The sequence below is a fragment of the Streptomyces sp. CNX435 genome, from assembly GCF_059570575.1.
This window is the reverse complement of record NZ_JCANTA010000020.1, coordinates 1-114,875: the sequence shown is the minus strand read 5'-3', so window position 1 is coordinate 114,875 and position 114,875 is coordinate 1. Positions and strand designations below refer to the sequence as shown.

At 71.8% G+C, this 114,875-nt stretch carries 100 protein-coding genes, 1 tRNA gene and 4 pseudogenes (1 of these 105 running past the window's edge); 63 read left to right on the top strand and 42 right to left on the bottom strand.

What is annotated here, in order from left to right; all coding sequences use genetic code 11:
- Positions 1 to 815, bottom strand: the 5' portion of a protein-coding gene (locus T328_RS27420) for a helix-turn-helix domain-containing protein (protein ID WP_496498863.1). It extends 211 nt beyond the left edge of the window; the window shows 815 of its 1,026 coding nt (coding positions 1–815); the start codon lies at positions 813 to 815; its stop codon lies off the left edge, out of view.
- A gap of 276 nt (positions 816 to 1,091) precedes the next feature.
- Here T328_RS27420 and T328_RS27415 point away from each other — a divergent pair, with 276 nt between their 5' ends.
- Positions 1,092 to 1,673 carry a TetR/AcrR family transcriptional regulator gene (locus T328_RS27415; protein ID WP_496498862.1) on the top strand — a complete coding sequence of 194 codons (582 nt, stop codon included), beginning with the start codon at positions 1,092 to 1,094 and terminating at the stop codon, positions 1,671 to 1,673.
- 87 nt (positions 1,674 to 1,760) lie between these two features.
- On the opposite strand, the gene T328_RS27410 is transcribed toward T328_RS27415, so the two are convergent.
- The gene (locus tag T328_RS27410; protein ID WP_496498894.1) at positions 1,761 to 2,468 is read right to left on the bottom strand and encodes a hypothetical protein; all 708 of its coding nucleotides are present in this window, start codon (positions 2,466 to 2,468) and stop codon (positions 1,761 to 1,763) included.
- On the opposite strand from T328_RS27410, the gene T328_RS27405 reads away from it, so the two are divergent.
- Positions 2,421 to 2,687 carry an SDR family oxidoreductase gene (locus T328_RS27405; RefSeq protein WP_496498892.1) on the top strand — a complete coding sequence of 89 codons (267 nt, stop codon included), beginning with the start codon at positions 2,421 to 2,423 and terminating at the stop codon, positions 2,685 to 2,687. The two genes, T328_RS27410 and T328_RS27405, sit on opposite strands and share 48 nt — an antisense overlap.
- Positions 2,688 to 2,816: 129 nt before the next feature.
- Positions 2,817 to 3,231 (top strand): annotated as a pseudogene (locus T328_RS27400) (SDR family oxidoreductase); the annotation flags it as partial.
- Between the two features lie 86 nt (positions 3,232 to 3,317).
- On the opposite strand, the pseudogene T328_RS27395 reads toward T328_RS27400, so the two are convergent.
- From T328_RS27395 to T328_RS27360, 8 genes and pseudogenes are all read right to left on the bottom strand, one after another.
- Positions 3,318 to 3,473: pseudogene (locus T328_RS27395) on the bottom strand (LysR family transcriptional regulator); the annotation flags it as partial.
- 110 nt (positions 3,474 to 3,583) lie between these two features.
- A complete protein-coding gene (locus T328_RS27390; RefSeq protein WP_496498861.1) occupies positions 3,584 to 4,063 on the bottom strand; it encodes an SRPBCC family protein in 480 nt (159 codons plus the stop codon).
- A 1-nt stretch (position 4,064) separates the two neighbouring features.
- On the bottom strand, positions 4,065 to 4,253 hold the full coding sequence (locus tag T328_RS27385) for an acyl carrier protein (RefSeq protein WP_496498860.1): 189 nt from the start codon (positions 4,251 to 4,253) through the stop codon (positions 4,065 to 4,067).
- A 152-nt stretch (positions 4,254 to 4,405) separates the two neighbouring features.
- Complete coding sequence (locus T328_RS27380; RefSeq protein WP_496498859.1) at positions 4,406 to 5,647, bottom strand: ketosynthase chain-length factor; 1,242 nt, start codon at positions 5,645 to 5,647, stop codon at positions 4,406 to 4,408.
- Complete coding sequence (locus T328_RS27375; protein WP_496498858.1) at positions 5,644 to 6,903, bottom strand: beta-ketoacyl-[acyl-carrier-protein] synthase family protein; 1,260 nt, start codon at positions 6,901 to 6,903, stop codon at positions 5,644 to 5,646. Before T328_RS27375 ends, T328_RS27380 begins: the two co-directional genes overlap by 4 nt.
- A 28-nt stretch (positions 6,904 to 6,931) precedes the next feature.
- Positions 6,932 to 7,360 carry a cupin domain-containing protein gene (locus T328_RS27370; RefSeq protein ID WP_496498857.1) on the bottom strand — a complete coding sequence of 143 codons (429 nt, stop codon included), beginning with the start codon at positions 7,358 to 7,360 and terminating at the stop codon, positions 6,932 to 6,934.
- A 268-nt stretch (positions 7,361 to 7,628) separates the two neighbouring features.
- Positions 7,629 to 10,091, bottom strand: a complete 2,463-nt coding sequence (locus tag T328_RS27365; protein ID WP_496498856.1) for an ABC transporter permease — start codon at positions 10,089 to 10,091, stop codon at positions 7,629 to 7,631.
- A gap of 5 nt (positions 10,092 to 10,096) precedes the next feature.
- Positions 10,097 to 10,825, bottom strand: coding sequence for an ABC transporter ATP-binding protein (locus T328_RS27360; RefSeq protein ID WP_496498855.1), 729 nt, complete (start codon positions 10,823 to 10,825; stop codon positions 10,097 to 10,099).
- A gap of 106 nt (positions 10,826 to 10,931) precedes the next feature.
- On the opposite strand from T328_RS27360, the gene T328_RS27355 reads away from it, so the two are divergent.
- The gene (locus tag T328_RS27355; protein WP_496498854.1) at positions 10,932 to 11,582 is read left to right on the top strand and encodes a TetR/AcrR family transcriptional regulator; all 651 of its coding nucleotides are present in this window, start codon (positions 10,932 to 10,934) and stop codon (positions 11,580 to 11,582) included.
- A 149-nt stretch (positions 11,583 to 11,731) separates the two neighbouring features.
- Positions 11,732 to 12,370 (top strand): SMI1/KNR4 family protein, encoded by a 639-nt coding sequence (locus tag T328_RS27350; RefSeq protein WP_496498853.1) that lies wholly within the window; start codon positions 11,732 to 11,734, stop codon positions 12,368 to 12,370.
- A 319-nt stretch (positions 12,371 to 12,689) separates the two neighbouring features.
- Here the strand turns inward: T328_RS27350 and T328_RS27345 are convergent, their stop codons facing one another.
- Positions 12,690 to 13,265 carry a hypothetical protein gene (locus T328_RS27345; protein ID WP_496498852.1) on the bottom strand — a complete coding sequence of 192 codons (576 nt, stop codon included), beginning with the start codon at positions 13,263 to 13,265 and terminating at the stop codon, positions 12,690 to 12,692.
- Positions 13,266 to 13,586: 321 nt separating this feature from the next.
- Between T328_RS27345 and T328_RS27340 the strand changes: the two genes are divergently transcribed.
- From T328_RS27340 to T328_RS27325, 4 genes are all read left to right on the top strand, one after another.
- Positions 13,587 to 14,033, top strand: a complete 447-nt coding sequence (locus T328_RS27340) for a 3-keto-disaccharide hydrolase (RefSeq protein WP_496498851.1) — start codon at positions 13,587 to 13,589, stop codon at positions 14,031 to 14,033.
- Positions 14,030 to 14,227 (top strand): RICIN domain-containing protein, encoded by a 198-nt coding sequence (locus tag T328_RS27335; protein WP_496498850.1) that lies wholly within the window; start codon positions 14,030 to 14,032, stop codon positions 14,225 to 14,227. The genes T328_RS27340 and T328_RS27335 overlap by 4 nt, the downstream gene beginning before the upstream one ends.
- A complete protein-coding gene (locus T328_RS27330) occupies positions 14,136 to 15,053 on the top strand; it encodes a CAP domain-containing protein (RefSeq protein WP_496498849.1) in 918 nt (305 codons plus the stop codon). The genes T328_RS27335 and T328_RS27330 overlap by 92 nt, the downstream gene beginning before the upstream one ends.
- Before the next feature lie 337 nt (positions 15,054 to 15,390).
- Complete coding sequence (locus T328_RS27325) at positions 15,391 to 15,921, top strand: glycosyltransferase family A protein (RefSeq protein ID WP_496498848.1); 531 nt, start codon at positions 15,391 to 15,393, stop codon at positions 15,919 to 15,921.
- Between the two features lie 553 nt (positions 15,922 to 16,474).
- Here T328_RS27325 and T328_RS27320 read toward each other — a convergent pair.
- Positions 16,475 to 16,819, bottom strand: a complete 345-nt coding sequence (locus tag T328_RS27320; protein ID WP_496498847.1) for a hypothetical protein — start codon at positions 16,817 to 16,819, stop codon at positions 16,475 to 16,477.
- A 1,146-nt stretch (positions 16,820 to 17,965) separates the two neighbouring features.
- Between T328_RS27320 and T328_RS27315 the strand changes: the two genes are divergently transcribed.
- The 4 genes from T328_RS27315 to T328_RS27300 all read left to right on the top strand — a co-directional run bounded on the left by T328_RS27315 (position 17,966) and on the right by T328_RS27300 (position 26,515).
- On the top strand, positions 17,966 to 18,175 hold the full coding sequence (locus T328_RS27315) for a DUF5988 family protein (protein ID WP_496498846.1): 210 nt from the start codon (positions 17,966 to 17,968) through the stop codon (positions 18,173 to 18,175).
- A 34-nt stretch (positions 18,176 to 18,209) separates the two neighbouring features.
- Complete coding sequence (locus tag T328_RS27310) at positions 18,210 to 19,529, top strand: beta-ketoacyl synthase N-terminal-like domain-containing protein (protein WP_496498845.1); 1,320 nt, start codon at positions 18,210 to 18,212, stop codon at positions 19,527 to 19,529.
- Between the two features lie 15 nt (positions 19,530 to 19,544).
- Entirely contained in the window at positions 19,545 to 26,063 is a 6,519-nt protein-coding gene (locus T328_RS27305) for an SDR family NAD(P)-dependent oxidoreductase (RefSeq protein ID WP_496498844.1), read from the top strand.
- Positions 26,064 to 26,371: 308 nt separating this feature from the next.
- Positions 26,372 to 26,515: a hypothetical protein gene (locus T328_RS27300; protein WP_496498843.1), complete on the top strand. Its 144-nt coding sequence runs from the start codon at positions 26,372 to 26,374 to the stop codon at positions 26,513 to 26,515.
- Positions 26,516 to 26,610: 95 nt separating this feature from the next.
- Here the strand turns inward: T328_RS27300 and T328_RS27295 are convergent, their stop codons facing one another.
- Positions 26,611 to 28,092, bottom strand: coding sequence for an NsdA family TPR-like regulatory protein (locus tag T328_RS27295; protein WP_496498842.1), 1,482 nt, complete (start codon positions 28,090 to 28,092; stop codon positions 26,611 to 26,613).
- Positions 28,093 to 29,488: 1,396 nt separating this feature from the next.
- On the opposite strand from T328_RS27295, the gene T328_RS27290 reads away from it, so the two are divergent.
- A complete protein-coding gene (locus tag T328_RS27290; protein ID WP_496498841.1) occupies positions 29,489 to 29,806 on the top strand; it encodes a hypothetical protein in 318 nt (105 codons plus the stop codon).
- Between the two features lie 117 nt (positions 29,807 to 29,923).
- Here T328_RS27290 and T328_RS27285 read toward each other — a convergent pair whose 3' ends face one another.
- Positions 29,924 to 30,976 carry a glycosyltransferase family 4 protein gene (locus T328_RS27285; RefSeq protein ID WP_496498840.1) on the bottom strand — a complete coding sequence of 351 codons (1,053 nt, stop codon included), beginning with the start codon at positions 30,974 to 30,976 and terminating at the stop codon, positions 29,924 to 29,926.
- 191 nt (positions 30,977 to 31,167) lie between these two features.
- Between T328_RS27285 and asnB the strand changes: the two genes are divergently transcribed.
- The 4 genes from asnB to T328_RS27265 are packed head-to-tail and all read left to right on the top strand — an operon-like array spanning position 31,168 to position 36,084.
- The gene (gene asnB, locus T328_RS27280) at positions 31,168 to 33,069 is read left to right on the top strand and encodes an asparagine synthase (glutamine-hydrolyzing) (RefSeq protein ID WP_496498839.1); all 1,902 of its coding nucleotides are present in this window, start codon (positions 31,168 to 31,170) and stop codon (positions 33,067 to 33,069) included.
- A 6-nt stretch (positions 33,070 to 33,075) separates the two neighbouring features.
- Positions 33,076 to 34,233: a glycosyltransferase gene (locus T328_RS27275; RefSeq protein ID WP_496498838.1), complete on the top strand. Its 1,158-nt coding sequence runs from the start codon at positions 33,076 to 33,078 to the stop codon at positions 34,231 to 34,233.
- Positions 34,209 to 35,093: an FkbM family methyltransferase gene (locus T328_RS27270; RefSeq protein ID WP_496498837.1), complete on the top strand. Its 885-nt coding sequence runs from the start codon at positions 34,209 to 34,211 to the stop codon at positions 35,091 to 35,093. Before T328_RS27275 ends, T328_RS27270 begins: the two co-directional genes overlap by 25 nt.
- 13 nt (positions 35,094 to 35,106) lie before the next feature.
- On the top strand, positions 35,107 to 36,084 hold the full coding sequence (locus tag T328_RS27265) for an NAD-dependent epimerase/dehydratase family protein (RefSeq protein WP_496498836.1): 978 nt from the start codon (positions 35,107 to 35,109) through the stop codon (positions 36,082 to 36,084).
- Positions 36,085 to 36,216: 132 nt separating this feature from the next.
- On the opposite strand, the gene T328_RS27260 is transcribed toward T328_RS27265, so the two are convergent.
- From T328_RS27260 to T328_RS27235, 6 genes are read right to left on the bottom strand one after another with little or no spacing between them, the layout of a single operon-like run.
- Positions 36,217 to 37,407, bottom strand: coding sequence for a glycosyltransferase family 4 protein (locus T328_RS27260; protein WP_496498835.1), 1,191 nt, complete (start codon positions 37,405 to 37,407; stop codon positions 36,217 to 36,219).
- A gap of 13 nt (positions 37,408 to 37,420) precedes the next feature.
- Positions 37,421 to 38,263, bottom strand: coding sequence for a class I SAM-dependent methyltransferase (locus tag T328_RS27255; RefSeq protein ID WP_496498834.1), 843 nt, complete (start codon positions 38,261 to 38,263; stop codon positions 37,421 to 37,423).
- A gap of 21 nt (positions 38,264 to 38,284) precedes the next feature.
- Positions 38,285 to 39,409, bottom strand: a complete 1,125-nt coding sequence (locus tag T328_RS27250; RefSeq protein WP_496498833.1) for a glycosyltransferase — start codon at positions 39,407 to 39,409, stop codon at positions 38,285 to 38,287.
- Between the two features lie 32 nt (positions 39,410 to 39,441).
- Positions 39,442 to 40,140, bottom strand: coding sequence for a WbqC family protein (locus T328_RS27245; RefSeq protein WP_496498832.1), 699 nt, complete (start codon positions 40,138 to 40,140; stop codon positions 39,442 to 39,444).
- 14 nt (positions 40,141 to 40,154) lie between these two features.
- Positions 40,155 to 40,823 (bottom strand): PIG-L deacetylase family protein, encoded by a 669-nt coding sequence (locus tag T328_RS27240; RefSeq protein WP_496498831.1) that lies wholly within the window; start codon positions 40,821 to 40,823, stop codon positions 40,155 to 40,157.
- A 12-nt stretch (positions 40,824 to 40,835) separates the two neighbouring features.
- Positions 40,836 to 41,339, bottom strand: coding sequence for a GNAT family N-acetyltransferase (locus T328_RS27235; protein ID WP_496498830.1), 504 nt, complete (start codon positions 41,337 to 41,339; stop codon positions 40,836 to 40,838).
- A gap of 179 nt (positions 41,340 to 41,518) precedes the next feature.
- On the opposite strand from T328_RS27235, the gene T328_RS27230 reads away from it, so the two are divergent.
- Positions 41,519 to 42,907, top strand: a complete 1,389-nt coding sequence (locus T328_RS27230) for an O-antigen ligase family protein (RefSeq protein WP_496498829.1) — start codon at positions 41,519 to 41,521, stop codon at positions 42,905 to 42,907.
- Here the strand turns inward: T328_RS27230 and T328_RS27225 are convergent.
- A complete protein-coding gene (locus T328_RS27225; RefSeq protein ID WP_496498828.1) occupies positions 42,834 to 44,288 on the bottom strand; it encodes a lipopolysaccharide biosynthesis protein in 1,455 nt (484 codons plus the stop codon). The genes T328_RS27230 and T328_RS27225 overlap by 74 nt on opposite strands.
- 3 nt (positions 44,289 to 44,291) lie before the next feature.
- A complete protein-coding gene (locus T328_RS27220; RefSeq protein WP_496498827.1) occupies positions 44,292 to 45,575 on the bottom strand; it encodes a nucleotide sugar dehydrogenase in 1,284 nt (427 codons plus the stop codon).
- A 218-nt stretch (positions 45,576 to 45,793) separates the two neighbouring features.
- On the opposite strand from T328_RS27220, the gene T328_RS27215 reads away from it, so the two are divergent.
- On the top strand, positions 45,794 to 46,858 hold the full coding sequence (locus tag T328_RS27215) for an NAD-dependent epimerase/dehydratase family protein (RefSeq protein ID WP_496498826.1): 1,065 nt from the start codon (positions 45,794 to 45,796) through the stop codon (positions 46,856 to 46,858).
- Positions 46,855 to 47,514 (top strand): annotated as a pseudogene (locus tag T328_RS27210) (glycosyltransferase family 4 protein); the annotation flags it as partial. The gene T328_RS27215 and the pseudogene T328_RS27210, both read left to right, overlap by 4 nt.
- A gap of 316 nt (positions 47,515 to 47,830) precedes the next feature.
- On the opposite strand, the gene T328_RS27205 reads toward T328_RS27210, so the two are convergent.
- A complete protein-coding gene (locus T328_RS27205) occupies positions 47,831 to 48,880 on the bottom strand; it encodes an NAD-dependent epimerase/dehydratase family protein (protein WP_496498825.1) in 1,050 nt (349 codons plus the stop codon).
- Positions 48,877 to 50,067: a glycosyltransferase gene (locus tag T328_RS27200; protein WP_496498824.1), complete on the bottom strand. Its 1,191-nt coding sequence runs from the start codon at positions 50,065 to 50,067 to the stop codon at positions 48,877 to 48,879. The genes T328_RS27205 and T328_RS27200 overlap by 4 nt, the downstream gene beginning before the upstream one ends.
- A gap of 136 nt (positions 50,068 to 50,203) precedes the next feature.
- Between T328_RS27200 and T328_RS27195 the strand changes: the two genes are divergently transcribed.
- Positions 50,204 to 50,824, top strand: a complete 621-nt coding sequence (locus T328_RS27195; RefSeq protein WP_496498823.1) for an arsenate reductase/protein-tyrosine-phosphatase family protein — start codon at positions 50,204 to 50,206, stop codon at positions 50,822 to 50,824.
- Here T328_RS27195 and T328_RS27190 read toward each other — a convergent pair.
- Together T328_RS27190 and T328_RS27185 are read right to left on the bottom strand one after the other, a co-directional pair.
- The gene (locus T328_RS27190; protein ID WP_496498822.1) at positions 50,806 to 52,623 is read right to left on the bottom strand and encodes a DUF4012 domain-containing protein; all 1,818 of its coding nucleotides are present in this window, start codon (positions 52,621 to 52,623) and stop codon (positions 50,806 to 50,808) included. The two genes, T328_RS27195 and T328_RS27190, sit on opposite strands and share 19 nt — an antisense overlap.
- Positions 52,624 to 52,687: 64 nt before the next feature.
- Positions 52,688 to 53,239 (bottom strand): hypothetical protein, encoded by a 552-nt coding sequence (locus T328_RS27185; RefSeq protein WP_496498821.1) that lies wholly within the window; start codon positions 53,237 to 53,239, stop codon positions 52,688 to 52,690.
- 225 nt (positions 53,240 to 53,464) lie between these two features.
- On the opposite strand from T328_RS27185, the gene T328_RS27180 reads away from it, so the two are divergent.
- The 4 genes from T328_RS27180 (at position 53,465) to T328_RS27165 (ending at position 58,123) form a co-directional block, all read left to right on the top strand.
- Entirely contained in the window at positions 53,465 to 54,922 is a 1,458-nt protein-coding gene (locus tag T328_RS27180) for a tyrosine-protein kinase domain-containing protein (RefSeq protein WP_496498820.1), read from the top strand.
- Positions 54,923 to 55,164: 242 nt separating this feature from the next.
- Positions 55,165 to 56,193, top strand: a complete 1,029-nt coding sequence (locus T328_RS27175; RefSeq protein ID WP_496498819.1) for a DUF6421 family protein — start codon at positions 55,165 to 55,167, stop codon at positions 56,191 to 56,193.
- Positions 56,194 to 56,319: 126 nt separating this feature from the next.
- Complete coding sequence (locus tag T328_RS27170; protein ID WP_496498818.1) at positions 56,320 to 57,153, top strand: DUF6202 family protein; 834 nt, start codon at positions 56,320 to 56,322, stop codon at positions 57,151 to 57,153.
- Between the two features lie 7 nt (positions 57,154 to 57,160).
- Positions 57,161 to 58,123 carry a GNAT family N-acetyltransferase gene (locus tag T328_RS27165; protein WP_496498817.1) on the top strand — a complete coding sequence of 321 codons (963 nt, stop codon included), beginning with the start codon at positions 57,161 to 57,163 and terminating at the stop codon, positions 58,121 to 58,123.
- A gap of 37 nt (positions 58,124 to 58,160) precedes the next feature.
- Here the strand turns inward: T328_RS27165 and T328_RS27160 are convergent, their stop codons facing one another.
- The gene (locus T328_RS27160; protein WP_496498816.1) at positions 58,161 to 59,054 is read right to left on the bottom strand and encodes an ATP-grasp domain-containing protein; all 894 of its coding nucleotides are present in this window, start codon (positions 59,052 to 59,054) and stop codon (positions 58,161 to 58,163) included.
- A gap of 193 nt (positions 59,055 to 59,247) precedes the next feature.
- On the opposite strand from T328_RS27160, the gene T328_RS27155 reads away from it, so the two are divergent.
- The 8 genes from T328_RS27155 (at position 59,248) to T328_RS27120 (ending at position 70,540) form a co-directional block, all read left to right on the top strand.
- Complete coding sequence (locus T328_RS27155) at positions 59,248 to 60,909, top strand: AMP-binding protein (RefSeq protein WP_496498815.1); 1,662 nt, start codon at positions 59,248 to 59,250, stop codon at positions 60,907 to 60,909.
- Positions 60,906 to 62,510, top strand: coding sequence for an MFS transporter (locus T328_RS27150; RefSeq protein ID WP_496498814.1), 1,605 nt, complete (start codon positions 60,906 to 60,908; stop codon positions 62,508 to 62,510). The genes T328_RS27155 and T328_RS27150 overlap by 4 nt, the downstream gene beginning before the upstream one ends.
- Positions 62,503 to 63,633: an NAD(P)/FAD-dependent oxidoreductase gene (locus tag T328_RS27145; protein WP_496498813.1), complete on the top strand. Its 1,131-nt coding sequence runs from the start codon at positions 62,503 to 62,505 to the stop codon at positions 63,631 to 63,633. Before T328_RS27150 ends, T328_RS27145 begins: the two co-directional genes overlap by 8 nt.
- A 37-nt stretch (positions 63,634 to 63,670) precedes the next feature.
- Positions 63,671 to 66,712 (top strand): non-ribosomal peptide synthetase, encoded by a 3,042-nt coding sequence (locus T328_RS27140; RefSeq protein ID WP_496498812.1) that lies wholly within the window; start codon positions 63,671 to 63,673, stop codon positions 66,710 to 66,712.
- 95 nt (positions 66,713 to 66,807) lie between these two features.
- Positions 66,808 to 67,791, top strand: coding sequence for an aldo/keto reductase (locus T328_RS27135; protein ID WP_496498811.1), 984 nt, complete (start codon positions 66,808 to 66,810; stop codon positions 67,789 to 67,791).
- A complete protein-coding gene (locus T328_RS27130) occupies positions 67,788 to 68,537 on the top strand; it encodes a sulfotransferase-like domain-containing protein (protein ID WP_496498810.1) in 750 nt (249 codons plus the stop codon). The genes T328_RS27135 and T328_RS27130 overlap by 4 nt, the downstream gene beginning before the upstream one ends.
- A 22-nt stretch (positions 68,538 to 68,559) precedes the next feature.
- A complete protein-coding gene (locus T328_RS27125; RefSeq protein ID WP_496498809.1) occupies positions 68,560 to 69,396 on the top strand; it encodes a family 3 encapsulin nanocompartment shell protein in 837 nt (278 codons plus the stop codon).
- On the top strand, positions 69,389 to 70,540 hold the full coding sequence (locus tag T328_RS27120) for an MFS transporter (protein ID WP_496498808.1): 1,152 nt from the start codon (positions 69,389 to 69,391) through the stop codon (positions 70,538 to 70,540). The genes T328_RS27125 and T328_RS27120 overlap by 8 nt, the downstream gene beginning before the upstream one ends.
- Before the next feature lie 54 nt (positions 70,541 to 70,594).
- Here T328_RS27120 and T328_RS27115 read toward each other — a convergent pair whose 3' ends face one another.
- From T328_RS27115 to T328_RS27105, 3 genes are all read right to left on the bottom strand, one after another.
- Positions 70,595 to 71,014, bottom strand: coding sequence for a hypothetical protein (locus tag T328_RS27115; RefSeq protein ID WP_496498807.1), 420 nt, complete (start codon positions 71,012 to 71,014; stop codon positions 70,595 to 70,597).
- Between the two features lie 7 nt (positions 71,015 to 71,021).
- Positions 71,022 to 71,094: transfer RNA gene (locus T328_RS27110), tRNA-Arg, on the bottom strand.
- A gap of 102 nt (positions 71,095 to 71,196) precedes the next feature.
- Positions 71,197 to 71,607 (bottom strand): RidA family protein, encoded by a 411-nt coding sequence (locus T328_RS27105; protein ID WP_496498806.1) that lies wholly within the window; start codon positions 71,605 to 71,607, stop codon positions 71,197 to 71,199.
- Positions 71,608 to 71,686: 79 nt separating this feature from the next.
- Between T328_RS27105 and T328_RS27100 the strand changes: the two genes are divergently transcribed.
- Entirely contained in the window at positions 71,687 to 72,079 is a 393-nt protein-coding gene (locus tag T328_RS27100; protein WP_496498805.1) for a winged helix-turn-helix transcriptional regulator, read from the top strand.
- Positions 72,080 to 72,146: 67 nt separating this feature from the next.
- Positions 72,147 to 73,019 carry an SDR family NAD(P)-dependent oxidoreductase gene (locus T328_RS27095; RefSeq protein WP_496498804.1) on the top strand — a complete coding sequence of 291 codons (873 nt, stop codon included), beginning with the start codon at positions 72,147 to 72,149 and terminating at the stop codon, positions 73,017 to 73,019.
- Positions 73,020 to 73,094: 75 nt separating this feature from the next.
- On the opposite strand, the gene T328_RS27090 is transcribed toward T328_RS27095, so the two are convergent.
- From T328_RS27090 to T328_RS27080, 3 genes are all read right to left on the bottom strand, one after another.
- On the bottom strand, positions 73,095 to 73,988 hold the full coding sequence (locus tag T328_RS27090; RefSeq protein ID WP_496498803.1) for an aromatic prenyltransferase: 894 nt from the start codon (positions 73,986 to 73,988) through the stop codon (positions 73,095 to 73,097).
- Positions 73,989 to 74,255: 267 nt separating this feature from the next.
- Positions 74,256 to 74,723, bottom strand: a complete 468-nt coding sequence (locus tag T328_RS27085) for a hypothetical protein (protein ID WP_496498802.1) — start codon at positions 74,721 to 74,723, stop codon at positions 74,256 to 74,258.
- A gap of 187 nt (positions 74,724 to 74,910) precedes the next feature.
- Positions 74,911 to 76,512, bottom strand: a complete 1,602-nt coding sequence (locus T328_RS27080) for a prenyltransferase/squalene oxidase repeat-containing protein (RefSeq protein WP_496498801.1) — start codon at positions 76,510 to 76,512, stop codon at positions 74,911 to 74,913.
- 744 nt (positions 76,513 to 77,256) lie between these two features.
- Between T328_RS27080 and T328_RS27075 the strand changes: the two genes are divergently transcribed.
- Together T328_RS27075 and T328_RS27070 are read left to right on the top strand one after the other, a co-directional pair.
- Complete coding sequence (locus tag T328_RS27075) at positions 77,257 to 77,808, top strand: hypothetical protein (RefSeq protein WP_496498800.1); 552 nt, start codon at positions 77,257 to 77,259, stop codon at positions 77,806 to 77,808.
- Positions 77,805 to 77,990 (top strand): MerR family transcriptional regulator, encoded by a 186-nt coding sequence (locus tag T328_RS27070; protein ID WP_496498799.1) that lies wholly within the window; start codon positions 77,805 to 77,807, stop codon positions 77,988 to 77,990. Before T328_RS27075 ends, T328_RS27070 begins: the two co-directional genes overlap by 4 nt.
- 39 nt (positions 77,991 to 78,029) lie before the next feature.
- On the opposite strand, the gene T328_RS27065 is transcribed toward T328_RS27070, so the two are convergent.
- On the bottom strand, positions 78,030 to 80,009 hold the full coding sequence (locus tag T328_RS27065; protein WP_496498798.1) for a DUF2264 domain-containing protein: 1,980 nt from the start codon (positions 80,007 to 80,009) through the stop codon (positions 78,030 to 78,032).
- Positions 80,010 to 80,227: 218 nt separating this feature from the next.
- On the opposite strand from T328_RS27065, the gene T328_RS27060 reads away from it, so the two are divergent.
- Together T328_RS27060 and T328_RS27055 are read left to right on the top strand one after the other, a co-directional pair.
- Complete coding sequence (locus T328_RS27060) at positions 80,228 to 82,387, top strand: DUF6351 family protein (protein ID WP_496498797.1); 2,160 nt, start codon at positions 80,228 to 80,230, stop codon at positions 82,385 to 82,387.
- 77 nt (positions 82,388 to 82,464) lie between these two features.
- Positions 82,465 to 83,649 (top strand): DUF2510 domain-containing protein, encoded by a 1,185-nt coding sequence (locus T328_RS27055; protein WP_496498796.1) that lies wholly within the window; start codon positions 82,465 to 82,467, stop codon positions 83,647 to 83,649.
- Positions 83,650 to 83,738: 89 nt separating this feature from the next.
- Here T328_RS27055 and T328_RS27050 read toward each other — a convergent pair whose 3' ends face one another.
- Together T328_RS27050 and T328_RS27045 are read right to left on the bottom strand one after the other, a co-directional pair.
- Positions 83,739 to 84,989 (bottom strand): PucR-like N-terminal domain-containing protein, encoded by a 1,251-nt coding sequence (locus tag T328_RS27050; RefSeq protein WP_496498795.1) that lies wholly within the window; start codon positions 84,987 to 84,989, stop codon positions 83,739 to 83,741.
- A 276-nt stretch (positions 84,990 to 85,265) separates the two neighbouring features.
- A complete protein-coding gene (locus tag T328_RS27045; protein ID WP_496498794.1) occupies positions 85,266 to 86,477 on the bottom strand; it encodes a PucR-like N-terminal domain-containing protein in 1,212 nt (403 codons plus the stop codon).
- Positions 86,478 to 86,901: 424 nt separating this feature from the next.
- Between T328_RS27045 and T328_RS27040 the strand changes: the two genes are divergently transcribed.
- Positions 86,902 to 87,486 carry a hypothetical protein gene (locus T328_RS27040; RefSeq protein WP_496498891.1) on the top strand — a complete coding sequence of 195 codons (585 nt, stop codon included), beginning with the start codon at positions 86,902 to 86,904 and terminating at the stop codon, positions 87,484 to 87,486.
- A 101-nt stretch (positions 87,487 to 87,587) separates the two neighbouring features.
- Positions 87,588 to 89,114, top strand: a complete 1,527-nt coding sequence (locus T328_RS27035; protein WP_496498793.1) for a DUF6801 domain-containing protein — start codon at positions 87,588 to 87,590, stop codon at positions 89,112 to 89,114.
- Positions 89,115 to 89,176: 62 nt separating this feature from the next.
- On the opposite strand, the gene T328_RS27030 is transcribed toward T328_RS27035, so the two are convergent.
- Positions 89,177 to 89,767: a hypothetical protein gene (locus T328_RS27030; protein WP_496498890.1), complete on the bottom strand. Its 591-nt coding sequence runs from the start codon at positions 89,765 to 89,767 to the stop codon at positions 89,177 to 89,179.
- Between the two features lie 737 nt (positions 89,768 to 90,504).
- On the opposite strand from T328_RS27030, the gene T328_RS27025 reads away from it, so the two are divergent.
- The 14 genes from T328_RS27025 to T328_RS26960 all read left to right on the top strand — a co-directional run bounded on the left by T328_RS27025 (position 90,505) and on the right by T328_RS26960 (position 104,356).
- Entirely contained in the window at positions 90,505 to 91,521 is a 1,017-nt protein-coding gene (locus T328_RS27025) for an ABC transporter ATP-binding protein (protein WP_496498792.1), read from the top strand.
- Positions 91,518 to 92,408 (top strand): MlaE family ABC transporter permease, encoded by an 891-nt coding sequence (locus T328_RS27020; RefSeq protein WP_496498791.1) that lies wholly within the window; start codon positions 91,518 to 91,520, stop codon positions 92,406 to 92,408. The genes T328_RS27025 and T328_RS27020 overlap by 4 nt, the downstream gene beginning before the upstream one ends.
- Positions 92,409 to 92,492: 84 nt before the next feature.
- A complete protein-coding gene (locus T328_RS27015) occupies positions 92,493 to 93,299 on the top strand; it encodes an MlaE family ABC transporter permease (protein ID WP_496498889.1) in 807 nt (268 codons plus the stop codon).
- Positions 93,296 to 94,576 carry an MCE family protein gene (locus tag T328_RS27010; protein ID WP_496498790.1) on the top strand — a complete coding sequence of 427 codons (1,281 nt, stop codon included), beginning with the start codon at positions 93,296 to 93,298 and terminating at the stop codon, positions 94,574 to 94,576. Before T328_RS27015 ends, T328_RS27010 begins: the two co-directional genes overlap by 4 nt.
- Entirely contained in the window at positions 94,573 to 95,604 is a 1,032-nt protein-coding gene (locus tag T328_RS27005; protein ID WP_496498789.1) for an MCE family protein, read from the top strand. The genes T328_RS27010 and T328_RS27005 overlap by 4 nt, the downstream gene beginning before the upstream one ends.
- Positions 95,601 to 96,629, top strand: a complete 1,029-nt coding sequence (locus T328_RS27000; RefSeq protein ID WP_496498788.1) for an MCE family protein — start codon at positions 95,601 to 95,603, stop codon at positions 96,627 to 96,629. Before T328_RS27005 ends, T328_RS27000 begins: the two co-directional genes overlap by 4 nt.
- Positions 96,626 to 97,801, top strand: a complete 1,176-nt coding sequence (locus tag T328_RS26995; RefSeq protein WP_496498787.1) for an MCE family protein — start codon at positions 96,626 to 96,628, stop codon at positions 97,799 to 97,801. Before T328_RS27000 ends, T328_RS26995 begins: the two co-directional genes overlap by 4 nt.
- Entirely contained in the window at positions 97,798 to 99,009 is a 1,212-nt protein-coding gene (locus T328_RS26990) for an MlaD family protein (RefSeq protein ID WP_496498786.1), read from the top strand. The genes T328_RS26995 and T328_RS26990 overlap by 4 nt, the downstream gene beginning before the upstream one ends.
- Entirely contained in the window at positions 99,006 to 100,271 is a 1,266-nt protein-coding gene (locus T328_RS26985; RefSeq protein ID WP_496498785.1) for an MCE family protein, read from the top strand. The genes T328_RS26990 and T328_RS26985 overlap by 4 nt, the downstream gene beginning before the upstream one ends.
- On the top strand, positions 100,268 to 100,810 hold the full coding sequence (locus T328_RS26980; protein ID WP_496498784.1) for an Rv1363c family protein: 543 nt from the start codon (positions 100,268 to 100,270) through the stop codon (positions 100,808 to 100,810). The genes T328_RS26985 and T328_RS26980 overlap by 4 nt, the downstream gene beginning before the upstream one ends.
- Positions 100,807 to 101,658: a hypothetical protein gene (locus T328_RS26975; protein ID WP_496498783.1), complete on the top strand. Its 852-nt coding sequence runs from the start codon at positions 100,807 to 100,809 to the stop codon at positions 101,656 to 101,658. The genes T328_RS26980 and T328_RS26975 overlap by 4 nt, the downstream gene beginning before the upstream one ends.
- Before the next feature lie 17 nt (positions 101,659 to 101,675).
- Positions 101,676 to 102,260, top strand: coding sequence for an Rv1363c family protein (locus T328_RS26970; protein WP_496498782.1), 585 nt, complete (start codon positions 101,676 to 101,678; stop codon positions 102,258 to 102,260).
- 22 nt (positions 102,261 to 102,282) lie between these two features.
- Positions 102,283 to 103,029 carry a hypothetical protein gene (locus T328_RS26965; RefSeq protein ID WP_496498781.1) on the top strand — a complete coding sequence of 249 codons (747 nt, stop codon included), beginning with the start codon at positions 102,283 to 102,285 and terminating at the stop codon, positions 103,027 to 103,029.
- 52 nt (positions 103,030 to 103,081) lie between these two features.
- The gene (locus T328_RS26960) at positions 103,082 to 104,356 is read left to right on the top strand and encodes a lytic transglycosylase domain-containing protein (protein ID WP_496498780.1); all 1,275 of its coding nucleotides are present in this window, start codon (positions 103,082 to 103,084) and stop codon (positions 104,354 to 104,356) included.
- A 125-nt stretch (positions 104,357 to 104,481) separates the two neighbouring features.
- On the opposite strand, the gene T328_RS26955 is transcribed toward T328_RS26960, so the two are convergent.
- Positions 104,482 to 104,913: an OsmC family peroxiredoxin gene (locus tag T328_RS26955; protein ID WP_496498779.1), complete on the bottom strand. Its 432-nt coding sequence runs from the start codon at positions 104,911 to 104,913 to the stop codon at positions 104,482 to 104,484.
- Between the two features lie 207 nt (positions 104,914 to 105,120).
- On the opposite strand from T328_RS26955, the gene T328_RS26950 reads away from it, so the two are divergent.
- Both T328_RS26950 and T328_RS26945 read left to right on the top strand, forming a co-directional pair.
- On the top strand, positions 105,121 to 105,795 hold the full coding sequence (locus T328_RS26950) for a TetR/AcrR family transcriptional regulator (protein ID WP_496498778.1): 675 nt from the start codon (positions 105,121 to 105,123) through the stop codon (positions 105,793 to 105,795).
- A gap of 129 nt (positions 105,796 to 105,924) precedes the next feature.
- Positions 105,925 to 107,445, top strand: coding sequence for an MFS transporter (locus T328_RS26945; protein ID WP_496498777.1), 1,521 nt, complete (start codon positions 105,925 to 105,927; stop codon positions 107,443 to 107,445).
- A 117-nt stretch (positions 107,446 to 107,562) separates the two neighbouring features.
- Here the strand turns inward: T328_RS26945 and T328_RS26940 are convergent, their stop codons facing one another.
- Positions 107,563 to 108,333, bottom strand: a complete 771-nt coding sequence (locus T328_RS26940; protein WP_496498776.1) for a dioxygenase family protein — start codon at positions 108,331 to 108,333, stop codon at positions 107,563 to 107,565.
- Positions 108,334 to 108,465: 132 nt separating this feature from the next.
- Entirely contained in the window at positions 108,466 to 109,596 is a 1,131-nt protein-coding gene (locus T328_RS26935) for a questin oxidase family protein (protein WP_496498775.1), read from the bottom strand.
- 485 nt (positions 109,597 to 110,081) lie between these two features.
- Between T328_RS26935 and T328_RS26930 the strand changes: the two genes are divergently transcribed.
- On the top strand, positions 110,082 to 111,101 hold the full coding sequence (locus tag T328_RS26930) for a sigma-70 family RNA polymerase sigma factor (RefSeq protein WP_496498774.1): 1,020 nt from the start codon (positions 110,082 to 110,084) through the stop codon (positions 111,099 to 111,101).
- A 101-nt stretch (positions 111,102 to 111,202) separates the two neighbouring features.
- On the opposite strand, the gene T328_RS26925 is transcribed toward T328_RS26930, so the two are convergent.
- Positions 111,203 to 111,817, bottom strand: a complete 615-nt coding sequence (locus tag T328_RS26925; RefSeq protein WP_496498773.1) for a TetR/AcrR family transcriptional regulator — start codon at positions 111,815 to 111,817, stop codon at positions 111,203 to 111,205.
- 79 nt (positions 111,818 to 111,896) lie between these two features.
- Here T328_RS26925 and T328_RS26920 point away from each other — a divergent pair, with 79 nt between their 5' ends.
- From T328_RS26920 to T328_RS26905, 4 genes are all read left to right on the top strand, one after another.
- Positions 111,897 to 112,202, top strand: coding sequence for a hypothetical protein (locus tag T328_RS26920; protein WP_496498772.1), 306 nt, complete (start codon positions 111,897 to 111,899; stop codon positions 112,200 to 112,202).
- Between the two features lie 95 nt (positions 112,203 to 112,297).
- Complete coding sequence (locus tag T328_RS26915) at positions 112,298 to 112,885, top strand: NADPH-dependent FMN reductase (protein ID WP_496498771.1); 588 nt, start codon at positions 112,298 to 112,300, stop codon at positions 112,883 to 112,885.
- Positions 112,886 to 113,017: 132 nt separating this feature from the next.
- Positions 113,018 to 113,683: an HAD family hydrolase gene (locus tag T328_RS26910; protein ID WP_496498770.1), complete on the top strand. Its 666-nt coding sequence runs from the start codon at positions 113,018 to 113,020 to the stop codon at positions 113,681 to 113,683.
- A 133-nt stretch (positions 113,684 to 113,816) separates the two neighbouring features.
- On the top strand, positions 113,817 to 114,233 hold the full coding sequence (locus T328_RS26905; RefSeq protein ID WP_496498769.1) for a hypothetical protein: 417 nt from the start codon (positions 113,817 to 113,819) through the stop codon (positions 114,231 to 114,233).
- Here the strand turns inward: T328_RS26905 and T328_RS26900 are convergent.
- Positions 114,234 to 114,875: pseudogene (locus T328_RS26900) on the bottom strand (IS5 family transposase); the annotation flags it as partial.

Genomic DNA, 114,875 nt, shown 5'->3' with positions numbered 1-114,875 from the left:
GCCCGGGTGTGCCCGAGGAGCTGCGCGAGGCCCTCGGCCCTGACGTCACCGCCCGCACCGCCCGTACTGCTCATGCCCCCCACACCGCCCGCCCCGACGGGCACCCGCGCCGGCGCCCGGGCCGGGTAGACGAGGATCGGCGGCAGCGAGCCGTCCGCCAGCGCGACCGGCAGCCGCCGGCAGAAGTACGACGGCACGAGCAGGAGCCCGCGCCCGTCGAGGTGGAGGTCGCGGTCGGCCGGGTAGTCCGCGGTGAGCACCGGTGGCCGCCACCGCAGCCCCGGGCCGAAGGTGTGCAGCATCGCGTCCGTACCCGCGACGCTCTGCGTCTGCGCACGCCACAGCCGGTCCTGCTCCGTACGCTCGCTGATCCACGGCCACGCCGGCCGCAGCACGGACGAGTGGTACGCGCGCAGCGCCCGCCCCAGCCGCCGCAGGCTCTCCGGGTCGCCGTCGGCAAGCGGCCGCATCCACGCCGGCGGCGTGGCCCGCTCCACGAGCCGGGTCAGCTCGGCGCGCAGCCGCGGCCGGGGCGTGGACAGTACGGCGTCGATGCCGGACTCCAGACCGCCGCCCGCGGAGGCGGCCGGGGTGAGGAAGTCGGGGAAGTAGCCTCGCGACGGCATCACCGGCCGCAGCACCCGCAGCGCGGACCGGCCGGTCGTGCAGTTCCGCGTACGCCAGGCGCGTAACGCCGGGTCAGGGCCCCGCTCGGTGAGCTGGTGCACGCTGAGCACGGTCTCCCAGAGCGGGTCCGGTCCGTCGGCGATCCGAGTGCGCGCCAGGTCGGCGGCGGTGAAGTGTACGCGCAGCAAAAGCCCTCCCCCGTGTCGTGACCCGGCTGACGGGCACGTCCCCCCGATACCCGGACCGTCCCGTCCCGGGCCCTGCCGTCGGTGGCGGCGGACCCGGTCCCCTGTTCCGGGCCCGTCGGCAGCGACGGTGTGAACGGCCGGGGAACGACCGTTCTCCGGGGAGGGTAGTGTGGAGAACGGTCGTTCTCAAGCGATCGGACGCCGCCGGGACGGGATCGGAACGGCGCCGGTACTTTGTGAGCGGCGTGGCGGCGGGCGAAAACGGGAGCGGGAGACATGGACGCGGACAACGAGATCGCCCGGGAGCGCGTGCTCGATGCGGCCGACGAACTCTTCTACGCCCACGGCATCCGCGCGGTCGGCATGGACCGTATCCGCGACGCCTCCGGCGTCTCCCTCAAACGGCTCTACCGCTGCTACGCGTCCAAGGACGAGCTGGTCGAGGCGTACCTGCGGCGCCGGGACCGCCGGCTGCGCAAGGGGCTGGCGGACTACGTCGTCAAGGAGGCCACCGGCCGCCCGCGGGAGCGGGCGCTGGCGGTCTTCGACTGGCTGCACTGGTGGTTCGGCGAGCCGGGCTTCCGCGGCTGCCCGTTCACGAACGCCTTCAACGAGATCGGCGCGGAGAGCGCCCGCGCCGCCGCCGCGGTCCACGACCACCAGCGTGCCGTCGGGGCGTACATCCGCGGCCTGGTCGCCGCCACCGGCGTCCCCGACCCGGACGCCGTCGCCAACCGCTTCCTCGTCCTCTACGCCGGCTCCCTCACGTTCGCCGCCATCTCCCGCAGCCGCGCCCCGGCCCGGTACGCGCGTGAGGCGGCGGCGGCGCTCCTCCCGGCGGACCCCGCGGGCACGTGACGGGCGCGGCGCCCCACGCGCGGGCCGCGCCCCGCCCCCCGGCCGCCGCCGGGGCCCGACCCTGAAACCGGCTAAGAAGAGGCGGGTTCAGCCGGTGCAGCCCGGAACCGGGACGGGGGAGCCGGCGCAGTCGTTCGGGCGGTTGCGGGTGATGCGGGTGTACGCGGCCTTGACGCGGCCGGCATTGAAGACGCCGCCGGCCGTCTCGGCGGCCCGGTTGCCGGTGACCACGGTGTCGTACAGCGCGAGACGGCTGATCCGGCCGTTGCTGAGCACACCGCCGCCCACCCCGTCGGGGACCCGGTTGGCGGTGATCCGGCTGGACTTCACGGTCACCGATCCCCCGTTGTTGAAGAGCCCTCCGCCGCCGTAACGGGCCGAATTGCCCCGCAGTGTGGTGTCGTTCAGCGTCGTGGTGGCGCTCTCTCCGTTGGTGAACAGGCCGCCACCGGACTCCGCGGCGTGGTTCGAGGCGACGGTGCTGTGGTGGAGGACGAGCGTGCCGAAATTGTTGAAGACACCCGCCCCGCTCCCGACGGAGCCGCCGCCGCGGACGGTGATCTGGTCGAGTTCGAGATGACCGCCGACCTCCACCTCCAGGACCCGGAAGCTGGTCGTCCGCGCGGCCCCGCCGCGTGCGATGACGGCGTCGGCCGGCCCCCGGGAGCTGATCCGGACCCGGCCGGTGACCGCCGTCAGGCCGTTCACGCGGTCGAACGGCTTGGTGATGCCGTACGTGCAGCCGCCCTGCAGGGTGATCTCCCGCCGGGTGTCAGGATCGTCGTTGGCCGCCACGATGGCGTCGTTCAGCGCGGCGACCCTGTCCGGGGGTGCAGCCGATCCGGACCGTGGTCTCCTGCGCCCTCGCCCCGGTGGGGAGCAGGGCCGCCGCTGGGGCGGGACGGTCATCCCGACGATGTCGCCAACGCGGTCCTGTTCCTCGCCGGCGAGCAGTCGAGCTGGGTGACCGGGAGCGATCTCATTGTGGACGGCGGCGAATTCCCCAAGGGGTGAGGCCGATTCCGAGGGAGAGGATCGAGAGACAACGGTCCCGTTCCTCGCTTTCGACGCCACCTGTTCCACCGTCGCCGAGTTCGTGTGGACGGCGGCGCCACCCAGCTCTGATCCGACAAGGAGCCCACTGTGAGCCAGGAAGCCGTACTCATCACCGGAGGCACGAGCGGCATCGGCCTCGCCACCGCCCGACTGCTGCACAAGCGCGGCGCACACGTCATGGTGACCGGCCGGAATCCGGCGACGATCCGATCATGAAGGCCATGCCGCTGGGGGAAGTCGACGAGGCGACCTACGACGAGGTGTTCGCCACCAACGCCAAGGGGCAGTTCTTCATGCTCCAGAAGGCGCTGCCCCTGCTGGCGGACCGCGCGTCGGTGGTCTTCACCGTCGGCATCGCGGCCATTCGTGGGCTCGCGGGCGCGAGCGTCGGCGCAGGCAGCAAGGGGCCCTGCTGACGATGGTCCCTTCGCTCGCGATCGAGCTGGCGCCGCGCGGTGTCCGGGTGAACGCGGTGAGCCCAGGCGTGATTTCCACGCCGCTGCCGAGGTAATGGGCGTCGTCGGGGCTCTGTTCACACGCCGCCATCAGGGCGAGGCCCAGCACGCCCCGGCGGCACAGCCGGTCGAACGGCGTACGGTCGAACAGCTCCACGCCGAGATCCCGCTCGAGCCCGCGGATCTGCTGGGACATCGACGGCTGAGCGACGCGCAGGACCTCTGCCGCGGCCGTCACCGAGCCCTGCTCGGCAACGGCAAGGGCGTACTCGAACTGACGAAGGCTCATCGGGTCCGTCCCCTCGCCGGGCCAGACCTCGGCCCGTCCCGTAGTGATAGCTGTCCCGCAGGTAACGCGCTCCAGCCGGCTGAGATTCCCGCGACCCCGGCGTGCCCGGCTCACCGGTCGTCGGGGACGCTGTCCCGCCTCGCCCTGTGCTCGCTCTCGATGATCTCCTTGATCCGCGCCATGTTGGCCTGTGACGTCTCGTTGAGGTGGTCGGCCATCTGCTCGTTGTCGTAGGGGGCGCCGGCCCGCATGTCGAACTCCTGTACCCAGCGCATTTCGGTGCCGGCGCCGGTCTCGCGATAGGTCCAGTGCAGCTTCATGTAGACGAAGGGGCCCGTTTCGATCCGGTACGCCCTTACCGTGAGGGAGTCCCGGTCGGGGGAGCGGCGGGAAACCCATTCCCACACCCTCCCGTTCGCGTCCGGGCGCGTTTTGATCCGGAAGTCGATGCCGTCGTCCGTTCTCCGGATGATTTCCGTCTCGGCGTAGCCGGCGAACAGGTCGGGCCAGGTCTCGACGTCGTTGGTCATGTTCCACACGAGGTCGACGGGGGCCTCGATCACGACGGAGTTCTCGGTGCGCGCTCCCATGTCAGCCCTGCCTTCCGGAGACCATGGCGTTGACCAGCCGGAGCGTGCCCCCGGGGGTCGTCATGGCGCTCTCCGGGACCTCGACGCCCAGGGTCTGCTTGATCCGGGCGGACAGTTCCAGCAGCGCGAGCGAGTCGTAGCCGAGTTCCTCGAAGGCCATGTCGGCGATGTCGCCGTCCAGATCGGCCACGTCGGACTCTCCTGCACATTCTCTGATGAGTGAGACGAGTTGCGAGAGGGTGATCTCGGGCACGGGTGACCTCCGTGGTCGGTGCGCGGGTGTGCGCGGTGGTGGTGGGATTGCGTGCGTGGCGTGTCCGGTACGCGCCGCACGGGCCGCGGTCAGCCGTGGCGGCTGAGGACCATTGCCGAGTTGAAGCCGCCGGCGCCGCGTGCCACGACCAGCGCGTTGCGCACCGTCGTCTCGCGGGGCCCGTCGAGCACCAGGTCGATGCCGAGACCGGGGTCGAGTGAACAGGTGCCGGCGGTCGGCGGGATGACCGATTCCCGTATGGACAGCAGGGCGGTCGCCACGTCGAGTGCCGCGCCGCCCGCGAACAGCCGTCCGGTCAGCGTTTTGGGCGCGGTGACGGGGACGGCGGACGGCCCGAAGACCTGCACCAGGGCCTCCGCCTCCGCCCTGTCCCGGGCCGGTACGCCGAGGGCGTCGGCGAAGACCACGTCGATGTCCGCCGCGTTCGTTCGCGCCTCGCGCAGGGCCCCTCTGATCGCGCCCGCCAGTGCGGGGGGCCGGCCCGAGCCGGGGTGGGGGTCGAAGGTCGCGGCGTGTCCGGCGATCCGCCCGTAGATCCCGGTGGCGTTCCGGCGCAGCGCCGTGTCCTCCCGTTCGGCCACCAGGATGGCGCCGCCCTCGCCGGCCACGTAGCCCGCCGCGTCGGGGTCGAAGGGCAGGTAGGCCCGTTCGGGATCGGGGATCGTGCTCAGCTGCCCGCCGGGGAGCAGGTTGATCAGGCCCCACGGGCACAGCGGCGCGTCGAAGCCGCCCGTCAGCGCGGCCCGGAACGTGCCCGTACGCAGCAGGTGCGCCGTGTGGGCCGCGGCGTCGAGGGCACCGGACTGCTCGGAGACGAAGACCGAGCTGTGGCCCCGCAGGCCGTGCCGGATGGAGATCTGGCCGGTGTTGACCGCGTAGAACCAGGCGAACGACTGGTAGGTGCTGACCCGCTCCGGGCCGATGCCCCAGAGTTTCTGCAACTCCCGCTGGCCGAACTCGAAACCGCCGCACGCGCCGGCGGTCAGGACGCCCAGGTCGTACTCGCCGAGGTCGGCCGGAGCCAGTCCGGCGTCCGCCAGCGCCCAGTCGGCGGCGGCCAGGGCGTAGCGCGTCATGCGGTCCGTCTGCGGCAACAGGCGCGGGGACAGGTGGGCGTCGGCGTCGAAGTCGAGTACCTCGCCGCCTACGCACACGGGGTAGGCGCTCGTGTCGAAGCGCTGGATGAGGCCGATGCCGCTCTTGCCGGCGAGGGTCGCCGCCCAGAACTCGGCGGTGCCGACGCCGTTGGGGGCGACGACCCCGACACCGGTCACGACGGCGCCGTTCCCGGCGCCGGCCGCCACCGTCACCGCGCCGCCGCCTTCGCCGAGGGCCGGCCGAGCACCGCCGCGCTCTGGAATCCGCCGAAGCCGCTGCCGACGCTGAGTACGGTGTCCACCCGCTGCTCCCGCGCCACGTTGGGCACGTAGTCCAGGTCGCACTCGGGGTCGGGCTCGTCGTAGTTCGCGGTGGGCGGGATCACGCCGTACTCGATGGCCAGCGCGCAGGCGGCCAGCTCCAGCGAGCCGATCGCGCCGAGCGAGTGCCCGATCATCGACTTGATGGAGCTGACCGGCACCTCATAGGCGCGCCGGCCCAGGCTCCGCTTGAACGCGGCCGTCTCGTGCCGGTCGTTCTGCCGGGTTCCGGAGCCGTGGGCGTTGATGTAGCCGATGTCCTCCCCGGTGCGGCGCGCCTGCCGCATGGCGGCCCGGATGGCCTCGGCCATCTCGCGGCCGTCCCGCGTCAGGCCCGTCATGTGGTAGGCGTTAGACCGCGTCGCGAAGCCGCGGACCTCGGCGTACACGTGGGCCCGGCGGCGGTACGCCGCCGCCAGCTCCTCCATGACGAACACCGCGGCGCCTTCGCCCAGCACGAAGCCGTCGCGGTTGCGGTCGAAGGGCCGGGAGGCGTGCGCCGGGTCGTCGTTGTTCGTCGAGGTCGCCTTGATCGCGTCGAAACAGGCCACGGTGATGGGGGAGATGGGAGCGTCGGTCGCGCCGCAGACGACCACGTCAGCCCGCCCGGTGCGGACCAGGTCGGCCCCGTACCCCACGGCGTCGAGGCCCGAGGTGCAGCCCGTGGAGATCACGGTGACCGGGCCCTCCGCCCCGGTCTCCCAGGCGACGTCACGGCCGATGGAGGACGGGACGAAGTAGTCGAAGATGTGCTCCGCCGCGGCCTTGTGGTCGACCAGCCAGTGGGAGCCGTTGTCGCTGACCCGCTGGTAGTTCTGGTCGAGGCTGGTGGTGCAGCCGACGGCGGTGCCGACGCTGACGCCGATCCGCGCGGGGTCCTGCCGGGACAGGTCGAGTCCGCTGCTCCGCACCGCCTCACGGGTCGCGGCGATCACCAACTGCGTCGCCCTGTCGTACGTCGCCGCCTGCGTGGGTGTCAGCCCTTCGGCCGACGGGTCGAAGTCGACCTCCGCGGCGACCTGGGACCGGAACGGGGCGGGGTCGATCAGGGTCATCGTCCTCGTCGCGGTGCGCCCGGAGACCAGCAGTTGCCAGAACGCGTCCGTCCCCACCCCGCCCGGGGCCCGTACGCCGATGCCCGTGATCACCGCTTGCTTCTCCGCGTGACCGTCCATCTCAGCCGCCCACGCTCGGTGGCATGCACTCGGGATCGGGCACGGGCTCGGTGTCGACATGGCCGAGTTCGGGCCGGGGCGCGAGGGGGGCGATGTGGAAGACGGCCCGCACGGCGACGGTCCCGCGGTTCTCGATGCGATTGCGCTGCCCGCGGGTGATGAGCAGCGACTCGTCCGATCGCAGCGGTACCGCTTCGCCGTTGACCCGGACGACGGCGGAACCCTCGATCACGTAGAGGAACTTGTCGGAGAACGGATGGTAGTGCTCCGTGACGACTTCTCCGGGGGCCAGTTCGAGGTGTCCCATGAAACCGGAGACGGCGCCGACCGACCCGGGCGTCAGCAACGCCCTTGTGCTTCCCCCCTGTCGGCGGCTCGGCGCCACGTCCGCCAGGGCGACCCTGGCGGCCACTGCCTCGGTTTCTGCCATGACTTGTCCTTTCACTGCCTGAATTGACCTTCGTGTCCGGGGGAGCAACTCCGAGGCAGGGGCGAGGAAGGAGCGCGGTCGGCGAACGGTGGACCCAGGCATGAATTCCAGGAGAGCTGAACCCGGCCCACCGGTAGCGGCGATGAAGATATTTCGCTTCGCTTGTGATGTATCCACCGGGTTCCACTGAAAACGGTGAGGCTTTCTAGGCCACTCAGGTGGGTGTAATTTTGCGATCAGTCTGACCGGCGGTGGGCGGGCGCGTCGTTCAGGAGCCCGCTCTGGCGCGCAGGGCCGCGCCGACCGGCAGCACGGTGCCGATCTGGGCGAGCAGGGTGGACACCACCGTCACGGCGATCACCGCCGGGTACGGCACCACGACCGGAGCGGTGCCGAACAGCTGGAGCAGCGCGCCCGACAGCCCGGCCAGGTTGACCGCCGTCGCCGCCAGCGCAAGCACGACGCCGATGGCGGCCACCAGGAGGGCCTCGGCGAGGAAGAACCGCACCACCTGCCTCGGGGTCGCGCCGGTGAGCCGGAGCACCGACAGGTCGCGCCGCCGGTCGGCGGTCGCCATGAGCAGCGTGTTGAGGATGGCGATGAAGCAGAACAGCATGATGATCACGGCGGTGGAGCGCTGCCGTACCTCGGTGAGGTGACGCGCGTATGCGTGCTCCGAGGCGGCCAGCTCGCCGGTGGTGAGGAAGTCGGCCCCGGTGCCGGCGACCGCCGTGCGGATCGCGGCGGTGGCGGCGTCCCGGTCGGTGCCCGGTGCGAGCGTGATGTAGGCGCGCCGCGCGAGCCCGTCCCGGGCGAAGGCCGCGGTCCCGGAGAACTTCGGCGGCAGGTAGGCGACGTCCTCACCGGGCAGCGCCCGGTAGGTCGCCGCGACCCGCAGGTCGGCCCGCCGCCCGTCCGCCATGTGCACGGGCACCGTCGAGCCGGCCGGCATCCCCCACTGGTCGGCCACGACCATGCTGTCGCCGTCCAGGTCGTCCAGGGAGCCGTCGGTCACGGGCAGGTCCACGGTGTGCCGCAGCGCGGCGGGATCCACGACCAGCCCGTCGTTCTCGTCGAAACGGTCTTCGTCCTCGGTGTAGATGGTGGTCAGGAGGGGCGCCGCGATCCGCACCCCGTCGATGTGCGCGATCCGGTCGACCACCTCCTGGCTGATTCCCGGGGTGCCGTCGGGGGCGAGTGCGAACTCCGCGCGTACCCGGTCGTGCAGCCCGCTGTCGCGGGCCGCGCCGAGCGAGTCGGTCGCCGACAGCAGCGAGAACGCCAGCCCGACCGTGAGCAGGACCGGTGCGGTGGTCGCGGCGGTACGCCTCCGGGAGGCCAGCACACTCTGTCTGACCAGCATCGCGGTCGGCCCGGCCGACCGGCGGAACGGCCACATGAGCAGCCTGGCCAGCGGCCCGACGGCCAGCGGCGCGAGCAGGGCGGCGGCGAGCACCGGGACGGTCAGCGAGACGACGTACGTCGTCGGCGACAGGACGGTCGCCGGGTCACCGGTGGCGATCCACACCGTCCAGCCGATCCCGCACAGCAGCCCGGCCACCCCGAGCAGCCGCCGGGCCGGCGTCGTCCCGGTGCCGTCGACGGACGCCTCGCGCAGCGCCTCGACCGGCCGGATGCGTCCGGCGCGCCGGACCGCGGCCATCGCCCCGCCGACCGCGACCAGGACGCCCACCAGGAAGGCGCCGGCCAGCGGTGCCAGCACCGTCCAGTGCGCCGATGGCTCCACCGTGAACCAGGGGGGTGAGATCCCCATGCCGATGAGCAGGCCGGCGAGCAGTCGCGCGCCGACGAGGCCGAGCGCCGCGCCGGCCGCCGAGGCGATCGCCCCGACGAGCAGGGCCTCGCCGCGCACCATCGCGCGCACCTGCTTCGGGGTGGCGCCGACCGTACGGAGCAGTGCGATCTCGCGGCGCCGCTGGACCACCGTGAAGGCGAAGGTGGAGGCCACCACGAAGACCGCGGTGGTGCCGGCGACGCCGGCCATCACCGGGACCAGCGTGAGGGTGTTGTCCAGAGCCTCGCGGTCGCGTGCCTCGCTGGCGTCGGCGCGGTGCCGGTCCGGCCCGGTGAGCACTTCGGCGCCGGAGCCGACGGCCGCGCGCACCCGGTCCGGCGGCCCGAGCGCCACCAGCGCGTCGACGCGCGGGGACAGCCGGGCCGCCTCCGCTTCGGTGAAGAAGAGCGCGTCCTCCCAGCCCACCGGGTCGACGGTGCCGCTGACCGTGTACTCGGAGACGCCGTCCGCGGTCAGCACGGTCACCGCCTCGCCGGTACGTGCCCGGCCGTGCGCGACGACGATCTCCCGGTCGGTGGCGGGCGGCGTGCCGTCCGTGAGCCGGTATCCGCCGAAGCGGGCGACCGGCCAGGGGTGCCCGACCTGGTCGGCGGAGGCGCCGCGGAGCTGGGCGTAGAACGACCGGTCCACGACGGTCTCCCCGCTGGCGGCGACGTCCCTGCGCACGTCCCGGGACAGGCCCCGCGCTTCGGCCGGCGAGCGGACCCCGAGGTCGTGGTGCGCCGCGTTCCAGCCCGGATCGGTGGGCCGGACGACCACGGGCGCCCCGGCGAACCGCTCCACGGGCCGATCGGGCAGGTCGAGCATGGTCATCAGCACCAGCCCCATGGCCGCGACCTGCGCGACGCCGAGGACCAGCGCAACCGTGGAGCCCAGGAACGACACCCAGCGCGCCCGCAGGGTCTGCACCGCCACCCTGATCACCGTGCCACCGCCAGACCGGTCACGCGCGCGGCGACCGCGCCGGGATCGGGCCGGTGCAGCTCACCGGCGAACCTGCCGTCGGCGAGGAAGACCACCCGGTCCGCGTAGGCCGCCACATGCGGGTCGTGGGTGACCAGCACGACGGTGGTCGTCTCGGCCGCGATTCCCCGCAGGATGTCCATGACCTCGCGTCCGGTGGTGAGGTCGAGCGCCCCGGTCGGCTCGTCGGCGAACAGCACGGCGGGGCGGGTCACCAGCGCGCGGGCGAGGGCGACGCGCTGCTGCTGGCCGCCCGACAGCTGCCCGGGCCGACGTCCCGCCTTGTCCTCCAGCCCCACCTGGGCCAGCGCGCACCGTACGGCCTCTTTGTCCGGCCGGCGCCCGGCGAGCCGCACCGGCAGCGCCACGTTCTGCCCGGCGGTCAGCGACGGCAGCAGGTTGAACGACTGGAAGACGAATCCGGTCACGTCGCGCCGCAGCCGGGTGCGCGCGGTCTCGTCCAGCCCGGTGATGTCCGTCCCGTCCAGGATCACCCGGCCCGACGTCGGCCTGTCCAGCGCTGCCGCGCACTGCAGCAACGTCGACTTGCCGGATCCCGACGGGCCCATGATCGCCGTGAAGCTGCCCCGCGGAAAGGCCAGATCCATCCCGGACAGCGCGGTCACCGCGCTGTCACCCGAGCTGTACGTCTTGGTCAGCGACTCCACCCGCACTGCGTCGTTCATCGATTCCCCCCGTCGTCGGCCACATCCGGACCAATTGTGAACGGCGTCCACATTTACGTGGGGTACGCTAGCCGGGAAAGTGGATGCTGTCCACATAGGAGTGGCCATGGGTACGCGGACGGGGCCGAAGGCAGCCGAGCCGAGAAGGGCGACGTACCGGCACGGCGATCTGCGAAACGCGCTGATCGCGGCAGGACTTGAACTCGTCCGGGACGGCGGACCGGACGCGGTGGTCCTGCGCGAGGCCACCCGGCAGGTGGGTGTGGCACCCAACGCCGCCTACCGGCACTTCGCCGACCGCCGCGCGCTGCTCAGCGCCGTGTCCCAGGTCGCACTCGCTCGGCTGGCCGCCGCCATGGAGACCGAGCTGGCCGCCCTGCCGCGCGCAGCCGGCCCCGCGGAGTCGCCGCGCGCCCGGCTGCGCGCGCTGACCACCGGCTACCTGAACTTCGCGAGGGCGGAACCCGGGCTGTTCCGCGCCGCGTTCGTCACCACCGGCATGGACGACCCCGGCAACGAGGAAGCCGCGGGTCCCGGCGGCCGGACCGCGTTCCAACTGCTAGGCGCCGAGCTGGACAACCTCGTCGACACCGGCGCCCTGCCCCCTGAGCGCCGCCCCGGCGCCGAGTACTTCGTCTGGTCAGCCGTCCACGGCCTGGCCGTGCTGCTCATCGACGGCCCCCTGCGCGGCCTGCGACCCGCGCAGGCGCAGGAGGCGGCCGGCCGGCTGATGGACTCGATCGAGCGGGGCATCTGACCCATGGCCACAGCCCACCGGCGCGGCAGTGCGCTACCCCCTCGGCGGAACGTGCCCCTTCGAGTCGCCTGCGGTGTGGTGGTAAGGACGGCTGATGATGACGGGTGTGGAGCCCTCGGGAGCCATGGCGGGGTGCGACAATCCGTCCCGTGTCCGAGGAACTCTCGCGTTGGTACCGGGGCCGCCTGGTGGGCGGTCCGTTCACGCCGTTCGACCCAGGCGTGTGCGCCGCGCTGGAGCGGGAGATCGGGCTGCCCCTGCCATCCGCGTACCGCTCGTTCCTGGCTGCCGCTGGCGGGGAGAAGCTGGACTACTCGGTCCGCCTCCCGGCTTGTGAACCGGAACCGGTCCAGAGCTTCGACGCCCTCCATCAGTTGGGCCGTGACGACGCCGATGAGTACGGCTGGGGAACTCTCCTGGGCGAGTACCGGCGCGCTTGCGATGGGTGGCTCGCTGAGAACGTGCCGCTGACCGGCCTACTGCCTATCGCCCGAAACGGCGGCAGCGACATCCTCTTCCTGGACCTGAACCCGGCCACTCATGGCCAGCTCCATGCGTTCGTCCACGCTATCGCCTGGCCGGGGTATCTGGGCAACCATGTCTTCACGAAGGTCGCCGACAGCTTCGACGCCTACCTCGACGGCCTGTTCATCGACCCCGACATGGCTGAGGACGCCTGGGCCGACCTCGCTGACAGCGATCCCTCGGATCCTTGGCGGAAGACCGTTGAGGAGTGGCTGGACAAGGAACTGCCGGCCTGGCGTGCTGAAGCCTGGGCCCCCTCCTGATCTGGAGGCGCTTGCCTCAAGCGTCTTTGGGTCCCCGGGGACTCCGCAGGGCTGCGTAGCCCAGGTGGTCCGTGGACGGCCGGCGGGGCTTGGCGGACCATCCGGATCCAGGCTCTGGAGTGCGTGGCCATGGCCGGAATCCCGGATTCGCGGAGAATCGTCGCAACGCCGTAGACGTGCATCGTCCGCCCGGGCATGCGGCCGGGAAACACCAACGGGCAGTCCGAGTTCGCGGCCGTGCTGAGTCCGGGGCGAGAAGCGAGATGAACCCGGATCACGGCTGCCGCCTCCGGAACGTCGATCCAGTCTCTGCCGAGCTTCACCTCCAAACCCGTTCGGGCCTTCCCGGAAGTCGTCCATGCACATCGTCACGACCCTGGCGAGGGGTTGTCCGAAGAGGACGAGCATGATAGCCCAGTAGAGAGAGTTGTTCGCGTGTCCGCGCGTGCCACCGCGTGTAGCGCTCGATGAGGCGCCGCTGATCAACATCGGCGATCGTGTCGAGCTTCGAGGTGAGCCAGCGGCCGTAAGCGATCAGGTTCTCGTCGCGCCAGGGAAGGCAGCCGTGAGCGGCGAGCAGACCCCTCAGGTATTCGATCGTTCTGGATCTCGGCAATGAGTCGAGTGCGTCGTGACTGAGTTCGATGTCTCCAGCAGCCAGATCACGTAAGAGTTCTGGTACGCGCCGGTTCACGTGGATCCAGACCCATCCGCTGTTCGGCCGGGGCATCCCCGTGGTCGCCTCCGCGAGCGGCCGCAGCCTCTCGGATATCTCCCCGTCCGGACCCGCCAGGAGCTTGTTGATCCGGTCCGTGAGCAGGCACCGCCGACAGATATTGGAAGCGCTGGCCAGGTTCTCCTCGCCGCATCGCTTGCATCGCACGTCGAGCGGCACGCCGCAGCAGCGGACGCAGAGGGGACGCGCTTCGGTGCCAGCCGGGTGCTGTCAGGGGCGATCATCCGCAGACCCGCTGCAAGACCTACGAGGGCGGGCGTGCTCCTACACCGGCAACGACCACACCAAGGAGTCCTACGGCGAACCCGCCTTCCGTTCCCTGCTGCTCGGCGGCGTTCGGTACGTCACCGACCGGACCAATATCGACTGCCACCCCGAGGTGGGTTACGCCACTTTCTACGACGGCAGCCTCAAACGACGAAGCGACCGCTTGGTCGCACCACGCACACCTCCATGCCGCTTGACACCAAACGACATGGGGTGTCTGACCAGAAACGGCGGTATGGGTTTGTACTGGTACAGCGGACCGCGGTTCACCTCGTACTCGCTGAAACTCGACTGGAAGCCGGCTGGCGACAACAACTCAGCTCAGATGTCTTCATCGGCTTCCGGCGGTCGAGCACGGCTATGAGATCCAGATCGACGCCACCGACCGCCCGCGACACCGCACTTAATCTGCCGGGGGAGTGGAATCACTTCGAGGCGCGGGTAGAAGGTGAGCATGTGCGTGTCTGCCTCAACGGCGTACTCATCAACGATTTCACCAACACCGATCCATCCCGCTCGCTCGCCGGGCACGTCAGTCTGCAGAACCACGGCGCAGGCGATGACGTCTCGTTCCGCAACGTCCGGCTCCTGGAACTGTGCGTCGGCACCGGGCCGGTCCGAGGCGCCTGTGGTACGTGCGTGGACGTGGCCGGGCGTTGAACGCGGACAGTGCGAAGCTGCAGCTGGACGGGTACAACGGCGGCCCGGCGCAGCAGTGGAGCCGGATCCTGCAGACCTGGCGGGCGCTCGGCAAATGCCTCGATGTGGCCGGCGCGAGCACCGCGAACGGCACCAAGGTGCAGCTCTACACCTGCCACGGCGGGGACAACCAGGGGACCGCACCGGCGAGGTGACCTCGCCGTCCGCGGTGTGTGGCAGTGCCGTCGTCCGGATGCCGCCGTCCGGCCGCCAGTCCTCCCGGTCTCCCGGAGACCTGGGCGCGCACCCGGCGGTTCCGGGAAGCGAGTGGAAAGTTGTGATCCCGGTGCGCACCGCCGATCTCCTGCGACGTCGGACCGACCGATGATCAGCACGGAGTGGCGCGGATGTGCACCTGGACGACGACGCCGAGCGGGCCCAGGTCCTTCCCCGGTGAGCAGCGGTGAGCGGCGTGGCCGCCACGGACGGAGCGCTCGCGGACTGAAGATCCGCATCCTGGTGGGCGGAGTCGTGGCGGCCACTGCTCTCACTGCGGCCGGTACCCCCGCGCTGGCGCGCCCGTCCGATGACTCGAAGCGGAGCTCCGCGGCCGTGCGCCCCGAGGCGCCTCCGAAGTCCCCGGAGCTGAGCAAGTCCGCGAAGTTCGAGAGGCGGCTCCTGATCCTCGTGAACGCCGAGCGGAGGGAGGCCGGGTGCGGCCCTCTGCGTATGGCCCCCCGCGTGCGGGGCGCCGCGCGGGCGCACGCCCGGGACATGGCGGTGCGCAGCTACTACGAACACGTCAGCCCCGAGGGGGAGCACGCTGACGCCCGGATGCGGAGGGCGGGCTATCCGGTAGGGGCGTGGGGCGAGAACATACACAAGGGACCGACGAGTCCCAAGGCCGCTATGCGGGACTGGATGAACAGCCCCGGACACCGCATCAACATGCTCAACTGCGCCTACACGGACTTCGGCGCCGGTGTCAGCCTGAAGGCCAACGGCCCCTGGTGGGTGCAGAACTTCGCCACACACAGCTGACCCAGGGGACGTCGGTGGCGGTGCGCCGGCCGGTGGTAAGGAAGGCGGTGACGGCGCGGTCGCCGCAGGCGTTGCCGTTGTTCAGGTACGTACCGCACGGTGGAACCGAAGACAGCCGCAACCGGTTGATTCCGGCATCCGCCGCTCGACGGACCTCCTCGACTGCGGGGTCGCCAGGTGCCGTTGGCGCCGGCGGATGCGCGGTCGAGGCGAGCAGGTGCATCGGGCGCATTCTCCACCCCGGTGCGGCGGGTGCCCCGCCCGGTTCCGGGGGCGGCGACGAGTCCACGACCACAACGCCCCGCCGTGCCGGCGGCCGCGTCGTCCCTGAGCAGCGATGAACCGCCGGCACCTCGCGCGCCCGCAACTCGCTGTCACCACGAACCGCGGAGCCGTGCTCCTGGCCGCCACTGTCACCCTCGCCGCCCTCGCCGGCTGGGCGGCCCAGCACGCCGTGCCCGCCGCGGGCTGGAGCGATGGCGAGGCCACGCGGCAGGCGGCGGTCCGGCTCGCCACGTTCGGGCTGCTGGCCGCGCAGACGGCACTGCACGTCGTGGAGCGGCCGAGGAGGCTTACGCCTCGCGCTCGCCGACTGGCGGCTCTGCACGTCGCCGTGATCATTCCTGTGTACAACGAGGACCCCGGCTACCTGCACCTGGGGCTGGAGTCGCTGTTGCGGCAGACCCGGCTCCCGGACGGCGTACACGTCGTCGACTACGGGTCGACGTCCACGACGTATGACGCGGATGCTGGCCTGGTGGTTGCCCGCGGCCACGGGCAACCGCACCAGTTGGCAGCGCACCCCAACCGCGGCAAGCGGCACGCCCAGGCGTCCGCGGTCGCGGTCTCGCCCGAGGCCGATGAGTAGGTCGCCGTCGACAGCGAAACCTGCCTGGCGCCGAACGCGCTTGAGTAACTCCTCGCGCCCATGGCCCGGGACGAGGTGCAGTCGGCGGCCGGCATCCCTCGCCAACGTGAACGCCGGCTGGCTGACAGGTATCACGGACCTGTGGTTCGTGACCGGTCAGCTGATCGACCGCAGCAGCCTCTCCGACCTTGGCGCGGTTCTCGTCAACAGCGGGCCGCTGGCGGCGTATCGGGCACCGGCCGTGCGCGATATCCTCGCCGCCTGCCTCGCCAGGTCTCTGCGACCTCCCGGAAGGTGGTCATGCCGGCGTCGGGATCGATGCACGTGCCACGGTCAAGCGCCGAGCCGATCTCCGCCGCGCGGGCTTCTGCAACACATGGGTGCATCGCGCGCTGCTGGGGCTGCCTTGCAGCGGTTTGCGCGGCCGCGGTGGCTCTGCCCGCAGGGTGGGCGTCGCCGAGTCGTCTGACGTTTCATCCGGTCGCACATGCGGCCGGACAAGCTCCCGGCGGTGGCCGCCGCGACCCGCGGCTGCCACCGCCGGTACCTCAGGTCAGTCAGCCGACAGAGGGGTCCTCTCACAACCGAACCCGAGCACCGTCACCGGCACGGCGGCCAGCCCGCTATCACAGGTGAAGCTGCCCTGCGGTGTGTTGACGATGAAGGGGCCGTCGATCACGCCAACCCTCGGCGCGCCCGGCGACGAGATGCAGTCGAAGCCGGCGACGAGACTGAGCGTCTTGATACCTCCGTCGCAGTCGTACGTCGGGACCTGCTGCTGAGTCGGCTGGACGGCGAGCGCCGTTCCGGTGGCCGAGGCCGCCAGCGCCAGAGTCGCGACAGCGCCGACCGCCACGGCCCGCGCGGAACGCCGGGCCGATCGCATCCTGTTCATCACTTTTTGCTCCTGACTGTGTGAGATCACCCGTGAGCACCGAACGCGCGAGAGAGATTTTCCTGCCGGGGTGCCGGCACCACGCTCGGCATTCAGTAAGATCAGACTGAACCACTCCGAATAACCTCAACAGGGCGCGAGACGGGGGCGAAAGTGCGTTTTCGGGCGCGCCGGTTGCGTTTCGTCGCCAGGTGTTCCGTTTGCCGACCTTCCGTCACCGTTCGCGGTCGTCCTTACGAAACGAATCATTCGGACACCCCTGATCGCGCCGGTGGTACATCTCGGAGTCACGCGCTCCATCTTTCGGATGAGTTCGCACGCCTATTGTTGCACTTGAGTTCCTCGTATGGAGTATTGGAATCGTCCACCCGGTGGACCACTCGCCCTCTCCAAAGTCGACATTGCCGTGCGTTCCCGCTGAAGAATTGGATCTGCCATCTGGCGTCCGCTCAAGGCGCCGGCTGGTGCGACACATGACTCATCGGACGATCCGGACTCCAGTGCGGCCACGACTCGCTGTTACCTCTTCCGAAAGCGGAGTTCCGGAAAATCGAAGCAGACCCGAACTCGAATGTTGAGCCAAGGAGTGATCGTGCGGATCTCATCCGATCAAGGGCCGACCGGTGGCGGGAACGCAGCCATCGTCACGGCAACAAATCACGCCAACGCCTCGGCCATTAGGTTCAGCATCGGAGGTGTGACCGCGGCAGTTGGCAACGCTACATCGATCTCGGAGGCCCACCTCTCGGACGTCCGCATATCCTAGCCGGGCATTACCGGCAAAGTGTGCGGTTCTTGTGCTGTGGCCGGCTCATCGCCGAGGTGCGCGCGGACGCCGCCGCCACGGCAGGTGGCACCAACAACGAACGTCGGCACGTCGCGCCTGCAGGCACCTGCCTAGGCCGGAGCGAGGACATTCCGTTCGGCGCTGAGATTGGCCCACGCGGTCATCCCCCGCCTGGGAAGCCCGCCCTCGGCCTGTCCACTGAGGCCACCTTTCTGGAGGGCATTCGCCTCTTTCTGGCAGAATTCGCAAACGCATCCTGCACCACCTGGCTGGCCTTTATGTCGCCACCCGAAAGTAGCTTATGTCAGCAGGAATTCGGGTAAATATTCTTCGTGATCGGGCGTCGCCGGAAGGACAGCCTAGTGCCGCATTCGAAGATTGTCATTCTCGCTGATTGCCCGTTCACGATTCCACCCTTGCCGTATTCGACTGGGGCCGACCACGAGAGCAAGGTCAAGATTCTCCAGGGGAACGGCTATGAGCACTTCGAATTTTGCGGCGAGTATGTCGAGGTGAGCGGAATTCTCACGCCGGTCTATCAATGGCGCAATCGCACCTTTATTGCGGAATAGCCTCGCGCCGCCAAGCGCCCGCCCCAGACAAGGAATGCAGATGAACCGATCCAGGAGTTCCCAGGACGTTGTCGTCACCGGAATGGGATTCTGCTTGCCAGGCCACCCCACACCCACCTTCACTGCCGACGATCTCTGGCAGGTCGCGTCCCGCGGCGGCACCTTTCTGAGAGCCGCGCCAATGTACTACGGATCCGTGGATCTCACCTCCGGGATGTTCGCCGAACGCCTCCCGGACGTTCCCGAGTTCTTCTCCAGGCACTACACGGCGGCCCACCGCTTCGGCTTGGTCTCTCTCGCCGAGGCATGCGCGGACGCCGGATTGGAGCTCCGCTCTGCCGCGCTCGCCGAGGCGGCCATCCTTGTGGGGCGCGGTGGCATCGATGCCAACATCGACAGCTACATGTCGGTGCTGGGCGCCGATCCGGCGAGCACCAGCCCGCAGGAGGCGATGGAACTCTTCGTGGCCGCCGAGCAGGCCATGACGCCTTCCGACGTGTCCCTCGTCCAGGCGGCGCTGACTTGTTCCACTGGCCCATGCTTCACGATCTCGTGCGGCTGCGCTTCCTCCGCCGTGCAACTCGGCCAGGCGCGAAGGCTCATCGCCCAGAACGAGGTGGAGGTCGCCGCCGTGACGGGCGTCGACGTCTTCAGCATCGGCTTGATCGGAAAGGTCCAGCGGCTGCTGCGCGACGCGCAGCGCACGTACGATGCTCTGCGCACCGACGGGATGCCGGAGCTCGTCCCCTCCTTCGAAGACCTGATGCGGCCGTACGACCGGCGCGCCCGCAGCATCAACCACGGTGCGGGCTCCGCCACGCTCATCGTGGAGAGCCGTGCGCACGCCGAGCAGCGCGGCGCGCATGTCTACGGCCAGATCCTCGCCACGGCCATGACCCGCGACGGGCTGGGGAACCCGCTCGCCTGTGACGATACGGGCGCCGAGCTGGTCAGAGCCGTCCGTGGCTGCCTCGGGGAGACGTGGAGCCTGTCGCAGATCGGCTACGTGCACGGGGGCAGTGACGGCAACACCGTGGTGACCGCGTTCGAGTCCGCGGCGGTCAGGAAGCTGTACGGCGACTCCGCCGACCTGCTGATGACGTCGCAGGAAGGCATCTTCGGCCACAACGGCTCCGCGGCCGGCTGTCTGGGCGCCGCACTGACGCTGTTGATGATGGAACACGGTGAGGTGTGCCCGACGGCCAACTGCGAGCAGCCCGCCGAAGGACTTCCCTTCGACCCCGTGCCGGGCACGAAGACCCGCCCGCTCGACTTCGACCACGCGCTCAGCTTCAACTACCAGGTCGGTGGCGTGAAACACGCCATGCTCCTGGGCAGCGCGGACGCAGTGTAGGGAGAGAGGTCAGTCATGGACGACAACCCACACACGCCGGCCCGCGTGCACGACGAGGCTGCCGGGCAGGCAGAACGCGGGGAACTCCTCGATGCCGCGCGGAGGGGGAGTGGCGCGGAGATCGCCGTGCTCGGCGCGGGTTGCCGGCTGCCCGGCGACGCCGATTCCCCTGCCGCCCTCTGGCAGCTCCTGGCGGACGGACGCGACGCCGTCGGCGAGCTGCCCCCGGACCGGGCGGAGCTGAGTGCTTGTACGGACGCTCAGCTCCGCCCTTGGGGCGGCTTCCTGCGCGACGTCTCAGGCTTCGACGCCGACTTCTTCGGCGTCTCCGGCCGTGAGGCCGAAGTTCTCGACCCGCAGCACCGGTTGCTGCTCGAGGTGGCATGGGAGGCTCTCGAACACGCCGGATTCCGCCCCGAGTCACTCAACGGCGTGCCTGTGGGCGTCTTCACCGGCATGAGCTACCACGACTACATGGACGGGCTCACGGGCCACCCGCGCGAGCTGGAGGGCTCTGTCCTGACCAACGGTCATTGTGTCGCCCCGGGCCGGATCTCCTACCTCCTTGGCCTGCGAGGTCCGTCGCTGTCATTGGACACAGCCTGTTCCTCCTCCCTCGTGGCGCTCCACCTGGCTGCCCAGTCCCTCAATGCGGGCGAGTGCGAGCTCGCTCTGGCCGGGGGAGTGTCGCTCATCCTCCAGCCCCGGATCACACAGTCGTTCGCGCGGATGGGCATGCTTTCGGCCACCGGGCACTGCCACGCCTTCGACGCCGCCGCCGACGGCTTCGTGCGGGGGGAGGGCTGCGGCGTGGTCGTGCTCAAGCGACTCGCCGATGCGGTGCGGGCGGGCGACAGGGTGCTGGCCGTGCTACGTGGCTCGGCGGTCAACCAGGACGGTGCCTCGGAAGGACTGGCCGCTCCCTCCCCCGATGCTCAGCGGGCCTTGTACATCCGTGCACTGTCCGCGGCGGGCGTCGACCCGCGCGACGTCGGCATGGTCGAGACACACGGCACCGGCACGCCGGTCGGCGACCCGGCGGAGTTCGCCAGTCTGGCCGCGGTGTACGGCGAGCGCCGGACCGATGGCGGCCGGTGCGCGCTGACGTCGGTGAAGACCAACCTCGGCCACCTTGAGCCGGCCGCCGGCATCACCGGGCTGATCAAGGCCATCGGCAGCCTCGGCCGGGGCCTGATCCCCCCCAACCTCCACTTCACCGCCTGGAATCCGGCGTGCCGGCCCGAGGGCACGCGACTGTTCGTGCCCACCAGGCTTGGCGAATGGCCGGTCCGCTCCGGGCCGCGGCTGGCTTCCGTCTCTTCCTTCGGATTCGCCGGGACCAACGCCCACGCGGTGCTTGAGCAGCCTCCCACCAGGAGGTCACGCGGTGGCCGGGGCAGGCCGAAGCCGGCGGTGCCCGCCCCCGCGCCCTCGCCCGCACCGGAGGTCTTCCTGGTCCCGGCCGGCTCGACCGCTGTGCTGCCGGCCGCTGCGCTCCGCCTGGCCGAGTGGCTGGAGGGCGGCGGTGCGGGCGTGCCGCTTCGGGACATCGCCCACACGCTCGCGATGCGGCGTAGCCCGGGACGTGGCCGGCTGGGTGTCGTGGCCGATTCGCACCACCGGCTTGCGGAGTCGCTGCGGATGTACGCCGCCGGGCAGACGGAGCCACATGTAGTAACGGGCTCGGTCGGCTCGGGTATCTCCCGCCGGCCGGTGTGGGTCTTCTCCGGGCAGGGTTCCCAATGGACCGGAATGGGCAGCGGACTGCTCGGCACCGTGCCGGACTTCGCATCGGCGCTGGCAGAAGTCGACGAACTCATCGGCGCCGAGGCCGGATTCTCCGTGCTGGATGTGGTGCGCCAAGGCCAGCCGGTGAGCGGTTGCGGACGGGTGCAGCCGGTGCTCTTCGCACTGCAGATCGCCCTCGCCGCTGCCTGGCGTGGCCACGGCGTGGAGCCGGCCGGAGTCATCGGGCACTCGATGGGTGAGGTGGCCGCCGCGGTGGTCGCCGGGGCGTTGTCGCTGCCGGACGGGGTACGGGTGATCTGCCGCCGCTCCGCGCTGCTGGAGCGCATCGCCGGAAGCGGTGCCATGGCGAGCGTCGAACTGGACGCGGAGACGGTCGAGGCGGAGATCGCCGAAGCCGACGCGGACCCCGACGTCCCGGCCGGGCAAGTCTCGATCGCGGTACTCGGCGCCCCCGGGTCCACCGTCGTGTCGGGCGACGCGGACCGCGTACACCGGATGGTGCAGGACTGGCAGGCGCGCTGCATTCCGGCGTCCACCATCGCGGTGGACGTGGCCTCCCACTCGTCGCAGGTGGACCCACTGCTCGATGATCTCCGCGCCGCTCTCGACGGCCTGACGCCCGGCTCACCGCGCCTGCCTTTCTACTCGACGGTGCATGACGACCCCAAACAGCAGCCGGCCTTCGATTCCGACTACTGGTGCGAAAACCTGCGTCGCCCGGTACGGTTCGCCGCCGCCGTAGCCGCCGCGGCAGCCGACCGCCACCCGCTCTACGTGGAGATCTCGCCCCACCCCGTGGTGAGCCGGGCCCTCACCCGCAGCCTCACCGCACTGACCGATCAGGCGGCCGAGCCGGTGGTACTGCCCACGCTGCTTCGAGAGGAGGACGAACTCGCCACGCTACGCGTCCAGCTGGCGGCGCTGCACTGCGCCGGGGGCTTCGTGGACTGGTCCGTGCTCTACGCGGACGGGCAGCTCGCGGAAGTGCCCACCATCGCGTTCGACCGCACGCGCCACTTCACCCGGCCGGAGATCCCTCAACCTCGCCTGGAGGCGGAGGCAAGCCCGGCCGGCGCGGATGGTGACCCGCTTCCCGGCAGGCGCACGGAGATTCCCGGAACACCGCTCCGCCTGTGCTGGCACGGGGACACCGGCATCTCCCGCCTCCCCTGGCTGGCGGATCACCAGGTGTACGGCTCGGTGGCTCTCCCGGGCGCGGTCCACTGCGCCATCGCGTTGAGCTGCGCCTGCGATGCGTTCAACGCCAGACCACACGAGGTGGAGATCACCGACCTGCGCTTCCTGGAGCTCCTCCGGCTCACCGAGCGAACCCCCGTCAGCACCACCGTGACAATGACGGACGCCGACCACGCCCGGTGTGAAATCTACGCACAAGGCGAGAAGGACGCCTGGGTACTGCAGGCTACGGCTGTGCTGCGCCGCCGCGCGCCTGTGCCGCGTCCCTCGCCCTCATCGGCTGACTCCTCCGCCTCCCGGCATCCCCGGCGCCTCGACCCGAGCACCCTCTACGAGAGCCTGCGGGCCCGTGGACTCACCCACGGGCCGGCCTTCGCAGGGGTGACGGAGCTGCACGGCGCAGAGGACGGCGAGAGCTACTGGGCACGGATCGAGGTCCCCCAGAAGGCCGGGCAGTCCGGGCACACGTCGCTGCGGATTCATCCCGTGCTGATCGACCTGTGCGCCCAGCTCGTCGCCACCCGGCTGATCGAGGAAGCCGATTCGGGCACGCTGCTCCCGGTCGGGATGCGGGACCTGCGCGTCCTGGGCGATCCGGCCACCGCGGTGTACTGCCACTCGCACATCGTCGAGAGGACCGATGATGCCCTCATCGGCAACGTGCGGCTGCTGGACCAGGCAGGCAGGCCCGTGCTGTCCATCGACGGCCTGAAGTTCACACGACGCGCGGCCACTGATTCCAAGGCGGTGGACGGCTGGTTCAGCGGCATCAGATGGCACGAGTCCCCGCGCCGTACACCGTCGCAGGAACTGTCGGCGCCCGGCACGACGCTGATCATCAGCGAGAGAGAGCAGAGTACCGAGAGTCCCCGTGCGCTGGCCCGCGCAATCGAGTCGGTTGGCGGGAAGGCAGAGGTCTGGGAGCAGCCCCCCGCTCAGGAAGGACTGCAGGGGCTGGCGGCCTCACTCGCCGCGCGGCTGGGGACGTCCGAGGAGCCACCCCGAGCGGTAGCGGTGCTGTGCCACAGGGAGGTGGGGCAGGACCCGGCGGTGGTGGGCCTGCGGCAGGTCAGGCTCCTGCTCGCCGTCGCACAGGCGATCACTGGAGTGGCGGCTGGGCCCGTGCGCCTCTACGCCGTGACGCGGGGCGCTCGCCGGGTGCGCCCCGGCGATATTGCCGATCCGGCCCAGGGAGCGCTTCGCGGCGTGGTACGGGTGCTGGCGCTGGAGCACCCCGAGTTGCAGGCCACTCTGGTCGATGCGGATGCCGACTCTGGCTCTGGCCGGGACACGGGCAATGGCGGCAAAGACTCCGCCATGCGGGAGCTGGCCCGTGAGCTGATGTCTGACCAGGCGTACGACGCCGAGGACCTCGAGGACGAGGTGGCGCTGCGCGGCGGAGTGCGGCACGTTGCCAGACTGGAGCGGACGCCACTGACGAAGGGCGAGCGAGCTCCCGTCGCCGCACGCATGGCGCGCAGCGGCGAGGACGGATTCCGGCTGCGCGTGGTCCGCCCCGGCGATCTGACGAGCCTGCAGCTGGCCGAGTCACCCCGGATCGCGCCCGGCGCCGACGAGGTGGAGGTGCGCGTGACCGCCACCGGGCTGAACTTCCGCGACGTCCTGATCGCCCTCGGCCTGCTCCCCGACGCCGGCGCCGGGGCGACCGACTCCCGCGAAAGGATCGGTTTCGAGTGCGCCGGCGTCGTCACGGCCGTCGGCCCCGGCGTCGAGCACTTCCGCGTCGGGGACGATGTACTCGCCGTGAATCTGGAGGGCGGCGCTTTTGCCTCGTTCGTCACGCTGCCGGCCAGAGCCGTCACTTCGATCCCTCCGGAACTCGACGCAGTCGCCGCCGCCGGGCTGCCGATCGCCTACCTCACCGCCTGGTACGCGCTGCGCCACGTCGCGCGACTGGTCCCCGGGGAGCGTGTGCTGATCCACTCGGCGACTGGCGGTACGGGACTTGCGGCCATCGCCGTCGCCCGGCATCTGGGGGCAGAGGTGCTGGCCACGGCGGGTAGTGAAGAGAAACGCAAACATCTGCGGGCCATGGGGATCACCAAGGTGATGGATTCCCGAACGCTGGACTTCCGGGACCAGACCCGGGAGGCGACCGGCGGCGAGGGCGTCGACGTCGTGCTGAACTCCCTCTCGGGAGCGGCCATCCGGGCCGGGCTGGAAACACTCCGCCCCTTCGGACGCTTCATCGAGCTGGGCGTGCGCGACATCCTCTCCGATGAGCTGCTCGGGCTCTTGCCGCTGCGGCACAACATCACGTTCCGCACGGTCGACCTGATCGAACTTCAGCGATCACAGCCAGAGGTGTTCGCAACAGTGCTGCGGGAGGTGCTTGGCGAGTTCACGGCGGGCGGGCTCACGCCCTTGCACTGCACGACCTTTCCCATCACCGCCGCCTCTGAGGCGTTCCGGCTCATGGCGGGCGCGCGCCACTTGGGCAAGCTGGTGCTGACCGCGCCAGCGCAACACGAGACCGTCGCCGTGCTGCCTGCCGTACCGGTGACCGCGCGGCGGGACGGGGCCTACATCATCACCGGCGGGCTACGCGGCGTGGGACTGGCCACCGCGCGGTGGCTCGCCCAGCGGGGCGCCGGTCATCTGGTGCTGAACGGGCGTACAGCGCCCGCCCCCCAGGCCACGGCAACACTGCGCGACCTCGCCGTTCACGGCACCAAGATCACGGTCGTGCTGGGCGACATCGCCGAGCAGCACACCGCCGAGCGCCTGCTGGCCGCGGTCGGGGAACAGCCCTGGCCACTGCGGGGCGTGGTGCACGGCGCAATGGTGCTGGCGGACGCCGCCGTCACCACACTGGACGAAGAACGGCTCCAGAAGGCATGGAAACCGAAGGCCGACGGCGCGTGGCACCTGCACCGGGCCACCGCCTCTCACCGGCTCGACTGGTTCGTGGTCCATTCCTCCATGGCGTCGCTGCTGGGGAATCCCGGCCAGGCCGGGTACGCGGCAGCGAACGCGTGGCTGGACGCCTTCGCGGCCTGGCGAACGGCTCTCGGGCTGCCCACACTGGCGATCAACTGGGGCCCATGGGGTGAAATCGGGGTAGCTACCGATTTCGCCCGACGCGGATACCAGACCATCCCTACGGAGAAGGGATTTCGGGCGCTGCAGGAACTGCTGGAGCACGGGAGCGCCCAGGCCGGGGTCATTCCCGGAGACCCTGTGACATGGATTCCCAGAGCCGGCTGGAGCAGGGACTTCTTCAGGCTCGTCAGGCCGGACGACGACGCCGGTTCGAGCGGAAACGCGGGAAGCCCGGGGGAACTGGTGGAGCGGCTGCGCTCCATGCCTGCGGGACCCGCCCAGCTACAGGCGTTGGAGGAGTTTCTGGCCGAGCACATCCGCGCGGTACTGCGGCTCGGCGCCCGCATCGATCCGCAGACCCCGCTGCGCAGCCTGGGCTTCGACTCGCTGCTGGCCACCGAGGTGCGGGCGCGCATCGAACCGGTCCTTGGCGTGCGACTGGCCGGTAACTTCGTGTGGCGGCACCATACCCTCGCGGCACTCGCCGAAGGGTTGTCCGAACGCCTGGGACTGATTCCCTGCTGAGGGTGCCGCACACCTGACGGGCTCCGGGGCGTGATCGAGCCGTTCCCGGAGCCCGTCGTCCAGAGCGGACACTCCTCGCGGCACCCTTTGCAGAGTCCCCCTGAGGTCTTCGCCTTCACCGCGCCGGAACCTCAGCGCCTCCACGACAGGCGGTTCACGCCCTCCGGCCATCGGAAATCCACTGGTACAGAACGTACTCGGTCTCCCGCTGCCGGTCCTCGACCTGGTCGGCGTGCTCGCCCCCGCATCCGTCGTCGGGCTCATGGGCGTCTCCGGGTGCTCGTCTCGCGCACCTCCCCGCAGCCCTCGTGCGCTCACTGGTCGCCGTCACCGCCACCCGCGCCGGCGGCCGCGCCGGACGCCACAAGCCCGAACTCGGCCCCCGCCAGATACATCTGGCGGGGGAGATGTACGACTCCGGCGGCTACACCGTCCAGCAATTCGTCGACTGATCAGGCGTCACCCGCCCGCACCTCTACCGCCGCCCCGACAAAGGCTCTGCCGCAGCAAGCCCCGCTGCGGTGCCGGCCCTGAAAGTCGCTGACCGCTACTTCGCGGCCGGTGTCTGAGCCAGGAGTCCGGGGTCGGCAGCGTGCCAGCGGCCTACGGCCGTCTCTCCGGCCCGAGCCTCCCCTCGTTGTCCGCTGCTCAACGTCATACCGCTGCTGGCCACCTGATCCTCGAACTCCCGCCGCGCTTCGCTGTCTCGGCTGCGATTCAGGCGTTGGCGGAAATCACTCAGGTACTCCATGCCGAGGTGAGAGCGCAACCCGCCGAGTAACTCCATCGCGCGCAAGGCGTGGTGGCACCCTTCGGTCACCTCGCCGGCCTCGGCTCGTGCGGTGGCGAGCAACAGCAGATCGATGGCGCGACGGCGCACGTCTCGCTGGGGTAGTCCATCAAGCGCTGCCAGCGCCCAGCGCGCCGACTCCGCCGGACGGCCCAGGTCGCGGTAGCAGTGAGCCAGCCCGTCGGCCAGGTGCGCCGCGGTGAAGTCTGCAAGCCACTCGGGCTCGCCGTCCGAGGATGCCTCGTCCAATGTCTTGATAGCAAGGTCCGCGCTCTTCTCGCAGGAGAGTGCTTCGCCGACCAGAGCGTGCCCGCGCGCCTCCGCCAGGTGAAACAGCGCTTCCAAGGTCGGGGTCGAGTGGTTGCGGGTGCCGCCACGGGCAGCGAGGGCGAGTGGCACCACTTCTCGCGGGTGGCCAAGAAACGGCGCGATATTGGCCATACCGTCGGCCAGCACGAATCCACCGAGCGCGCGGTCGCCGGCCGCCTGGGCCAGGCGGAGCGCCTGGATGTAGTAACGCTGCGCCAGGCTGGGACGGCCGATGTCCACCGTCATGAGGGCGGTGTGCTTGGTGAGTTGCGCAACGGCGGCGAAGAGCCTGCGGCCGATCGCCTCCGTGTACGTGCCTGTGAGCAGCCCGGAGACGAACGCGTTCAGATAGTGCACGGTAAGCGAGCGAGTGTGGCCGCCGCCGAAGCTGCGGTCAAGGCTGGACAGCGCCAGAGTCGTCTCCCGTACCGCCTCCACGTCAGTAATGTGCACCTGCGAGCCGCCCTCACGGGAGACCTCGGCGTCGCATCCTGTGATGAGCCAGTCGCGGCTGGGACCGATCAGGGTAGAGACCGCCACCGTAGGCCCGAAGACCACGCCACGGGGATCGGCATCGCAGGACCAGAGCTCGCACGTCACCTGGGTGGCGTCGGCCAGATCTGACGCAAACTTCAGACCGACGTTGCTGGCCAGATTCTTTCCGTACGCCATGCCGATTTCGTCCAGCGATACGGTACGGTCAAGTTTCTCGCTGAGTACTTCGCTGATGATCACGGCCGTGCGGATCCGAGGACGCTGACCACGTACCCACCGGCTCACAGAAGTCTTGTCGTGACGCAGGTTGAGACCGCGCTGGCTGCCTCGAGTGTTGACTCGGCGAGCGAGTCCGGCGTTCGAGATCCCCGCCTCATGCAGCAGGGCCTCAAGTCTCTGATTCGGCTGGCGAGAAACAAGCTTACGGGCAGCCATCTCCATCCTTTCAAAGAACCTCTGAGTGTAACGAACCTGCCGACACTCAACGAGGAAATTTGACCAAGCGGCCGAATCCCAGACTCCCCGCAATCATTCTCATGCATCAGATTTTATTGGGCAACCGCGCAGGGAGGTGAACCGGCTTCGAGGCTGCATGTACGGGCGCGCAAGTAGCATTTGAGAAGGAGACGCTCCATCGCGCACCGCATCCACCTTCTAATTAGTTATTCCTTTCAAATGCGGTATCGGCGGGAAGAGGTGCTGCAGGGCGCGACGAAAGGCGACGCGTTGGCAAGCGCCCAGGAGTCGTCAGCTCGGCACCATCGGCACAGCCTCTCGGCAATCCCAGGAGGGAGGGATGAACGTGCAGGTCGGGGCGCCTCCTGCGCGGCATCGGCCGCGACCTGGGCCTCGACTGTTATGCGGTCGCCAGCTCGTGTTCCTCCGCATCTCCATCCCCCGTGGGGAACTGAACCAGCCGTGCCACAAGATCAGCAACCGACTCGATCACGTGTGCGCGGGCAGCTCCACCCGCGCGCCGCACCTGCGCCCCGAGCTGCAGGGCGAGCCGCGTCAGGCAGCCGGTCTACCGTCAGGCCGCCTTTCGGTGACATCCCGTCGCGGAAACTCCACCCGGATTGCTGCGGTCATCGGCTTGATCCGATGTTGTGCTGAGTGAACTTCACGTGGTAAATGATGCGGTTACTCCGATGCGGCTTTCCGGCCGCGGGAAGGGCGCTCCGCGCGAATGGCAGAGTGCTCTCCCCGGGGGACTTCGAGAGCCCCGGCCGGCCGGGGGGCGGGGGTCGGCCGGGGCCGCTTATTAGTGGCCCTCACGCGCCGGCGGAGGCGTCGGGGGGCTCGGTCGTCTCCTTTGCTCAAGATTCGAGTTCGCGTTTTCCGGATTCCCGGATCGGGATGCCTGCGGGGCGCGCGCGGTGCCGCCGGAGTCGAGATGGACTGATAGGAATGAGCCGCACCAACCGATGCTTGACGCTGGCACCGGCTGACGGGCAATTGGCGCCGCCAGTCACCGTTACTGCGGAGCTGATGGCGACCCACCGATGGGACAGTTCCAGTACTCCATACGGGGGCCCGGGCCGCAATAGGTGATGTGCGAACTCACCCGTAAAGCGGAGCGCGTGACCTGAAAATGTACCACCGGCGCGATCCTGACACTCCAGGGCATGTTCTCGTCACAGCGGCCGCTCGCGCCGAACCGCAACCCGTGCTGCCGTAAACGCATCTTTGCCACCGCAGCGCGCCTGTTTATGTACATTCAATCGGGGCCAGTCTGATCGTGCTGAATGCGAGTGCCGGTTCCCGGAAGGAAAGCCGGATTCTCGCACTCGGTACTCAACAGTGATCCCGCACGAGCAGGAGTTGACTAGGAATGAAGAGAATGCGAACGGTACGGCGTTCCGCGCGGTGCCTGGCCGTCGGTGCCGTCGCCGCACTGGCGCTGACTGCCACCGCCGCCGGCACAGCGGTCGCCGCCCAGCCGGCCCAGCAGGTGCCGACGTACGACTGCGAGGAAACGGCCACGACTGCCGGCCTCGTCTCGGCCTTCGACTGCGACGCGTCGGCCGGTGCCCCGACGCTGGGCACGATCAACGGCCCCTTCATCATCAATACACTCTCCGACAGTTGGACCTGCGACGACGGGCTGGCGGTCGTGCCGGTGCTGGTGGTGGGATTCGGCTGTGAGTGACCCGGCCCAGGTCTGCTGACCGATGCCGTAGCGGGGGCGGCCGCGCACTGCAGCCGCCCCTTGCCGTGTGAGCTGACCTGCTGCCCCTTGGGCGGCCGCAGAACCGGATCGGGGCATTCAGTGCAGCAACGTCTCGTACCACTTCTCGACTCGGCGGGCCACTCTCGGCCAGTCCAGTGTCTCGGCCGCCTGCCTGCCCAGCGTGCCCATCTGCTCCCGCGTGCAGGGTTCGTCAAGCACCTTGGCCACGGCCGCCGTCAGCCCCGCTGCCGAGCCCGACGCGAAGACGCGGTACGCCGCCGGGTTGGTGACGACCGGGTCGAGGGTGGCGTGGGAGGAGACGATGACCGGCGTGCCGAGGGCGAGTGCCTCCAACGCGGCGGTCGGCACGCCCTCTCCCTTCCCGGCGAGCCTGCGGGAGGCGAGCACGAAGATCTGCGCCCGCCCGACGAGGTTGTAGACCTCTTCCTGCGGCAGCGCGCCGGCCAGCTTCACCCCGGGGCCCGCCGCCGCCAGCCGCGCGAGCCGGTCGCGTTCGGGGCCGTCGCCCGCGATCACGAGCCGAAGTCCGGGGCGGTCGCGGCTCAGCTGGCGGAACGCCGTGATCAGAAGGGCGTGGTCCTTCATCGGATTGAGGGCACCGACGGTGACGATCAGGCCGGGCTCGCGGGCGGACGCGGGGACGGGCGGCGGCATGCGGGAGAGATCGAGTCCGCTGGACATGACGAGGATGCGCCGCGCCTCCACGCCCCGCGCCATCAGGTCGGCGGCGGTTGCCCCGCCCAGCGCCACGAACCCGGCCGCGTACCCGAACGCGTGCCGGGCCAGCCGGCGGTGGCGTTCGCTGAGCGTCGCATGGACGGTGACGAACAGGGGAACGCCCAGACGCCGGCACGCCGGTCCCAGCACGAGGAGTTCGACGTGGTCGCCGTGCAGGTGCACCAGGTCCAGGCCGTGCGAACCGCCCGCCACGGCTCGCAGGGCCAGGGCCGCCTCCGCCGCGGTGGCCAGCCTGTCGGACACCGTGGCCAGCACGCGGGACGTGGCAGACGGCCGCAGGGGTATCCGAGCCGCGCCGTCCGGAACGCATGCCCCGTGCCGGAACGCCAGCGACACCTGGTGCCCGGCGGCGATCTGCTCACGCGTCAGGCGTTCGACGTGACGTTCCATTCCACCGGGCTCGGGAGGGATCCGGTAGCTCACCCGCGTGATCCTCATACCGCCGCACTATCGCCGGTGACACGGGACAACGTGCCAGCTCCATCCATTTTTTCACTCGAAAGCCTTGTTTAAGCCATAAGTAGCTATCATAAATGAATTTTTAGGACATGCTCCCTGCGGTACTTGCGAAGGGACGTTTGATGTGCGGAATCGCAGGCGCGGTCTCGGCCGAGGGCGTCGATCCGCTTCTCAGCCGCCGGATGTGCCGGGTCATCGATCACCGCGGCCCGGACGGGGAGGGCTTCCACGACGAGCCGCATGCCAGCCTGGGCATGCGCCGCCTGGCTGTCATCGACATCGCCACCGGTGACCAGCCTGTCTACAACGAGGGCGGCAGCGTCGTGGCCGTCTTCAACGGCGAGGTGTACAACTTCGCCGAGCTGCGGGCGGAACTCGAGGGCAGAGGCCACCGGTTCACTACCCGCACCGACTCCGAGTGCCTGGTCCACCTCTACGAGCGGTACGGCGAGAACCTGGTGCGCCACCTGCGCGGCATGTTCGCCTTCGCCGTCTGGGACAGCCGCCGGTGCCGCCTCGTGCTCGGCCGCGACCGGTTCGGCAAGAAGCCGCTGTACTACCGCACCGACGGCAAGGGCCTGCGGTTCGCCTCCGAACTCAAGTCGCTCACACAGGACGCCGAGATGCCCCGCCGGCCGGACCTGGTGGCCCTCCACCACTACCTGACCTTCGGGTACATTCCCGCCCCCTGGTCGATCTACCAGGGCGTCAGCAAGCTACCCCCGGGCCACGTACTGATCTGGCAGGACGGCACCGCGGTGCTGCGCCGCTACTGGCGGCTGGACTTCACTCCCCGACCCGCGACGGACGAGCACGAGGAAGCCGACCGGCTGCGCGCGTTGCTGCTGGAGGCCACCCGCATGCGCATGGTCAGCGATCGTCCGCTCGGCGCCTTCCTGTCCGGCGGCATCGACTCGTCCGCCGTGGTGGCGGCGATGGCGATGCTGTCGCCCGGCCGCGTCAAGACCTTCAGCGTCGGGTCCGCCGAGCCATCCTTCGACGAGCGCGGTTACGCCCGCGCGCTGGCCCGCCGCTACCACACCGACCACCACGAAGTGGTCCTCACCCCTTCGGTGGGCGAGTTCCTGCCCTCGCTCGCCTGGCACTTCGATGAGCCGTTCGCCGACTCCTCGGCGCTGCCCACCCTCTGCCTGGCGCGCATGAGCGGCAAGCACGTCACCGTGGTGCTCACCGGGGACGGCGGCGACGAGATGTTCGGCGGGTACCGGCGCTACGCGCTGATGCGCCGGGCCGGCCGGCTGGCCCTCCCGCGTCCGGCGGGGGCCTGCCTGGGCCGTCTCGGCGACGGCCTGGCGGCACACAGCAGGCCCCGGTCCCGGCCGCGCGACGTGGCCCGGGTGCTCCAGCTGCTGGCCCACCCCGTCAACCGCCGCTACGGGCGCATCGTGTCCTGCTTCACCGCCGAGCAGAAGAGGGCGCTGTACACCGACGCCCTGCGCGGCCAGATCGCCGTGGACAGCGAAGGGCTGCTCGCCGAGGCGTGGCGTTCCTCCACGGCAACGGGCACCGTCGGGCGGCTGATGGAGGTGGACATCCACACCTACCTGCCCGGCGATCTGCTGACGAAGGTGGACCTCGCCACCATGGCCCATGCGCTGGAGGCCCGCTCGCCGCTGCTCGACCACCACCTGGCGGAGTGGGCGGCGGCACTCCCCGACGAGCTGCGGGTGCGCGGCGGCCAGACCAAGTACCTGCTGCGCAAAGCGGTCGAGCCGTGGCTGCCAGCCCCCCTCCTGCACCGGCGCAAGGCCGGCTTCGGGGTGCCGCTGGCCGACTGGCTGCGCGGTGAACTGCGGGACTTCACCCACGACCTGCTCACGGACGCGACATCGGTGTCCCGGGGCCTGTTCCGCCCCCAGGCGGTGCGCGCACTGCTACGCGAGCACCAGGCAGGCCACGACCACGCCGACCGCATCTGGGCACTCACCCAGCTGGAACAGTGGCATCGCCACTTCGGCCCAGACCAGGCCCTCCCGTCCGACAGACCGCTGTGTCAGGGGTGAGCCGGAATGGTGCGGGTCTGCGAGGTCATCAAGACGCTCGACGTGGGCGGCGCGGAGGTGCTGCTGACCGAGCGGCTCAGCCTCGCCCCACGGGACGGCCTGTCGTACACCGTGGTGTGCCTGCGCACCCGCACCCGCGGGCTGACCGACGAGCTGCGTGACGCGGGCGTGCCGGTGGTCGCCCTGTCCCCAGCGCGGGGTTCCGCCCCCTACCTGCGTCTGGCGTCGACGGTGCGACGGCTGCGGCCGCACGTGGTCAACATCCACTCACCTCTGCCGGCCAGCCTGCTGCGGCCCTGCGTCCGGCTGCTGCCGCACCGGCCCCGGCTGGTGTCGACCATGCACAGCGTCCACCTGCGGTGGCCCACCGCCCTCCTCAACCGGTTGACGATCGGTCTGGACGACGTCACGGTGGCCGTCTCCCCGCTCGTGACGGGCGCCCCCACCACCCGCGGCGCCCGGCACCTCGTCAGCAGAGTGCACGGAGTCAACCTCGCCGAGCAGCGGCACTGGGCGCAACGGGCGGCAGCCACCCGCGCGGAATTCGGCGTGCCGGACGGGGCGTTCGCCGTGGTCTGCGTCGCCAACTTCACCTGGATCAAGAACCACTCACTGCTGGTGAGAGCCGCCGACCGGGTGGTGCGCCGGCGACCCGACACCGTGTTCCTCCTGGCCGGCGAGGGCGAACTGCGCACCGCGGTCGCCCGCGACATCGCGCGGCGCGGGCTGGGCGAGCGGGTCCGCATCCTCGGCCAGGTGGCGAACGCCAGACGGCTCGCGGCCTGTGCCGACCTGGTGGTCCTCAGCTCACACCACGAGGCTCTGCCCGTGGTGATCATGGAGGCGCTCGCCGCGGGCGTGCCGGCGGTGTGCACCGCCGTGGGCGGCGTGCCCGACCTGGTGCGCCACGGGCACAACGGCATCCTCACCGAGCCGGAGTCGGCCGAGGCCCTGGCCGCCGGGATTCTCGAGGCGATGAGCCCGGACACCCACCGCAGGCTGCGGGCGGGGGCCCGTGAGAACGCCGCCGTGGTCGACATGGCCTCGACCGCCGTGTGGTTCGAGGACCTCTACAGGGAGTTGGCCGCCGGCCGCCCACGCGCGTCCCCACCCGTCCAGCCAGGAAACGGAGCCGGCAGATGCCCACCACCGTCCAGGGCATGATCAGGATGATCTGGAACCACCCCGCCAACCGCGGGCGCCGGGTCCGCGCCCTGGCCGCCATGACCGGATGGCAGGCGTACAAGCGGCTCATCGGGCGGCCGTTCGACCTGAGCGTGTACGGCGGCATGCCGTTCCGCGCGTACCGGGACAGCTCCCAGGTGGGCCGGTTCCTCTACTTCGGCGGGCTGCCGGACTACGAGGAGATGACCTTCATGGCGCGCTTCCTCCGCCCGGGCGACGGCTTCATCGACGGTGGCGCCAACGAGGGCATGTTCACCCTGCTGGCGGCCAAGCTCGTGGGCCCCACCGGGGCGGTGCACGCCTTCGAGGCGGTCCCGGCCTACCTGGACCGCCTCCGGGACAACGTCCGGGCGAGCCAACTGGACTGGGTCACCGTCCACGACGTGGCGATCGGCGCGGAGCCGGGCCGGGTGCCGTTCGTACTGAACGGCGTCGGCTCCCGCATCCGGAGCGAGGCCGACGAGGCCACCGGGCCGGAGGTGAGCGTCCGGCGCCTCGACGACGTGCTGCCCGAGCGGCCGTTCGCCATGGGAAAGCTCGACGTGGAGGGCGCCGAGCACCAGGCCCTCCTCGGCGCCACCCGGCTGATGACGCGTGGGCAGCCGGCGGTGTGGATGGTCGAGTTCGTGGACCGGTTCCTCGGCCGCTACGGATCCTCCCGCGCGCGGCTCCTCGGATGGCTCGACGACCAGGGCTACGACCTGGCGCTCTACGACCCGGACCGCAACGAGCTGACGCCGGCATCCCGCGCGCCCGCTCAAGGACCCGACGTGCTGGCCGTCTCGCGGCACCGCATGGACTGGGTGCGGGATCGACTCCAGGTGGGGGCAAGGCAATGAAAGGAACATAGTGATGAGCACAACAAGCCCCGCGCGTCGCATCGAACGCGCGGTCGTCACCGGCGCCGCCGGCTTCATCGGATCCCACTTGGTGGATGCCCTGCTGCGGCGGGGGGTCACCGTCCTCGGCATCGACCGGCGCTCCCCCCAGACCAACGACGCGGCGGCGCGGAACCTCCGCGACGCACTCGGTGAGCCCGCCTTCCGGCTGGCCTCCGGCGACCTGGTCACCGACGGGCTGAAGCGGTGGCTGGAGGGCGCGGACGCCGTCTTCCATCTCGCCGGCCTTCCCGGTGTCCGGCCGTCGTGGGGAGACGCCTTCCGCGACTACCTGGCCTGCAACGTGCTGGCCACGCAGCGGCTGATGGAATCCGCCCAGTCGCTCGGCGTACCCCGCCTGGTCCTCGCCTCCTCCTCCAGCGTCTACGGCGACACGGCCGGTACCGGCCCGCTGCGCGAGGATGGCATCACGGCCCCGAGTTCGCCGTACGGCGTCACCAAGCTTGCCGCGGAGCGGCTCGCGCTCGCTTACGCGCTGGCGCCGGGGAGCCCGACCAGCGTGGTCGCGCTGCGCTACTTCACCGTCTACGGTCCCCGGCAGCGGCCGGACATGGCCATCGGGCGCATGCTCAGCGCGGTGCTCACAGGGCAGCCGCTGGTGCTGTACGGGGACGGGCGACAGCGCCGGGACTTCACCTTCGTCACCGACGCCGTCGAGGCGACCATCGCGGCCGCCGTCGCGCCCGCCACCGCCGAGGCGGTCAATGTCGGCGGCGGAGACAGTGTGACGGTGCGCCAGGTTCTGCGGCACGTCGCCGACGTCACCGGAAAGGAGGTCCCTGTGACGGCCGACGAGGAGCAGGCGGGTGACGTGCGCACCACCGCCGCCGACCTCTCCAAGGCCCGCACGCTCCTCGCCTACCGGCCCTCGGTAGCCCTGCGAGAGGGCGTCGAACGCCAATGGGCCTGGCTGTCCTCCCGGACCGCGTAGAGGAGTCAGGACCATGCGGGTCTTTCTCGACGTCGGGGCACACTACGGCGAGTCGCCCGGACATCGCGCTGGATCCCCGGTCGCGGCAGGGCCGCGCCCGCCGACCCAACCGGCGCGCGCGGTGTCCGGCCCTCACAGCAGGTCGTGGAGCATAGCGGCGACGCGCTGGGGGGAGAACTCGCACTCCGCTCGGGCCCGCAGCCGCCGTCCCAGTGCCCGCCGCTCCGCCGGGGCGGCGGACGCCACGGCGCACACGTGGCCCACGAGCGCGTCGAGGTCGCCGACCGGCGCCACGTACGGGTAGCCGGCGCCGACGACGTCGGCGGATCCGCCGGCGTCCGTCGTCACCACGGGGGTGGCGGAGGCCATGGCCTCCAGCAGCACGCGCGGAAAACCTTCCTCGTAGCTGGGCATGACCACGCAGTCGGCCGCCGTGTACAACTCGGGCAGGTCCCGATTGGGCACCGCCCCCAGCAGCGACATCCGCCCCCCCAGCGCGGGGTCGGCGGCCTGCCGCGCCAGCCGGGCACGCTCGGGCCCGTCCCCGGCCACGACGAGGCGGACACGGACCCCGGATGCGGATTCGGCCGCAGACGTGTCCACCTGGTCCTCGACGGCCGAACTGACGGCGGCGAGCAGCGGGGCCAGGAGCCGAACGCCCTTCCGGTACGACAGCCGGTGGACGAAGAGCAGGACGAACTCGGCCTCGCCCCACCCCAGCCGGGCGCGGGCCCTCGCCCGTTCCCCCTCATCCAGCGGCGCGAACCGCTGCGCGTCCACGTCGTTGTACAGCAGCCTCATCCGGTGAGGCGGTACCCCCCAGAGCCCGGCCATGAGGGGGACCATCGTCTCCGGACCGGTCACCAGGCAGTGCACCAGCCGTGCCGTCACCCGGTTGACGACGTCGTGGGCCCGGTCCCCGAGGGTCTTGCGCTGCTCCGGCCCCCGCACGTCGGGCAGGCCGCTGCGCCACAGCAGGATGCGGTGGCGGTAGAGCGGGCGGGTAAGAATGAGGATGATCACGAACAGGGTGGAGTAGCGCAGGAAGTAGGTGCGATAGCCCGCGCGGGCGCAGCGGTGGATCGTGAGAGCCGTGCCCAGCGCCCGGCCGAGCCGGCCCCGGCCGGGGACGCGCAGCAGCAGGCGCACCCCGGGCAGCCGGGTGGGGGGTGCGCCCCGTTCGACGGCTGCCACGACGTCGATCCGCTCGCCGAGCGCGGCGAGCAGTGCCGGGATGTGCGCGAAGTGCTCGGACTCGGTCTCGGACAGGTGGGGCACGACGTAGACCAGCCGGGGACGCGCCTCCTGCTGAGTCCTGGGCATCCGTCCCATCGGCCTAGCCCACCGGCTGTGGGTTCTCGGCACGCGGCTGCGGCGCCGCGGCCAGGCGCACCGCACCGCTGATCTTCCTGGAGTCGAAGAGGAACGCGGGGCGTTGGCTCTTGGCCGCGCAGAAGTCGGTGAACGCCCTGCTGCAGTTCACGTCGTCGCTCGCGAGCACCCCGCCCGGGGTCATCCGGGGCCATGCCTCGCCATATTCGAACAACTGCGGCAGGTACATGTGGTCGCTGTCGTGGAAGAACAGGTCGATCTCCCCGATGCGTGCCAGCGCCTGTCTCAGTGAGGTCTCGGGTGACGCGGTGCTGAGGATCTTCAGCTGCCACCGGGGGTGGTGGGCCACCAGGCGGCCGGCGGTGGCGTTGACGTCGAAGCTGTGCAGCACGCCTGCCCCGTTGCGTTCCAGGGCGGCGAGCAGCAGCCAGGAGGAGCGGCCGTCGGCGACCCCGGTCTCCACAACGCATCCCGGCCGAAGGAGCCTGCCGAGACCGTAGAGCGCGGCGCTGGTCTCGGCCTCGACGCCGTGGGTCCTCGGGTAGTACAGCTCCGTTTCGGCGTAGCGGGCAGCCAGGTGCCCGGCGACCTCCCGGTACTCGCCGAGCACCTCGGCGACCTGACTCGGCTGCCATCCCAGGCTCGCTAGGAACTCGGCCGCCGACGTGGCCAGCTCGCCGCCGGAGCGAGTGAAGTCCGCGATGCCCGGCGGGGTACACCGGCGGATGCCCGCCCCCAGAGCGCGCATCGCCAGATGCCCGCTCAGCACCGAGGCGACCGGCCTCACGCCCGCCTGCCTGACCCATCGGCGGAGCATCTCCGCCCGCCTCGCATTGTTATGGCTCATGTTCTGGTGTTTCCCTCCGTGTCAGTCTGAAGTGGACGGCGCAGCGGCCACGGAACGGAAGAGAGTGGCCAGCATGGCGATGTTGGTCTCGAAGCCGTACGTCGCGAGGGCGCGGCGACGCACCGCCTCCAGCTGCCCGGCGCTGTACGGAGATCCGAGGACGCGGCGCACGCCCGCCGCGATGTCCGCCGGCTCGGGGTCGACCAGGGTCACGCTCTCCCAGCCCTCGGTGGCCGCCGGGATGCCGCCGACCGAGGTGGCGATGACGGGAACGCCGGAGGCCGCGGCCTCCATCAGCGTGCGCGGCATTCCCTCGTCCCGCGAGGAGATGACGAAGAGGTCCGCGCCGGCCATCTCCTCGCGCACCTCCGCCACGCCCTGCGCGCCGAGGAACGCCACATGGCCGCCGAGCCCCAGGTGGTGGGCCTGCTGCGCGAGGGCGCCCCGGAGCGGCCCGTCCCCCACGATGCGCAGCCGCAGGCCGGGCAGTGTCGCGACGAGTTCGGCGACAGCGGCGAGCAGCAGGTCGTACCCCTTCGACGGGTGAAGCCGGCCCACCGCCAGCAGCCGGGGAGCGGAGGGATCTGCCAGCGGCGGCCGGGCGCGCGGCAGGGGTTGCTCCCAGTCGGGAAGCAGCCGGGAGGGGATCAGGACGGAAGAGATGCCGCGTCGCCGCAGCGCGTCGGCGATCGACCGGGCGACGACGCGGCGGGCGGTGCTGCGCCGGGCGAACACCACGACGGCCCGGCGCAGCACCGCCCGGCGCCGGCGTCCCAGCGAAGCGACGGGCAGCCCGAGGTAGTCGCCGTGCACGTCCATCAGCCAGGGACGCCTGACGCGGCGCGAGACCAGCCACGCGGCAAGCCACCCCCACGGCTCGGCGCCGTTGAGCACCACGACCTCTCCCTGGCGGGCGGCGGCGCGCGCGAGCCGCGTGCCGGTCGCGACCGCCCCGGCCACCCATGCCAGCGAGCGCATGCCGGGCCGGCGCGGCCGCCTGACGACGTGCAGCGATCCGCGCCGCAAATCCAGCGGCGGGCCCGCCCAGACGCAGTGTGCCCGGCCGAGCTGCTCGCCCAGCGCCTCCCAGGTGCTGAAGTCCTTGGAGACGGTGACGTTCGGCTGCCGGGCGGCGGAGAACGTCACGACCGTGAGCCTGTGCGGAGGATGCTGGGCGGTCATGAGGGGCTGAGCCTGTAGTGGGACAGCAGCGGGGGCAGTTCGGGCGGTTCCAGCCGCGCCCAGGCGTCGACCGCCGAGAGGCAGGGGACGAACGGCGCGTCGCCCTGGTCGTACGCGGGGTGGCCGAAGTCGAAGAATCTCACGGTGATGCCCTGCTCGGCAAAGGCCGGCAGGTCCAGGTACTCCCGTCCGGAGGGACCCGAGAGGTACTCGTCGGCGCCCACCTCCCGGCACAGGTTGACCAGCAGCTCGCTTCGGGTCCCGGGCACCCGGAGCCCGGAGGCGCGCACGCGGGGGACCGTGACGCCGAACTGGCCGAGCAGCCAGTCGGCGAGGCCGAGGTTGAGGTCGGCCAGGTGGCCGCCGACGGGTGCCGCGTCGAGCAGCTCCAGCACAGGGCTCATGCGCCTCGCCCCCGGGGTGACGGCGAGCGCCTGCGTCAGCCGTCCCCGGTAGCGCCGCCGCCAGTGCGGCACCTCGTAGATCCGCACCTCGTGGATGGGGGTGCCGAGGGGTGCGGACACGGGAACGGTCAGCCAGGTGGGACGCCCGTCCAGCAGGACCCGGTTGCGGTTCTGGACGTAGTTCTTCCGGTACGGGACCGAGTCGAGCACGATCCACAGATCACAGGCGGCCACCTTGGCGAGGAGGCCGAGCCATGGCAGGTGCTCGGGCTGATGGATGGTGACCCTCACGATGCTGCCCCCCGTCACATCAGGGCTTCCATGCGGGAGATCTCGAATGCCTCGCCGTACCGGGCGCCCATCTCGTAGCCCCGGTAGCGGGAGCGGGCCTCGACGCCCTCGATCCACTTCTCCCCGCCGTACTTCTCGTACTCCGACCGGTGCTGGCGCAACGCCCGGAGCTTCAGCTCGACGGTGCCGTCGATATTGACGTACAGCTGGGGCCGGAAGCCGACGTAGCTACGCCCGGCGGGCGTGATCGGCTCGTACATGACGATGGAGTTGTAGTACCTGCCGGCGGCGAGGGTGGCGAGCGCTGTGTTGGCGTGGGACCGGTGCGTGTCGAACGGCCAGTGGGTGAAGACCAGGGTGGGTCTGAAGTCGTCGACGACCTCGTTGATGGCCTCCACCACGGTCGAGTGGTTCTCCACGTCCTTGGCCGGGAACTCCAGGATGTCGAGCTGCTTCACGCCCAGAGTCATGGCGGCCTCTTTCCCCTCCGCCACCGCCACGCCGGCCTCGCGGCAGCGGCTTCCGTCGTACGCGGTGTAGGCGGAGGTGCTCATCACCAGGAAGCGCACCAGCGCCCCGGCCTGGACCAGGCGGGCGGCGGTGCCCGCGGCCGCGAGCTCGATGTCGTCGAGGTGGGCCCCTACGAAGAGGCTCCGCTCGAATGCCGGGTTACTGCAGACCATCGTGGTGTCCTCTCACCGTTCTGCCGACGTCCTGGCGGCACGGGCCGGGCCCGGGCGCGCCAGCGCGGACTTCCCGGCCGGTGTGCTGCCGGTAACGCGGAATCCCGCGCGTTCGTAGAGCGAGAGCGCCGGTTTGTTGCGGGGGTCGCAGACGACGGTCACGGTCCCGGGGACCTCGGCGAGGAAGTGGTCGAGCAGCTGGGAGGCGGTGCCGGTGCCCCGGTGGCCCGGGTCGGTGGCCAACCGGTGGATGTGCGCCCCGTGCTGCTGCCGGGAGGCGATGAGGAAACCGACCGGCCCGCCCCGAACCACGGCGACGAGGCTCAGCTCTCGCTTGCCGGGCAGCGCGCGGGTGAAGTTCTCCGCCCGCCACGGCTCGTCGTCGTAGTGGCTGCTTGCCTGGTGGGCCCGTCGTTCCATCTCGACGAGCGCGGGAATGAGATGGTCCGCCACGTGCTCCAGCCGCAGCACCCGCCGCCGTGGGGGGGGCGCGGCCGGTTCCGCACTGCCGTCCATACAGACTCCCGGAGTCGAGCTGTCGCCCTCTGTCATCAGAGTGACATGGCATGGAGCCATATGGGTGATGATGCGTCAAATTCACCTGAAAGAAGTATCTAATCCGCTTGCGGGCCCTTCCGTGCACGCTTCGCGGCAGACTGAGCGCGGTCGTCGTCGGATGCGCAGGGGGAGGAACCGTGCGACATCGTGTGATGCGGAGCCCGTCCCGGGATGGCGTCCTGCCGCTGGCAGGCGTGGCGGCCGGCCTGCTCCTGCTCACGTACGGCATCGCCGCGCACGGTGATCTGGTCTCCGGTCTGCTGGCGTCGCCGGAGTCCGAGGCGGCCCGGGCGGGGGGTGACGCGGGGTGGGGGGTGGTTCCCCTGGTCGGGGCGGTCGCGGTCGCCGCGGCTCTGCTGCTGCCGCCCGGTGTGCTGCTGGCGGCGGCCGTCGTGATGGTCCACGGGCTGGGCACCACCGCGCTCATGTCCCCGGTGGTGGGGCCGCTGCTCGCCAGCGACCTGTTGCTGCTGATGTATCTGGTGCGCGTGCCGGCGCTCTCACGCCAGGAGGGTCAGGGAGCGGCGCGCCGGCTCGTCGGCCCGTCCCTGGTGCTCTTCCTGGCCTGGTCACTCCTGGCCACGGCCATCGCCGGGGCGTCGGCGACACCCCTGCTGCGGATCGCTGTCTACGCAGCGGCGTTCATGGCACTGTCGCGTCGCGGTGGCACCGAGCGGCGGGTGGTCTACGGCGTGGTCCTCTGCTACGCCCTGGTCAACCTCGCCGGCGGCGTGCTTCAGGGGCAGGCCCGCCTGGTAGGCCTGGACATCGGCGATCCGGCGCAGACCGGAATGCTGCTGCTGGCCGCGCTGTGTCCCCTGCTCAGCGGCGAACTCCGTTTCACCGGCCGCTGGGTGGTCGCCGCGGCTCTGCTGGGCGGGATCCTGCTGACGCAGACCCGCGGCGTGTGGTTCGCCGCCGCCGTCATGCTCGTCGTCTGGCGGATGCCGAGGCCGTCGCCGGTCCGGCTCGTCGCCGTCCTCCTGGGCATGACGGTGCTGGGGTTCGGGATCGTCGACTCGGTGTCCCAGCGGTTCGGCCTCAACGCGGACAGCGTCGGATACCGGGTACACAGCATCGGCAACGGGATTCGCGACGGCATGGCCAACCCCGTCTTCGGGAGCGGCTGGGGGGAGGTCTCGTCCATGGAGTACCTCAGGGAGCACCTGTCGGACACTCCCGAGGAGGTCCTGCCCTACAACCTGTTCATCAGCGTCTTCGCCTTCACAGGAGTCCCGGGCCTGCTGCTGCTGACCCTGTTTCTGGTCGCGCTGCTGGGCTCACTGCGCGCCGCCCGCAGCGACGCCCCCCTGCTGTTCACGGTCGCCGTGCTCGCCATGTCCCTCTCCGAGATGACGTTCTTCGCCGGTTCCATGCTGACGCTGCTGTTCTTCGTCTACGCCGGCCTGGCTCTTGGCCGGGCGGACGACGCGCCGTGCGGTAACGGGCCGCTCAAGGAGGGGAATCCCCCGTCGACCGGTCGCGGCTCGGCTCCGCCGGGCCACGCGGCGGGGGCATCGCCCTGACGAGAGACCGCAGAGCGGCGAACCAGCCGGCGGTGCTGAAGACCACCAGGCACAGCGAGCCCCAGGCGAAGGCGGCGGTCACAGCCGAGGCGCCGGACCAGCTCCGGACCGCGACGACCAGCACACCCAGCAGACCCAGGCCCTCGGCTGTCACAAACACCAGCCGGACACCGGGGCGGCCCAGTGCCGACGGCAGCACCTTCCCCCACACGACCGCGCCCCGCAGCGCGGCCGCGGCCAGCAGCACCACGGCGGGCGTGGCCAATGCCGCGTACGCCGGGCCGTAAACGAGACCGAGCACCGGACCGCACAGGGGGACCGCGACCACCACGCCGGCTCCGCCCACGGCGGACGTCACCGCGCTGGCGCGGAGCGCGTCACGCATCACCGCCGCGGGGCGCCCACCGGCGCGTGCCCGCGCCAGGCGCGGGTGAAGCTGCGCGGACACAGGGTTGACAACGCTGGCGAGGAGGCGGCCGGGCGCGGCGACGACCTTGAGGTACGTCACGAGGGTTGGCCCGCCGAGCAGCCCGGCCAGGAGCGAGACGCCGTTCTCGGCGGCCACGGCCACCGACGCGGTCACCGAACTCTTCATCACGAAGGGGACCAGGCCCGCGGGCAGCCGGGCGTCGTCCCCTTCATCACCTCTCCTGTCGGCTCCGCCACCGACTCCGCCGCGAGGAACCCCACAGGCCCGGCGCATGTGGCGGCAGGCGTCGGCGGTGAGCAGCACCGTGGCCGCCAGGCTCGAGACCGCGCCTGCTGCCAGGTAGCCGGCCGGCCCGGCGGCCAGCAGAGCCAGCAGCGTCACCGCGCACCCGGCCAGGGCCAGCGCCACGCGTATCCGGCCGAGCCGGGACAGCCGGTCGGCGAGGGCGTAGCCGGCCGACGCACTGCCCGAGGGGGTGGCCGTGCCCGCGGCCACCACCGCCAGCACCAGGAACGTTCCCTGCTCGTCGGGAAGCCGTCCGGAAGCGGCGCCGGCGATCACGATCGCCACGCCGACGACCGTGGCCACCGCGCCCGTCGCGATGTCCACCCGCAGCAACCGGTGGTAGAGCCTGGTACCCCGGCCACGGCCCCCCCGTTGCGCGGCGGGCACGAAGTGCTGCATGGCGTCCTCCATGCGCGGGTCACACACCAGAAACCAGACCGTCGCCAGGGACTGCGCGAAGAACACCTGCCCCGCCTCCGCCGGACCGGCGACCCGGACCAGCACGGCGGTGGTGACGAACGACAGCACGGACTCGGCCTGGCCGGCGGCGCTGAGCGAGGCGAATGCGGCGAGGTGGCACCGGCGTGGCAGCCACGGGCGCGGGATGCCGGCGACTCGCGCCCGCGAGGGCCGTACCGGAGCGGTGCCCGATGATCCGCCGGGCACGTCCTACAGCACCTCGACGTGCTCACCGCGGCGGCACCGGTTGCGCGTGTCGAACACATACGCCCCGGCCCGCTCGACGAGCGCGTAGTCGAAGGCGTCGTGGTCGGTGGCGACCACCACCACGTCGGCCGCGCGGAGTTCGTCCTCGGTCAGCTCGACGCGGGTGATGTCCTGAGGCAGCAGCGCAAGGTCGGTGTGCGGTTCCGCGGCGACCACCCGGGCGCCGAGCCCGACCAGGGACCGTGCCAGCGCGAGGGCCGGCGACTCGCGGATGTCGCCGGTGTTCTTCTTGTAGGCCAGGCCCAGTTGCAGGACGCGGGAGCCGTTGACCGGCTTGCCGCGCGCGTTCAGTCCCCGGCTGATCCGTGCCACGACGTGGTCGGGCATGGCGCCGTTGATCTCGTTTGCCAACTGGACGGTCCTGACCTCCCGTTGCAGCAGGCGCCTGACCTGCCAGGACAGGTAGCAGGGATCGATCGGCAGGCAGTGCCCACCCACGCCGGGGCCGGGGCGGAAGGGCATGAATCCGAACGGCTTGGTCGCGGCGGCCTCGATGGCCTCCCAGATGTCGGCGTCCAGCGATCTGGAGACCATGGCCAGCTCGTTGACCAGTGCGATGTTGACGTGCCGGAAGGTGTTCTCCAGCAGCTTGCACAGCTCGGCGGTGCGGCAGGAGCCCACGGGCACGGTGCGCTCCACGAGGCGGCTGTAGAAGCGCTCGATGCTGCGCAGCGAGGCGGCATCGATACCGGCGACCACCTTGGGGGTGTTCTCCAGGCGCCAGCGGGAGTTGCCGGGGTCGATCCGTTCGGGGCTGTAGCCGAGGTGGAAGTCGGGGCCGGCCTGCAGGCCGCTGCCGTCCTCCAGCAGCCGCCGCAGCAGGCACTCCGTGGTGCCCGGGTAGGTGGTCGACTCCAGGATCACGGTGGCGCCCGGCGTGATGTGGGGCGCCAGGTTCAGGCCCGCGCGCTGGACGTGGCGTAAGTCGGGGACGCCATCGCGTAGCGGCGTCGGCACGCTGATCGTGCATACGTCGAAGTCGGCGGCCTTGTCGTGGTCGGTCGTCGGATGGTAGTGGCCGGTGGCGAGCGCGGCCGCCAGCCTGGCGTCGCTGACATCTTCGACGTACGAATCACCGGACTCCAGGTGCTTGACCCGCAGCGGGTCGGTGTCGAGCCCGATGACGGTGAATCCGCATTCCACGGCGCGTACGGCCAGGGGAAGTCCGACATATCCCTGCCCGACGACCACCAGCTGCTGCCGCCTGCCCTGCCTGCCGCTATACACAACAACCCACCCTCCGAAAATACTATAATGCCACCAGTCCCCGCGTGATTTCCTTGGATTGTATGCGCGCGAGATGGCCCAACTACTCGGCCGGGAACCGAGGTTCACTCTTACTAAGGAACCGGGTGCATTTCCGAAAATGCCGAGGGGTCATCTCTCCGCCAGATGCGACAATTGGGTGACTCGACAATTCCCCAAGAGGGCGGAGTGGCAGCTATATGAATTACCGCACGACGTACCTGGTCACGGGCGGGGCCGGCTTCATCGGCTCTCATCTCGTCGATGCCCTGCTGGCGGCGGGCAGGCGGGTGGTGGTACTCGACAACCTCTCCACCGGGCGCGCGGAGAACTTAGCGGCGGCCATGGAGCACGGCGGATTCCGGTTCGTTCGCGGCTCCGTGCTCGACGCCCCGCTGGTGGACACGCTGACACAAGAATGTGACGCCGTGGTGCACCTTGCCGCGGCCGTCGGGGTCAAGCTGATCATCGAACAGACGCTGACGTCGTTCGTCACGAACATCCGAGGCACCGAGACCGTCATCGACGCGGCGCATCGCCACGGCTGCGGGGTTCTGGTGGCGAGCACGTCGGAGGTCTACGGCAAGAACTCACACGGCGCGCTCGACGAGATGGCCGATCGCATCCTTGGCAGCCCGTCGGTTGCCCGGTGGTCGTACAGCACCGCGAAGGCCGTGGACGAGGTACTCGCCAACCTCTACCACCGTGAGCGGGGTCTGAAGACCACCATCGTCCGGTTCTTCAACGTCGTCGGCCCCCGGCAGAGCCCGGCCTACGGCATGGTCGTCCCGCGTTTCGCCCGCCAGGCGGTAGCCGGCGAGCCCCTGACCGTCCACGGCACCGGCCGGCAGCGGCGCTGCTTCCTGCACGTTGCCGACGCGGTGGCGGCGCTGCTGCTCCTGCTGGACAACCCGGCGGCGGACGGGGAGACGTTCAACATCGGAGGTGAGGAGGAAATCGCCGTCGGTCAGCTCGCCGAACGGGTGATCGCCAAGGCCGGGAGCGCGTCAGCGGTGCGACAGCTTTCCTACGGCGAGGCGTACGGGCCGGGCTTCGAGGATATGGAACGCAGACTGCCGGACACCACGAAGCTGCGCGAGCTGACCGGATGGCAGCCCCGGCACTCCCTGGACGAGGTGATGGCGGACGCCCTCGCTGAGGCACGAGAGCAGCAGGGCAGCACCGAACCGGCGGATGCGCCGGGTGTCCCCGGCCGGCGAAGTCCGGCCACTCCCACGGCCCCGGTCGCGGAGGGCGGAAGATGAGCGCCTCGCTCGCCGCGGCGACCGCCGGCGCCGCCCTGTTGGGCGTGGTGCTGATGACGGAGCCGCTGCGGCGCCTCGCTCTCCGCCATCACCTGACCGACCGCCCCGGCATCCGGAAAGCGCACGCCGCGCCGACGCCGTACCTCGGCGGCGTCGCGGTCGCAGTGGCCACGCTCACCATCGGTGCCGGCACCGCGCTCGCCGGCGGCCTGCTCGACCCGTCACTGGGGGTCCTCCTCGGCGCCGCCGCGGCCGTGGCCGTGCTCGGCCTCGTCGACGACGTGCGCCCGCTCAGCCCCCGTCTGCGGCTGGGCGTCGAAATACCCGCGGCGGCGGTGGTGGTGGCGGCGGGTGGCGGCCCCGAGCTCACCGGTTGGGGCGGGATCGACGCGGCCCTGGCCGTGGCGTGGATCGTTTTCACCACCAATGCCGTCAACCTGCTGGACAACACGGACGGCGCGGCCGCGTCGCTGTGCGCGATCAGCGGCGGATTCCTCTGCGGGACCGCGCTGTCCGGGGGCGAAGAGGGGCTCGTGATCGTGACCTCCGCCCTGGCCGGAGCGTGCCTGGGATTCCTCGGTCACAACTGGCATCCGGCGCGGATATTCCTCGGTGACGCGGGCTCCCTCTTCCTCGGCTTCACCCTGTCCTCGGCCGCTGTCGTGCTCCACGGCGGCGGCGACGGCGCGACCGGGCTCCTCGGCGTGTGGCTGGCCACCCTGATCGCCACCGTGGACACCGTCCTTGTCATGCTCTCCCGCCGCATGGCGGGACAACCGCTGCTACGGGGCGGCACCGACCACGCCGCCCACCGGCTGCGCCGCGTGGGTCTGACGGTGCCGCGGGCCGTGCTGCTCCTGTGCGGGGTCGCGACGCTTGGCTGTCTCACCGCGCTGGTGCTGACCGGCGTGCCGCCGGTCATCGCGCTCAGCGGCGCCGCCATGGCCGCCGCCACCATCGTCGGCTTGCTGATCATGCTTCCGGCGGTGGGCCCGCTGGTTCCCGGTCGGGCGGACCGTCGGGTGCCGCCGCAGCGCCCGCGCCGGCCGCTCCGTAGCCAGCGACCGAGGCTCTCGGATCAGGCACGTACCCGGGGAGCCCGCGGAACCACCGAACCGTCTCCATCAGCCCCGTGTCCAAAGGCTCGGGAGTGACGTCGGGGAACAGTCGCCGCAGCAGGCCGCCGGCCGCCTGGGAGTCGCGAACGTCGCCCGCACGGGCCGCCTCGTACCGGATCTCCCGGGGCGGCGACCCGACGACGACGGCGAGCTGTTCGACGAGTTGACGGAGCGACACGCGACTGCCGAAGGCGAGGTTCACCGGCCCGGGGCAACTGACCGAGTGTTCCACCGCGTCCGCCAGCACACGGACGACGGTGCCGACGTACGTGAAGTCTCGCGTCTGCAGGCCATCACCGAAGATGGTCACCGGCCGCCCGCGCAGCATGGCGTCGACGAACGCCGGGATGACGGCGGCATAGGCGTGTGCCGGGGGCTGCAGCGGGCCGTAGACGTTGAAGAAACGCAGCACGAGCACCGGCAGACCGTACGCCGCCCCGTAGGCGAGTGTGTACGCCTCGGTGGCGACCTTGCTGGCGGCGTACGGGCTGAGCGGGAGCGTGGGCAGCGCCTCGTGTTTCGGCAACTCCGCGGAGTCCCCGTAAACGGACGAGGACGAGGCGGCCACGACGTGAACGCCGCGGCGGCGGCACGCCTCCAGCACACGCACCGTGCCCGTGGCATTGGCCTCGTGGCTGGCGACGGGATCGGCCAGGGAGCGGGGCACGGAAGGGCGGGCGGCCAGATGGACGACCACGTCCGCCGAGGAGATCACGTCGTCGAGCAGGCGGGCATCCAGGACGCTGCCGTCGACGAACTCGGCGGCGACCCCGTCCAGGTTCGCCGCCGAGCCGGTGCTGAGGTCATCCAGGACGGTGACGTGATGGTCGGTCCGGCCCGCGGTGAGCCGGCGGCAGAGGTTCGCTCCGATGAATCCTGCTCCGCCGGTGACAACAACGTTCACGTGCGTTCACCCTCTCCTTCTGCTGCGGTCGTGTCTGCTGCGGCGTCGTCCGCCACGGACGGCGGCCACCAGCCGCGCGCCACGGCGATCTCGGCGTACAGGCGGTCGGTGTCGGCGATCAGGCGTCCCGCTCCGAACCGGCGCATGGTCCAGGCGCGGGCCCGCTGACCCATGTCGCGGCGGAGCCCGGGGTCCTTGAGGAGCCGCACGGTATGACGGGCGAGCTCCGCGACGTCCGGCGCGGCCAGCAGCCCGGTTTCGCCGCTCCGCACCACCTCGGCCACGCTGCCCACGTCGGTGGCGACCACGGCGACGCCGGCCTGGCCCGCCTCGATGAGGCTGACGGGCATGCCCTCGTTGTCGGAGGTGAGCAGCACCAGGTCCGCCGCCGCGTACACCGTCTCGACGTCGGCGCGCCACCCCAGCGGCTGGAGCAGATCCTCCGTGCCGGCCTGGCCGGCCAGCGCGCCCGCGAGGTCGCCCTCGCCGCACACCACGAAACGGGCGGCGGGTACGGCCCGCCGCACCTCGCGGGCGACGGCCACGAACCGGTCGGGCCGCTTGATCCGTGTCACGCGGCCGACATACGCGACGACAGGGCTGTCCGGCGGCAGGCCGAGTCGCCGCCGGGCGTCCGCACGCGGCGGGGGCGCGGGCAGCGCGGTCCCCGGCGGCACGACCGCGTACTGCTCCGGCCGTCCGATCCCGGCGGCGATCAGGTCGTCCCGCACCCGCACGCCGACGGCCACCAGCCGGTCGGTGTGCCGGGCCAGCCGCCGCTCCACGTGGACGACCATGCCGGTGACGCGGGGCGAGAAGTATCCGTGCAGCAGGTGGCCGTGATAGGTGTGCACGCGGGCGGGCACCCGCGCCAGGACTGCGGCGACGCGGCCCAGGGCGCCTGCCTTCGCGGTGTGCGTGTGGACGATGTGCGGCCGGAACCGGCGCATCGCGGCGGTGAGTTCCCGCACCGCACGCAGATCGTCGCCCGGCCGGACCGCCCGGCCCAGCGCGGCCACTCGCCAGACCGGCACGTCGGGGGCGCGGCTGTCGATATGGTCGGCCTCGCCGGGGCCGACCGGTCCGGCGAACAACCGCTGCTCGAAGCGAGCCGGGTCGAGACCACGCAGCATGGCGGTGACCTGGACGGCCGGACCACCGACGTTCATGCGGGCGATGACCCGCATCACGCGAAGACGACCAGCATCCGATTGTGGTGCTGCCGTGGTACTCAGCATGTTCCAAGATAAACGCACCAAAGCAGAGAATCACGCATTCTTCCTTGATATATCCTTCCAATTGATTAATTGGCATACTGGCGCTATGTCAGAACCATTCCGCATCTGCGTCCTCATGGTGTGCACCGGCAACCTGTATCGCTCACCGCTTGCGGCGGGGCTGCTCAGACAGCTGCTGGCCGGTCCCGGCCGGGTGCCCATCGGAGTGACCAGCGCGGGTACGGCGGCGGATCCCGGCACGCCGGTGCCACCGGCGGTGACGGCGATCCTCCGGTCCCGGGGCGGAGATCTCGCGGAGCCGGTCGCACGGCGGTTGACCACCGAGCTGGTCGAGCATGCTGACCTGGTGCTGGGCGCCGCTGTCGAGCATCGCGAGGCCGCGGTGCGGCTTGCCCCGGCGCGTGCACTACGCCGGGCCTTCACGCTGCGGGAGTTCGCCCTGCTGCTGCGAGAGGAGGACGCGGCGGGGATCGCGGACCCGGCCGACCGGCTCAGGGCGCTTGTCCAGGCCGCAGCCGCCCGGCGCGGAAGCGTCCGCGCCGCGGGCGGCGAGGAGGACGTGGCGGACCCGATCGGTTCGGACGGGTCGGTGTTGCGGGCGTGTGCGACGCGGATCGAGGAGGCGGTGGAGCGGATCGCCCGTGCCGTGCTGAGCGGTGCAGGCGACGGTGACCGGCGGCTGTCCGGTCACTCGCAGTCCGGATAGGGGTCCACCGTGACCGGCATCGGGGTGACCAGTGGCTGACGCAGCAGCACCGGCGCCCGGTCACCCTCCTCGCCCACCGGCTCCTCCAGGTGGAGCGTGAGGACCCGGGTGGACTGTGCGGGCAGTTCGGCATCCATGGTGAGGACCGGGTGGCCGCGTTCGACACCGCTGTGCACGGTGATCGGGCGGCCGTCCAGTTCGGCCCCGGTGAGAAACGCGCCCGAGGAGGCGTAGTAGGACACCAGCAGCCGGTTGTCACCTGGCCGGGTGGGGTAGTGGGGGTCGTCGCCGCGCTGTGTGACGTAGGCAGGGAGTCCTGCCCCGGGGGCGTTGTTGCTCAGGGTGATTTTCACGGTGACGGTACGGCCCAGGGCGGTGCAGCGTCCGGGCGTCCAGCGCAACCGTCTCTCCAGGTAGTAGTCGAGTTTGCCGCCGGCGGCGTTGTTGACGACGAGACCCGCGAACGGTCCGGGGTCCTCAGGCAGGATCCCGCTCACGGACCTGGTCTCCAGGCGCCGTTGTTCGTCCCGGAGCGCGCTCCACACCTTCAGGCGCTCCTCCCCGAGCACGTCGGCCCCCGCTTCGAGCAGTGCGGGCACCCGCTCACCGTCGTCGAGCGCACCGGTCAGGGCCGCGGCGGCGGTGCGCGCCACGTCGAGGAGGAAGGTCTGGCGCTCCGCGTCGTCCTGGAAGCGGTCGTAGGCGGTCCGCAGGACGAGATCGCGCGCGGTGCCGCCGGTGAGCGCTGTGCCGTCGGGCAGCCGGGCCGGGCCCGTCGCCTCGAGCAGGCGCCCCAGGCCGGTGGGGTCGAGCGCGATGACGCCGTCCACCCGCTGGCCGCTGTGCTTCTGCCACGTGGCCGCCCAGATGCGGGCGGCGTTGGGGAAGTGCGGGCTGAGGTTGGAGTTCGCCCACACCCGGGTAGGGGCGCCGGCGGCGTACTGGGTCTCGAATTCGGCACCGAGCTCGATGTCGGGTCGGCTGTCCGACAGCTCGGAGCCCGTGCCGAAGTGCTCGAAACGCAAGGCGCCGTGGTCGGCCGTGAACACGGCGAAGGCCCCCGCCATTCCGCCGGTGCCCCGGGATTCGGCGGTGTTCTGGAAGACCATGAAATACCGGCGCGGACCGTCGTCGCCCAGCATGGGCGGAAGGAGGCGGGCCGCCAGGGCGGCGTCGTCGGTCGCGGTGGCGAGGCGGTCGACCTGGCGGACCAACTCGTCACGCGCATCGGCGGTGGGCAGCCAGGTATCGCGCGGCAGCCCCTCCACGGCAGCCCGCACCTCCTCGGTGGCCTGCGCCGCCCGTTCCAGGTCCCCGGCCGCATGCCGAAGCCTGGACGACAGGGTGCCAAGGCCGCCGCCGTCACGGGTCTCGCCCTCCACATCGGAGACGAGCCGCATCAGCGGGGGCAGCACGTCCCGCGTCAGCCGGTCGGCCGCGTACGCCGCGCCACGCACCGTCTCGGCGGGATCGCCGAGGACCGGCAGTGCGTCGGCGAGGAACCAGGCAGGCCCCGAAGTGAGACCACGCGCCCGCGTGGCGTGCTCGGCTGCGGCGCTCAGCGCCGTCCGGGACTTGCCGGGGTTGGCGACGGCCGACTGCCGCGCCGTCTCCAGTTCGCGCTGCGCGGCGAGGAGTTCGCTGCGGGCCAGCAGCCCGGTGACCAGGAGCCAGCCGGCGCCGACCAGCAGCAGACCGGCACAGCCCAGCAGCAGATGCCGGGCCCGGAACCGCCTGCGGTCCCGGGCCCGGCGTGGTGGCGACAGCCGGCTTCGCCAGGGGCGGGGCCTGCTGATCACCACCCTGAGGCGCAAGGGCAGGCGCGTCAGTCGACGTGAGGCCATCGCGTCGCCGAGCCGACGGTCACCGGTTCCCGTTCCTCAGCCGCCGGGTCCCCAGCCACGCTCCGCCACCGAGGGCGACCAAGGCCGCAGCGCCACCCACGTGGCGCGGCCCGATGTCGGCGCCGGCCTTCGCGGGGCGCTGCTCTTCCTGCTCACTTGACTCCCCGGCAAGGGAAGACACGCGCGGGAAGACGAACACGAACGCCGACGCCGTGAGGTTGGGATTCTGCCCCTTGAGCTGAAGTTCATGGAAACCCAGGCCGGTCGACCAGGGAATCGTGACGCTTCCGGACACCCTGCCGAGCGCGTCGGCCTGGAAGGTGCCCAGCGGCGGGTTCGGCCGGTCCCTCAGCACGGCGACCACCTGCTGGTTGGGGTTGAAGTCCCTCGCTGTGAACTGCACCGGGTTACCGGCGACTACGAAGACGGGGCTGACTCTGAGGCTCGGCGGCGGCGGGGGCGGGTAGGTCTGCGCATGCGCGACCTCTGGACCCGTCAGCAGTGCCGTGAAGAGAACGGCAACCGCTGCGAGGGCCGTGAGGGCTGCGCGCCATACGGATCGTCTGAGCATCTCTCAACGCTCCTAGAGCTGTTCGAACTGGCGGCGCCCCCCGGCAGTCTTCGAATCAGATATCCATCCCCTGCCCTTCCGAAGCACCCTCCTAACGGCTCAGCTGGTCGAATCACTCGAAAGGGCTAATGGGGAGCCACCCCCCCTTATGGAAGATATAAGGCATGTGCTCAACTTCCTTCCGATGACGCCCGTGTGTACCGGAGGCGATGGGGGACGAATCCTGTGAAACTGCTTGATCACGTGCCGACCCTGCTCCGCCGATGGCGTGCCATCGTGGTGCTGGGAACGCTGGGCACGGTGCTCGGGGCGCTCGCCACCTCCGCCGCCGTTCCCCAATACCGGGCCACCAGCACCCTCTTCGTGTCGCTCCAGACCACCAAGGACACGGTCACGCTGAACGAAGGCAACAGCTTCGCCCAGGCGCGCGTCCGTTCCTACGCGGAGGCGGTGTCGAGCCCTCGGGTGACAGAGCCGGTCGTGGAGGCGCTGGACCTCGACATGACGCCCGCACAGTTGGGGGACATCATCAACACCGAGGTACCACTCGACACGGTGCTGCTCAGGATCAGCGTCACCGACACCAAGCCGTCGCGCACCGCCCGGATCAGCAATGCGGTCGCCGACCGGTTCACCGAGGTCATCCCCGAGATCGAACGGCCAGTGGGGGCCGAGTCGTCACCGGTGCGGCTGAGCGTCATCGAGCCCGCTGCCGTGCCCACGGCTCCCGCTTCCCCCAGCCTCATGCTCAATCTGTCGCTGGGACTGGTGGGAGGGCTGGCTCTCGGCGTCGGCCTCGCCGTCGCGCGGGAGTCACGCGACTCGTCGGTGCGCAGCCGCCGTGACCTGACCGACTCCCTCAGCACAACCCTGCCCGAAGGCGGCGTGCCCCCGGTGCTTGGCAGCATCCCGTATGACGCACGGCACTCGGAGCATCCCGTCGCCAGCCAGGAGAACGCCTTCGGCCCCCGTGCAGAGGCATTCCGGCGGCTGCGCACCACCCTGCGATTCCTGGACGTGGACCGGACGCCAAAGATCATCGCAGTTTCCAGCGCACTACCCGGCGAGGGGAAGAGCAGCATCGCGGTCAACCTCGCTGCGGCGCTCTCCGAACTCGGCGCCTCCGTGTGCCTCGTCGATGCCGACCTGCGACGCCCCTGCCTGGCGCGCAGGCTCGGCCTGGTCCAGGACGCGGGGCTCACCACCGTGATGATCGGCCAGGCGACCACGAGCGAAGTGCTGCAGTCCACGGATTCCTTCTCCGTCCTGACCAGCGGGGTGATCCCCCCCAACCCAGCGGAGATGCTGGCTTCCGCCCAGTACCGGGCGGTGGTACGCGACCTCGCTGAGAGCTTCGACCACGTGATCGTGGATACCCCACCGGTGCTCCCGCTGTCCGACGTTCCCGCGATGGCACCGGCGCTGGACGGCTACCTGCTGGTGGTCCGCTACGGGCGGACACGTCGCGGTCAGCTCGCCGACGCCGTCCGCGCACTCCGGGGCACCCCCACCGCGGTGCTCGGCAGCATCCTCAACATGGCGCCTTCGAAGGGCGAAAGCGAGTACTACGGCTACGGATACACCGCCTCACGGAGAGCGCAGCGACGTCTCCCCATCCCCCTCCGCCTCCTGGGCAGACTGCGGCAGCGCCGCTCGGTGGACGACGCGGTTGGCGCCTCATAGGGCCCGGGAGCGGCTGCGGGAGGTTGCGGAGGCGCCGGCGGCGGGGCTGCGCACGACCCTAGCCACGGTCTTGACACGGAGTTAGGATCCCCTGATCGACTCGCGATTCCGCGACTCCGCTCGTTCACCTGAATCCTGCTCCGGGCCGGAGGCATTGGATGGATCCGCTGAACTCACTGTGCGCAGAGACCGATGAAATCCGCCGGGACCTCGCCGACCGTGCCTTATTCCGGGATCCGGAGATGCTTACCCGACTCGCCCGTCGTATCGAGGAAATGCCGGGACTGTGCCGGGAACCCGCGGTCCGTGCCTTTCTGGACGACATACGCGACTTCACCCCGGGCCGACGGCTCGCAGCTGTCAAGGAACACATCAACACAAGGCGGGACAACCGGCTGTTCTCCCTGTTCGACGCCTCGTACTTCCCCTCGCTGCGGTTGGAGTTCCTGGCGTACGAAACCCTGCCCACGAATCCGCACCTGGCCGATCGGTACGCCAGTAACACGATGCCGGTGAACATCGTCGCCCGCTCTGCGGGATTCGGCGCCCGGCCGGTGGTGGCGCTGTTCCCGGAGAATCACATCGACGGGGTGCAGGAGCCGGACGACCAGATCTTCTATTTCATCGACAAGTTCGTGGAGCGGCATCGCCGAATTACCCGCCGCATGCTGGGGCCTGTCCTTGCGGAAGGCGGTCTGCCACTTGTACAGAAAGCCACGGACGCGGAGATTGAGATGGCCTCGTCCTGGTGGGTGCGACTGCACGAATACCACCACAGGCAGGGCGATATGCCCATTCCGGAGTTCCTCCCGGCGAAGAAGTCGAAGCCGCTGGCCGGGCTGGAGGAGCTGCGCGTCGACGTGTCCGGCATGCTGGCGCTCCTCGGCGACGCCGCGCTGCCGGCGGAACCGGCGCGGTTGACGTACGAGTACATCCTCGCCGAACGGCTGCTGCGCTACGCGGTCGAGGGCATACCCCGCCCCAACTACGACGCCGTCGCCTCGCAGCTTCTCTTCTCCTATCTCACGGAGCACGGCGGGCTGCGGCTTCGGGGCGGCCTGATCCACCTCGACCGGGACCTCCCCCGGGTGCTGGCCGGGTTCCTCGGCGAGATCGAGGCGATCGAGCGCAGGATCCACCAGGAGCCGGTGGCCGCGGTGAAGAAGCGGCTGCTGGAGTTCACCGATGCCTACACGGACTACGACGCCGAGGCCGGCGACTACCGGCACATCCCGTACTTCGCCGCGGTCAAGGCGTCGCTGGGTGTGTAGAGCAAGGGCGCGGACGGGCCCGGCGACCGCGCCGCCGCGCGTCACCGCGCGGCGGCCGAAGGAACGGCGCGACCCGCACGGAACGGAAAAACAGGAGCACATCCCGACGGACACCCTGGAGTGCATGTGACTGTTGCAGCGGAACTGCCCGCCGTCGACCGGAGCCGGCTCGACGACCTGGTGGAGGAGCAGATCGACAAGGCGCAACTGCGCCGGACGGACAACCCGTTCTTCGCCGCCGCGCGCAACGCCGGCGCCGTCACCCCGGAGGCCGGGCTCGACATCGCCGTGTGGTGGCGGGCGATGACCAAGGGCTTCATGTTCACCACGCTGTCCGGGCTGGGCGTGATCGCCCGTTCCTTCGCGGCGGACCGCGACCCGTCCCGTACGCTCCTGGGCGCCCTCCAGACCGTCTACCGCGTCATCGGCGACGACCTGGACAACGCCGCCCCCGAGTTCAGCTCGGTCGCGCCCCGCGGGCCGGCCGGCATCCACTACGTCTGGTGGGACGACACCATCACCGCGCCCCTCGCCGCACGCGTGGGCGAGCCGGAGCGGGCCCGGGCGCAGGAGCTGCCGGGCCCGGTGGCGGAGCTGCTCGCGAACATGGACCGGCTCGCCGTCTCCCCGCACGGCGCCGCCGTGCAGCTGCGCGTCGTGGAGACCATCGCGCTCGACATCGCGGTGGCGTTCCGGCGGATGTACGGGAAGGTGACCGCGGGCGGCGAGAAGGTCTTCACCGAGAAGGAGCAGTTCGCCTGGATCGACGCCCACATCAAGGCGGAGACGGTGCACGCCGCGCAGGTCAGCGATGACGAGACCGGCATGACCACGCTGGTCACGGACGACGCGGAGGCGGCGGAGTTCCTGCGGCTGGTCGAGGAGTACGCCGGCAGCTTCTCGCGCGCGCTGAAGTGCTTCGCACAGCGCCTGGCCGAGCCCGCAACGGCCGGCGCGTAGCCCGGACATGGAGCTGCGGGACCACTACGGCCTGGCGCTCGCCGTGATCGAGCCGGCGGAGCTGGACCGCCGGCCCTGGGCGCAGGTCCGGGAGCGGATCGACGTGGTCCGGCTGCCGGAGCCGCCCGCGGGGCTGGCCGGTGAACTGGCCGCGCGCGGCTTCGTGGTCAAGCCGTCCGCGGTGACGTGGCTGGCGGAGCTGGGTGCGGACGAGGCGGCGTTCCTGGGCCTGCTGGAGCGGGCCGACCGGCAGTCGGTCCGCAGGGCGCAGCGCCGCGCCGCCGCGGCGGGGCTGCGGGAGGTGGTGGCCGACCCCGTCACTCCGGAGCTGCTGGACCGCTTCCTCGTCCTGTACGCGGCGCGCGTGGCGCGGATGCGCTTCGGCGTGCCGTTCGCCCTGGACTACCGGGACACGGTCCTGAACGGCGCGGACAAGTTCTTCGGCGTCTTCGCCGTCGCCGGGGACGGCACCGACGTCGTCGGCGGCGTGCTGGTGCTGGAACGGCCGGACATCCGGACCGCGGTGCTGCGGTTCTCCGCGGTCAGCGCGGGGTGGCGGCGCCGCAGCCTGCCGCGGGCGCTGTACACCACGGCGCTGCGCATCGCCCGGGAGAAGGGGTACGAGTACGCCACGCTCGGCGACGAGCCGAACCTGTCGGGGCACCTCACCAAGCCGGGCCTGTTCGTGTTCAAGGCCGGGCTGGGCTTCCGGCCGGTGCCCGCACAGGACTTCACCGACCCGGCGGGTACGGACGAGGCCGACCTGGTGCTGCGGCTCGACGCACTCAGCGACCCGACGCTGATGCTCGGCTATCCGGCGTCCGCGCCGGGCGGCGGGAGCAGCCCCCCGGCCGCCGCCGGCGGTCCGCGGCAGCTCGCGGTCAACGTCGTCTGCGAGTCCCCGGTGAACACCGCGCTGTACGCGGCGCCGTCGCTGGCGCCGACCGTGCTGCGCCGCCCCGGCGGTTGACCCCCGGCGGTTGACGGAGCCCGGCGGCGGTGCCGGATCAGCCCGCCGCCATGCTCCGCTCCACCCAGTCGAACACGCCGCCGAGCACCTGCCGGTGCTGTTCTCTGCCGAGCAGCGACAGAAAGCCCGGCACCGCGTTGACCTCAAGGATGACGTAGCCGTCGGGGGTCGGCAGGACGTCGAGTCCGGAGAGTGTGAGGCCCATGGCGCGGGTCGCCGCCACCGACAGCTCGATCAGCTCGTCGGGCGCGTCGAAGCGCTCGAAGCTGGAGCCCTCCAGCGTCTTGCAGCGCCAGGACCCGGCCGCCGGCAGCTTCAGCATGTTGATCGGGGCGACCTCGCCGGCGACGGTGATCCGGTACTCACCGCCCTCGGTGGGGTAGTACGGCTGGCACACCAGCGTGCGGTGACGGGAGAGGAGTTCCTCGGCGATTGCCTTGTCGGCGGCGTAGTCGGCGATCCGCTCGACATCCTGCCCGCGGTAGCCGAACGACGGCTTGATGATCACCGGGCCCCATTCGGCGCACGCCGCCTCGACCTCGGCGGTGGTGGTCGCCGACCGCAGCGGCGGCACGGGCAGCCCGGCCGCCGCCAGCCGCTGCGCCATCTGGAACTTGCTGTACCCGGTCAGCCACGCCTCCGCGGGGTCGAACATGCGCGGCCCCGGGGTGTCACTGAGCATCGTCAGCCGCTCGACCCGGTCCTGCCAGTCGTCGCCGTACAGCTTGGCCCGGTTCAGGATCGCGTCGAAGGCCGCCGCGGGCTCCCCGCGCAGCGACAGCTCCACGTCGCCGCCGGGTCGAGCGCGGTACGTGATCTCCTCCAGCGTGAAGAACGACATCTCGTGCCCGCGTTCACGCCCGTACTCCACGAGGCTCGGGCCGTCGGGATCGATTCCGGTGTAGTCCCAGCCCAGCAAGCCGATCTTCACGGTGCCTCCCGTCGGGTGCGTGGCGACGCGGCCCTCCGCCTTCCCGTGCGGGAGCCTTCCGGCAGCACGAACTTCCTGTCAAGTCCGAAAGCAGCACAAGGAATTGGCCACACAAGCGGTCTACCGCTGGGCCGGACCGTCCCGTTAGGATCAGCCGCCATATTCGTGCTTGCGTACGAGGGGGATTGCCGCGGTGGGCTTGTGGGGAACGCTCGTCACGCCAGGCCGGGAACAGGCCGACGCGTACCGCACGGCGGGCTGGTGGAGGGACGAGACGTTCCTCGACGACCTTCTGGCGGCGGCTCGTTCACGCCCGGAGCACCCCGCGATCATCGCGTACGAGGGTCGCAATCACGCCAGGACGCTCACCTACGCCGAGCTTGCGGACGTCGTCGAGCGGTTCGCGGCGGCGCTGGCGGCGCTCGGCGTCGGACGCGGCGACGTCGTCGCGCTGTACCTGCCGAACCGGTGGCAGCTCACCCCGCTCTTCCTGGCGTGCCACCGGATCGGCGCCGTCACCTCACCGGTGATGCCCGCGCTCGACGTGCGCGAGCTGGCGTACGTGCTCACGGAGAGCGGCGCGAAGGTCTGCGTCACGGTCGACCGGATAGCCGACACCGACTACGGCGCCCGGCTGGCCGAGGCCGCGCCGAAGACGCTGGCGCACCGGGTGGTGGTCGGCGACGCCGCCGCGTCCGGGGCGCTGGACTTCGAGGAGTTCTTCGTACGGACCGACCACCCGCCGGTGGCGCCGGCCGCCCGGCTCGGGTCGGACGACCCGTCACTGCTGCTCTACACCTCCGGCACCACCGGCCGGATGAAGGGCGTGGTGCACAGCCAGAACACCCTGCACGCCGCGGTGCTCGCGGTCTCCCGGCCGCACCGGCTGACCGCCGGCGACATCATCTCGATCCCGGCCTTCGCCACGCACATGGCCGGGTTGACCTACGCCTGCTACATGCCGCTGCTGCTGCACGCCACCTGCGTCACGCAGTCCGACCACCTCGACGTGGAGTTCTTCCTCGACCTGCTCGCCGAGCACCGCATCACGTGGGCGTACGCCTCGCCGGCGCGGCTGGTCGAGATGCTGGAGATCCAGCGCGGTCAGCCGCGGGACACCTCCGCCGTGGTGCAGGTCGTCTCCGGCTCGGCGCCCATTCAGCCGCGGCTGATCTCGGAGGTGCGGGAGGTCTTCGACCTGCCCGTGCGCGCGCTGTGGGGCATGACCGAGAACGGCGCGGTCACCGTGACCCGGGACGACGACCCGGAAGGCTGGGCGGCGCACAGCGACGGCCGGGCGGAGCCGTCGATGGAGGTGCGCATCGACGCCGGGCCGGCCGGGCCGGGCGAGCCGGAGCCCGCCGTGGGCCGGCTGCTGGTCCGCGGCGCCTCGCAGTGCCTGGGCTATCTGGGCCAGCGCGAGGTGTACGAGGCGTGCCTGGACGCCGACGGCTGGTTCGACACCGGCGACCTGGCGCGCCCCGACGGCCGCGGCGGTATCCGCATCACCGGCCGCCGGGTGGACCAGATCAACCGCGCCAACGGCCAGAAGATCGCCACGCTGGAGGTCGAGTCCGTCCTCACCCGGCACCCGAACATCCGGGAGGTCGCACTCGTCGGCTACCCCGATCCTCAGCTGCCCAGGGCCGAGCTGGTGTGCGCGGTGGTGGTGGCGGACGGCGAACCGCCGACGCTGGAGTCGGTGCACGCGCACCTGGCGGCCGAGAAGATGGCCCGGGTGCTGTGGCCGGACCGGGTGCAGTTCGTCTGGGAGCTGCCGAAGAACTCGCTGGGCAAGGTCCTGCGCCATCCGCTGCGCGAGCGGCTTGAGATCGAGTACGCCGCCCGCCGATGACGGCCTCGCCGGGTTCCCCGCCCCCGCAGGGGTCATCTCCTCCGCCGGGGGCCGCGGAGCCCGGCGGCGCCCCCGCGTCCCCCACGGCGCGCAGGCGGCGCTCCGTCGCGCTCCTGGTGATCTCCACGGCGCAGTTGATGTTCCTGCTCGACGCGACCATCGTCAACGTCGCGCTGCCCAGCATGCAGCGCTCGCTCGATCTGTCGGGCTCCGACCTGGAGTGGGTCGTCGCGTCGTACTCGATCGCCTTCGGCGGGCTGCTGATGCTGGGCGGCCGGTGCGGCGACATCCTGGGCAGGCGGCAGGTGTTCACCGCCGGCATCGCGCTGTTCACCGTCGCCTCGCTGCTCGGCGGCATGGCCTGGGAGCCGTGGCTGCTGGTGGTGTGCAGGACGGCGCAGGGCGTGGGCGCGGCGGCGGCGTCGCCGGCCGCGCTCTCGCTGATCGCGGTGACGTTCCCCGAGGGGCCGGAGCGCAACCGGGCGGTGGGCTGGTACACGGCGGTGGCCACGGCGGGCGGCGGCGTCGGCATCATGGCCGGCGGGCTGATCACGTCGTATCTCTCCTGGCGCTGGGTGCTGTTCGTCAACGTCCCGATCGGGGTGGCGATCCTCGCCGTGAGCCGGCGGGTGCTGACGGAGACGGAGCGGCGGCGCGGCGCGTTCGACGCGGCGGGCGCCGTCACCGGGACGCTGGCGGCGCTGCTGCTGGTCTACGGGCTGATCGACGGCGCCGCGGACGGCGGCAACTGGAGCTCTCCCGCGGTCGTCGGAGCGCTGGTGCTCGCGGCGGTGCTGCTGCCGGTCTTCGTGCTGGTGGAGAAGCGGAGCAAGCAGCCGCTGGTGCCGCTGCGGCTGTTCGAGGGCCGCACCAGGCCGGGTACGTACGCGGTGTTCGCGCTCACCAGCACCGCGATGTTCGGCATCTTCTTCTTCCTCACGCTCTTCTTGCAGCGGGTGTGGGACTACTCGCCGCTGAAGACGGCGTTCGTGTACATCCCGCTGACCGGGCTGCTGGTGCTGGGCGCCAAGGTCAGCTCGCGTCTCGTCGCGGTGGTCGGCACGAGGCCGCTGGTGTGCGGCGGGCTGCTGGTCGCGACGGTCGGCATGCTGTGGCTGTCGCGGATCGGCGACTCCGCCGGGTACGCCACCGGGATGCTGGTTCCCACGGTGCTGACGTACACGGGTCTCGGTGTGGTCAGCGTGCCGCTGACGCTCGCCGCGCTCGCCGACGTACCGGACGAGGACTCGGGCGCCGCCTCCGGCCTGTTCAACATGTCCCGGCAGATCGGCGGCGCCACCGGCCTGGCCGTGCTCGGCACGGTGGTGTGGGCGACGGTCGAGGCGCAGGGCCACGCGGACGCGGAGGCCGTGCTGTCCGAGGGCGTCGGCCGCGGGTTCCTCGTGGCGGCGGGCGTCACGGCGCTCGCCCTGCTTCTCGCGCTGCTGACCGTGCCGGGGAGGGCCGAGCCGGGATCGCCGGCGGACGTGCGCACCGCGGCGGGCGGTGCCGACGGGCCGAAGACGAAGACCGGGCCGTCGGCCGGTACCGCCGGTACCGCCGGTCCGGCGGAGCCGAGAAAGGCGGGTGACGGTGGCTGACGTCCTTGTCGTCGGGGGAGGCATCGCGGGTGCCGCGGCGGGATGGTTCCTCGCCAGGCAGCGCGGCGGCAGCCGGGTGACCCTGCTGGAGGCGGAGCGTGCCGTGGGGATGCACGCGACCGGGCGCTCCGCGGCGCTGTTCAGCGAGTACTTCGGCAACGCGGCGGTGCGGGCGCTCACCGGGCACAGCCGGGCCTTCTACGCGGCGCCGCCCGCGGGCTTCACCGCCGACGCGCTGCTCACGCCGCGCGGCGTGCTCGCCCTCGGCACCCCGGAGACCGCCGCCGCCTTCGAGGCGGCGAAGGCCGAGGGGGCCGGCGCCCCGCGGCCCGCGGTGGAGCTGACCGCCGCGGAGGCGCTGGTGCTCTGCCCGCTGCTCCGCCCCGGCGCCTTCGACCGGGCGCTGCACAAACCGGGCGCCTGCGACATCGACGTGGACGCCGCGCACCAGGGCTTCCTGCGCGGGCTGCGGGCCGCCGGCGGCACGGTGGTGACCGGCGCCCGGGTCACCGGGCTCGACCGCCGCGGCGGCCGGTGGCACGCCGACACCACCGCCGGCGGTTTCTCCGCGCCGCTCGTCGTCAACGCCGCCGGCGCATGGGCCGACGAGGTTGCGCTCCTGGCCGGCGTGGCGCCGGCCGGGCTCGTCGCGTACCGCCGCACCGCCGCCCTCGCGCCGGTCCCGGACGGCCACGACGTCACCGGCTGGCCGATGGTCACCGACGTCGCCGACACCTTCTACGCCCGCCCCGAGCCCGGCGGCCTGCTGCTCTCGCCCGCCGACGCGACGCCGATGGCGCCGGGTCGAGCGCGGCACGACGACACCGACGTGGCGCTGGCGATCGCGCGGTTCGAGGCGATGGTCGCACTCCCGCTGCGGCACGTCTCGCACGCCTGGGCGGGGCTGCGCACCGCCGCGCCCGACGACACCCCCGTGATCGGGCCCGACCCGGACGCGCCGGGGTTCTGCTGGCTCGCCGGACTCGGCGGCTACGGCATCCAGACAGCCCCCGCTGCCGGCGCGCTGCTCGCCGCCCTCGCCGCGGGGGACTTACCACCCACCGCACTGCGCCCGCTCGCCGCGGACGTCACCCCTGCCCGCACCCGCACGGCACCTCTCTGACCTCAACCCCCCATCCGGGAGAGAGAGTTCGATGCACATGTCGGATACGATCTGGCACCTCGCCGGTGGCCGGGCCGACCACGGCCCGTACCGTCCGGTGACCGCCCTCATCGCAGAGCAGCGTGCCCGCACGCCGGACCGCCCCGCCGTCACCTACCGCGGCACGACCGAGACCACGCTCACCTACGCGGAGTTCGACGCGCTCGCCAACGGCCTGGCCGCCGAGCTGGCCGAGGCGGGGGTGCGCGCCGGAGACGTCGTGCCCGTCGTCCTCGGCAACAGCCTCGAACTGCCGCTGTGCATGGTGGCCCTGATGAAGCTCGGCGCCGCCTTCACGCTCTGCGACCCCGCCTGGCCCGAGGAGCGGCTGCGCGCCGTGCTCGTGCACCCCGCCCCGCGGCTGGTGCTCACCGCGACCGCCGCCGTCGTGGAGCACGGCGCGCACGTGGTCGCCGCGCACCGCATCCGTCCGCGCGGACGCGGGCCCGACGTGCCGGCGCCGGGCGCGGACACGGTGGCGTACGGGGTGTTCACCTCGGGCAGCACCGGTGCGCCGAAGTGCGCGCTGAACACGCACCGCGGGCTGACCAACCGGCTGCGCTTCATGACCCGCTGGTTCGACGCCACCGGCGACGAGGTCGTCCTGCAGAACAGCCGGCACACCTTCGACTCGGCGATCTGGCAGTTGCTGTGGCCGCTGACGACCGGCGGTCGCACGATCGTCCCCGAGCAGGGCGAGTTTCTCGACCTGGAGCGGACGGTGGAGATCATCCACCGTTACCGCGTCACCGTCACGGACTTCGTACCCGCGATCCTCGGCATGCTGCTGGCCCTGCTGGAGGCAGGGCCAGCAGGGGCAGCGGCGGTGGCGAAGGTGGCGTCGCTGCGCCACCTCGTCGTGGGCGGCGAGGAGATCATCCCGCACGCCGTGCACCGGCTGCGCGAGCTGGTTCCGGGGCTTGAGATCACCAACGGCTACGGCCCGTCCGAGACCGCGATCGGCATGGTCTTCCACCGCATCTCCGGCGACGAGGGCGACCGCATCCCGCTCGGCCGCCCCATCGACAACTGCTACGCGGTCGTCGCCGACGACACGCTCACACCGCTGCCCGCCGGCCGCACCGGGGAGATCCTTGTCGGCGGCGACTGCGTGGGCGCCGGCTACCTCGACGACCCGGAGCGGACCGGGCAGGTCTTCGTGCCGAACCCGTACCCGCAGATCCCCGGCCCGCGGCTGTACCGCACCGGCGACCTCGGCTGGTTCGACGAGGCGGGCCTGCTGCGCTTCACCGGCCGCCGCGACCGGCAGGCGAAGGTGGACGGGGTACGCATCGAGCTGGCCGAGGTCGAGACGGCGGCCGAGGGGTGCGCCGGGGTGATCCAGGCCAAGGCGCTGACCGTGCGGCGGGGCGGGCGCAACAAGCTGGTGGTGGCCGCCGCCGCCGAGGAGGGCACCGCGCCGGCGGCGCTCCGCGCGCACCTGACGTCGGTGCTGCCGCGCATCCACCTGCCGCAGCACTGCTTCGTCCTGGAGTCGCTCCCGCTGACCGACAACGGGAAGGTCGACCTGGAGGCGCTGCGCCGGATCGTGGCGGAGAAGCTGGAGGCCGGCGTCCGATCCGCCACCCGCGACGGCGACCCGCCGGCGGAACGCGTCGCGGACATCGTGCGCGGCGTCCTCGGGCTGCCGGACTTCGGCGTGGACGACGACTTCCTCGCCCGCGGCGGCGACTCGCTGAGCGCGCTCGGCGCCACCATCGCCATGCGCGACGCGCTCGGCGTGCCGGTGTCCGTCTCCGACCTCTACACCCACCGCACCCCCGCCGCGCTCGTCGCCGCCGTCCTGCGCCGGCCGGCGCAGGACGGCGCCGACGAGCAGGAGTCGGCGCTGATGGAGCGCGACGCGCTGCCGCCGGCGGACCTGGCGCACGCGGCGGCCCGCGCCGCCGGTGCCGCCGCGGTGCTGCCGCCGCGCACGGTGCTGGTCACCGGGGCCACCGGCTTCGTCGGCTCCCGGGCGGTGCACCGGTTGCTCGACGGCACGCCGGCCCGGGTGGTGTGCCTGGTGCGCGCCCGCGACGACGCGCAGGCCAGAAGCCGGATGGTGGCCGCGCTGCGCGCCCAGGGGCTGTGGGAGGAGTCGCTGGGACAGCGGCTGGACGCCCGCGCCGGCGACCTCGCCCTGCCCCGCTTCGGCTGGCCCGCGCGGCAGTGGGAACGGTACGCGGCCGAGTGCGACGCGGTCCTGCACGCCGGCGCGCTGGTCAACTTCCTGCTCGGCTACCGGGAGCACCGCGCCGCCAACGTCACGGGGACCGCCCACGCGCTGCGCTTCGCGCTCACCGGCCGGCCGAAGCCGCTGCACCACGTGTCCACCCTCGGGGCGCTCGACCGGCATGCGCTGCACGCCGGCGCACCGCTCGGCGAGGACACCGACCCGCGGCGGGTGACGGTTCCGGTCAGCGGCTACAGCCGCTCCAAGCTGGTGGCGGAGAAGCTGCTGCTGCGGGCGCGCGAGCTGGGCGCGCCGGTCACGATCTACCGGCTCGGCGAGATCATGCCGGCCGCGGACAACGGCGTACCCAACACGCGGGCGCTCACGCACCTTTTACTGTCCGCCTGCCACGAGGCCGGGGTACGGCCCGCGGTGCCGATGCGCACCGACTACACGCCGGTCGACGAGACGGCCGATCGGCTCGCGGCGGGGCTGGCCGAGGGGCCGACCGGTGCGGACTACCACGTCTTCCGCACGGAGAGCGTCGACCTGGCGGACGGCGGCCTGTCCCCGGGCGGCGCGGCGGACGGCGGGCCGCCCCCGCTGCCGCCGCGGGAGTTCATGGCCGCGCTCGCCGCGGCGGCCGAGGCCGACGAGCGGTCGGCCGCCGCCCTGCTGCACGCCGTGCTGACCTCCCTCCCGGCCACCGGGGCGGACGGAACACCGGACTTGGCCGGGCTGTTCGTCGACAACCCGCGGCTGTTCACCAGGGCCGGGTGCGCGGCGCTGGACGAACGCCACGGGCTGCGTGACGGCCCACTCGACAAGGCGTTCGCCGCCTACCGCGCCACGCTCACCGGCTGACCGCGAGAGCGGCCCGGCCGCCGCGGGGCGGCCGGGCCGGACGTACCTTAGGCAAGCCGACGGAACCGAACAGAACTGTGAACGGAAGGGAACTCGTGCGGAATCGGACCATGGGCCGGCTCGGCTGGCAGGTCAGCGAGATCGGCTACGGAATGTGGGGCATCGGCGGCGGCCCCGGCGGCTTCACCGGCTGGGACTACGACGTCGCGCCCGACTGCCTGGACCTGGCGGTGGAGCTGGGCTGCACCTTCTTCGACACCGCCTGGGTCTACGGCAGGGGGGTCAGCGAGCAGTTGCTCGCGGCGCTGCTGAAGCGCCACCCCGAGCGGCGGCTCTACACCGCGACGAAGGTGCCGCCGCTCAACCGCGAGTGGCCGCCCGGCAAGGACGACACGCTCGACGACGTCTTCCCGGCCGACCACGTGCGCGAGTACGTGCACCGCAGCCTGGAGAACCTCGGCACCGACAGCATCGACCTGCTGCAGTTCCACGTGTGGGAGGACAGGTGGGCCGGCGACGAACGCTGGCAGCGGGTCGTCGCCGACCTCAAGGCGGAGGGTGTGATCGAGGGCTTCGGCATCAGCGTCAACCGCTGGGAGCCGGAGAACTGCATGCGGGCGCTCGACACCGGCCTCGTCGACGTCGTCCAAGTGATCTACAACATCTTCGACCAGGCGCCGGAGGACGAGCTGTTCGAGCGCGCGCAGCGCGACAACATCGGCATCATCGCTCGCGTCCCGTTCGACGAGGGCGGGCTGACCGGCAGGCTCACCCGCCAGACGGCGTTCCCCGAAGACGACTGGCGCGCGGTCTACTTCGGCCCGGACAACCTCGGCCCCACCGTCGACCGGGCGGAGGCGCTGAAGAAGGTGCTCCCCGAGGGGATGACGCTGCCCGAACTCGCGCTGCGCTTCATCCTCCACCACCCGGCCGTGAGCACGGTCATCCCCGGCATGCGCAAACCCGCCCACGTACGCGCCAACGTCGCGGTCTCCGACGCCCCGCCGCTCGACGCCGAGCTGCTGGCCGAGCTGCGCCGGCACCGGTGGGACCGGCGGCCCACGACGTGGTCGATGTGAGCGGGGGCGACGGCGCCGGGGCGCGGGCGGGCGTCATCGCCCTGTGGGCGCACCCGCGCTCGGTGTCGACGGCGTTTCTGCGCATGATGACCGAGCGCGGCGACGTCACGGTGGTGCATGAGCCGCTGGTGCTGCTCACGGACCACGGCGAGGTGGCGCTGCCGGGCCCCGACGGCGGCACGACGATCGTACGGTCGTACGCGGAGCTGCTCGCGCACCTGGCCGAACTGGGCGCGGCGGGCCCGGTGTTCTTCAAGGACACGCTGGAGTACCACTACGACCACCTCTTTGCCCACCCCGAGTCGATCGCCGGGTTCCGGCACACGTTCATCGTCCGCGAGCCCGCGGCGACCATCGCCTCGCACCACGCCGTCAAGCCGGAGTTCACCCGCGACGAGGTCGGCTACGAGCACCAGTGGGCGCTGTTCGAGCTGGCGTGGAAGACCACCGGCGTCCGGCCCGTGGTCGTCGCCGCGGAGCGGCTGCTCGCCGACCCGGCCGGCACGGTCGCCGCGTACTGCGCGGCGGTCGGCCTGCCCTTCCTGCCCGCCGCACTGACCTGGGACCCGGGCGAGCTGCCCCAGTGGCGGCAGAACCGGCGCTGGCACCTGGACGCCAGCGCCAGCTCCGGCTTCACCGCCCCGCGCTCCCGGCACCAGGTCACCGTCGAGGACGACCCGCGGCTGCGCGCGTACTACGACCACCATCTCCCCTACTACCAGCGGCTCGTCGAACACGCCCTCTGAAACCCGGCACAGGAGGAGAGACATGCCCGCCACCGAGATCCGCACCGCCACCCCCGGACAGCAGTTCGCCCACGCCTTCCGCACCGACCCGGCGTCGGCGGAGGTCCGCTTCGACTTCACGCTCAGCGACGCCTTCCAGCCGACCGCCGACCGCCCCCGGCTGACCGTACGCAACCTCTTCCGCAAAGTGCGCGTCGACACCGGCGCGCTCGTCTCCTGGTTCGAGTCCCGGCCCGGCGGCTCCGCGCCCCGCACGGCGGGCGAGCGGCTACGGGAGGCGGACTTCCGCTTCGCCACGGCGGCGTACGGCGTCGCGCCCATCGCCGGCTGGGTGCAGATACCCGACCGGCTCGCGGACGAGCCGGAGTCGCTGGCGTCGTTCGTCGACCGCCGCCTGATGGTGCGGCTCGGCACCGCGGAGAACCGCGCGCTCACCGTCGAGCTGCTGCGCCACCCCGAACTGGCGCCGCTGCCGTACTCCGGCTCGTACGCGCAGGGGGTGCTGGCCGCCTTCGACGAGATCGAGCAGACCGGCGGCACCGGGCACGCCATCATCGTCAACCCCCGGGACTACTACGGCGAGCTGGTCGGCTCCGGCAGCCTGCTGACCGACCTGGCCCGGGAGAAGGTCATGATCTGCCGCAACCGGCACGTGGCGCCCGGCCACGCGATCGTCGGTGACTTCGCGATGGCGGCGCGGCTGCTGGAGGCCGGCCACTCCGTGATCAAGGTGGCGGAGCCGCCGCCCGGGACCTTCGCGGCGCCCGGCACCGCCGTGTGCGCCGAGGTCTACGAGGGCGTGGCCCTGCAGTTGCCGACGCACTTCTACCACGTGGTCCCGGGAGGGGCAGATGACTGAACAGCGGTGGGCACGCACCTTCGCCGGCCTGATCGCCGCACTGCTCTGCACGTTCACCGCCGTCGGCATGGTGATCCCGATCATCCCCAAGCTGGTCACGGACGAGCTGGACGGCTCGGCGTTCGAGGTGGGCGTCACCTTCACCGTCTCCGGCGTGGTGGCGCTGCTGGTGCGCCCGTACGCGGGGCAGCTCGCGCAGCGCACCGGCTGCCGCCGGGTGATGCTGTTCGGCGCGGTGCTCGTCGTGGCCACCGCCGGCCTGTACGCGCTGCCGTTCGGCCTGCCCGGCCTGTACGCGGCGCGGGTACTGCTGGGCGTCGGCGAGGCGATGCTCTTCATGGCCGGATCGCTGTGGACGGTGTCGCTGGCCCCGCAGGACCGGCGGGCGCAGATCGTCGGCTTCTACGGGCTGGCCATGTGGAGCGGCTTCGCCCTCGGCCCCGTGCTCGGCGAGCTGGTGCACCGGGCCGGGTCGTTCGGCGCGGTGTGGGCCACGGTCGCGGTGCTGCCGGCCGTCGCGTTCTGCGTGATCTTCGCGCTCACCGACCGGGTGGAGCGGGGCGCCGCGGTCTCCCGCAAGCTGCTGCCGCGCTCGGCCGTGCTGCCGGGGTTGTCGCTGGCGTGCGGCTCCTTCGGCTACGCGATGGTGGCGGGCTTCGCGGCGCTGGCGATGACGGACCGCGGCGTGGCCCACGGGTCCGTCGTCGTCAGCGCGTTCGGCGTCGCGTACGTGACGGTGCGGGTGGTGGCGGGCCGGATCCCCGACCGGGTCGGCGCGCTGCCGGTGGTGGTGTTCTCCGCGTCGGTGGAGGCGCTGGGCATGGTGCTGATCGCGTTCGCGTCCGACCTGTGGCTGGCCGCGCTCGGCGCGCTGATCGCCGGCGGCGGCTTCACGCTGCTCTATCCCGCGCTCGCGCTCCTCACCATCGACGCCGCGCCGGAGTCCGAACGCGGCGCCGCGCTGGGCGCCGTGACGTCGTTCTTCGACGTGGCCATCGGCCTGGCCGGGCTGATCGGCGGCGCGCTCGCGGGGGTCAGCTACACGCTGACGTTCCTGATCGCGGCCGGCGCCGTGCTGGGCTCGCTGTTCGCGGGCACCGCCGCGGCCCGCGCCGCACCGGCCAAGGACCCGGCGGCGGCCTGAGCCGCCGGGCCGCGGCCCGGCGGCCTGCGGCCCGCGGCGATCCGCAGCGCCGCGCTACTGGGGCCAGCCGGCAGACGGCTCGCCGGAGCCCTCGCCCTCGTACCGCTCCGCGCAGCGCTCCTTCACTTCGCGCTCCACCAGCTCCCGGGCCGCGGCGTCGCCGTTGTTCCGCCGCTCCTCCTTGGCCTGCTCGACGACATCGAGCAGGATCGTGTTCTGCCCGTCGGACAGGCCCTTCTGCTGGTAGTCCGACTGGCTGCCGCCGCCGGGTTTGAGCTGGTCGTGAGCCCAGTAGGTGATCAGCCGCACGCATACGGCCTCGTGGGACGTCGCGCTCGGGGCCGGGGCGGCGGACGAGGAGGACGGCTCCTCACTCCGGTCACTTCCGCCGGCGGCTTCGTCCGAGCCACTGCACGCGGTCAGCGCGACGGCGAGCAGCGCGGCCGGCACGAGTAACGATCGCGTTCGCGTCATCGCCATGTGCCCCCGGCAGGATTCGAACCTGCGACACCCGCTTTAGGAGAGCGGTGCTCTATCCCCTGAGCTACGGAGGCGTGCGGTGGGCCGGGCTGTGGGCCCGGGCCGCCCGCGACAGTGTATCGCTCTGCGGTTGTGGGGTGGCGCGGCCGGGTGGGGGCCGGGGGTTCGGCGGGTTGTCAGTCGAGGATGGCGAACGCTTCGACCTCGACCAGTACGTCGGGCTCGAACAGGTAGTCCACGCCGATGACCGACACCGGCGGCAGCGGCCGGGGGATCCCGAGTTCGCCGGCGACCTGGTCGATGCCCGCCACGAAGGGGTCGTACTTCTCGGGGCTCCAGTCGGTGACGAAGAACCTGAGGCGTACGACGTCCGCGAAGCCGGCTCCGGCGCCGGTCAGGCCGCGGGCAGTGTTGCGCAGGGTGTGTGCGACCTGGCCGGTGAGGTCGCCCGTCGCCACGGGGTGGCCGGCGGCGTCGCGGGCGATCTGGCCGGCCACGTGGACGTGGCGGGTGCCGGTGCCGACCGAGACGTGGTGGTACGGCACGGGCTGGAACATTCCCTCGGGGGTGAGGTACTGCACGGCCATGAGAGGTCCCTTCACTGTTCCCGATAGGTATCCATAGTCTACCTTGTATCCGGAGGGAACTTCAACGAGACTAGGTTTCGTGCCTGATACCTCTCCACCCGCGCCCGAGCCGCCGCAGCTCACGGAGGAACACCGCGAGCTGCTCGACCAGGTGCTGGACAAGTGGTCGCTGCAGGTGCTCGACAAGCTCTGCGAGCGGCCCCGGCGCTTCAACGAGCTGCGCCGGGCCGTCCCCGCCGTGACGCAGAAGTCGCTCACGGCGACGCTGCGGCGCCTGGAGCGCAACGGGATGGTCGAGCGCGTCGTCGTGAGCACGCGGCCCGTCGCCGTCGAGTACCGCATCGCGCCGTTGGGGAAGACGCTGCAGGACCTCATCGACGCGCTCTGGGGCTGGACCGCCGTCACCCTGCCCGACGTGCGGCGGGCCCGCGCGTCGTTCGACGGAGACAGCGACGGCGACGGCGACGGCTGAGGGCGGCCGGGCGGGGGAGAGGGTGCGCTTGCCTTCGAGTGCGCTCCAGATCCTACGGTCGGGTGCCATGACCACGACGAACGACGCGAAGGTATGGATCATCACGGGCGCCAGCTCGGGCATCGGCCTGGCGCTCGCCGAGGCGGCGCTCGCGGCCGGCGAGAACGTGGCCGGGACCGCGCGGCGGGTCGAGCGGTTCGGTGAGCTACGGGCGCGGTACCCGGATCGGCTGCTGCCCGTCGAGCACGACGTGCGCGACACGGACGGAGCGGAGGCGGTCGTACAGCGGGCGCTGGAGGTGTTCGGGCGCGTGGACGTGCTCGTCAACAACGCCGGCGTCGGCCAGGTCGGCGCCGCGGAGGAGGTCACGGACGCCGCGCTGCGGGCCATGCTTGAGGAGCACCTGTTCGGCCCGGCCGCGTACGTGCGTGCCGTCCTGCCGCACCTGCGGGAGCGGCGCGCGGGCGCGATCGTGCAGATGAGCAGCCAGGGCGGGCGGATGTCGTTCCCCGCCGTCGGCAGCTACTCGGCGGGGAAGTTCGCGCTGGAGGGGTGGTCGGAGGCACTCGCGGGCGAGGTCGCACCCTTCGGCATCCGCGTGCTCGTCGTCGAGCCCAGCCGCTTCCGTACCGCGTTCAACGCCGCCGACGTGCTCAAGACCGCACCGGAGAACGCCGTCTACGACGAGGTCATCGGCACCGTACGCGCGAACATGGCCGAGGCCGACGGCATCCAGGAGGGCGACCCGGTACGCGCCGCCCGGGTGATCCGCGACGTGCTCGACGCCCCCGACGCGCCGCTGCGGCTCCCGCTCGGCGCCGAGGCGGTGCGCAATCTCACCCGCGTCTACCGCGGCGCGCTGGCCGACGTGGAGAAGTGGGCGCAGGTGAGCGAGTCGGCGGATTTCCCCGACCTGCCGCCCGCGGAACGCGCGTTCTGAGCACCGCGCGCGAGCGGCCACGGCCCACGGCGCGTGCGGCGAGCGCCGTCCCGCGGTGCCGTGGCCGCCCGGGCGTCAGCTCCCGCGGCGTACCCGGTCGTGTGCGTCCGTGGCCATCTGGTAGTAGGTCGCGAGCTTGTAGTACTCCCCGCCCGTCGTCAGCGCCCCGGCGAAGACCAGCTTGCGGTCGCCGTCGTACGTGTACGGCGCGTTGGCGGCGAGCACGCCGAGCTTCGGTTCGATGTGCGCGGGAAGCGCGGCCGGGTCGGTGGTGCGGGTGGAGAAGCTGACCCGCTCGATCTCGGGGGAGTCCCAGCTGAACGTCGGGTACAGCGCCGAGGAGGTCTCGGCGAAGTCCAGCAGCTGCCCGCTCGGCTTCGGCAGCCCGAAGTCCCGCAGCATCGCCTGGACGGTGGCGCGCTCGAAGTGCTGCGAGGACAGCCCGTTGAAGTACACGTTCCAGGTGCGGTTCGCGTGGTCGATCGCCACCGTCGACACCTTGCCGTCCAGGCCGTACCCGGCGAGCGTGCCCAGCCACTTGGACAACGTGTCGGCCATGGCGGGAACGGCGGCGAGCTTGCTCAGCTCCTGCAGCCGGCCCATCGGGAAGACGGCGTACGCCTTGTTGAAGCCGCCGTTGACGCCGTAGTCGACGCCGTAGCAGTCGACGGGAAGCGTGGCGAGCATGTCCGCGAACATGCCGCGGACCGGGTGGTCCGTCTCCTCGGCGAGGCCGTGCGCCAGGGCACGCTCGTAGGGGTCGCCCTCGGCCAGCGGCACCGTGAAGTCGAAGGACATGTCCCCGACCCGGCCCCCCTTGTTCACGATGTTGAACACGACCGTGGAGTCGGTGACGACGTTCGGGAACGCGGTGAGCACCGCGGTCATCTTCTCGCGCGGGCAGTCCAGGCCCACCTGCCTGGCCGCTTCTTCCGCAGCCTCACACAGGCGTTCGATTCCAGGATTCACGGTCATCACTCCCCCGTTGGCGATGCAGCATGGCTTGTTTGCCGCTTGCTTCAGCGGTGCGTCGGATCTAAAAGATAGGCGGCCGACCGCGGCGGCCCTCGCCGTCGGCAGGTGACAAGATCGTGCGTCTTGCGGGCGGGCGCCGGACCGGTATGTCCGTATGTCCCGTCCCGACAGCGGCGCCCGCAACACACGCAGGGGCTGGACCTGCCGGTCGGCAGGTCCAGCCCCTGGAGCCGGTCGTGGTGCGGTCAGTCAGTCAGTCAGTCAGGCGGCCGCGGTCGCGGCCGAGTCCTCCACGCGCAGCATCAGGGACCGCAGGAGGAGGGCCGTCTCCATCGCGCACATCAGCACGCCGATGGTGACGTGTGCGGCGATCGAGCCCTCCATGCCCAGGAAGACCTGGATGAAGGTGATCAGCAGGATGCCGATGCCCGCCGAGAGCGGCCACTTCAGCCAGCGGTTCCGGCGCCACAGCAGGATGGCGGCCACGAGCTGGAGGAGCACCATGGCCTCGAACACGACGGCGTTGACGCCGTGCGGATCGATCGAGTCGACGTCGCCGTTCATGAGCATTCCGGCCAGTAATCCCTGCATCAGGGTCTGAAGAAAGCAAACAGCCGCGACGACGCGCAAGAAGGTGAGCGTCCCGCGGCCCTCCACGACCTGGATCGGTATGACCGCCTTGCCCGCCCCGGAGGGGGCGGGTGCGCCCTCGGAAGAGGTCTCGTGCATCGAAGTCCTCATTTCTCTTCTTCTGCTTGGCCAGGGAGAGGAGATCCGGCGAAGGTGCACCGGTGGCCCGGAGCCTACCGGCGCCCCTTCCCCCTGCCGATGCCCCCCAGCCTCAACGGCCGTACGCAATCGGCCTGTTGGCCGAGACCCGCCTGCCGACCGGTGCCGGGCGGACGGTCGGATCCGGTCAGGCGGCGTCGTGGGCGATCAGGCGGTTGAGTGCGGTGAGGACGTGCACGTCGGCCAGGACGGGGAAGTCGAAGGGCAGCGGTCGCGGGCCCGCCTGGTCGGCGATCGAGCGGAACCCGCCGTCCGCGTGCTGCTGGTCGGTCAGATACGCCAGCGGCTTGCCGAGGTCGAGTTGCGGGGCGTGCCGGGCCAGCGCGCCCAGGGCCTGCGCGGTGGACAGCACATCGCTTTCCTTGCCCGGTACGTGCCCCCAGCCGCCGTCGGTGCCCCGGGACCCGTCCAGGAACGCGACGGCCTTGGCGATGGACTCGTCGGCGCGCCGCCGCAGTGCGGCCTCGGCGGCCGGTACGCAGGCCAGGGCGTCCAGGATGCGCAGGATGGCGCTGGACATGCTCAGCGTCCAGCTGGGCTCGAAGCTGCCGTCCGGCTTCTGGGCGGCGATGAGCACGTCGACCGCGGGGCCGAGCAGGTCCCCGTACCGGCTCCAGGGCAGGGCGATGACCGCGCCGGCCGTCATGTCCAGGTCCGAGGCGTGGCCCCGCAGATAGGTGGGGAAGCCGCCCGCGTCGTTGGCCCGGGCGCGCAGGTATTCCTCCCCGGCGGCGATGCCGTGGCGGAACCTGCCCGCGTCCAGTGTCCGCAGCAGCTCCACGCACCGGGCGGTGTCGTCGACGTCGGTCTGGGTGGTGGTCTCGTTGTAGCCCCAGCCGCCGTCGGCGTGCTGACGGGAGGCGAGGTACTGCCCCATCCGCGCCGCGAGCGGCTCGTGCCCCGGCGCGGGCGCGAGCGCCATCCCGGCCAGCGAGGTCACGAAGACCTCCTGCCCGTCGATGAACGGCACGCCGCCGTCCGGGCCGCGCAGCCGGGCCAGCGCCTCGATCCCCTCCCGCATCAGCTCACACCCGGGCCGGTACGTGTGCAGCGCGTGCAGCGCCACGAGGTGGGACAGCGCGTTCCCCTCCCATACGCGCCTGGCGGGGAAGGCAGCCAACCGCCGCACCAGCAACTCCTGGTAGTCCAGCAGCTCCTGCCCGGCCACCGGGTCCCCGGCCGGCCCGGACTGCCCCGCGCCCGCGTGGGCGTGCGCATGCAGGATCGTGGCCGCGCACAGCGTCAGCTCCGTCCACACCGCCTGCGGCCGCGGGGCTATCTTCCGCGGATCGGGACGCGTGCCGTCCGGCAGCACCCCGCACAGCCCGAGAATCGTGTCCAGCAGCAGCCGCTTGCGCGCCCCGGAGCCGTGCCGGGCCTTGTTCAGACCGGCGAGCAGGTCGTCGACCTCGCAGGGCCGGCCGGACAGCGCGTCCACGACCACCCGCTCCAGCGTGCCCTTCGGCCGGGCCCGCTGCAGGTACTCCTGCAGCTCCTTCTGCACCCGCGGCAGCGCACGCTCCTTGCGTAGCAGGAGCAGCAGCAGTGCGGATTCGATGATTCTGCCGGCGCACGGGTCTCTCAGGGCACCCTCGCCGTCCACCTGCACGGCCAAGTGGCGCGCGACCCGGCGCCGCACCTCCGCGACCCCGGGCCGCTGCCCGTCCGCGCCCGGCGCCATCGACGGCGAAACGGCGTCGGCTGCGGGGCCGACCAGACGATCACTCATTGTTCAGTTTCCTTTCGAGTTGCCGAAGATCCCGGGATGCCGAAGCGGTGGCCCAGGTGCCGGAGTTGCCGGGTGCAAGGGAGTGAGGGAGTAAGGGAGTAAGGGAGTAAGGACAAGCGGTCGCGGACGTGCCTGGGAGGCCCGGGTCCGGGCCGTGCCGGATACCGCCGGCCTCGTCGAGAGGTGCCGCGGGCGCGGTCGGCGCGAGCGGCGAAGGTAGAAGACCGCCCGGGCCGTCGACGGCGCGGGCGGTCAGGGGTCAGCCGGGGGCCGCCGCCCCCGTCGTCGGCCGAGGGGCGCTCGTGATCGAGCGGGAGCGGAAGCGGGGTACGCCGGGCTCGACCCGGACAGGAGGGGAACTTCAGCCTCCGTGTGGCCGAACCGAGTGGCCGAAACCGGGCATGGCTGACGTCCCGAAAGTGTGACACGGTCCGGCTCTCCGTGCCAGAGAAGCCCATGACGGCCTGGTATACAACCGACCCGCGCCGCGTCCGGGTGTCTGCCGGAGGGCGCGGGGGGGTGCGGGAGGGTGCCCCGGCAAGCCAGCGTCAAGTCGCACGCAAGACAGGCAGGACAGTCTTGGAAGCGACCATCACGGGACCCCGTTCCACGCACAGCGGTTGGCGGGGGAACCGTTTCGCCTGAGGGGGGGCTTCGATGGGGTCTCGTCCCTGCGTGCGGGCTCACCCGCACGAAAGCAGGGCCGCCGCCGGCTCCCTCCTGTGCGATTCCTGCATCAGGCGGATGGAGCAGCAGCTGCGGGAGCTTCCCGCTCTCCACCGGGAGAGCCTGCACCAGGCGTCGCCGACGACGACCGCCAGGCGGACCAATCCGACGAAGGTCTCGGCGAGCCGCAGCCTCGACCCTCTCGATGTCTCCGTACTGGACACCCGGCTGCACCTCTGCGCCCTTCTCGAGTCGTGGTCGGGGGTGGTCGTGGAGAAGCTGGGCGTCGCCGCGCCGGCGCGGCGGGTTCCGCACCTGGCGCGGTTCCTCGCCGAGCACCTGGGCTGGCTGACCGCCCACCCCGCGGCGGCGGATTTCGCCGACGAGATCGAGGGCCTGGTTCGGGAGTTGCGGCAGATCATCGATCCCGACCCGAGCGAGCACCTCACCTTCGTCCACGCGTGCGTCCAGGACGGCTGCGGCGGGACGATCACCGCTTCGCTCCGCCCTGGCGCGTACGTGCCGGGCCGCCGGAGCGTCGCGTGCTCGGCGGGGCACGCGTGGGAGGCACACGAGTGGCTACGGCTCCGGCACCTGATGGAGCGGCAGCGAAAAGGCAGCGAGGCATGAGCAGACCACCGAGCCACAGGCTCGTTCCCACCAAGGTCGCCGCGCTGGCCATGGGGGTGTCGGAGGCCACCATCCGCAAGTGGGTGAGCCGCGGGAAGCTGACCCGCTACGGCGCGCCGAACCGCCGTTCGCACTTCGACATCGAGGAACTCACCGCGCTCGCCGTACGGCGCCGGTCCTGAAGCCGCGCGCCGCGGGCGGCCCCCGCTCCCGTGCGGCGGCTAGTGCGTGGCCGGCGGCGCGGGGAGGCGGATCGTGTCGCGTACGCCGGTGGGCCACGAGACGTCCGCGAGCAGCGTGTCGCCCTGGCGGCGGACGGTGACCCGGGGGAGTGCGGCGGGGTCCGTGGCGCCGAGGTGGATCAGGGCGACGTGGGCGGTGGCGTACGGGGCCGGGCCGGGCGTCGCCACGACGGGGGTGGCGGTTGCGGCACCGAGGGCGTTGCTGCCGGTGCCCGGGACCACCGCCGCGTCGGGCAGCCCCGCGACGCCGGTGATGAGCGAGACCAGGCCGTCCGCGCCCGCCACCCGCGCCGTGCCCGGGGCCGGGGCCGTCCGGCCCGCGGCGGGAGCGGACTCCGGTCCGACCGCCAGGGCCCAGCCGCCGATACGCAGGACGTACCCGGCCGCGGCGTCGTCGCCGGTGGCGGGATCGACGCGTACGGCCCGCACCTCGACCGAGCCGCGCAGCGCGGAGCCCACGGTGATCCAGGGCCCGGCCACGTACCGGGTGTCGGGCCCGCCGAAGGGGTTCCACGTGGCGTCCGCCGGCCAGTGCGCCCGGCTGCGCGAGACGGCGGTGGCGTCGCCGAGGGAGATCCGGATAGACGGGCGGCGGTGGGAGGCGCGCCCGGCCGCGTCGAGAAGGACGACCGCGTTGTCGAGCGGGCCGGCGCCGGCGCCGGCGCCGGTGCCGCGGCCCGCGGTGGGGTCGCCGGGGGTCTCGGGTGCGGTGTGGGTGGAGTACGCGAAGCGCGCGTAGCAGGGGTCGTCCGCGTGGAGGCGGGCCGGGTCGGTGTGGTCGCCGCCGTGGTTGACGACCCGTACGACACCGTCCGCGGCGGTGCCGGAGACGAGCCAGCCGGGGGCGGGCAGGGCCAGGTTGACGTCGGTCCGCTCGGCGGCGAGCGGGACCTCCGGCTCGGTCCACACCGGGTGGTCGGGCGGCAGGGCGAGGCCGATGAAGCCCTTGCTCGCCCAGTACGGGGACGCCGGCCCGGAGTACCCCTGGAGGATGCCCCGGTACGGTCGGTGCCAGCCGAGGGTGAGCAGGCCGTTCTCGTCGGTGGCGCCGTGCGCCGCGAAGTGGTCGAGCACGCGGTTCGCGATCGCCCTGGTCTCCCCGGGCGCGAGCGGCGTGGCGTCGAACAGCGCGCCGGTCCACAGCGGCGCGAGAGCCGCGTGCCGGTACGTCAGCGAGCGGCCCTGGACGAGCGGGGAGCCGTTGGCGCCGTAGAGGAGCCGCTGGTCCGCCAGGAAGCGGGCGAGTCGCGTCCGGTAGCGGTCGAGCAGCCCGGCGGGGGCCGCGTCGCCGAGGATGCGGCAGAACCACAGCGGGTAGAGGTGCATCGCCCACCCGTTGTAGTGGTCGAAGTTGCGGCGTTCCCCGCCGGTGAGGCCGTCGGAGTACCAGCCGTCGCCCGCGTACCAGCCGTCGGTGAGCGCGATGGTCCGGTCGAGGTCCTGCTGCCGCCAGGCACCGCCGGCGGTACGGGCGAACGCCTCGGTGACGCCCTGGAACCAGACCCAGTTGTTGCCCGGCATCGGGTCGCCGACCATCGGGGCCAGCCAGTCCAGCACCCGCCGCCGGACCTCCGCCGGCAGCCGGTCCCAGATCCAGGGGCGCGTCTCGTGCAGCGCGAGCGCGATGGACGCGGCCTCGACCTTGGCCTGCTTGCACTCGGCGAAGGCCGGCCAGCGCCGCGGGTGGGCCGGGTCCGTGCCGGCGGCGAGGCCGGCCGCGTACCAGCCGGCGAGGTCGTGCGGGTCGGCGCCCGCCGCCCCCGCCAGCCGGAAGGCGGCGAGCAGGAACGTACGGGCGAACCCTTCGAGCCCGTCGCTCAGCGGGCCGCTGCCGCTGGGCACGCCGGGCAGGTCGATCAGGGAGTGCTCCTCGGTCGCGTACGGCCGCACGGCGAGCAGCATGCGGTCCGCGGTCCGCTCCCAGTGCGCGCGGTCCTCGGCGGCGGTGCGGCGGCGCATCAGCAGCGGGTCTCCCAGGCCGGTTCGTACTCGGCACGCATCCTGTCGCCCGCCTCCCTACGCGTCTCCCTGCGCGGCTCCCTGACGGCATCGTCCCACTCGCCCGGGACCCGGGGTTCGCCTGGTCCGACCGGAAGCCGCGGGACGGGTCGTCTTTTCCGGGTCGAATTGAACGCGTACGGTCAAAGTGTAAATCGCAACGAACTGGAGGACCCTGCATGCGCCCACGCCGTGCTCTGCTCGTCCCCCTCTCCGCCGCGCTCGCCGCCCTCCTCGCCTTCCCCCTCACCGCCCAGGCCGCCGCGCCCCAGCCCACCGGCCGGCTCGACGTCACCGTCCTCTCCGGCCGGGCCGACTCCGTCACCGCCGGCGACGCCCTGCTCCGCGTCGAGGCCCCCGACCCCGGCGACGTACGCGTCGAGGTCAACGGGCGCGACGCCACCCGCGTGTTCGCCGCCGCCCCGGACGGCCGCGCGCTCACCGGCCTCGTCGAGGGCCTGCGCACCGGCCGCAACACCGTCACCGCCACCGCTCCCGGCCAGCGGCCCGCCCGGCTCACGCTCACCGGCCACCCCGCGCAGGGCCCCGTCTTCTCCGGGCCGCACCAGCAGCCCTTCGTCTGCGAGACCGGCGACTTCCGGCTGCCCGTCGTCGGCGGCACCCTCGGCGCCCCCCTCGACGACGACTGCTCCACCCGGACCCGCGTCGACTACTTCTACCGGAACACCGCCGGCGTCTACACCGCCTGGCCCGACGGCGCCACCGCGTACCCCGCCGACCTCGGCCGGACCACCACCTCCACCGGCCGCACCGTCCCGTTCATCGTGCGCATGGAGACCGGCACCGCCAACCGCGGCATCTACCAGTCCACGATCCTCCACGACCCCCTCGCCGAGCCCGCCCCCGACCACCGCACCCGCCCCGCCGGCTGGAACGGCCGCGCCGTCTACACCCTCGGCGGCGGCTGCATCGGCGGCTGGTACCGGCAGGGCGACACCACCGGGGGCGTCACCGACGCCTTCATGCTCGGCCGCGGCTACGCCCTCATGTCGTCGTCCCTCAACGTCTTCGGCTCCAACTGCCACGACCTCACCGCCGCCGAGACCGCCATGACCGTCAAGGAGCGCTTCACCGAGGCGTACGGGCCGATCGACCACACCATCGGCTTCGGCTGCTCCGGCGGCTCGTACCAGGCGTACCAGATCGTCGACAACTACCCGGGCATCTTCGACGGCATCCTGCCCGCCTGCTCCTTCCCCGACGTAGGCTTCGCGATGACGAACCGGGTCACCGACACCCGCCTGCTCACCGAGTACTTCGCCGGCGACACCGAGCTCGCGTGGAATGAGGAGCAGAAGCGCGCCGTCACCGGCTTCGCCTCGTACGCCGTCGCCACCGGCACGGCGCGCGACGCCGCGCGCATCGACCCGCAGGGCAACTGCGGGGTGCTGCCCGAGGAGCTGCAGTACGACCCCGAGACCAACCCCGACGGCGCGCGCTGCGACCTCTACGACCACGCCATCAACGTCTACGGCCCCGACCCCCGCACGGGCTTCGCCCGCCGTCCGCTCGACAACGACGGCGTGCAGTACGGCCTCGGCGCGCTCGCCGACGGGACGATCGGCAAGGAGCAGTTCCTGGAGTTGAACGAGCGCGTCGGCGGCTACGACCACGACGCCCACATCGTCGACGCCCGCACCACCGCCGACCCGGTCGCCACCCGCATCGCGTACCGCACCGGCCGGCTCACCAACGGCGGCGGCGGGCTCGCGGACGTGCCGATCATCACGTACCGCGCGTACGTCGACGACGACCCCGAGGGCGACACCCACCTGCGCTACTACGACCTGTCCGTGCGCAAACGCCTGGAGAAGGCCAACGGCACCGCCGCCAACATGGTCAGCCTCATGGAGGACGGCCGCTACGGCGGCCAGAGCACCGCCAGCCCGCTGGTCCGGCACTCCCTGGAGATGATGGACCGCTGGCTGACGAACCTCGCCGCCGACACCTCCGCCGCCCCGCGCATCGACAAGATCGTGGCGGCGAAGCCGGCGGAGCTGCGCGAGGGCTGCAATACCCGGGACGCCGAGCCACGGTTCGTCGCCGAGGCGCTGGACCGCGATCCGGACAGCACGTGCGAGCGGCTGTACCCGTCGCACTCCTTCCCGCGCGAGGTCGCGGGCGAGGACATCGCCACGGATGTGATCAAGTGCCGTACGGAGCCGCCGCGGCGCGGCACGTACGCGACGAAGTACGGCGTGACCTGGACGGACGCCGAGTGGGAGCGGCTGCGGACGGTCTTCGGCCGGGGCGTCTGCGACTACTCCCGGCCGGGGGTGGGGCAGCAGGGTCTGGCCGGGACCTGGCTCTCCTTCTGAGGTTGTGCGCAGTTGGACGGCAAGAAGGCTCAGACCGCTCTCATCCGGTTCTCAGGGAGCCCCGATAGCCTGCATACATGAGTGGAATGGCGCCTGCAGGGTGGTATCCCGACCCGGACCGCAGCGACGACGAGTCGCCGAGGGAGCGGAGGTGGGACGGTGAAGGCTGGACGAACGAGGTCAGGCCCGCTGCTGTCGCCCCGGCTGTCCCTGCGCAGAGCCCCGGCGGGGCCGGCCCGCAGGACACTCTGCCCGGCGGCGTGAACGGCGGCGTGAACGGCCCTCCCACGGAGGTCATATCCGGCGGGGCCGAACCGCTCGGTTTCGGCCCCGGGCCCGGCTCGCCGCCCGGCAAGGGGCGTTGGACGGGCCGGCGCCCCCTCGCCCTCGGAATCGCCATCGGCGTGGCCGCCGCGGCCCTCGTCGGCGGCGGCATCGCCGGCGGGTACGCGCTGTGGGGCGGGGACGACGGCGACGAGGCCGGCGGCAGCGGCCCGGTGGTCTTCGGACCGGACGGCGAGAGCCGGTCCCCGGGCCCCGGCGAGGGACCCGGGTCCGGCGGCGAGTCCGACGGCGGCTCGGGCGGCGGTCCCGGCGAGTCGCCGGCGCCGCAGGACCCCGACGGCGGCGAGCAGAACCCCGAGGACCCCGACGGCGGTCAGCCGCCGATGGAGATCCCCAGCGAGGACGGCTTCGCCACCGACCTGGCCAGCGGCATCAAGATCCCGGTACCGGACGGCTGGAAGGGGCAGTCCGGGCAGATCGGCGCCTCGGTGTCGGTGGGCGAGTACAAGTGCCCGACGTCCCCGAAGGACACCTGCGTACGCGGCGGGGTGAACTCCGCGCCCGCCCTCGCGCTCGGCATCGACGCGACCAGTCCGAAGACCGTCGCGGAGAAGGACATCGAGCCCAACGCGGAGGCGTCGTACGGCGACGAGTCGTACGGCGGCATCACCTCGCACGACGAGGTGGAGTCCGGCGAGGTCACGGTCGCCGGGGAGAAGGGCTACCTGGTGCGCTGGAAGGTCGTGACGAAGGAGGGCGACGACGGCTACGTGCAGTCGCTCGCGTTCCCGTCCCCGGCGAACTCCGCGACCATGGTCCTCGTACGCGCCGGCTTCGATATCGGCGACGAGGCGCCCGCCCTCGGTGAACTGGAGGAGATCACCGAGGGCATCGAGGAGTCCGAGGGCGGCGCGGGCTTCCCGGGCGGGGGCGGCCAGCCGGCGAGCCACCGCGCTGCCGCGGGGAGCCGCGGTTGATCGGTCGCGGTGGGGTAGGCCGCCCCACCGACAACGCCGGCTCACTCCGCGGCGCGGCTGCCCAGCCCGCTGCCCCGCTCGCCCTGCTCTCAATCCGGCGGCGGGGTACGCCCGTTGAGGGGCCCCGTGGCCGGCAGGTCCGCCTGGTCGCGCAGCCAGAGCGCGCGCAGCGTCGCCTCCAGGGCGAAGCGCCGGTCGGGCTCGGTGAGCTGGGAGCCGAAGTGCTGGCCGAGGGTGCGCATGCGGTAGCGCACGGTCTGCGGGTGGACGTGCAGCTGCTCGGCGATACGCCCCGCCGTGCCCCGCGTGGTCAGCCAGACCCGCAGCGTCTCCACCAGCCGCTCGCGCCGGCCGGCGGTCACGGTGGCCAGCGGCTGGAGCTGGCGGCCGGCCATCTGCTCGACGAGGGCGGGGTCCGTCAGCAGCCAGAGGGTGAGCAGGTGGTCCTCGACCCGTACCGGGGAAGGGGCGCGGATCGCGCCCGACTCGACCATGCCGAGGGCCTGCCGCGCCCAGCGCAGCGAGTCCGCGGTCTTGTGGAGCGGGACGGTGAGGCCGACGGCGACGCTCGCCCGGCCGAGCGCGACGGTCAGCGACTCGCGGCGCTCGTCGTCGAACGGGCCGGGGATGAGCAGGTACGGGTGCGGGCCCGCGGTGTCGGTGAGGACGTCGTCGGGGAGCGCGGTCGGCGACGGGAACTTCTCCGTCGGCATGAGCGCGGCCGGCGTCACTTCGTCCGGCAGCTGCCAGCGGGCCTGCGCGGCGAGGTCCTCGATGGTGTGGCGCGGCACGGGCGGCTCGGCGACCAGCGTGCGCAGCAGCCGCCGGCGCAGGCTCTCCAGCCGCTCCGCCGAGTCGGCCTCCGCCTCCAGGTAGCCCTGCCGGGCCAGCTCCGACAGCTCGTCGATGTAGGCGAAGAGCGCGTCGGCGAAGGCGTTCATGACGTGCGAGGCGAGGTGGTTGCGCTCGCCCACGACCATCGCGCGGCGCCACGCGACCCGGCCGCCGATACGGTACGCGGACTGCAGGGCGTCGAGGCTTCGGCCCTCCTGCGCCTCGTACCGGCCGAGTCTTCGGTGCACCTCCGCGAGGTGGACGGCGCGCTTGCGCGGCGTCGCGACCCGGTCGGCGAAGGTGTTGAGCGACTGCCGGACGCCGAGCCGGAGGGCCCGGTCGTACGCGTCGCCCTGCGTGAGCCCGTACTCGGGCACCGCGCGGCGGATCGCCGCGACGATCTCGCGGTAGAGGCTCGGTAACTCGGGCCGGATCAGCGCGGCCAGCTCCCGCGGCAGCGGCTCGGGCGGCTCGGCCAGTGCGATCGCCTGCACTTCGGACGACATACGTCTACCCCTCACGCCGCCGGCGAGGCATGGGGACACCGACCCGGTGGGGGGTGTGCGGGTCGGATGCCCTCCGGTACGGGTGGTGCCGGCGGCTCACTGGTGGATGAAGATCCGCGGGCGCCGGGCAGCGCACCGGTGACCGCGGTGTGGCGCGTGGCTTTTGTCGTTACCGGGAGGAACTTTGCAGCCCACACAGAGTGGATGCGGCACTACTCACCGGGCAAGCGCTTGTACGCATCTTTTGTATGCAGGTGATAGTTCTCCCGGAAGCCCTCAGGCGTCGTCGCTCCGCTGCCGCAGGTGCAGCGTCCGTACGGCGACCTCCACCGCGAACCGCTCGTCGTGGTCGTCCAGTTGCGCGCCGAAGAGCTGATGGAGGCTGCGCAGCCGGTAGCGGACGGTCTGCGGGTGTACGTGCAGCAGCCGCGCCATCCGCGCCGCCGTGCCGCGGGTCGTCAGCCAGACCCGTAACGTGTCGACCAGCCGGTCCCGGCGGACGGGCGTGTGGCCGGCGAGCGGCGCCAGCCGTCGGTGGGCCAGCTCTTCGGCGAGGGGCGGGTCGGCCGTGAGCCACAGGGCCACCAGATGCTCGTCGCAGGCGAACACCGGCTCGTCCCGGATGATGCCGGTCTCCGCGAGCACGACCGCCTGCCGGGCCCAGCGCAGCGAGTCCGCGGACCGGTCGAGCGGCACGGTCACGCCGATGGCGGCCCGGCAGCCGGCCAGCGACGCGTCCAGCAGGGCCCGGCGCTCCGCCGTGAGCCGCCCGGGCAGGAGCAGGTGCGGCTGCGGGTCGGCGAGTTCGACGAGCACGTCGTCCGGGAGCGGCCCGGGGTCCGGACCGCGGGCCGCGGCCAGCGCGACGGGCGTCGCCACCTCCGGCAGCGGCCAGCCGACTTCGTCGGCGAGTTCGGTGACCGCGGAATGGGCGAGGGGCGTCGCGCCGCCGGCGAGCAGCAGCCGCAGCAGCCGCCGCCGGCGCGCCCCGGCGTCCTCCGGGCCCGACTGCGCCTCCAGATAGCCCTCGCGGCACAGTTCCTCGGTCGAGTCGACGTGGGCGAAGACGGCGTCGGCGAACATCGCCATCAGGGTGGGGGAGATGTTGTAGCGCGCGGCCACCGTCTTGGCGCGGCGGAGTGCCACGCGGGCGCCGATGCGCAGCGCCGAGCGCAGGTACTGGAAGCTGCGGCCCTCGTACGCCTCGAACCTGCCCAGCCTTCTGCACATGTCGTCCCTGCGGGCCGTCGAGGAATTCGGGTTCGCCACCTGCTCGACGAATGCGGAGAGATTCTGCTCGACACCCTGCTGCAATACCTCGCCGTACGGGCCCTGTAACAACTGGTCGTATTCCGGGATGGCTCTTCTGATCTCCTGAGCTATTTCCTCGACGAGGCTGGGCAGTTCCGGTCGCATGACCGCGGCGAACTCCGGCGGCAGCGGCTCGGGCGGCTCGACGAGTCCGGCGGCGGGCCCTGCGTCCGGCATCTGCATGACTCCTCCACCCCGGGGCGGAGCCCGCTCGGCCGGGCTCCGCCGACAGCATGCGGGGCGCGGCGCCGGTACGGGAGCGGAACGGGCGCGATTGCGCACTCCGCGACAAAGTCCGGGGGCCGGATGCTGCGTTGCTGACAAGAAAATACGCCGCGGTAAGGAAGTTCCCCGATTCCCGGTCTAAGGTATTGCGTTCACTTGTTACCCGTACGTAACGTACCGGTCTGCAAGGCGCTGGTCGGGGCATCTTTTGTGGTCTGCATGCCGGGCCCGGGTCGCCCCACGGTTTCGATAGGCCGCGCGCTCTCTGCTCCCGGGAGGCGGACGGCGCGGCGGCGCAGAACCGTCACTTCAACTCACGAGGGGAATCGCAGTGCGAAGACTCACGAGAAGCGCCGCAGTCGCAGCAACAGCCCTTCTGGCGGCCGTCGGCTTCACCGTCAGCTCCGCCTCCGCCACCGCCCAGGCGACCTACACCGTCACTCCGGGCGGGCCGTTCACGGCCCACTCCGGGGACACGCAGCTGGGCGTGCCCAACGCCGTCCTCGTCTGCACGGACTCGGACGCCGCCGGGACGCTGAAGAGCGGGTCGGGGCTGGACGGCGCCGGCATCGGCACCATCAACAGCCTGACGTTCACGGACTGCTCCGTGGCCGGGCTCCTGTTCGACGTCGACACGTCGATCACGCTGCCCTGGGACCTGAACATCACCGGCGCCGACCCCGGCAACCCGGACCGGGTGCTGGGTTCGATCACGGGGATCGTCGCGAAGATCGCGGACCAGGACGGCATCTGCACGGCGACGTTCGCCGGCCCCGGCGGTCCCACCGACGAGGGCGAGGTCACCGGGTACTTCGACAACGCGACCAGCCAGCTCGTGGTCCAGGACGGCAACCTCACCGCCCACGACGCGAACTGCCTGGGCATCATCAACAACGGCGACCACGCCGCGTTCACCGGCACCTACGACGTCTCGCCGCCGCAGACCATCACGTTGGACTGACGCGCCCGGCCCTGCCGGCCCGGGGCCGCGGACGACCGGAGTTCCCGGTCGGCCGCGGCCCCGGGCTCACGGCGTTCCCACCCCCGTTCAGAAGGAGTTCGATGAGTCCACGTACCGGGCGGCTCACCGTGATCGCACTCGGTGCGCTCGTCGCAGGACTGCTCCCGGCCTCCGGCTCGGCGGCCCAGGAGGGGACCGTCTCGGTCTCCGCCGACTACGTGTGCGAGCCGGCCGGCGGCGGCGCCGTCGACCTGCCGGTCGAGTTCACGGGTTCCTTCCCGGCCGCTGTGCGCTCCGGCGAGGCCATCCGCCCCGGCGATCTGACGATGTCGGCCACGCTGGGCGGCGACCTGCTGGACGGGCTGCCGGCCGAGGGGGCCGCCACCGTCGCCGGGTCGGCGTCGGTGGCGATGAGCGTGGCCCAGGGGCAGGAGTCCGCCGACTATCCGTGGGCCGGAACGACCGCGGAGCCCGCGGAGGTGGCGGCGGACGGTACGGCTACCGCGTCGTTCACCGGCGGGATGTCGTCGGCGACGGCGGGCGGCTCCGGTGACGTGGTCTTCACCCTCGGCCCGCTGACGCTGGAACTCCAGGGCAACCCCCCGGCGTCGGGCGACGCTTCCTCGCCGTCCGCCGATCCAGCGTCCCCGACGGACGACCCGGACGACCCGGGCGGCCCCGCGGCCACGACTCTCACCTGCGTCCTCGCGGACGCCCGGGACGCCACCCTGGCAACGGTCGCCGGCCCGGACGAGTCCGGCACCCCGGGCGGGGAGGACGGCGGCGGTGACGACGGCGGCGCCGGGCAAGGTACTCCCGGCGCCACCGGCACCGGGCCCGGCGGCGCGGGCGCCGGCAGCGAAACGGCGCCGGGGGACGAGCCCGTCGAGACCGGTGAGGTCGAGCCGTGCCCGCCGGACCAGCCGCCGACGGCGGAGCTGGACCCCGACCGGCTGATCGAACCCCCGGAGGGTTCGAGGATCATCGATCTGCCGGGCGTCTACACGTGCACGGCCGCGGTCGGCATCGTGAACTCCAAGAAGCTGAACGGCGCGCTCGTCGCCAACGATCCGTACGCGCCGACGCTCGACAGCGTCCGCGTCCTGGTGAACAAGCAGATGGTCTACGGCCCCGGGAACATCTACCGGGGCACGCGCAACATCGCGGAGTTCACCCTCCCGGACTCCGAGGTGACTCTCCTCACCTACGGGTTCATGCCGGTCTCGGCGAAGGCCGAGTTCACGAACGAGCCCATGACGATCGTCACCGAGCAGGTCGGTGGGATCGAGACCAACGAGACCACGGCGGGCTTCTACCAGGCCCTGCGGATCTACGACGTGAAGGTGAACGGCGTGCCCCTCGACGTGGGTGACGACTGCCGGACGAGCGGGCCCCTCGACGTGGTGCTCAAAGGCAAGTACCCGGACTACCAGGTCTTCACCGGCGGCGCGTTGAAGAGCCTGGTCACGGTGCCGTCGTTCACCGGCTGCGGCACGGGCGGCGAGGACCTGGACCCGATCTTCACCGCGGCCATCTCCGGCCCCGGGAACTACGTCGAGCTGAACCAGTCCCGGCTGTGCACGATTCCGTGCAGTCCTGACGTCCCGAAACTGCCCGCCCACGACTGAGCACGAAACCGCCCGGTTTCCCCGGGGCCGGGGAAATCCGGGCGGGCCGTCGTGACCGGGTGTCAGCCGGCCGGCGCCTGCGCGGCGCCGAGGTTCAGGCTGATGGTGTTCCCCTCACCCGGGATGATCGCGTTGATCACGAGGGTGGCGAGCAGGCAGTTCTCGAACTCGGGAATCGTGTACGTGCCGCTGAGCGTGCCGCCCCTGAGCGGGTTGAACCCCGGCTCCGAGGTGAGGGCTATCTCGGCGGGCACCTCGGTCTGGCAGCGGTCGCCCACCCAGATCGGCAGCCCGGCGACCTTCAGCTCGGTGATCCGCAGCGTGAGCTTCGAGACCGTGCTGACCTCGCCGGTGGCGGAGCTGATGGTTCCTGTGGTGGGTTCGGTCTCGATGAACTCGGTGGTCGCCGTCGCCGGGATCAGGTCGAGCGTCTTGAAGGAGCCGGTGGCCGGCGGCAGCTTCGTATGGGCGCTGAGCGCACCGGTGGACAGGTCCGCGGTGGTCTCCAGTGTCCCCGGGCCCAGTTCGAGGTCCGAGTCGGTGCCCGCGAGGTGCGTCGTGCCGGACAGCGGATAGTCGAGCCGGACGGGCGCGGCGTTCGCCGGGCCCGAGGTGGCGACGGTGAAGCCCGCCACCGCGAGCAGCGCCAGCACCGCGCGGCTCAGATTCCGCTGCCCTCTCGATAGAGTCAACCGTCTGGCCATCGAGAATCTCCTCAATGTCGTGTGGGCGAGCCCGGGTTGGGGTATTGCCGACTCTCGGCGTGGAAATGCTACGCGCCGGTAATAAGGCTGGCAATGTGCCCGGTACGGCGATCTCGGAATTGCCGGTGTCGTTATCACGCGGTGAGAATTAGGACCCGGCCGATGTGTTGCCGGGTGAGCAACGGCCGGGCTGGCCGGGATGTTGTCATCCGTTGATAAAACGGGGCGCCGGACTGCTCAGCGGGCGACAAGAAAATACCCGCTGGTAAGGAGCCGGTGACTTTCCCTGCCACGGCTATTGATTCCCCGGTTACCCGTGCGTAGCGTCTCCCTCCGCAGGTGCTCGTGCAGCCCGTCCCCCAGCAAGGCCGCACCGCAGAAGTCGTGTCCGCCGCAGCGCGGATCTCGTAGGCGCAGAGGCCGCACCGGCTGCTGCAGGACCCCTCATGGAGTGATGCACGCATGTGCCCGGCAGAACACGCGTCGCGCACCACCCGGGCCCGGCCCGGCGGCGTTCTTTGCTCACTCGGAGACAAGGCCGCCGGCCGGGATTGTCACGCGTTGCCAGTCGTCTTCTGCGACCGGCGCCCGCGGCCGTCGGCTGTGCTGTGCTGTGCCCGCACCGGAGTTGACGGGACCGGCCGGGGTGTACACGCCCGGCGCCGTACACCCGCCAGGGGGCTGTGATGGGAATCGAAGTGGTCGTCGACGGCCTGACGAAGTCCTTCGGCCGCCAGAACATCTGGCGGGACGTGACGCTGACGCTGCCGGCCGGCGAGGTCAGCGTGCTGCTGGGCCCGTCCGGCACCGGCAAGACCGTGTTCCTCAAGTCGCTCATCGGCCTGCTCAAGCCCGAGGAGGGGCAGGTGCTCGTCGACGGCGTCGACATGGTGAACAGCCGGGAGCGCGACGTCTTCGAGGCCCGCAAGAAGTTCGGGCTGATGTTCCAGGACGGCGCGCTCTTCGGCTCGATGAGCCTCTTCGACAACGTCGCCTTCCCGCTGCGCGAGCACACCCGCAAGAAGGAGTCCGAGATCCGCCGCATCGTCATGGAGCGGATGGACCTGGTCGGCCTCGGCGGCGCCGAGGGCAAGCTCCCCGGCGAGATATCCGGCGGCATGCGCAAGCGGGCGGGGCTGGCCCGCGCGCTCGTCCTCGACCCGGAGATCGTGCTGTGCGACGAGCCGGACTCCGGTCTGGACCCGGTGCGTACGGCGTTCATCTCGCAGCTGCTCATCGACGTCAACGCGCAGATCGACGCGACGATGCTCATCGTCACCCACAACATCGACATCGCCTCCACCGTCCCCGACAACATCGGGATGCTCTTCCGCCGCAACCTCGTCACCTTCGGCCCCCGCGAGGTGCTGCTCACCAGCGAGGAGCCGGTGGTCTCCCAGTTCCTCAGCGGCAGCCGGCTCGGCCCCATCGGCATGTCGGAGGAGAAGGACGCGGCGACCCTGGCGGCCGAGGGCTTCGACGCCTCGGCCGCCCGCAACGGCGTGCGCGAGATCGTGCCGCAGCTCGAACCGTCGCCGGGGATGCCGCCGCGGCAGGCGGTGGACCGCCACCGGGAGCGGGTGCTCGGCATGCTGGCGCGGCTGCCGACCGCCGCGCGCAACGCGATCGTGGCGGGCATCGGCACGTCGGTCGCGGAGGCGCGGACGCTGACCACGCCGGCCGTACCGGAGGAGCGGTCATGACCGCGGTCCTGCCGCCGCCACCGCCGACGGAACCGCCGGAACCGGACCCGCAACCGGTCCCGGGCCCCGACGGTGCGGCGGAGGCCGGCGAGCGCGCGGAGCCGCGCCCCGCCTGGTCCGTGCCCGGCGCCGGCGCGCTGCGCGAGACCGGGAAGCTCTTCGCGCTGGCGCTCTCCGTCGCCCGGCTGACCTTCAAGCGGCCGTTCCAGCTACGCGAGTTCGTCGAGCAGTTCTGGTTCGTCGCCAGCGTGACGATCCTGCCCGCGGCCCTGGTGTCGATCCCCTTCGGCGCCGTGATCGCCCTTCAGGTCGGCTCGCTCACCCAGCAGTTCGGCGCGCAGTCCTTCACCGGCGGCGCCAGCGTCCTCGCCGTCATCCAGCAGGCGTCGCCGCTCATCGTGGCGCTGCTGATCTCCGGCGCCGGCGGCTCGGCGATCTGCGCCGACCTCGGCTCCCGGAAGATCCGCGAGGAGCTGGACGCGATGGAGGTCATGGGCGTCTCGCCCGTCCAGCGGCTCGTGGTGCCCCGGGTGCTGGCCACGATGGGCGTGGCGGTCCTCCTCAACGGCCTGGTCTCGGTCGTCGGGACGCTCGGCGGCTACTTCTTCAACGTCATCATGCAGGGCGGCACCCCGGGCGCGTACCTCGCCAGCTTCTCCGCCCTCGCGCAGCTCCCCGACCTCTACATCAGCGAGATCAAGGCGCTGATCTTCGGCTTCATCGCCGGCATCGTCGCCGCCTACCGCGGCCTCAACCCCCGCGGCGGCCCGAAGGGCGTGGGCGATGCGGTCAACCAGTCCGTCGTCATCACCTTCCTGCTGCTGTTCTTCGTCAACACCGTCCTGACGTCGATCTACCTTCAGGTCGTCCCCCCGAAGGGAGGCTGAGCGATGGCCCTGGTGCAGCGGGAGCGGAAGGACGACACGGCAGGGGAGGAGCGCGGGCGCGGGCGCCCCAGGCCCTTCCGGCTCCTGGACCGCCCGTTCGCCTGGCTCGACCAGGCCGGCGACCAGCTCATCTTCTACGTACGCGCGCTGCTGTGGGCGCCGCGCGCCGCCCGCCGCTACCTCAAGGAGGTGCAGCGGCTGCTCGCCGAGGTCGCCTTCGGCAGCGGCGGCCTCGGCGTCATCGGCGGCACCATCGGCGTGATGTTCGCGATGACCCTGTTCACCGGCACGGTCGTCGGCCTCCAGGGCTACGCGGCCCTCAACCAGATCGGCACCGCCGCCTTCACCGGCTTCGTCTCCGCGTACTTCAACACCCGCGAGATCGCGCCGCTCGTCGCCGGCCTCGCGCTGTCCGCCACGGTCGGCGCCGGCTTCACCGCCCAGCTCGGCGCGATGCGGATCAACGAGGAGGTGGACGCGCTGGAGGGCATGGGCGTGCGCTCCATGCCGTACCTCGTCACCACGCGCATCCTCGCCGGGGTCGTGGCCATCATCCCGCTCTACGGGATCGGGCTGCTCAGCTCCTACCTCGCCTCGCGCGCCGTGACGGTCTTCTACAACGACCAGGCCGCCGGCACGTACGACCACTACTTCAACCTCTTCCTCTCCCCGACCGACGTGCTCCTGTCGTTCATGAAAGTGCTGATCTTCAGCGTGATGGTGATCCTCGCGCACTGCTACTACGGCTTCCGCGCCACCGGCGGCCCCGCCGGCGTCGGCGTCGCCGTGGGGCGCTCGGTGCGTACCGCGATCGTGCTGATCGCCGTCACCGACTTCTTCCTCAGCCTGGCGATCTGGGGCACCACGACCACGGTGAAGGTGTCCGGATGAGCGGCCCGGCGCACACCACGGGACGCAGGTTCGCGGGGCTGGTCTTCCTGCTCGTGCTGGCCCTGCTGGCGTGGCTGTCGGTGGCCGTCTACCACAAGGAGTTCACCGACACCGCGACCGTCACGGTCGAGACCGGCAGCGTCGGCAACGAGATGCACCCGTACGCCGAGGTGAAGATGCGCGGCGTCGTCGTCGGCGAGGTGCGGGAGATATCCGCCGAGGACGGCGGGCGGACCGCGAGGCTGACGCTCGCCCTCAAACCCGGGGAGCTGGACCGGATACCCGCGGACGTCTCCGCCCGGATGCTGCCCACCACGCTGTTCGGCGAGCGGTTCGTCTCCCTCGTCCCGTCCGCCGACCCGGCGCCCGGCACCCTCGCAGAGGGCAGCGTCATCCCGCAGGACCGCAGCGAGAACGCCATCGAGCTGGAGCAGGTGCTCGACAACGTGCTGCCGCTGCTCACCGCCGTGAAGCCGGACAAGCTGTCCGCCACCCTCACCGCGATGGCCGACGCCCTCGACGGCCGCGGCGCGAAGCTCGGCGACACCCTCGTCGAGCTGGACGCGCACCTGAAAAAGCTCAACCCGCACCTGCCGACGCTCAACCGCGACATCCGCGAACTCGTCGAGTTCGGCCACCTGTACGCGGACGCCGCCCCCGACCTGATCGGCGCGCTGCGGGACGCGACGACGACGAGCGGCACCATCGCCGAGAAGCGCGCGGACCTCGGCACCCTGTACGGCACGACGACGGTCACGGCACAGGACCTCGGCACCTTCCTGCGGCAGAACCGGGAGAACATCATCCGGCTGTCCGCCGACAGCCGCCCCACGGTGGAGAAGCTCGCCGAGTACGCGCCGTCGTTCCCCTGCACGCTCCGTACCCTCGCCGGCTTCGTCCCCGTCATGGACAAGGCGCTCGGCAAGGGCACCGACCGGCCCGGCCTGCACGTGGACGTCGAGGTGCTGCCCGAGCGCGGCAAGTACGTACCCGGCCGGGACACCCCGCGCTTCGACGCCGGCGGCGGCCCCGAGTGCTACGGCGTCCCGTACACCGGCGCACCCGCCCGCGGCGGCGCCGCGGCCGGTGAGCCGCGGTCCGCGAAGACCCTCGCCACCGACGACGACGGCCTCGGGCTGCCCAACTCGCCGGCGGAGAACCAGCTCGTCAACGAACTCCTCGCGGCCGGCACGAAGAGCCCGCCGGCCGACCTGCCCGACTGGTCCAGCGTGCTCGCCGGACCCGTCTTCCGCGGGACGGAGGTGCGCCTGAAGTGAACAGAAGAAGCCTCGCCGGGCCCCTGATCAAGTCCCTCGTCTTCATCGCGGTCACCGCGCTCGCCACCACCGCGCTCGCGTTCTCCATCGCCAACACCGGCGTCGGCCCCACCGACGCCTACCGGGCCCGGTTCACCGACGTCACCGGCCTGGTCGAGGGCGACAGCGTGCGCGTCGCGGGCGTGAAGGTCGGCGAGGTCGAGTCCATCGAGCTGAGCGGACGGCGGTACGCGCAGGTGGAGTTCACCGTACGCGAAGGGCGCGAGCTGCCCGCCTCCGTGGGCGCCTCGGTCAAGTACCTCAACATGGTCGGCCAGCGCTACATCGACCTGGAGCAGGGCGAGGGCCCGGTGGGCGAGACGCTCGCGCCCGGCGGCACGATCCCGCTGGCGCGCACCCGCCCCGCGCTCGACCTCACCCAGCTCTTCAACGGCTTCCAGCCGCTGTTCCAGGGGCTGTCGCCGTGGGACACCAACAAGCTCGCGAACGAGATCGTCCAGGTGCTGCAGGGCGAGGGCGCAACGGTCGACAGCCTCGTCGAGACGGTCGGCTCGCTGACCACCACCCTGGCCGCGAAGGACAAGGTGATCGGCGAGGTCATCGACAACCTCACGGAGGTGGTGGAGACCGTCAACACCCGCGAACAGGACTTCAACGACCTGCTGGTCACCCTCCAGGACCTGGTGTCCGGCTTCGCCGACGACAAGAAGCCGCTCTTCCGCGCCGTCGACGCCATGGGCGATCTGACGACCAGCACCGCCGGCCTCGTACGCGACGGCCGCGCCCCGCTGAAGGAGGACATCCGCCAGCTCGGCCGGGTCTCGGAGCGGCTGGCCGACAACGCCCCGCTGGTGGCGGACTTCCTTGAGCAGACGCCGGTGAAGATGGCCACGCTGGGGCGGCTGGCCTCGTACGGGTCGTGGTTCAACCTCTACCTCTGCGAGGCGAAGGTGGCCGGCGTGCGCACGTCCGACGGCAGCGAGCCGCCGACCGGGATCTCCGTGACCCAGCCGAGGTGCGAGCGATGAGACTGCCGGGGCTGAAGCCCGTACGCGAACGCAACCCCGTCGCGGTGGCGCTGGTGGGACTGCTGGTCCTCGCCGTGGGCGGGTTCGCGGCGTACCGCGCCGAGGCGCTGCCCGGCGTCGGCGGCGGCACCTCGTACACCGCCCACTTCTCGGAGTCGGCGGGGCTGCGCTCCGGCGACGAGGTCAGGGTCGCGGGCGTGAAGGTGGGCGAGGTCACGGACGTCGGACTCGACGGGGACCGGGTCGCGGTGGACTTCACCGTACGGGACGCCTGGATCGGCGACCGGTCCACCGCCGCCATCGCCATCGAGACGCTGCTCGGCGAGAAGTACCTGGCGGTCGACCCCCTAGGCGACGCCCCGCAGGACGCCGACCGGCCCATCCCGGTCGGCCGCACCACCGCCCCGTACGACGTCACGCAGGCGTTCCAGGACCTGTCCTCGACCGTCGGCGAGCTGGACACCGAGGCGCTCTCCGAGAGCTTCCAGGTGCTGTCGGAGACGTTCGAGAACACCCCGCCGGACGTGCGCAAGGCGGCGACGGGCCTGTCGGCCCTGTCGCGGACGATCTCCTCCCGGGACGCGGAGCTGGCCCGGCTGCTCTCCGGCAGCAACGAGATCACCAAGACGCTGAAGAACCAGAACGAGACCTTCGAGACGCTGCTGAAGGACGGCAACGACCTGCTCGCCGAGGTACGCGCGCGGCGCGACGCGATCCACGCCCTGTTCACCGGCACCCGCGACCTGGCGAAGGAACTCGACGGGCTGGTGGAGGACAACGAGAAGCAGCTCGGCCCGACGCTCGACGCCCTCGACCGGATCACCGACGTGCTCCGGGACAACGAGAAGAACCTCGACAAGGCGCTGGCCACGGCCGGTCCGTACTACCGCCTGGTCGGCAACACCCTCGGCAACGGGCGGTGGTTCGACAGCTACCTGTGCGGGCTGGTGCCCAGGGAGTACGCGCCGGACGTCGTGCCGGACGCCGGGTGCAAGCCGCCCAAGCCGAAGGGGGGCCGCTCATGAGCACGAGGAGGACCCGGCCCGGCCCGGCAGCGGCCCGGCGGATGCGCGCCGCCGCCCGCCGCCTGCGGGGCGCGAGGCCGGTCGCGCTGCTGGTGGCCGCGGCCGTGCTGGCGGCGGCGGGCACCTGGGGCGTACGGGCGCTCACGGGCCCCGAAGGCAAGGCGGTCACCGCGTACTTCGACTCCGGGGTCGGCCTGTACAGCGGCTCTGACCTCAAGATCCTGGGCGTGAAGGTGGGCACCGTGGACTCCGTCGAGCCCGAGGGCGACCGGGTGCGGGTCGAGCTGACCCTCGACCACGACGTCCAGGCGCCCGCCGACGCCCGGGCGGCGGTCATCGCGCCGAGCGTGGTCTCCGGCCGCTACGTGCAGCTCAGCCCGGCCTACACCGGCGGGCCCGAGCTGGCGGACGGCGACGAGATCCCCGTCGAACGGACCGCCACCCCCGTGGAGATCGACGAGCTGTACGCCTCCCTCACCGACCTCAGCGACGCCCTCGGCCCCGACGGCGCCAACGCCGAGGGGGAGCTGAGCGAGCTGCTCGAAACCGGCGCCCGCAACCTGAAGGGCAACGGCAAGGAGATCGGCGACAGCATCGATCAGTTCGGCGACGCCACCCAGACGCTCTCCGGCCGCAGCGACGACCTCTTCGGCACGATCGGGAACCTGCAGTCCTTCACCTCGATGCTGAAGCGGAACGACAAGCAGGTGCGCGACGCCGAGCGGCAGCTCGCCGACGTCGGCGCCTTCCTCGCCGAGGACAAGGACGAACTGGCCGCGGCGCTCAAGGAGCTGGGCGCGGCACTCGGCAAGGTGCAGGGGTTCATCGAGGACAACCGCGGCCGCATCAAGGACAACGTCGGCAAGCTGGCCTCGCTCACCCGCACGCTCGTGGACAACCGGGCCTCGCTCGCCGAGGCGCTGGACGCCGCGCCGCTCGCGACGGACAACCTGCTGCGCGCGTACAACCCCGGCAAGCGCACCATCGACGGCCGCGGCAACCTCAACGAGCTGAGCTTGGGCGGCACCCCGGACGCCGACGCCGCGAACGCCGGCACCGGCACCGAAGGGCTGGTGCCGGCGGCGCCGGAGCGGCGCGCAGAGCTGCCCGGGCTGCCGCTGCCGGCCGTCGGCGACGTCTACGGAACGCCGGAGCAGGGAGGCGGCCGATGAGGTGGCACGTCAAGCCGGTCGTGGGGCTCGCCGCCGCCGCGCTCGTCCTCGCCTCGCCGTTCGCGCTGATGAGCGTCTACGAGAGCGCCGACGTCGAGTTCACCGGCATCCAGGATCTGCCGCTGCCCGGCGGCGCCGACCTCGGCGACCATCCGTACGAGGTCACCGCCGAGTTCGAGGACGTGCTGAGCCTCGTGCCGCAGTCCGCGGTACGGGTCAACGACGTGGCCGTCGGCCGGGTCACCGACATCGAGGTCGCCGACGACGGATGGACGGCGATGGTCACCATGAAGGTCAACGGCGACGTGCGGCTGCCGGCCGGCGCGTACGCCCGTATCGAGCAGTCGAGCCTGCTGGGCGAGAAGTACGTCCAACTGCTCGCCCCGCCCGACGAGAAGCGGGTCGACGCGCAGCCGGCGGCCGGCCTCGGCACCGCCCCCGGGGACGTGACCGCGGCCGTCCTCCCCGGCTCCGGCGGGCAGCGGCCCGACATCCCGCTGGCGCGCACCAACCGCAACCCGGAGGTCGAGGAGGTCTTCGGCGCTCTGTCCATGCTCCTCAACGGCGGCGGTATCGAGCAGCTGCGCACCATCAGCCGGGAACTCAACAAGGCGCTGGACGGCAACGAGCCGGAGATCCGCTCGGTGCTGCGGCGCGTAGACACCCTGATGACCAGCCTCGACGACAACAAGGAAGGCATCACCGACGCGCTCGACAGCGTCAACCGGCTGTCCGCCACCCTCGCCACCCGCAAGACCGCGATCGGGACCGTGCTCGAAGACCTCAGCCCCGGCATGAAGGTGCTGGAGGAGCAGCGCGGCGCGCTGGTCACCATGCTGCGCTCCCTCGACCGGCTCTCCGATGTCGCGGTCGGGACCGTCGACGCGAGCAAGGAGGACATGATCGCCGACCTCAGGGCGCTCGGCCCGGTGCTGAAGAACCTCGCCGACGCCGGGCAGGCGCTGCCCGTGTCGCTGGAGGTGCTGTTCACGTACCCCTTCACCGACGAGGTGCTGAACGGCGTGAAGGGCGACTACCTCAACATCTACCTGGCGGTGACCGCCCCCCGCGGTACGGAGATCATCCCGCCGATCACCGAGGACCCGATGCCCCACTCCGGCGACCCGGGCGGGACCGCCGCCCTGCCGCTGCCGTCGGTGGCGCCCACGGCGCCCGGCGGCGAGACGTCCGGGGGTGAGAGCCGGTGATCACCAGGTCCGTCATCGTCAAGAACATCGTGTTCGCCATCGTGGCGGTGCTGGTCATCGGGTACGTCGGCGTACGCTACGCCGACCTCGGACGGTACGTCGGCATGCGCGACTACTACACGGTGCGCGTCGAACTCGCCGAGACCGGCGGCCTGTTCACCCACGCGGAGGTCACCTACCGGGGGGTGTCCGTCGGGCGCGTCGGGCCGATCGAGCTGACCGGCACCGGCGTCGAGGCCGAGCTGCGCATACGCGACTCGGCCCCGCCGATCCCCGCCGACCTGTCCGCCGAGGTCGCCAACTACTCCGCCGTCGGCGAGCAGTACATCGACCTCAAGCCCGCCGACGACTCCGGCCCGTACCTGGCGGACGGCGCCGTCATCGGCCGCCAGCACACCGCGACGCCCGCGCCCGTCACCAACCTCCTCACCAGCGTCGACTCCTTCGCCACCGCCGTGGACACCGGCGAGCTGCGTACCGTCGTCGACGAACTCGGCGACGCCTTCGCCGGGCAGGGCGAGAACCTGCGGCGACTCCTCGACACCGGCAGTGAGTTCGTCCGCGCCGCCGACGAGGCGCTCCCGTACAGCACCCGGCTGATGATCGACGGCGAGACCGTGCTGCGCACGCAGAACGAGTCCGGTGAGGCGCTGAAGGAGTTCGCGGACGGCGCCGAGGAGCTGACCGCGCAACTGGAGCGCTCCGACGGCGACCTGCGCCGCGTCATCGAGGCCGGGCCGGGCGCGGCGAACCAGGTCACCGGGCTGCTCCGGGACCTCGACCCGAGCCTGAGCGTCCTGCTGGCGAACCTGCTCACCACCTCGGACGTCGCGGTCACCCGGCAGGACGGCCTGGAGCAGCTGCTCGTGCAGCTGCCGCAGGTGGCCGCCGCCGGCTCCACCGCCATCACCTCGGACGGCGCGCGCTTCGGCCTGGCGCTGAGCTTCTTCGACCCGCTGCCCTGCACCCGGGGGTACGGATCCACGGCGTACCGCAACGGGCTGAAGACCAGTCCGGCCGGCTTCAACACCGCCGCCCGCTGCACCGCCCCGGCGTCCAGCGGCGTGAACGTCCGCGGCTCCGCGCACTCCCCGGGCGGCGGCGGAGTGCCGGAGCCCGCCCGGCCGGGATCCGGCCTCGCGGACGACCGGCCCGGCACCCGCACGGCGCCCGGTGCCCTACCTGGCGCGCTGGGACTTCCGTCGGTCGGCGACGGGCCGCGCGACATGGCCGGGCTGCTCGGCCTGGAGGAGGCACGATGAGCGCGCGGTCGCCGTACGTCCCGAAGGCGCCGCGGCGGCAGACGTTCGCCGTCGTGCTCGCCGCCGCTCTGGTCCTCGCCTTCGCGGGCTTCTCCGCCTGGCGCTACGCCGCCGCCGCGACCCGCGACGACCTGGACTTCGGCCGCGAGCGCGACCGCGTGCTCGCCGCCGCGCAGGCCCACGTGGGGACGCTCAACAGCATCGACGCCGCCGATCCGGACGCCGGCCTGGCGCGCTGGCTGGACGCCACCACGGGGCCGCTCCACGAGGACCTGCGCCGGTCGCGGGCCGCGAGCGCGGACGCGTTCGAGCGGTCCGGGGTCACGGCCCGCGCCACGGTCACGGAGGCCGCCGTCACGGAGCTGGACATGCGCGCGGGTACGGCGAAGGCGCTGGCCACGCTGCGGGTGGAGACGCGCGGCGGGGACGCCGGGGCGGGCACCGACCGCAAGCGGTTCGAGGCGGGCCTGGAGCGGACGGGGGACGGCTGGAAGATCGCGTCGCTCACCGCGATCACCGTGGAGGGGAGCGGGACATGAGCCGGGACAGCAGAGCCGGGGTCGCCGCCCCCGCCCCCGCGCGCAGGCGCGAGCGGGAGCGGGAGGCGGCGGAGCCGGTGGAGGCGGTGGACTCGGGGGAGCCGGGGGAGCCGGGGGAGCCGGGGGAGCCGGCGGGACCGAAGGAGCCCGTGGAGCCGGCGGCGGCATCGGTGGACTCGGCGGAGCCGGCGGGACCGAAGGATCCGGTGGAGCCGGCGGCGGCATCGGCGGGGTCGGCCGAGTCGGCTGGGTCGGCTGGGTCGGCGAAACCCGCCAAACCCGCCGACCCTGCGAAACCCGCCGGCCCCGCAAGACCCGCGGATCCCGCGGATCCCGTGCCCTCCCCGGCCCGGCGCCGCTGGCGGGTCGGCGGCGTCGCGGGGCTGGTGCTGCTGCTCCTCGCCGGTGCGGGACTACTCGTCCAGGCCGCCCGGCTGAACGGCGACGACGCGCTGGCCAACCGGGCGCTCACCGACGCCGCCGGCACCGCCGCCGTCGCCGGCGACGTCAGCAACGCGCTCAGCAAGGTGTTCTCGTACGCGCCCGAGGACCCCGGCGTCACCGCCCGGGACGCCGACGAACTCCTCGCCGGCCGCGCCCGCGAGCAGTACCGGCAGCTCTTCGGCCGGATCGAGCAGCGCGTCGTCTCCCAGGAGCTGACGCTGACGACCCACGTCGTACGCGCCGGAGTGATCCGGCTCGAAGGCGACGACGCCGCGTTGCTCGTCCTGCTCGACCAGGTCACCGAGCGCAGGGGCGAGGACCCGACGAGCGTCGGCGCGCAGCTGTCCGTGACCGCGGAGCGGCAGGACGGGCGCTGGCGCATCACCGATCTGAAGTCCCGCTAGCGAAAGGGCGGACCGACGTGAGCTTGAGGAAGAACCCCCTGCTGGCGATGGCCCTCGTGGCGACCGCGCTGGCGGCGGTGCTCGCGGCGTGGGCCGGGACCTCCTGGTACGCCGCCGCGCACGACGACGCCGCGGACTTCGCCGCCGCCCGGGACGACGCGCTGGCCGCCGCCCGGCAGACCGTGACGAACCTCAACACCCTCGACCACCGCGAGGTGGACGCGGGCCTGGACCGGTGGGAGGCGTCCGCCACCGGCGAACTCCTCGCCCAGCTGCGGCAGGGGCGCGAGGGGTTCGAGAAGGAGGTGCGCAAGGCGGAGACGGTGACCACGGCCGAGGTGCTGTCGGCGGCGCTGACCGAGCTGGACGAGCGGGCCGGGCGGGCCGACGTGCTGGTCGCCGTCCGCATCACGGTCGCCGCGCCCGGGGAGAAGCCGCAGGCCAAGGCGAGCCGGATGCTCGGCGAGGTGACCAGGACCGGCGACGGCTGGAAGCTCAGCGCCCTCGGGCAGGCGCCGGCGGGTGACTCCGCGGGCGGGGACGCGGGCGAGGGCACGGGCACGGGCTCGGGGTCGGGTCAGGCCGGCCAAGCCGGACAGTGAACTTCCGGAGAGGACCGCACAGATGTCGACCACCCGCCACCTGATCAACCGGCGCCGCCGCACCGCACCCCCCGCCGAGGAGTCCCCGGCCGCGGGCCGCCGGCAGGCCCCGGCCGCCGTACGGGCCAGGACCCGGCCGCGGCCCGCGGCTCCCCGGCCCGCGGACGGCACCGGGAAGCAGAGCCCGGCCCCGTCCCGCCGGCCGCGCCGCCGGACGGAGCGTACCGGCGCACGGGAGCGCGGCTCCGGGGCCGCAACCGCGCGGCGCGGCGGGCGGCTTGTCGCCGCGCTCGGCGCCGCCGCCGTGCTGCTCGGCTGCTTCGCCGCCTTCGCGGCCGTGCGGGCGAGCGGGGGCGACGACCCGGCCGCGGAGAACGCGGCGCTCGTGGACGCGGCGCTGACCAGCGAGGTCAAGGGCGGCGCCGGGGAGGCCGTGGAGGCGGTGTTCTCCGTCGACTACACCGACCTCGGCGAGAACGAGAAGGCGGCCCGTACGTACCTGACCGGCGAAGCCGTCGAGCAGCACCGGCAGATGCTCGGGGACGTCCGCACGCAGGCGCCGGAACAGAAGCTCGTCCTCACCACCACCGTTACCGACTCGGCGGTGGAACTGGCCGACGACGGCGCGGCCCGCGTGCTGGTCTTCGCCGACCAGCGCAACACCCGTACCGACACCGACGAGACGTCGTACGGCGCCGCCATGCTCGCCGTGGACGCGGTCAGGGACGGCGACAGGTGGCGGATCTCGAACATCGACACCTTCGGCTGACGACACGACGACCAAGCACCGCAACCCGGCCGCCGGGAGGGAAGGTTCATTCATGGCTTCACTCGACAGGTTGCGCCACAGCGCGGCGACGGCGGCGCTCGCCGCGGCGGCGATGGTCGCGCTCACCGCGTCGCAGGCCCCGGGCGGCGAGGACGGCCGGGCGTCGGACGGCGGCGTGGCGGACCGGCTTGACACCGGGTCCGTACTGCCGCCCGGCACGCCGGGAGACGGCCAGTACCACACCGAGATCCCGCCGCTGCAGGGCATGGACCCGACCGTCGGCGCGCAGCCGACGCCGCCCGCCGTGATCGAGCAGCAGTCGGGCGTGCCGGCGACCGTGCTGGCCGCGTACCGGCAGGCGGAGCGGCGTCTCGCGGGCAGCGACCCCGGCTGCGGGCTTGAGTGGGAACTCCTCGCCGCCATCGGCAAGGTGGAATCCGGCCACGCGCGGGGCGGCGCGGTGGACGCGCAAGGCACCACCGTCACCCCGATCCTCGGCCCGGTGCTCAACGGCGACGGCTTCGCGAACATCTCCGACACCGACGGCGGCCGGTACGACGGCGACACGGGCTACGACCGGGCCGTCGGGCCCATGCAGTTCATCCCGTCGACCTGGGCGGGCTGGGCCGCGGACGGCAACGGCGACGGGCGGTCCGACCCGAACAACGTCTACGACGCGACGCTGGCGGCCGGACACTACCTGTGCGCGGGGGCGCGGGATCTGCGGGTGCGGGCCGATCTGGACCGGGCGATCCTCAGTTACAACTACTCCCGGGACTACCTGAACACGGTGCTGGCCTGGCTGGGTTTCTACCGTTCCGGCGTGCACGCCGTACCCGACGGCGCCGGCGTGCTGCCGGCCAGTCCCGGTGCCGGCAACCGCGGTTCGGTGCCGCCGAAGGGCAGCCGCAAGTCGCCGGGTGAGCCGGGCGGCGGCATCGAGGTGGGTCCGCGGCCGAGCACGCCGGGCGGCGGCTCGGGGGACCCGGGTGATTCCGACTCCGGTGGCTCGGGTGGCTCGGGCGGCTCCGACGGTTCCGACGGCGGTACGGGCGATCCCGGCGGTACGGGCGGCGGCGACTCCGGCGGCGGCGACCCGAGCCCCGGCCCGGGCCCGAGCGACCCGGCCGACACCGGCGGCACCGGCGACCCGGGCGGCACCGGTGACCCCGGCGGCGACCCCGGCGGCACGGGCGACCCCGGTGACCCGGACCCGAGCGACAGTTGCTCCGCCGACCCGGGCGACTCGCCGTCGCCCAGCCCGAGCGACCCCGGCGAGTCCCCGTGCCCCGACGACTCCACCTCGCCGGACCCGGGCACCACCTGACCGGGCGGCGTGACGTGACGTGACCGGGCCACTGCCCGGCCCGTACGCCCGGACGCGCCACCGCCCGTCACCGGTCTGGCCGGGACGGGCGGTGGTGGTGTTGTTGTTGTGCGTACGCGGTCCGCTCAGGGCAGCAGCGTGGCGTTGAGCGTGATGTTCTCGACGCCCGCCAGCGCCTTGCTCACCGGGCAGTTCGCCTTGGCGTCCGCGGCGGCGGCCTGGAAGTCCTCCTCGGACAGCCCCGGCACCTTCGCCTGCACCGTCAGCACGATGCCGGTGATGCCCTCGCCGGGCTGGAACGTGACGTCGGCGCTGGTGTCGAGGGCCTCGACCGTGTGGCCCTTGCCCGCCAGGCCGTGCGAGAAGGCCATCGAGTAGCACGCCGAGTGGGCCGCCGCGATCAGCTCCTCGGGGCTGGTCTTGCCGCCGGGCTCCGCGGAGCGGGCCGGCCAGCTCACGTCGTACGTGCCGATCTGGGAGGACTCCAGGGCGACGGTCCCCTTGCCCTCAAGCAGGTTCCCCTCCCAGTGGGTCTTCGCGGTGCGGGTGGTTGCCATTGCGGTCAGCCTCCGAGTCTGGAGCGAAAGACGGTACGTGCCCAAGTTATCGGTGCCGGTGGGTCCGAGCGCGCCCGGCCCGCGGCCCGGCACCCGCGTGGCGCAGATCACAGCAGGCCCGGGAAATAGCGGGGAGTGCCTCCCCGTTTAGCCAGGTGTCCGAACGAAACGGGGAGCGAATCCCCGGAAGCCACCAGGGAGGCAACCATGGGCACGGGCAAGGGCGCCACGCTCCCCGCGCAGCGACAGCGGCAACGTCAGCCGCGACTGCGTGCCGATGCTTCCCGCAACCGCGAACGGATCATCGACGCCGCCCGGGAGGCGTTCGTCGAGTGGGGCCCCGACGTCCCGCTCGACGAGATCGCCCGCCGCGCCGGCGTCGGCAACGCGACGGTCTACCGGAACTTCGCCGACCGCCGCGAGCTGATCGTCGAGGTGACCCTGGAGTCCATGCGCCGCATCACGAGCCTGGCGGAGGCCGCGCTCACCGACGACGCCGAACCGTTCGAGGCGCTGCGGCGCTTCGTGCACCGGGGCGCCGACGAGCGGATCGGGGCGCTGTGCCCGCTGCTCGCCGACGGCTTCGACGCGACGGCGCCCGAGGTGGCCGCCACCCGCGACCGGCTCGACACTTCGCTGGAGAACCTGATGGCGCGGGCCCGCGCCGACGGCACGCTCCGCGACGACGTCGGCGTCGGCGACCTGATGGTCGCGCTCGCCCAGCTCACCAGGCCGCTTCCGGGTCTGGCGTGCGGTGTGGGGTTCGACACGTTCGTGCACCGGCACCTGGAGCTGTTCGTCGACGGGCTGATGAATCCGGCCAGGTCAACGCTGTCCGGCAGTGCGGCCACGTTCGAGGCTCTGCGGCAGAGGGGCACGTAAATGAGGTGATCCGCGCGCGATGAGTCTGTTCTGATCATCAGGACTCGTCTTCCACGTTCCACGCCCTCCGTGGCGATTCGTACCGATTTCTTAGTGATCAAACCCTGAACTCGAATGGTGGGTACCCCCATGCCAGAAACGGCACTTCAGCCTGATCCGAGGCGCTGGAAAGCCCTCGCGTTCATCGCTGTCGCCCAGCTGATGGTCGTGCTCGACGCGACCATCGTGAACATCGCGCTGCCCTCCGCGCAGGAGGACCTCGGCATCTCCGACGGCAACCGCCAGTGGGTCATCACGGCCTACGCGCTCGCCTTCGGTGGCCTGCTGCTCTTCGGCGGTCGCATAGCCGACCTCTGGGGCCGCAAGCGCACCTTCATCACCGGCCTCATCGGCTTCGCCGCCGCCTCCGCGCTCGGCGGTGCCGCGACCGGCCAGGCCATGATGTTCGGCGCCCGCGCCCTCCAGGGCGTCTTCGGCGCGCTGCTCGCGCCCGCCGCGCTGTCCCTGCTCGCCGTCCTCTTCACCGAGGGCAAGGAGCGGGCCAAGGCGTTCGGCATCTACGGTGCCATCGCCGGTGGTGGCGGCGCCGTCGGGCTCATCCTCGGCGGCGTGCTGACCGACTACCTGGACTGGCGCTGGACGTTCTTCGTGAACATCCCGTTCGCCGCCGTCGCCGTCCTCGGCGCGATGGCCGTCATCCACGAGCCCAAGGGCACCAGGAACCGCTCCTCGCTCGACATCCCGGGCGTGCTGCTGGCGACCACCGGACTGGTGGCGCTGGTGTACGGCTTCACCCGGGCCGAGTCGCACAGCTGGACCGACACCGTGACGGTGGTCATGTTCGTCGCGTCCGTGGTGCTGCTGGCCACGTTCGTGGCGGTGGAGTCGAAGGTCAAGAACCCGCTGCTGCCGCTGCGCGTCCTGCTGGAGCGCAACCGCGGCGGTGTCTACCTGTCGCTCGGCCTCGCGGTCATCGCGATGTTCGGCGTCTTCCTGTTCCTCACCTACTACCTGCAGATCGTGAAGGGCTACAGCCCGGTCAAGACCGGTGTCGCCTTCCTTCCGATGATCGCGGGCATGATCACCGGCTCGACGCAGATAGGCGCCCGGCTGATGACCCGCGTGCAGCCGCGGCTGCTGCTCGCACCCGGCTTCCTCGTGGGTGCGCTCGGCATGCTGATCCTGGCCCAGATGGAGCCCGGCAGCTCGTACACCACGGTCGTCCTGCCCGGCCTCATCCTGCTGGGCCTCGGCCTCGGCACGGCGTTCATGCCGGCCATGTCCCTGGCCACCTACGGGGTGGAGCCGCGCGACTCCGGCGTCGCCTCGGCGATGATCAACACCTCGCAGCAGGTGGGCGGCGCCATCGGCACCGCGCTGCTGAACACGATCGCGGCCAGCGCCACGACCGACTGGATCTCCTCGCACGCCAGCGAGGCCCGCACTCTGGGCCGCGAGGGCTTCGCGAACTCCGCGGCCGTGCAGGGCTACTCCACCGCCATCTGGTGGGCGGTCGGCATCCTGGTGATCTCCGCGGCCCTCGCGTACAGCCTCGTCACCACCAAGGCCCAGTCCGGGCACGAGGCCGCCGCCGGCGGCGACGGCAAGGGCGTGGAGGACAAGGTGCAGGCTCCGGTAATGGTCCACTGACCGCGCGGACGCGCTGACTCAAAGGCGAGTTCAGGGCTGAGCGAAGGCCCCTTTCCGTCCCTCGGGGGGACGGAAAGGGGCCTTTGCCGTGCTTGTCGTACGAGACTTGTATGAGACTCAGCCGAGTTGGAGGGAGCGCTTCGCGAGCCCCATCCAGAAGCCGTCGATGACGCTGCGCTGGGTGGGCAGGTCGTCCTCGGCGGCGCCCAGGGTGACGAACAGCGGGGCGAAGTGCTCGGTACGGGGATGGGCCAGCCGGCCGGCGGGCGACTTGCGCGCGAAGTCCAGCAGCGCGTCCACGTCCTGCGCCGCCAGCGCCTCCCGGCCCCAGGCGTCGAACTCCGCGGACCACGCCGGCGGGCCGTCGCCGACGTAACGCAGCGCGGCGAGGTTGTGGGTGAAGAAGCCGCTGCCGACGATCAGCACGCCCTCCGCGCGCAGCGGCGCGAGCCTGCGGCCGAGCGCGAGCAGCCGCCCGGGGTCGAGCGTGGGCATGGACACCTGCAGCACGGGGATGTCGGCGTCCGGGAACATCTCCACCAGCGGCACGTACGCGCCGTGGTCGAGGCCGCGGTCGGGGAAGTCCTGCACGCCGTCGCCGGGGGTGCGCAGCAGCTTGCGTACGGATTCGGCCAGCTCGGGGGCGCCGGGGGCGGGGTAGCGGACGCGGTAGTAGTGCTCGGGGAAGCCCCGGAAGTCGTAGACCAGCGGGACGGTGGCGGTGGCGCCGAGGGCGAGCGGGGCCTCCTCCCAGTGCGCGGAGACCACGAGGATCGCGCGGGGGCGGGGCAGAGCGGCGGCCCACGCGGCCAGCTCGGCGGGCCAGACGGGGTCGTCGGCGAGCGGTGGGGCGCCGTGGGAGAGGTAGAGCGCGGGCATGGTGGGCATGGTGGGTCGCCGCCTTCTGGTCCCGGTGAAGTTTAGACTTCAATCAACCATACCCGCGCTCGGCCACTCCCTTCGGGGCGCCGGGGCGCCGGGGCGCCGGGGCGAGAAGCTGGGGCGCCGGGGCGGGGAGCTTCAGAACTTCGGCTCGATGAGCGCGACCGACTGCAGCGCGGCCACGCGCGCGATGTCGTCGCCGACGTCCAGCGCGGTGTCGACGAACTTGATCGTGTGCTCGTCCCCGTGCGCCGCCGCCCGGGTCAGCAGCTCCTCCGCGGCTGCCGCCGGATCCCCGGCCGGCGGCGCGGGGATGCACTCCGGCGGCAGCGGGCCGGCCGGCCCGTACGCGGCGGTGACGGCGGCGCTCGCCGCCCACGCGGCCCCGTAGCTGGGCACCCACAGCTCGCGGGGGAGCGCGGGCAGGGCGCGGAGCACGGCGTTCGGGGCGGTCGCCGCGTGCACCAGCATCACCGGCTCGCCATGCCCGTACTCCGCATAGCGGTGGACCGCGGCCCGTACCAGCCCGGCCAGCGCCTCGCGGGCCTCCTCCGGCGTACGCGCCGGGACCAGGGCGCTCACCGCCGCCGGCCAGCCGGGCGTCGACTCCGGCGTCAGCTGCGCCAGCCGCTCGCGGATGCCGCCGGACTGCGCGGGCACCGCGGGGACGGCGGCCAGCGCGGCGTCCGGAGCGGCGGTGCCGGCGGGGACGGGGGCGCTGGGCAGGCGGGCGTAGCGGGCGGCCCAGTAGCCCAGGGCGTGCGCCAGCTCGGCGACGCGGGGCGCGGTGAGGGCCCGGCCGGCGGCCTCGGCCTCTTGCAGGGTGCGTACGGCGTGGCCCGCGCGGATCACCGTGTGCGTGGCGGCGCCGGCCAGGCCCGGCAGCAGCCGCGGCCACCACTCGGCCAGCACCTCGCGCCACGGGCGGGCGTCGAGTTCGCGGGCGAAGTACGCCGGCCAGTCGCCGAGCCGCGCCGGATCGCCGAGCGCCTCGCGCCAGCCGGCGGGGTCGATGGGCCGGGCCTCCGGCGGCATGTCCTCCAGCTTGTCGCGATAGTGGTCCAGCCAGCGGTGCACGGTCGCGGCCCGGTCGCCGTGCACCAGGGCCTCGACGGCCATCGGCCCGTGGTTGGTCAACCAGCCCCGCCTCTCGGGGCCGGCGGCGTGCAGCCGCTCCAGTGCCTCGTCGAGCACTCCGCTCGTGTCGTCGCCGCGGGTGCTGCCACCCGGGCCGGTCTCCGTACGTGCGTCCTCACGGCTCGTATCCATGCGGGCGACGCTACGACCGCCGCCGCCCGGTCCGTAACGGGCGCGGGACCTAGGTCCCCGGTAGGCCCGCGTAGGTCTGCAGGGGCGCCTCGTACCTCTCCGGGCCGAGGCGGCCGACCCGCTCTTTCCGGCCGCCTGAGCAACCAGAAGGCCGCGCGCGCCGTCCTCACAAGGGGAAGGCGGGCCAGGACGGCCCCGACCAGGGGGGAAGGTCTCGATGCCGGATGTGGTGGGCATCTCACGGAACCTTGGCCGCCGGCATCGGCGCAGGGCGGCGCGGCTCTGCGGCCACCGGGCCTGACCTGGGCCTCTCCGGCCCGTACGAGCCGCCGGAGGCCAGCTGCAGGCGGGCAGGGTACTGCAAGATCACGGAAATCGGTGTACCCGAGGGGAATTCTGTCCTGATTCCCGTCGTTGGACAGGGTGGAACGGGCACCCGGTAGGTGTCGGACCACCAGTAGGAACTCACTCGCAAGGGAGCACGCATGGCAACCCGTGCCGTCGCCCGCCGCCAGGCCGAGACCCCGGCCGGCGGGGCAAGCAGCGCTCGCGGCGCTCGCGCCAGGAGCGGCGAGATCGCCGACCGTGACCTCGTCGGGATGTACCTTGACGAGATCGCGCGGACGCCGCTGCTCGACGCCGCGAAGGAAGTCGAGCTCTCCCTGGACATCGAGGCCGGCGTCTACGCCGAGAAGCTGCTCGCCGGCGAGGCGAAGCCCGAGGCGGTGGACGCGCCGAGCGCGTCGGCGACCCGGGAGGAACTCGAAGCGATCGTGGCCCAGGGCGAGCGCGCCAAGGACCTCTTCATTCGCTCGAACCTCCGGCTGGTCGTCGCCGTCGCCCGCCGCTACCCGCGCAGCGGGCTGCCGCTCCTCGACCTGATCCAGGAGGGGAACGCCGGTCTGGTGCGCGCCGTCGAGAAGTTCGACTACAAGAAGGGCTTCAAGTTCTCCACGTACGCGACGTGGTGGATCCGCCAGGCCATCACCCGCTCCATCGCCGACCAGTCGCGCACGATCCGGCTGCCCGTCCACCTCGTCGAGGAGCTGGGCCGGATCCGGCGCGTACAGCGGGAGTTCAACCGCGAGCACGGCCGCGAGCCGGAGCCCGCCGAGGTCGCCGCCGAGCTGGGCTCGACGCCGGAGCGCGTGACGGACGTCCTCGACTGGGCCCGCGACCCGGTCAGCCTCAACATGTCGGTGGACGACGAGGGCGAGACCCAGTTCGGCGACCTGCTGGAGGACACCGGCGCGGACTCGCCGGAGGACTCGGTGCTGGTGATGATGCGCCGCGAGGAGCTGGAAGACCTCATCGGCCGGCTGGAGCCGCGCACCGCGTCGATCATCAAGGCGCGGTACGGCATCGAGGACGGCCGCGAGCGCACGCTGACCGAGGTCGGCAAGCAGCACGGCCTGACCCGCGAGCGGATCAGGCAGATCGAGAAGCACGCGCTGGTCGAACTGAAGAAGCTGGCCCGCGACACGGGCTTCGAATCAGCCGCGTAACCCGCCGCTCGCCCCTTGAACCGCCCCCGGTGTCTCCCCCCGACACCGGGGGCTTCCGCATGCGTAGCCTCCGCGGTGGCCGGCGAGACGAGGCACTTCACTCACGCACACAGGGTGCGCTCGGCGGTCGCCAGAAGGGTGTCGACGACCTGCCCGACCGGCGCGTTCCGACCGGTGTAAAGCAGGTCGAAGCTGTCAAAGCCGGTGAGCAGCCAGAGCACGTCGGCGGCCCGCTCCGCGGTGTTGTCCGGGCGCAGCAGCCCCTGCTCGGCCAGGCGGTCCGCGAGGTGCCTCATGCCTGCGGCCCGGCCCTGTTCCAAACGCTGGACCGCGCCACCGACCGCGTCGGCGTCCAGGAGCGCCATCGAGTGCAGCGCACGTAGGACGTCCCGGTGGGCGGCGTACATCTCGACCACGCCCTGGATGCAGCCGCGTAGCCCTTGGCGGGCGTCGGGGTGGTCCGCGATCTCCATCATCGACTCGAATCCGCCGCGCTGCTGAAGGTCCGCGCCGACCGCGTCGAACAGTCCGGAGCGGGAGCCGAAGACCAGGTACACGGTGGGGCGCGCCACCCGAGCCGCCTGGGCGATGCGGTCGATGCTGACCGGCTTCGCCGGCGCCTCGCGGAGTTGTTCGCAGACCGCATCGAGGATGCGCCGCCGGGTTGCCTGTGCCGTCTCCGCACGCAAGCGCTGCTCGTACTTCCGGGTGGCCATGGCCCCATCGTAGTTCACTTGACAGCCTGTTTTCTGAAAGACAGAGTGTCTTCTGAAATGAGCTGCTGGAGGAGGAAGAGTGGCCGCGCAACACGTGATGATCCGGTGGAAGGTCAGGGCCGATGCGCTGGAGCGGCATCAGGAGATGCTCCAGACCGTCTACGCGGAGCTGGAGTCGGTCCGGCCGGATGTCCTGCGGTACGACACGTACCAACGTGAGGACGAGGTCACGTTCGTGTCCTTCGTGAAGCTGGCCAACGGCCCGGGCGTGCTCGGCACCCTCGACGCCTTCGAGCGCTACCGGACGGAACTCGACGCGATGTGCGAGGAGCCCCCGTCGCTGACCCCGCTCGACTGCGTCGGAGAGTACGCCACCGAGAAGTGATCGGGCGCCGAGCAGCGCCCTCGACAGGCGAGCACGGCCGGCCGCACCAGGCATTCACCCGTAAACAGCATCAGTTGCGGAGAGGCGGAATCACCATGGCTTCATCGGCCGAGCAGACCCCGGTCAAGGTCGGGATCATCGTCGGCGCCACCCGGCCCGGCCGCAAGGCCGGCACCGTAGCCGATTGGGTCAGCGGCATCGCCGCGGGGCGCGAGAAAGCGATCTTCGAGATCGTGGACATCGCCGACCACGCCCTGCCGCACTTCGACGAGCACATGCCGCCCCTCCACGGCCAGTACGCCCACTCGCACACACTCAAGTGGGCCGAGAAGATCGGCTCGTTCGACGCCTTCGTCTTCGTCACGCCCGAGTACAACTCCTCCATCCCCGGCGTACTCAAGAACGCCATCGACTACCTCGCCGCCGAGTGGAGCGGCAAGCCCGCCGGCTTCGTCGGCTACGGCATGGAGGGCGGCGTGCGCGCGGTCGGGCACCTGCGGGTGATCCTCGAAGACCTGAAGGTCACCGGCGTGCGGCCGGCGGTGGAGCTCAGCCTCCCGGTGGACTTCGCGGACTTCACCGTGTTCAAGCCCAGCGAGGGCAAGGACAAGCAGGTCCTCGCCATGCTCGACGCGCTCCTGGCGGAGGCCCGGCGCCCGAAGGAAGAGAACCAGGCAGCGTAACGCCGCTCAGCTATGACCACATAGATGGGGCGTAGTCCCAACCTCACGGCGCCCCAGCACCGGTCGAACGCAGCCAGTGTCCGCGAAGTGGCCCTGGCGTCGAACGGGACCAGGTGGTCAGGATCTTGAGCCATGCGTGCAGTCGTCTTCGATATGGATGGGACGCTCTTGGACAGCGTCCCCACGGTGTCCCGGGCATACGCCGACGCGATTCAATCGCTCGGCGGCCCGCTGGTCACGCCGGATGAGGTGGTCGCCGGCTGGCATGTCGGCCACACGGAGCTGGTTCTGGCACATTTTCTCGGCCGCGCATGCGGCCCCGCCGAGGTCGAACGCTTCCATGCGCACCTGGACCCGGCGATCGCCGAGCTGCGCCCCTTCCCCGGCATCCCGGCCCTGCTCGACCACCTCACCGACGCGGGCCTGCGGCTCGGCGTGTTCACCGCGGCCACGCGGCGAGCGGCCACGAGCATGCTCGCTGCCGCCGGGATCGACATGCGGTTCGAGGTGGTCGTCGCCGGCGATGACGTGGACCGGCCCAAGCCGGCGCCGGACGGGCTGTTGTTGGCCGAGCGGCGGCTCGGAGTTCCGGCCGAGGCAACCGCATACGTGGGCGACGCCGAAGTCGACCTCGGCTGCGCCCACGCGGCGGGGTCGCAGGGCGTGCACGCCGAATGGGGCGCACGCGCCGGTGTCCGGGCCGGAACTCACCTGGTCGCCGTGCGTCCGTACGATCTGATCGACTTGCTGGCGCCGCCTGGCAGGCACACCGTCAGCCCTGTCATAGCCACTCGTTGATTGCCGCGACCAGCACGGTCACCTAGGTCATTTCGTTCGGATCATCGAACCCTTGGCATGCGAGCGCGCCTATCGAGTGCGGTGCCTCCGGGGGCCCCTGTAGCCTGGCGTCGCTGATGTTGGGGGGCTGACCGTGGAGAACATCCTGTCCGTGGCCATTGGGGCCGCTATCGGCCTCATAGGGGTGCTGTTCGGTTCGTGGTTTACCGCTCGCCGACAGGACCGCATGTGGCTGCGCGAACAGAAGCTCAAGGCCGGGATCGGCTTCAACACGGCCGTAGTTCAGCTACTGGACTACCTGAAGGAATCACAGCTGAGTGACGACGGCCCTGGAGCCAACGAATTGGTGAACCGGATGCAGGAAGCACGCTCAGCTCTCTACCTGCTCTGCGCCAGCGACACTGTCGATCTCGCCAATGCTCTCACGCGTCGGGTGTGGAGCACCCGGCCCACCGACGGCAGGGACGACCGCCGGGCCGAGTTCCGGGAGACGTTGGACCTCCTGCGCCGCTTCACCCGCCAGCTCCGGCAAGAGATCGCCAGCTCGTAGTCTTCGTCGGTTCACCGGGCGGATGCCGCGCCTGCGCAGGTGCTCGCGGATCGCGCGGGAGGAGTACGCCTTGTCGGCCAGCACGACCTCGGGCTTGGTACGGGGCCGTCCTCGCGGTCGGGGGACGCGCAGGCGTGACATGACCTTCGTGAAGGCGGGAGCGTCGCCGGCCTGTCCGGCGGTGACGTGGAAGGCCAGGGGCCGACAGTTGCCGTCGGCAGCGAGGTGGATCTTTGTGGTCATTCCGCCGCGGGAGCGGCCAATGGCATGGTGGTCAGGCTCAGCAGCCGGGGCCCCTTTTTGCGGGCCCCGGCCGCGTGTGGTGAGCACGCACGAGGGTGGAGTCCACCGAGACGGCCCAGTTCAGATCCTCGTCCGCATCAGCCTGGGCCAAAAGTGCGGTGAACCAGCGGTAGACCAGGCTCGCCCGGGGTCCGCTCTGCGCCGGGGGGCGGCCGACGAGGGCGACGGCCAGGGGGTTCTGGACGAGGATCTCGTGCAGGTCGGTGATGATCTGGGCGGGGGTGGCGGTGAGCTGGTCCAGCAGGCCGAGGAGGCCGGGCTGTACGTGTGCGGTCGTGCCGTACGCGGCCGGGGGGAGGGGCCGGTCGGCGAGGTGGAAGAGGTGGTCGCGTTCGTCGC

Excerpts from the sequence above, each read along its gene's own strand:
- T328_RS27415 (WP_496498862.1), top strand. The coding sequence starts at position 1,092 with ATGGACGCGGACAACGAGATCGCCCGGGAGCGCGTGCTCGATGCGGCC.
- T328_RS27390 (WP_496498861.1), bottom strand. The coding sequence starts at position 4,063 with ATGGGAGCGCGCACCGAGAACTCCGTCGTGATCGAGGCCCCCGTCGAC.
- T328_RS27370 (WP_496498857.1), bottom strand. The coding sequence starts at position 7,360 with ATGGCAGAAACCGAGGCAGTGGCCGCCAGGGTCGCCCTGGCGGACGTG.
- T328_RS27360 (WP_496498855.1), bottom strand. The coding sequence starts at position 10,825 with ATGAACGACGCAGTGCGGGTGGAGTCGCTGACCAAGACGTACAGCTCG.
- T328_RS27355 (WP_496498854.1), top strand. The coding sequence starts at position 10,932 with ATGGGTACGCGGACGGGGCCGAAGGCAGCCGAGCCGAGAAGGGCGACG.
- T328_RS27330 (WP_496498849.1), top strand. The coding sequence starts at position 14,136 with ATGTGGCCGGCGCGAGCACCGCGAACGGCACCAAGGTGCAGCTCTACA.
- T328_RS27325 (WP_496498848.1), top strand. The coding sequence starts at position 15,391 with ATGAACCGCCGGCACCTCGCGCGCCCGCAACTCGCTGTCACCACGAAC.
- T328_RS27310 (WP_496498845.1), top strand. The coding sequence starts at position 18,210 with ATGCAGATGAACCGATCCAGGAGTTCCCAGGACGTTGTCGTCACCGGA.
- T328_RS27305 (WP_496498844.1), top strand. The coding sequence starts at position 19,545 with ATGGACGACAACCCACACACGCCGGCCCGCGTGCACGACGAGGCTGCC.
- T328_RS27295 (WP_496498842.1), bottom strand. The coding sequence starts at position 28,092 with ATGGCTGCCCGTAAGCTTGTTTCTCGCCAGCCGAATCAGAGACTTGAG.
- T328_RS27290 (WP_496498841.1), top strand. The coding sequence starts at position 29,489 with ATGAAGAGAATGCGAACGGTACGGCGTTCCGCGCGGTGCCTGGCCGTC.
- T328_RS27285 (WP_496498840.1), bottom strand. The coding sequence starts at position 30,976 with ATGGAACGTCACGTCGAACGCCTGACGCGTGAGCAGATCGCCGCCGGG.
- asnB (WP_496498839.1), top strand. The coding sequence starts at position 31,168 with ATGTGCGGAATCGCAGGCGCGGTCTCGGCCGAGGGCGTCGATCCGCTT.
- T328_RS27275 (WP_496498838.1), top strand. The coding sequence starts at position 33,076 with ATGGTGCGGGTCTGCGAGGTCATCAAGACGCTCGACGTGGGCGGCGCG.
- T328_RS27270 (WP_496498837.1), top strand. The coding sequence starts at position 34,209 with ATGCCCACCACCGTCCAGGGCATGATCAGGATGATCTGGAACCACCCC.
- T328_RS27265 (WP_496498836.1), top strand. The coding sequence starts at position 35,107 with ATGAGCACAACAAGCCCCGCGCGTCGCATCGAACGCGCGGTCGTCACC.
- T328_RS27260 (WP_496498835.1), bottom strand. The coding sequence starts at position 37,407 with ATGCCCAGGACTCAGCAGGAGGCGCGTCCCCGGCTGGTCTACGTCGTG.
- T328_RS27255 (WP_496498834.1), bottom strand. The coding sequence starts at position 38,263 with ATGAGCCATAACAATGCGAGGCGGGCGGAGATGCTCCGCCGATGGGTC.
- T328_RS27240 (WP_496498831.1), bottom strand. The coding sequence starts at position 40,823 with ATGGTCTGCAGTAACCCGGCATTCGAGCGGAGCCTCTTCGTAGGGGCC.
- T328_RS27235 (WP_496498830.1), bottom strand. The coding sequence starts at position 41,339 with ATGGACGGCAGTGCGGAACCGGCCGCGCCCCCCCCACGGCGGCGGGTG.
- T328_RS27215 (WP_496498826.1), top strand. The coding sequence starts at position 45,794 with ATGAATTACCGCACGACGTACCTGGTCACGGGCGGGGCCGGCTTCATC.
- T328_RS27200 (WP_496498824.1), bottom strand. The coding sequence starts at position 50,067 with ATGCGGGTCATCGCCCGCATGAACGTCGGTGGTCCGGCCGTCCAGGTC.
- T328_RS27195 (WP_496498823.1), top strand. The coding sequence starts at position 50,204 with ATGTCAGAACCATTCCGCATCTGCGTCCTCATGGTGTGCACCGGCAAC.
- T328_RS27185 (WP_496498821.1), bottom strand. The coding sequence starts at position 53,239 with ATGCTCAGACGATCCGTATGGCGCGCAGCCCTCACGGCCCTCGCAGCG.
- T328_RS27175 (WP_496498819.1), top strand. The coding sequence starts at position 55,165 with ATGCTTACCCGACTCGCCCGTCGTATCGAGGAAATGCCGGGACTGTGC.
- T328_RS27165 (WP_496498817.1), top strand. The coding sequence starts at position 57,161 with ATGGAGCTGCGGGACCACTACGGCCTGGCGCTCGCCGTGATCGAGCCG.
- T328_RS27150 (WP_496498814.1), top strand. The coding sequence starts at position 60,906 with ATGACGGCCTCGCCGGGTTCCCCGCCCCCGCAGGGGTCATCTCCTCCG.
- T328_RS27140 (WP_496498812.1), top strand. The coding sequence starts at position 63,671 with ATGTCGGATACGATCTGGCACCTCGCCGGTGGCCGGGCCGACCACGGC.
- T328_RS27125 (WP_496498809.1), top strand. The coding sequence starts at position 68,560 with ATGCCCGCCACCGAGATCCGCACCGCCACCCCCGGACAGCAGTTCGCC.
- T328_RS27120 (WP_496498808.1), top strand. The coding sequence starts at position 69,389 with ATGACTGAACAGCGGTGGGCACGCACCTTCGCCGGCCTGATCGCCGCA.
- T328_RS27115 (WP_496498807.1), bottom strand. The coding sequence starts at position 71,014 with ATGACGCGAACGCGATCGTTACTCGTGCCGGCCGCGCTGCTCGCCGTC.
- T328_RS27105 (WP_496498806.1), bottom strand. The coding sequence starts at position 71,607 with ATGGCCGTGCAGTACCTCACCCCCGAGGGAATGTTCCAGCCCGTGCCG.
- T328_RS27095 (WP_496498804.1), top strand. The coding sequence starts at position 72,147 with ATGACCACGACGAACGACGCGAAGGTATGGATCATCACGGGCGCCAGC.
- T328_RS27085 (WP_496498802.1), bottom strand. The coding sequence starts at position 74,723 with ATGCACGAGACCTCTTCCGAGGGCGCACCCGCCCCCTCCGGGGCGGGC.
- T328_RS27080 (WP_496498801.1), bottom strand. The coding sequence starts at position 76,512 with ATGAGTGATCGTCTGGTCGGCCCCGCAGCCGACGCCGTTTCGCCGTCG.
- T328_RS27075 (WP_496498800.1), top strand. The coding sequence starts at position 77,257 with ATGGAGCAGCAGCTGCGGGAGCTTCCCGCTCTCCACCGGGAGAGCCTG.
- T328_RS27070 (WP_496498799.1), top strand. The coding sequence starts at position 77,805 with ATGAGCAGACCACCGAGCCACAGGCTCGTTCCCACCAAGGTCGCCGCG.
- T328_RS27065 (WP_496498798.1), bottom strand. The coding sequence starts at position 80,009 with ATGCGCCGCCGCACCGCCGCCGAGGACCGCGCGCACTGGGAGCGGACC.
- T328_RS27060 (WP_496498797.1), top strand. The coding sequence starts at position 80,228 with ATGCGCCCACGCCGTGCTCTGCTCGTCCCCCTCTCCGCCGCGCTCGCC.
- T328_RS27055 (WP_496498796.1), top strand. The coding sequence starts at position 82,465 with ATGAGTGGAATGGCGCCTGCAGGGTGGTATCCCGACCCGGACCGCAGC.
- T328_RS27050 (WP_496498795.1), bottom strand. The coding sequence starts at position 84,989 with ATGTCGTCCGAAGTGCAGGCGATCGCACTGGCCGAGCCGCCCGAGCCG.
- T328_RS27045 (WP_496498794.1), bottom strand. The coding sequence starts at position 86,477 with ATGCCGGACGCAGGGCCCGCCGCCGGACTCGTCGAGCCGCCCGAGCCG.
- T328_RS27035 (WP_496498793.1), top strand. The coding sequence starts at position 87,588 with ATGAGTCCACGTACCGGGCGGCTCACCGTGATCGCACTCGGTGCGCTC.
- T328_RS27025 (WP_496498792.1), top strand. The coding sequence starts at position 90,505 with ATGGGAATCGAAGTGGTCGTCGACGGCCTGACGAAGTCCTTCGGCCGC.
- T328_RS27020 (WP_496498791.1), top strand. The coding sequence starts at position 91,518 with ATGACCGCGGTCCTGCCGCCGCCACCGCCGACGGAACCGCCGGAACCG.
- T328_RS27010 (WP_496498790.1), top strand. The coding sequence starts at position 93,296 with ATGAGCGGCCCGGCGCACACCACGGGACGCAGGTTCGCGGGGCTGGTC.
- T328_RS27000 (WP_496498788.1), top strand. The coding sequence starts at position 95,601 with ATGAGACTGCCGGGGCTGAAGCCCGTACGCGAACGCAACCCCGTCGCG.
- T328_RS26995 (WP_496498787.1), top strand. The coding sequence starts at position 96,626 with ATGAGCACGAGGAGGACCCGGCCCGGCCCGGCAGCGGCCCGGCGGATG.
- T328_RS26990 (WP_496498786.1), top strand. The coding sequence starts at position 97,798 with ATGAGGTGGCACGTCAAGCCGGTCGTGGGGCTCGCCGCCGCCGCGCTC.
- T328_RS26980 (WP_496498784.1), top strand. The coding sequence starts at position 100,268 with ATGAGCGCGCGGTCGCCGTACGTCCCGAAGGCGCCGCGGCGGCAGACG.
- T328_RS26975 (WP_496498783.1), top strand. The coding sequence starts at position 100,807 with ATGAGCCGGGACAGCAGAGCCGGGGTCGCCGCCCCCGCCCCCGCGCGC.
- T328_RS26965 (WP_496498781.1), top strand. The coding sequence starts at position 102,283 with ATGTCGACCACCCGCCACCTGATCAACCGGCGCCGCCGCACCGCACCC.
- T328_RS26960 (WP_496498780.1), top strand. The coding sequence starts at position 103,082 with ATGGCTTCACTCGACAGGTTGCGCCACAGCGCGGCGACGGCGGCGCTC.
- T328_RS26955 (WP_496498779.1), bottom strand. The coding sequence starts at position 104,913 with ATGGCAACCACCCGCACCGCGAAGACCCACTGGGAGGGGAACCTGCTT.
- T328_RS26950 (WP_496498778.1), top strand. The coding sequence starts at position 105,121 with ATGGGCACGGGCAAGGGCGCCACGCTCCCCGCGCAGCGACAGCGGCAA.
- T328_RS26945 (WP_496498777.1), top strand. The coding sequence starts at position 105,925 with ATGCCAGAAACGGCACTTCAGCCTGATCCGAGGCGCTGGAAAGCCCTC.
- T328_RS26940 (WP_496498776.1), bottom strand. The coding sequence starts at position 108,333 with ATGCCCACCATGCCCGCGCTCTACCTCTCCCACGGCGCCCCACCGCTC.
- T328_RS26935 (WP_496498775.1), bottom strand. The coding sequence starts at position 109,596 with ATGGATACGAGCCGTGAGGACGCACGTACGGAGACCGGCCCGGGTGGC.
- T328_RS26930 (WP_496498774.1), top strand. The coding sequence starts at position 110,082 with ATGGCAACCCGTGCCGTCGCCCGCCGCCAGGCCGAGACCCCGGCCGGC.
- T328_RS26925 (WP_496498773.1), bottom strand. The coding sequence starts at position 111,817 with ATGGCCACCCGGAAGTACGAGCAGCGCTTGCGTGCGGAGACGGCACAG.
- T328_RS26915 (WP_496498771.1), top strand. The coding sequence starts at position 112,298 with ATGGCTTCATCGGCCGAGCAGACCCCGGTCAAGGTCGGGATCATCGTC.
- T328_RS26910 (WP_496498770.1), top strand. The coding sequence starts at position 113,018 with ATGCGTGCAGTCGTCTTCGATATGGATGGGACGCTCTTGGACAGCGTC.